102 protein-coding genes, 4 tRNA genes and 2 pseudogenes are annotated in these 108,656 nt (G+C 55.1%); 50 read left to right on the top strand and 58 right to left on the bottom strand.

Going from position 1 to position 108,656, the window contains the following annotated elements; translation table 11 throughout:
* Positions 1-106: pseudogene (locus tag Q0O07_RS06110) on the top strand (IS481 family transposase); the annotation flags it as partial.
* A gap of 249 nt (positions 107-355) precedes the next feature.
* Here Q0O07_RS06110 and Q0O07_RS06105 read toward each other — a convergent pair.
* Both Q0O07_RS06105 and Q0O07_RS06100 read right to left on the bottom strand, forming a co-directional pair.
* Positions 356-1,336, bottom strand: coding sequence for a 5'/3'-nucleotidase SurE (locus Q0O07_RS06105; RefSeq protein WP_295491615.1), 981 nt, complete (start codon positions 1,334-1,336; stop codon positions 356-358).
* 58 nt (positions 1,337-1,394) lie between these two features.
* Entirely contained in the window at positions 1,395-3,839 is a 2,445-nt protein-coding gene (locus Q0O07_RS06100; protein ID WP_295491612.1) for a TonB-dependent receptor, read from the bottom strand.
* A 72-nt stretch (positions 3,840-3,911) separates the two neighbouring features.
* Between Q0O07_RS06100 and Q0O07_RS06095 the strand changes: the two genes are divergently transcribed.
* Positions 3,912-4,061 (top strand): hypothetical protein, encoded by a 150-nt coding sequence (locus Q0O07_RS06095; protein ID WP_295491609.1) that lies wholly within the window; start codon positions 3,912-3,914, stop codon positions 4,059-4,061.
* A 57-nt stretch (positions 4,062-4,118) separates the two neighbouring features.
* Here the strand turns inward: Q0O07_RS06095 and Q0O07_RS06090 are convergent, their stop codons facing one another.
* Entirely contained in the window at positions 4,119-5,573 is a 1,455-nt protein-coding gene (locus Q0O07_RS06090) for a carotenoid oxygenase family protein (protein ID WP_295491606.1), read from the bottom strand.
* Positions 5,574-5,592: 19 nt separating this feature from the next.
* Positions 5,593-7,086: an aldehyde dehydrogenase family protein gene (locus Q0O07_RS06085; RefSeq protein WP_367271049.1), complete on the bottom strand. Its 1,494-nt coding sequence runs from the start codon at positions 7,084-7,086 to the stop codon at positions 5,593-5,595.
* A 145-nt stretch (positions 7,087-7,231) separates the two neighbouring features.
* On the opposite strand from Q0O07_RS06085, the gene Q0O07_RS06080 reads away from it, so the two are divergent.
* Entirely contained in the window at positions 7,232-8,416 is a 1,185-nt protein-coding gene (locus tag Q0O07_RS06080; RefSeq protein WP_295491602.1) for an acyl-CoA dehydrogenase, read from the top strand.
* Between the two features lie 9 nt (positions 8,417-8,425).
* Here Q0O07_RS06080 and Q0O07_RS06075 read toward each other — a convergent pair whose 3' ends face one another.
* The 10 genes from Q0O07_RS06075 to glmU form a co-directional block, all read right to left on the bottom strand.
* Positions 8,426-8,830, bottom strand: coding sequence for a hypothetical protein (locus Q0O07_RS06075; protein WP_295491600.1), 405 nt, complete (start codon positions 8,828-8,830; stop codon positions 8,426-8,428).
* Positions 8,831-8,967: 137 nt separating this feature from the next.
* On the bottom strand, positions 8,968-9,891 hold the full coding sequence (locus Q0O07_RS06070) for an Hsp33 family molecular chaperone HslO (RefSeq protein ID WP_295491597.1): 924 nt from the start codon (positions 9,889-9,891) through the stop codon (positions 8,968-8,970).
* A complete protein-coding gene (argF, locus tag Q0O07_RS06065) occupies positions 9,888-10,814 on the bottom strand; it encodes an ornithine carbamoyltransferase (RefSeq protein ID WP_295491594.1) in 927 nt (308 codons plus the stop codon). Before argF ends, Q0O07_RS06070 begins: the two co-directional genes overlap by 4 nt.
* Positions 10,811-11,998 (bottom strand): aspartate aminotransferase family protein, encoded by a 1,188-nt coding sequence (locus tag Q0O07_RS06060; protein WP_295491592.1) that lies wholly within the window; start codon positions 11,996-11,998, stop codon positions 10,811-10,813. Before Q0O07_RS06060 ends, argF begins: the two co-directional genes overlap by 4 nt.
* A 113-nt stretch (positions 11,999-12,111) precedes the next feature.
* Entirely contained in the window at positions 12,112-12,237 is a 126-nt protein-coding gene (locus Q0O07_RS06055) for a hypothetical protein (protein WP_295491591.1), read from the bottom strand.
* 78 nt (positions 12,238-12,315) lie between these two features.
* On the bottom strand, positions 12,316-14,139 hold the full coding sequence (gene glmS, locus Q0O07_RS06050) for a glutamine--fructose-6-phosphate transaminase (isomerizing) (RefSeq protein ID WP_295491588.1): 1,824 nt from the start codon (positions 14,137-14,139) through the stop codon (positions 12,316-12,318).
* Entirely contained in the window at positions 14,140-14,523 is a 384-nt protein-coding gene (locus tag Q0O07_RS06045; RefSeq protein WP_295491586.1) for a type II toxin-antitoxin system VapC family toxin, read from the bottom strand.
* Positions 14,520-14,792 (bottom strand): ribbon-helix-helix domain-containing protein, encoded by a 273-nt coding sequence (locus tag Q0O07_RS06040; RefSeq protein ID WP_295491583.1) that lies wholly within the window; start codon positions 14,790-14,792, stop codon positions 14,520-14,522. The genes Q0O07_RS06045 and Q0O07_RS06040 overlap by 4 nt, the downstream gene beginning before the upstream one ends.
* 25 nt (positions 14,793-14,817) lie before the next feature.
* A complete protein-coding gene (locus tag Q0O07_RS06035; RefSeq protein ID WP_295491580.1) occupies positions 14,818-15,450 on the bottom strand; it encodes a DapH/DapD/GlmU-related protein in 633 nt (210 codons plus the stop codon).
* A 3-nt stretch (positions 15,451-15,453) separates the two neighbouring features.
* Positions 15,454-16,800 carry a bifunctional UDP-N-acetylglucosamine diphosphorylase/glucosamine-1-phosphate N-acetyltransferase GlmU gene (gene glmU, locus Q0O07_RS06030; RefSeq protein WP_295491577.1) on the bottom strand — a complete coding sequence of 449 codons (1,347 nt, stop codon included), beginning with the start codon at positions 16,798-16,800 and terminating at the stop codon, positions 15,454-15,456.
* A 152-nt stretch (positions 16,801-16,952) separates the two neighbouring features.
* Here glmU and Q0O07_RS06025 point away from each other — a divergent pair, with 152 nt between their 5' ends.
* From Q0O07_RS06025 to Q0O07_RS05985, 9 genes are all read left to right on the top strand, one after another.
* The gene (locus tag Q0O07_RS06025; protein ID WP_295491575.1) at positions 16,953-17,627 is read left to right on the top strand and encodes an HAD hydrolase-like protein; all 675 of its coding nucleotides are present in this window, start codon (positions 16,953-16,955) and stop codon (positions 17,625-17,627) included.
* Positions 17,575-18,975, top strand: coding sequence for an ATP-binding protein (locus Q0O07_RS06020; RefSeq protein ID WP_295491572.1), 1,401 nt, complete (start codon positions 17,575-17,577; stop codon positions 18,973-18,975). The genes Q0O07_RS06025 and Q0O07_RS06020 overlap by 53 nt, the downstream gene beginning before the upstream one ends.
* Before the next feature lie 99 nt (positions 18,976-19,074).
* Positions 19,075-20,127, top strand: coding sequence for a substrate-binding domain-containing protein (locus tag Q0O07_RS06015; RefSeq protein ID WP_295491569.1), 1,053 nt, complete (start codon positions 19,075-19,077; stop codon positions 20,125-20,127).
* A 126-nt stretch (positions 20,128-20,253) separates the two neighbouring features.
* Positions 20,254-21,642 (top strand): phosphate ABC transporter permease subunit PstC, encoded by a 1,389-nt coding sequence (gene pstC, locus Q0O07_RS06010; protein ID WP_295491632.1) that lies wholly within the window; start codon positions 20,254-20,256, stop codon positions 21,640-21,642.
* Entirely contained in the window at positions 21,635-22,900 is a 1,266-nt protein-coding gene (gene pstA, locus Q0O07_RS06005; RefSeq protein ID WP_295491566.1) for a phosphate ABC transporter permease PstA, read from the top strand. Before pstC ends, pstA begins: the two co-directional genes overlap by 8 nt.
* Before the next feature lie 3 nt (positions 22,901-22,903).
* Positions 22,904-23,698, top strand: a complete 795-nt coding sequence (gene pstB / locus Q0O07_RS06000; protein WP_295491563.1) for a phosphate ABC transporter ATP-binding protein PstB — start codon at positions 22,904-22,906, stop codon at positions 23,696-23,698.
* Positions 23,699-23,709: 11 nt separating this feature from the next.
* Positions 23,710-24,381: a phosphate signaling complex protein PhoU gene (gene phoU, locus Q0O07_RS05995; protein WP_295491560.1), complete on the top strand. Its 672-nt coding sequence runs from the start codon at positions 23,710-23,712 to the stop codon at positions 24,379-24,381.
* Between the two features lie 13 nt (positions 24,382-24,394).
* Entirely contained in the window at positions 24,395-25,090 is a 696-nt protein-coding gene (gene phoB / locus Q0O07_RS05990; protein WP_295491557.1) for a phosphate regulon transcriptional regulator PhoB, read from the top strand.
* Between the two features lie 269 nt (positions 25,091-25,359).
* The gene (locus Q0O07_RS05985; RefSeq protein WP_295491554.1) at positions 25,360-26,262 is read left to right on the top strand and encodes an SDR family oxidoreductase; all 903 of its coding nucleotides are present in this window, start codon (positions 25,360-25,362) and stop codon (positions 26,260-26,262) included.
* 47 nt (positions 26,263-26,309) lie between these two features.
* On the opposite strand, the gene Q0O07_RS05980 is transcribed toward Q0O07_RS05985, so the two are convergent.
* A complete protein-coding gene (locus Q0O07_RS05980; protein ID WP_295491551.1) occupies positions 26,310-26,654 on the bottom strand; it encodes a DUF2794 domain-containing protein in 345 nt (114 codons plus the stop codon).
* Positions 26,651-27,373, bottom strand: a complete 723-nt coding sequence (gene epsC, locus Q0O07_RS05975; RefSeq protein ID WP_295491549.1) for a serine O-acetyltransferase EpsC — start codon at positions 27,371-27,373, stop codon at positions 26,651-26,653. Before epsC ends, Q0O07_RS05980 begins: the two co-directional genes overlap by 4 nt.
* A gap of 156 nt (positions 27,374-27,529) precedes the next feature.
* Between epsC and Q0O07_RS05970 the strand changes: the two genes are divergently transcribed.
* Entirely contained in the window at positions 27,530-28,435 is a 906-nt protein-coding gene (locus Q0O07_RS05970) for a hydrogen peroxide-inducible genes activator (protein WP_295491546.1), read from the top strand.
* Here Q0O07_RS05970 and Q0O07_RS05965 read toward each other — a convergent pair whose 3' ends face one another.
* Genes Q0O07_RS05965 through pgsA form a run of 3 tightly spaced genes read right to left on the bottom strand, consistent with a single transcriptional unit; the run spans position 28,436 to position 29,701 of the window.
* Positions 28,436-28,876 (bottom strand): molybdenum cofactor biosynthesis protein MoaE, encoded by a 441-nt coding sequence (locus Q0O07_RS05965; RefSeq protein ID WP_295491543.1) that lies wholly within the window; start codon positions 28,874-28,876, stop codon positions 28,436-28,438. It lies immediately after the preceding gene.
* A complete protein-coding gene (moaD, locus tag Q0O07_RS05960; protein WP_295491540.1) occupies positions 28,873-29,124 on the bottom strand; it encodes a molybdopterin converting factor subunit 1 in 252 nt (83 codons plus the stop codon). Before moaD ends, Q0O07_RS05965 begins: the two co-directional genes overlap by 4 nt.
* Before the next feature lie 4 nt (positions 29,125-29,128).
* Entirely contained in the window at positions 29,129-29,701 is a 573-nt protein-coding gene (gene pgsA, locus Q0O07_RS05955; RefSeq protein ID WP_295491536.1) for a CDP-diacylglycerol--glycerol-3-phosphate 3-phosphatidyltransferase, read from the bottom strand.
* A 130-nt stretch (positions 29,702-29,831) separates the two neighbouring features.
* Between pgsA and Q0O07_RS05950 the strand changes: the two genes are divergently transcribed.
* Positions 29,832-31,151: an MFS transporter gene (locus tag Q0O07_RS05950; protein WP_295491533.1), complete on the top strand. Its 1,320-nt coding sequence runs from the start codon at positions 29,832-29,834 to the stop codon at positions 31,149-31,151.
* A gap of 37 nt (positions 31,152-31,188) precedes the next feature.
* Positions 31,189-31,911, top strand: coding sequence for an SDR family oxidoreductase (locus tag Q0O07_RS05945; RefSeq protein ID WP_295491531.1), 723 nt, complete (start codon positions 31,189-31,191; stop codon positions 31,909-31,911).
* Between the two features lie 71 nt (positions 31,912-31,982).
* On the opposite strand, the gene Q0O07_RS05940 is transcribed toward Q0O07_RS05945, so the two are convergent.
* Both Q0O07_RS05940 and Q0O07_RS05935 read right to left on the bottom strand, forming a co-directional pair.
* A tRNA-Leu gene (locus Q0O07_RS05940) sits at positions 31,983-32,066 on the bottom strand.
* A 90-nt stretch (positions 32,067-32,156) separates the two neighbouring features.
* Positions 32,157-33,566, bottom strand: coding sequence for a coniferyl aldehyde dehydrogenase (locus Q0O07_RS05935; protein ID WP_295491629.1), 1,410 nt, complete (start codon positions 33,564-33,566; stop codon positions 32,157-32,159).
* A 130-nt stretch (positions 33,567-33,696) separates the two neighbouring features.
* On the opposite strand from Q0O07_RS05935, the gene Q0O07_RS05930 reads away from it, so the two are divergent.
* The 6 genes from Q0O07_RS05930 to glnA all read left to right on the top strand — a co-directional run bounded on the left by Q0O07_RS05930 (position 33,697) and on the right by glnA (position 41,626).
* Entirely contained in the window at positions 33,697-35,433 is a 1,737-nt protein-coding gene (locus Q0O07_RS05930; RefSeq protein WP_295491530.1) for a class I adenylate-forming enzyme family protein, read from the top strand.
* An 82-nt stretch (positions 35,434-35,515) separates the two neighbouring features.
* Positions 35,516-36,703 carry an acetyl-CoA C-acyltransferase gene (locus tag Q0O07_RS05925; protein ID WP_295491527.1) on the top strand — a complete coding sequence of 396 codons (1,188 nt, stop codon included), beginning with the start codon at positions 35,516-35,518 and terminating at the stop codon, positions 36,701-36,703.
* Positions 36,704-36,724: 21 nt separating this feature from the next.
* Positions 36,725-37,390: a DJ-1/PfpI family protein gene (locus Q0O07_RS05920; RefSeq protein WP_295491524.1), complete on the top strand. Its 666-nt coding sequence runs from the start codon at positions 36,725-36,727 to the stop codon at positions 37,388-37,390.
* A 71-nt stretch (positions 37,391-37,461) separates the two neighbouring features.
* Positions 37,462-39,654 (top strand): PQQ-dependent dehydrogenase, methanol/ethanol family, encoded by a 2,193-nt coding sequence (locus tag Q0O07_RS05915; protein WP_295491521.1) that lies wholly within the window; start codon positions 37,462-37,464, stop codon positions 39,652-39,654.
* Positions 39,655-39,827: 173 nt separating this feature from the next.
* Positions 39,828-40,166 carry a P-II family nitrogen regulator gene (locus tag Q0O07_RS05910; RefSeq protein ID WP_125231011.1) on the top strand — a complete coding sequence of 113 codons (339 nt, stop codon included), beginning with the start codon at positions 39,828-39,830 and terminating at the stop codon, positions 40,164-40,166.
* A gap of 47 nt (positions 40,167-40,213) precedes the next feature.
* Positions 40,214-41,626, top strand: coding sequence for a type I glutamate--ammonia ligase (gene glnA / locus Q0O07_RS05905; RefSeq protein WP_295491519.1), 1,413 nt, complete (start codon positions 40,214-40,216; stop codon positions 41,624-41,626).
* A 65-nt stretch (positions 41,627-41,691) separates the two neighbouring features.
* On the opposite strand, the gene Q0O07_RS05900 is transcribed toward glnA, so the two are convergent.
* A complete protein-coding gene (locus Q0O07_RS05900) occupies positions 41,692-42,732 on the bottom strand; it encodes a glycine zipper 2TM domain-containing protein (protein ID WP_295491517.1) in 1,041 nt (346 codons plus the stop codon).
* A gap of 376 nt (positions 42,733-43,108) precedes the next feature.
* On the opposite strand from Q0O07_RS05900, the gene Q0O07_RS05895 reads away from it, so the two are divergent.
* From Q0O07_RS05895 to Q0O07_RS05885, 3 genes are all read left to right on the top strand, one after another.
* Positions 43,109-43,870 carry a bacteriorhodopsin-like gene (locus Q0O07_RS05895; RefSeq protein WP_295491514.1) on the top strand — a complete coding sequence of 254 codons (762 nt, stop codon included), beginning with the start codon at positions 43,109-43,111 and terminating at the stop codon, positions 43,868-43,870.
* 39 nt (positions 43,871-43,909) lie between these two features.
* Positions 43,910-44,818 carry a Brp/Blh family beta-carotene 15,15'-dioxygenase gene (locus tag Q0O07_RS05890; RefSeq protein ID WP_295491512.1) on the top strand — a complete coding sequence of 303 codons (909 nt, stop codon included), beginning with the start codon at positions 43,910-43,912 and terminating at the stop codon, positions 44,816-44,818.
* A 75-nt stretch (positions 44,819-44,893) separates the two neighbouring features.
* Positions 44,894-46,204, top strand: a complete 1,311-nt coding sequence (locus tag Q0O07_RS05885; RefSeq protein WP_295491510.1) for a M20/M25/M40 family metallo-hydrolase — start codon at positions 44,894-44,896, stop codon at positions 46,202-46,204.
* A gap of 222 nt (positions 46,205-46,426) precedes the next feature.
* Here the strand turns inward: Q0O07_RS05885 and Q0O07_RS05880 are convergent, their stop codons facing one another.
* The 4 genes from Q0O07_RS05880 to Q0O07_RS05865 all read right to left on the bottom strand — a co-directional run bounded on the left by Q0O07_RS05880 (position 46,427) and on the right by Q0O07_RS05865 (position 49,025).
* The gene (locus Q0O07_RS05880) at positions 46,427-46,882 is read right to left on the bottom strand and encodes a biopolymer transporter ExbD (protein WP_295491507.1); all 456 of its coding nucleotides are present in this window, start codon (positions 46,880-46,882) and stop codon (positions 46,427-46,429) included.
* A gap of 21 nt (positions 46,883-46,903) precedes the next feature.
* Positions 46,904-47,446, bottom strand: coding sequence for a biopolymer transporter ExbD (locus tag Q0O07_RS05875; RefSeq protein ID WP_295491504.1), 543 nt, complete (start codon positions 47,444-47,446; stop codon positions 46,904-46,906).
* A gap of 93 nt (positions 47,447-47,539) precedes the next feature.
* Positions 47,540-48,295, bottom strand: a complete 756-nt coding sequence (locus Q0O07_RS05870; RefSeq protein ID WP_295491502.1) for a MotA/TolQ/ExbB proton channel family protein — start codon at positions 48,293-48,295, stop codon at positions 47,540-47,542.
* Between the two features lie 79 nt (positions 48,296-48,374).
* The gene (locus tag Q0O07_RS05865) at positions 48,375-49,025 is read right to left on the bottom strand and encodes an energy transducer TonB (RefSeq protein ID WP_295491499.1); all 651 of its coding nucleotides are present in this window, start codon (positions 49,023-49,025) and stop codon (positions 48,375-48,377) included.
* Positions 49,026-49,341: 316 nt separating this feature from the next.
* Between Q0O07_RS05865 and Q0O07_RS05860 the strand changes: the two genes are divergently transcribed.
* Complete coding sequence (locus Q0O07_RS05860; protein WP_295491497.1) at positions 49,342-50,133, top strand: hypothetical protein; 792 nt, start codon at positions 49,342-49,344, stop codon at positions 50,131-50,133.
* Between the two features lie 66 nt (positions 50,134-50,199).
* Here Q0O07_RS05860 and Q0O07_RS05855 read toward each other — a convergent pair whose 3' ends face one another.
* Genes Q0O07_RS05855 through gluQRS form a run of 3 tightly spaced genes read right to left on the bottom strand, consistent with a single transcriptional unit; the run spans position 50,200 to position 51,906 of the window.
* The gene (locus tag Q0O07_RS05855) at positions 50,200-50,781 is read right to left on the bottom strand and encodes a cob(I)yrinic acid a,c-diamide adenosyltransferase (protein ID WP_295491494.1); all 582 of its coding nucleotides are present in this window, start codon (positions 50,779-50,781) and stop codon (positions 50,200-50,202) included.
* Between the two features lie 11 nt (positions 50,782-50,792).
* A complete protein-coding gene (locus Q0O07_RS05850) occupies positions 50,793-51,020 on the bottom strand; it encodes an HIG1 domain-containing protein (protein ID WP_295491491.1) in 228 nt (75 codons plus the stop codon).
* Between the two features lie 43 nt (positions 51,021-51,063).
* On the bottom strand, positions 51,064-51,906 hold the full coding sequence (gene gluQRS, locus Q0O07_RS05845; RefSeq protein ID WP_295491626.1) for a tRNA glutamyl-Q(34) synthetase GluQRS: 843 nt from the start codon (positions 51,904-51,906) through the stop codon (positions 51,064-51,066).
* Between the two features lie 202 nt (positions 51,907-52,108).
* Between gluQRS and Q0O07_RS05840 the strand changes: the two genes are divergently transcribed.
* A complete protein-coding gene (locus Q0O07_RS05840) occupies positions 52,109-52,693 on the top strand; it encodes an HNH endonuclease (protein ID WP_295491489.1) in 585 nt (194 codons plus the stop codon).
* Between the two features lie 4 nt (positions 52,694-52,697).
* Here the strand turns inward: Q0O07_RS05840 and Q0O07_RS05835 are convergent, their stop codons facing one another.
* Both Q0O07_RS05835 and Q0O07_RS05830 read right to left on the bottom strand, forming a co-directional pair.
* On the bottom strand, positions 52,698-53,237 hold the full coding sequence (locus tag Q0O07_RS05835) for a (2Fe-2S)-binding protein (protein WP_295491486.1): 540 nt from the start codon (positions 53,235-53,237) through the stop codon (positions 52,698-52,700).
* A gap of 111 nt (positions 53,238-53,348) precedes the next feature.
* Positions 53,349-54,113: a class II aldolase/adducin family protein gene (locus Q0O07_RS05830; protein WP_295491483.1), complete on the bottom strand. Its 765-nt coding sequence runs from the start codon at positions 54,111-54,113 to the stop codon at positions 53,349-53,351.
* A 280-nt stretch (positions 54,114-54,393) separates the two neighbouring features.
* On the opposite strand from Q0O07_RS05830, the gene rpsU reads away from it, so the two are divergent.
* On the top strand, positions 54,394-54,600 hold the full coding sequence (gene rpsU, locus Q0O07_RS05825; protein WP_125231027.1) for a 30S ribosomal protein S21: 207 nt from the start codon (positions 54,394-54,396) through the stop codon (positions 54,598-54,600).
* A gap of 112 nt (positions 54,601-54,712) precedes the next feature.
* On the top strand, positions 54,713-55,336 hold the full coding sequence (locus Q0O07_RS05820) for an FKBP-type peptidyl-prolyl cis-trans isomerase (RefSeq protein ID WP_295491480.1): 624 nt from the start codon (positions 54,713-54,715) through the stop codon (positions 55,334-55,336).
* Between the two features lie 23 nt (positions 55,337-55,359).
* Here the strand turns inward: Q0O07_RS05820 and Q0O07_RS05815 are convergent, their stop codons facing one another.
* Complete coding sequence (locus tag Q0O07_RS05815; protein ID WP_295491477.1) at positions 55,360-56,883, bottom strand: fumarate hydratase; 1,524 nt, start codon at positions 56,881-56,883, stop codon at positions 55,360-55,362.
* Positions 56,884-57,693: 810 nt separating this feature from the next.
* Between Q0O07_RS05815 and Q0O07_RS05810 the strand changes: the two genes are divergently transcribed.
* From Q0O07_RS05810 to Q0O07_RS05780, 7 genes are all read left to right on the top strand, one after another.
* On the top strand, positions 57,694-59,628 hold the full coding sequence (locus Q0O07_RS05810) for a ribonucleoside-diphosphate reductase subunit alpha (RefSeq protein WP_295491475.1): 1,935 nt from the start codon (positions 57,694-57,696) through the stop codon (positions 59,626-59,628).
* A 62-nt stretch (positions 59,629-59,690) separates the two neighbouring features.
* A complete protein-coding gene (locus Q0O07_RS05805) occupies positions 59,691-60,743 on the top strand; it encodes a ribonucleotide-diphosphate reductase subunit beta (protein WP_295491472.1) in 1,053 nt (350 codons plus the stop codon).
* 1,785 nt (positions 60,744-62,528) lie between these two features.
* Positions 62,529-63,434 (top strand): IS1595 family transposase, encoded by a 906-nt coding sequence (locus Q0O07_RS05800; protein ID WP_295491469.1) that lies wholly within the window; start codon positions 62,529-62,531, stop codon positions 63,432-63,434.
* A 207-nt stretch (positions 63,435-63,641) separates the two neighbouring features.
* A complete protein-coding gene (locus tag Q0O07_RS05795; protein ID WP_295491466.1) occupies positions 63,642-64,163 on the top strand; it encodes a hypothetical protein in 522 nt (173 codons plus the stop codon).
* Entirely contained in the window at positions 64,156-64,557 is a 402-nt protein-coding gene (locus tag Q0O07_RS05790) for a helix-turn-helix transcriptional regulator (protein WP_295491463.1), read from the top strand. Before Q0O07_RS05795 ends, Q0O07_RS05790 begins: the two co-directional genes overlap by 8 nt.
* Positions 64,554-65,057: a hypothetical protein gene (locus tag Q0O07_RS05785; protein ID WP_295491461.1), complete on the top strand. Its 504-nt coding sequence runs from the start codon at positions 64,554-64,556 to the stop codon at positions 65,055-65,057. The genes Q0O07_RS05790 and Q0O07_RS05785 overlap by 4 nt, the downstream gene beginning before the upstream one ends.
* Positions 65,058-65,377: 320 nt before the next feature.
* Positions 65,378-65,659 carry a DUF1294 domain-containing protein gene (locus tag Q0O07_RS05780; RefSeq protein ID WP_295491459.1) on the top strand — a complete coding sequence of 94 codons (282 nt, stop codon included), beginning with the start codon at positions 65,378-65,380 and terminating at the stop codon, positions 65,657-65,659.
* 35 nt (positions 65,660-65,694) lie between these two features.
* On the opposite strand, the gene Q0O07_RS05775 is transcribed toward Q0O07_RS05780, so the two are convergent.
* A complete protein-coding gene (locus tag Q0O07_RS05775) occupies positions 65,695-66,165 on the bottom strand; it encodes a thermonuclease family protein (protein WP_295491457.1) in 471 nt (156 codons plus the stop codon).
* 460 nt (positions 66,166-66,625) lie between these two features.
* On the opposite strand from Q0O07_RS05775, the gene Q0O07_RS05770 reads away from it, so the two are divergent.
* Positions 66,626-66,952, top strand: coding sequence for a DUF952 domain-containing protein (locus Q0O07_RS05770; RefSeq protein WP_295491454.1), 327 nt, complete (start codon positions 66,626-66,628; stop codon positions 66,950-66,952).
* A 184-nt stretch (positions 66,953-67,136) separates the two neighbouring features.
* On the opposite strand, the gene Q0O07_RS05765 is transcribed toward Q0O07_RS05770, so the two are convergent.
* From Q0O07_RS05765 to lptF, 4 genes are all read right to left on the bottom strand, one after another.
* The gene (locus Q0O07_RS05765; protein ID WP_295491451.1) at positions 67,137-67,856 is read right to left on the bottom strand and encodes an NRDE family protein; all 720 of its coding nucleotides are present in this window, start codon (positions 67,854-67,856) and stop codon (positions 67,137-67,139) included.
* Between the two features lie 79 nt (positions 67,857-67,935).
* Positions 67,936-69,087, bottom strand: coding sequence for an N-acetyltransferase (locus Q0O07_RS05760; RefSeq protein WP_295491448.1), 1,152 nt, complete (start codon positions 69,085-69,087; stop codon positions 67,936-67,938).
* 35 nt (positions 69,088-69,122) lie between these two features.
* Positions 69,123-70,211, bottom strand: coding sequence for an LPS export ABC transporter permease LptG (lptG, locus tag Q0O07_RS05755; protein WP_295491445.1), 1,089 nt, complete (start codon positions 70,209-70,211; stop codon positions 69,123-69,125).
* Positions 70,212-70,214: 3 nt separating this feature from the next.
* Positions 70,215-71,453 (bottom strand): LPS export ABC transporter permease LptF, encoded by a 1,239-nt coding sequence (gene lptF / locus Q0O07_RS05750; RefSeq protein ID WP_295491442.1) that lies wholly within the window; start codon positions 71,451-71,453, stop codon positions 70,215-70,217.
* A gap of 128 nt (positions 71,454-71,581) precedes the next feature.
* Between lptF and Q0O07_RS05745 the strand changes: the two genes are divergently transcribed.
* Genes Q0O07_RS05745 through Q0O07_RS05735 form a run of 3 tightly spaced genes read left to right on the top strand, consistent with a single transcriptional unit; the run spans position 71,582 to position 73,997 of the window.
* Positions 71,582-72,058, top strand: a complete 477-nt coding sequence (locus Q0O07_RS05745) for a DUF2141 domain-containing protein (RefSeq protein WP_295491440.1) — start codon at positions 71,582-71,584, stop codon at positions 72,056-72,058.
* A gap of 10 nt (positions 72,059-72,068) precedes the next feature.
* Entirely contained in the window at positions 72,069-73,040 is a 972-nt protein-coding gene (locus tag Q0O07_RS05740) for a diacylglycerol kinase family protein (RefSeq protein ID WP_295491437.1), read from the top strand.
* A gap of 33 nt (positions 73,041-73,073) precedes the next feature.
* The gene (locus Q0O07_RS05735; protein WP_295491434.1) at positions 73,074-73,997 is read left to right on the top strand and encodes a hypothetical protein; all 924 of its coding nucleotides are present in this window, start codon (positions 73,074-73,076) and stop codon (positions 73,995-73,997) included.
* Here the strand turns inward: Q0O07_RS05735 and Q0O07_RS05730 are convergent.
* From Q0O07_RS05730 to Q0O07_RS05695, 8 genes are all read right to left on the bottom strand, one after another.
* Entirely contained in the window at positions 73,994-74,647 is a 654-nt protein-coding gene (locus Q0O07_RS05730; RefSeq protein WP_295491431.1) for a YoaK family protein, read from the bottom strand. The genes Q0O07_RS05735 and Q0O07_RS05730 overlap by 4 nt on opposite strands.
* 10 nt (positions 74,648-74,657) lie before the next feature.
* Positions 74,658-75,857: an aminotransferase class I/II-fold pyridoxal phosphate-dependent enzyme gene (locus tag Q0O07_RS05725; RefSeq protein WP_295491430.1), complete on the bottom strand. Its 1,200-nt coding sequence runs from the start codon at positions 75,855-75,857 to the stop codon at positions 74,658-74,660.
* Positions 75,858-75,876: 19 nt separating this feature from the next.
* Positions 75,877-76,122 (bottom strand): acyl carrier protein, encoded by a 246-nt coding sequence (locus Q0O07_RS05720; protein ID WP_295491427.1) that lies wholly within the window; start codon positions 76,120-76,122, stop codon positions 75,877-75,879.
* A 90-nt stretch (positions 76,123-76,212) separates the two neighbouring features.
* On the bottom strand, positions 76,213-77,121 hold the full coding sequence (locus tag Q0O07_RS05715; RefSeq protein ID WP_295491425.1) for an NAD(P)-dependent oxidoreductase: 909 nt from the start codon (positions 77,119-77,121) through the stop codon (positions 76,213-76,215).
* A complete protein-coding gene (proB, locus tag Q0O07_RS05710; RefSeq protein ID WP_295491423.1) occupies positions 77,118-78,257 on the bottom strand; it encodes a glutamate 5-kinase in 1,140 nt (379 codons plus the stop codon). The genes Q0O07_RS05715 and proB overlap by 4 nt, the downstream gene beginning before the upstream one ends.
* Before the next feature lie 94 nt (positions 78,258-78,351).
* The gene (gene obgE, locus Q0O07_RS05705; RefSeq protein ID WP_295491421.1) at positions 78,352-79,404 is read right to left on the bottom strand and encodes a GTPase ObgE; all 1,053 of its coding nucleotides are present in this window, start codon (positions 79,402-79,404) and stop codon (positions 78,352-78,354) included.
* Positions 79,405-79,571: 167 nt separating this feature from the next.
* Positions 79,572-79,647 (bottom strand) — tRNA-Ala (locus tag Q0O07_RS05700).
* A 74-nt stretch (positions 79,648-79,721) separates the two neighbouring features.
* Entirely contained in the window at positions 79,722-80,039 is a 318-nt protein-coding gene (locus Q0O07_RS05695; protein ID WP_295491419.1) for an FYDLN acid domain-containing protein, read from the bottom strand.
* Between the two features lie 155 nt (positions 80,040-80,194).
* On the opposite strand from Q0O07_RS05695, the gene aroA reads away from it, so the two are divergent.
* The 6 genes from aroA to Q0O07_RS05665 all read left to right on the top strand — a co-directional run bounded on the left by aroA (position 80,195) and on the right by Q0O07_RS05665 (position 85,034).
* A complete protein-coding gene (gene aroA / locus Q0O07_RS05690; protein ID WP_295491416.1) occupies positions 80,195-81,529 on the top strand; it encodes a 3-phosphoshikimate 1-carboxyvinyltransferase in 1,335 nt (444 codons plus the stop codon).
* A complete protein-coding gene (locus Q0O07_RS05685; RefSeq protein WP_295491414.1) occupies positions 81,526-81,804 on the top strand; it encodes a hypothetical protein in 279 nt (92 codons plus the stop codon). Before aroA ends, Q0O07_RS05685 begins: the two co-directional genes overlap by 4 nt.
* A complete protein-coding gene (locus Q0O07_RS05680) occupies positions 81,801-82,427 on the top strand; it encodes a d(CMP) kinase (RefSeq protein WP_295491412.1) in 627 nt (208 codons plus the stop codon). Before Q0O07_RS05685 ends, Q0O07_RS05680 begins: the two co-directional genes overlap by 4 nt.
* A gap of 249 nt (positions 82,428-82,676) precedes the next feature.
* Positions 82,677-84,383: a 30S ribosomal protein S1 gene (gene rpsA / locus Q0O07_RS05675; protein WP_295491410.1), complete on the top strand. Its 1,707-nt coding sequence runs from the start codon at positions 82,677-82,679 to the stop codon at positions 84,381-84,383.
* A gap of 229 nt (positions 84,384-84,612) precedes the next feature.
* Positions 84,613-84,891, top strand: coding sequence for an integration host factor subunit beta (locus Q0O07_RS05670; RefSeq protein WP_295491407.1), 279 nt, complete (start codon positions 84,613-84,615; stop codon positions 84,889-84,891).
* A gap of 57 nt (positions 84,892-84,948) precedes the next feature.
* Positions 84,949-85,034, top strand: a tRNA-Leu gene (locus Q0O07_RS05665).
* A 63-nt stretch (positions 85,035-85,097) separates the two neighbouring features.
* Here the strand turns inward: Q0O07_RS05665 and Q0O07_RS05660 are convergent.
* The 6 genes from Q0O07_RS05660 to Q0O07_RS05635 form a co-directional block, all read right to left on the bottom strand.
* Positions 85,098-86,606: a YifB family Mg chelatase-like AAA ATPase gene (locus Q0O07_RS05660; RefSeq protein ID WP_295491404.1), complete on the bottom strand. Its 1,509-nt coding sequence runs from the start codon at positions 86,604-86,606 to the stop codon at positions 85,098-85,100.
* A gap of 215 nt (positions 86,607-86,821) precedes the next feature.
* Entirely contained in the window at positions 86,822-87,493 is a 672-nt protein-coding gene (locus tag Q0O07_RS05655) for a glutathione S-transferase family protein (RefSeq protein WP_295491623.1), read from the bottom strand.
* Between the two features lie 62 nt (positions 87,494-87,555).
* Complete coding sequence (locus tag Q0O07_RS05650; protein ID WP_295491402.1) at positions 87,556-87,741, bottom strand: hypothetical protein; 186 nt, start codon at positions 87,739-87,741, stop codon at positions 87,556-87,558.
* Positions 87,741-91,901, bottom strand: a complete 4,161-nt coding sequence (locus tag Q0O07_RS05645) for a translocation/assembly module TamB domain-containing protein (protein ID WP_295491400.1) — start codon at positions 91,899-91,901, stop codon at positions 87,741-87,743. Before Q0O07_RS05645 ends, Q0O07_RS05650 begins: the two co-directional genes overlap by 1 nt.
* Positions 91,901-94,048: an autotransporter assembly complex family protein gene (locus Q0O07_RS05640; protein ID WP_295491397.1), complete on the bottom strand. Its 2,148-nt coding sequence runs from the start codon at positions 94,046-94,048 to the stop codon at positions 91,901-91,903. Before Q0O07_RS05640 ends, Q0O07_RS05645 begins: the two co-directional genes overlap by 1 nt.
* 158 nt (positions 94,049-94,206) lie before the next feature.
* Positions 94,207-94,293: transfer RNA gene (locus Q0O07_RS05635), tRNA-Leu, on the bottom strand.
* Positions 94,294-94,490: 197 nt separating this feature from the next.
* On the opposite strand from Q0O07_RS05635, the gene Q0O07_RS05630 reads away from it, so the two are divergent.
* The 5 genes from Q0O07_RS05630 (at position 94,491) to Q0O07_RS05610 (ending at position 104,230) form a co-directional block, all read left to right on the top strand.
* Entirely contained in the window at positions 94,491-95,414 is a 924-nt protein-coding gene (locus Q0O07_RS05630) for a complex I NDUFA9 subunit family protein (protein ID WP_295491394.1), read from the top strand.
* Positions 95,411-96,211, top strand: a complete 801-nt coding sequence (locus tag Q0O07_RS05625) for an undecaprenyl-diphosphate phosphatase (protein WP_295491389.1) — start codon at positions 95,411-95,413, stop codon at positions 96,209-96,211. Before Q0O07_RS05630 ends, Q0O07_RS05625 begins: the two co-directional genes overlap by 4 nt.
* Before the next feature lie 159 nt (positions 96,212-96,370).
* Complete coding sequence (locus tag Q0O07_RS05620; protein ID WP_295491387.1) at positions 96,371-97,813, top strand: NAD(P)-dependent oxidoreductase; 1,443 nt, start codon at positions 96,371-96,373, stop codon at positions 97,811-97,813.
* A complete protein-coding gene (gltB, locus tag Q0O07_RS05615) occupies positions 97,810-102,336 on the top strand; it encodes a glutamate synthase large subunit (RefSeq protein WP_295491385.1) in 4,527 nt (1,508 codons plus the stop codon). The genes Q0O07_RS05620 and gltB overlap by 4 nt, the downstream gene beginning before the upstream one ends.
* A 142-nt stretch (positions 102,337-102,478) precedes the next feature.
* The gene (locus tag Q0O07_RS05610; protein ID WP_295491383.1) at positions 102,479-104,230 is read left to right on the top strand and encodes a DUF885 family protein; all 1,752 of its coding nucleotides are present in this window, start codon (positions 102,479-102,481) and stop codon (positions 104,228-104,230) included.
* A 1-nt stretch (position 104,231) separates the two neighbouring features.
* On the opposite strand, the gene Q0O07_RS05605 is transcribed toward Q0O07_RS05610, so the two are convergent.
* The 7 genes and pseudogenes from Q0O07_RS05605 to Q0O07_RS05575 all read right to left on the bottom strand — a co-directional run.
* Positions 104,232-104,810, bottom strand: a complete 579-nt coding sequence (locus Q0O07_RS05605) for a hypothetical protein (protein WP_295491381.1) — start codon at positions 104,808-104,810, stop codon at positions 104,232-104,234.
* 73 nt (positions 104,811-104,883) lie between these two features.
* The gene (locus Q0O07_RS05600) at positions 104,884-105,432 is read right to left on the bottom strand and encodes a demethoxyubiquinone hydroxylase family protein (RefSeq protein WP_295491379.1); all 549 of its coding nucleotides are present in this window, start codon (positions 105,430-105,432) and stop codon (positions 104,884-104,886) included.
* Positions 105,411-105,890, bottom strand: a complete 480-nt coding sequence (locus tag Q0O07_RS05595; protein ID WP_295491376.1) for a disulfide bond formation protein B — start codon at positions 105,888-105,890, stop codon at positions 105,411-105,413. The genes Q0O07_RS05600 and Q0O07_RS05595 overlap by 22 nt, the downstream gene beginning before the upstream one ends.
* A gap of 229 nt (positions 105,891-106,119) precedes the next feature.
* Positions 106,120-107,487, bottom strand: coding sequence for a S41 family peptidase (locus Q0O07_RS05590; RefSeq protein ID WP_295491374.1), 1,368 nt, complete (start codon positions 107,485-107,487; stop codon positions 106,120-106,122).
* An 83-nt stretch (positions 107,488-107,570) separates the two neighbouring features.
* Complete coding sequence (locus Q0O07_RS05585) at positions 107,571-108,008, bottom strand: 23S rRNA (pseudouridine(1915)-N(3))-methyltransferase RlmH (protein WP_295491620.1); 438 nt, start codon at positions 108,006-108,008, stop codon at positions 107,571-107,573.
* 24 nt (positions 108,009-108,032) lie between these two features.
* Positions 108,033-108,377: a ribosome silencing factor gene (gene rsfS / locus Q0O07_RS05580; protein ID WP_295491618.1), complete on the bottom strand. Its 345-nt coding sequence runs from the start codon at positions 108,375-108,377 to the stop codon at positions 108,033-108,035.
* A gap of 63 nt (positions 108,378-108,440) precedes the next feature.
* A pseudogene (locus Q0O07_RS05575) lies at positions 108,441-108,656 on the bottom strand (nicotinic acid mononucleotide adenylyltransferase); the annotation flags it as partial.

Here is a 108,656-nt window from a genome sequence, read left to right as displayed (position 1 = left end):
TCTCGAGGCCAAGCTCATCGAATGGGAGAACTTCTACAACTTCAACCGACCGCACGGTGCTTTCAACGGAAAAACACCCTATGAAGCCCTTCGCGAAAGGCTATAATCTCTCCCAGTCGATGTCCCGCTAGATCGTCAACCTTACACCTGGCGGATATCCATTCCTTGCCGACAATATATGGTATGACGCTGTAAGACCTTTTTTCAAAGGCGAGCTAATCATTGGGCGCGATTTGATGGAAATTTGATGCGCTCCATCGAAGCTGCCATCACTCCATCTCGGTAGAATTTGAAGAAACAAAGAGGTTTAGACCCCCAAGGGAAAATTCTACACCATTGCCCTGCACTGCCGCCCTTATTTAGCCAGCGCCGAGCCTGTCAAAATTCTGCTGACCCAGTTGATATTCTGGTCAGCACTGGCATAGCCTGCCTGCATCGGCGATACGGCAATGCAGCTGAGATGGAGAAAGGATTCATCTTGTAATTGCTCGGCTGAAGGCTTGGCCGGATTTTGACCGAGTGACAAACCAGGCAGCGCCGGGATATCCATCTTATACGTCCGCGCCATTTCTTTCATTTCAGGCGATGCGCTAGCAGCCATATTTTCGGAAAAACTTAGAGTATAGGCGTTATAGGTTCCTATTTTGGAAGCGCAGAATTTCGTTCCCTTGGCCTCATTAGGGAAATTGATGTTCAGCGCCAAACCGGCCGGAAGCATCCGCCCACCCTTTGATGCGACATCCAAAGCGCGCACCAGTTCGGCACTTTTTGCGGCGATGGCGGGGGATTGTGCATTGTCTAAATCGGGGCCAGCACTGTTCTGCCCCGCACTCAAGGCAATTGCCGGCAGACCGCGCAACGCTGCAAATTGCGCTGCGCTAATTGTACCGCTGCTAATGGCAATTGCACCGACATTTTGTCCTTCATTGGGGCCAGAGAGCACGAGATCCGGCGCCTTCCCCCAACGTTTCATTGCGACGATATCCAACCCGTATAACACCGCCATGACTGGCGTGGAGTTCACATAATAAAAATCACTGCCCAGACCTTCACGAGTCATCGGGCCAGCGCCGGTCGCACCTGCATTGGCAGCGTTGTTGCGGCAAGCGGACTCGAGCGGAGCGAGTGGGCGCAACCCTAAAGCTGCGCCCATCCCGCTTTGGTTCTGACAGGGAACTGATACGATCACATCATGGCCATCGGCCTTTAACGCCTTGTATAGCGCGACAACATTGCTGGTCAGACCGTCATCATTTGTGATGACGATATGGCGCGTTTCAGCAGCAAGCGGGCCGGTGAAAGCCAAAAATGCTGCGGTAGCAAGTAGGTAACGCATATCGAGTCCCTTATGGATCATAAGTTAAAGCGCAGACCTAAGGTCATCGCTCTTAGCCTTACATCTGGATTTTGGCTTCAACGCCAAAGGTTCTGGGTTCGTTAAAGAAACCCTGTACGCCAGAACGCGGCGCTCCACCTTTGTAGAACAGATGTTCTTGGTTGAAAAGATTCCGCGCCCAGACCGCGATGGTGAGTTTTGCATCTGACGTACCCACATCAATGTCGGCAAAAGCAATGCGACCGTTAAAGATAAGGGCCTTTTCACCCTTTGGCTGCGCATATCGAACGGCGCGGGTGACGGGGTCGAATTCCGTATCAGTATAGTTGCCGTAAAAGCCATCATTGAAGTTACCATCAAGATGTGCGCGGATCGTAAAATCCTTTAACGGCAGCTCATAGTCGATCGCTGCACTTGCAGTATTTTCAGGCGTATAAACCTGATAAATGGGGACCGGTACCGTAATAAAAACGTTTCCGGGTTGTGGAAACGGATTAAGCGTCGCGGGAATTTTGACGCTGTTATAAGCATAGCTTGCCGACAGCGTTAGCCCAGTAACAGGGGCCAAGTTAAATTCCGCTTCAAAGCCTTTCAACTTACCCGTGCCCGGGGCATTCACCGTGTCCGAAGTTGTGCGTGTTGTGGCAACGCGGACGCCGTTGACGATATCTTCATACAGGCCGAAAAAATCGAGCTGAATGGATTTATAGTCGCCTTGATAGGCAGCAACATTAAGCCGCGCCCGTCCGTCGAGAAATTCGGCCTTAGCGCCAATTTCAAACATCGAAACGGTTTCAGGATTAAATGGCGCATAGCTTAGCGAGCGCGAGTTTGCGCCGCCTGATTTATAGCCAGTGCTCCATTTGCCATAAATAAGGATATCTTCAGACGCATCGATGGACAGGTTTACCAGCGGGTCAAAACGCGACCACGCGGCGTCCAACGGCACTGGCCGGGTAACATTGACACCATTGATGGGGATAGTTGGCGTCGTGCCGTTAATGGTGAAAAGCTCGCCCACCTTTTCGTCTCGCGTCCAACGACCGCCAAGGGTCAGGTGCAATACATCATTGGCAACTGGCGGCGTGTAGGTAGCCTGCCCATAAACACCCATGCTGGTGGTTTCAACGCGGCTGGCGCGCTGAACAACTTGCGTCGCATAATCAATTTGACGGACCGCGATGGCCGTTCCAGCAGCGTCAGTGAATTGCAAAGTGTTGAACGCTTTTGCGCTATCCTCTGCATTCTCCCGATAATAAAGCGCACCAGCCGCAAATTTCAAACGTTCGAAATCCCCAATGACCTGAAATTCCTGGCTCATCTGATCTTGGGCAAATGGTGCCAGACTGTAACGGCCGAATTGAAAGCCAACGAAGCTGGCCGTCGGGTTTGCGGATGTCCGTGGTTGCTGAAGCGACACAATGTTAATCGCGTTGTCATACTGTGCCTGCGTCATATCGCGATAAGACGAAATGGATTTTAAGGTCAGGTTGCTAGTCGCGTCCCAGTTCAAACCGACGCGAATGCCCTTTGTGTTTCCGACACTGGCATCTTGCGGCATGCCCACTGGGGTACTCGATGCGCGCCGCGGCTGCACAATCGGCAAATCGGAAAGACGGTTAGGCAAGATTGCCGGTGAGGTGGCCGTGGCTGGGGCGCCTACTGGAGCTTCTACTAATTGCAGATAATTGGTGCTCGTGGCGTCACGGGCAATATCGGCAGCGAAATTGGCCGTAAAATTGGCGGACGGTCGCCACTGCAACTCTGCGCGGAAACCGCGTTTGTCAAAGCTGGCAAAATCTAGGGCACCCGGGAATGGGTTTTTCACAAATCCGTCGCGCTTTGTGAAAATCCCATCAAATTTCAGGCTGATGTTATTTGTCTCGGGCAGGTCGAGATGGGCTTCGGCTTTATAGCTTCCGTAATTGCCAAGGCCTAAAGTGGCCCCAAGTCCAAATTCCCCGCTCGGTCTTTTGGTGACAATGTTTACCGCGCCACCTTCGGTATTACGCCCAAAAAGGGTACCTTGCGGTCCTTTAAGCACTTCGATGTTCTCAACATCGTATAATGCAGTTCCCAAACCTTGAGCACGCCCCATATACACACCGTCGATGTAAACGCCGACGCCTTGATCACGTGCTGGCTGGTTGCTGTCGGACAAAACACCAACGCCGCGCACGTTGATGATGAGCGCGCCTGGACGCGAAAAAAATGGTGCGACGCGCAGCGAAGGAATGGCGCCATCACCCAGATCAAGCAGCGATTGAATATGGCGGTTTTCAATTCCCTCGCTGCCCAATACGGATATGGAGATAGGAACATCCTGCAGATTTTCGGTACGCTTTTGAGCTGTCACGACGATATCCGACAAGCCGGCAACTTCGTCCTCAGCTACTTCCTGAGCCATCGCCGCGTTGGTTGAGTAAACAGCCAAAATCGCTGCTACCGACACTGTGGCAAACTTGTTTAAGCTTCGTTTTGCAGATTTCGAAATATACGGCATGAATGCTATCCCCAGTTAATTGGGGGCGGGGTAGTTCCGCAAAAAGACTCTATCATTGTGGCAATATTTCACATGTTTGGCAGCTTGCCATATTTCAGTCACATAAATGCAAAGCTTTCTATTGGTAAAATGGTGAGAGATTTACTGGCAGGCGTGGCAACCATCATCACCAACTCGCAAATCCCGATATTGTCGGTCAACGATTACCGCGCGATGTGTTAGTTCGCCTGCTCAACTGACAGCTGAAAGGCCGGCCGAGAGGATAGCAATAGCTTCGCGTTACAGGGCCAATCGATCGGCCCAATGCGCATGGGTCCCGCTGCTGATTTTATGCGGAAGGGCGATCCGGCAAACGGGTCCTTCTGCAAACCGCTTGCAGTCGATCAATATACATTCCGATGTCCCGCGATTTTCGTCCGTGACAAAACTGACGAGATAGCCATCATCTTCGTCCACCGCACCGACGCGCGGGGCAAAGGGTGCCTCACTGCCGTAGCGCCCCTCAGGAAGCTCTAAGGACCATGACTCTCCCGTGACCATGTCATGCTTCACAAAGCCGTTAAACAGGAACCAGCCGGGCTTAGAAGTCGTGCTATAGGCATATCTATAGGGCAACCCCAGATAACGCTGGTTCATCATCCCGAATTCGAGAATGCGGTCATCGAGCCGCTCTTCGCGCGTCGTGCCGTCGGTCAAGTTGAAACGCCAGCGGTGCAGCTTTGGCTTGAAGCTATGTTCGTCGACATAAGCCATCATATGGCCGTAGCCGTCCGCATTTTCGAGTGGCGGCGGATAAGGATCTTCTTCGAAATAGCCATCGAGTATCACTTCGTCGCCGTCTTCATAGGCGTTAATGAAGTGCAGGACGAATGTCGGGTCGGCCTCAAACCAGCGGATATCTTCTGGCTGCCCATAACGCGGGATGAGCGCAAAACGCGACGGTAGCCCTTCATGCAACCGCGTCACATGGACATTGCGCTTCAGCAATTCTTCGTCCCAGAAAAGCGGAAAGTCGCACAATATTGACCAGTTTTGCGTAAACATCATGTCATGCGGCAGGCGCGGCCCCGGCAACGGAATGGGCACATAATGCGCCAGCTTGCCATCATGATCAACGACGCCATAATGCATATAAGGCGCGTGCTTGGAATAATTGAAGAACAATAATTCGCCGGTGCGCCCGTCCACCTTGGGATGCGCGGAAATACCATCAAGCGGCACCCAAGACGCCACGCCCTCTTGCTCCAATGTTTCGGGGTCAAGAACATAGCCCTCTCCGCATTGGTAGAAAGTCGACACAGCTTTGCCTGCGTGCACAATGATGTCGGTGCTGGAGGAATCCTTCAGACTGCCATGCGCGCCAAATCCGGGGCGTTTGGACACGCCCGTTTTATCCATCAGCCCGCCCCATAAGGATCCGCCCGCATCCTGCTCCGCCTGAAAACAGCGGGTGCGAACGAAGCGGTTGCGATAGCTGGCCTTGCCGCCGGAAAAATCGATCTGGTGGATCATGCCATCGCCGTCAAACGGGTGGTAGCGGCCCAAGGGTTGATGCAGCGGGTTTTCGGTATTGCGCAAATAGATGCCGTCAATGTCGTCGGGAATGCGACCCTCGATGACATCAAGGTCAGTCGCGGTAACTTCCTCATGCTGCGGCGTCCACGCCCCGTTGAGATAGGGATGGTTGCTCGGTTGCAGCGTTGCTTTCACCGGCGGTAGTTTATCAACCCGCATTTCGCTCTCCTCTGGGCGTTCAGCCTATGTCGAATGTCACCCCTTGCGCAAGTGGCAGATTGTCGGAGTAATTTATCGTGTTCGTCGCGCGGCGCATATAGGCCTTCCATGCGTCCGAGCCGGACTCCCGGCCGCCGCCGGTTTCCTTTTCCCCGCCAAATGCTCCGCCAATTTCAGCACCTGACGTGCCGATGTTTACATTGGCAATGCCGCAATCACTTCCTTCGGCGGACATAAATAGTTCGCATTCGCGGATGTCGGTCGAGAATATGGAGGATGACAATCCTGCACCGACGCTGTTTTGCAGGGCAATGGCTTTGGCCAAATCATGATAGCGGAAGATGTACAGGATAGGCGCAAATGTCTCCCTTAATACAGGGCCATCATGCGCTGCCATCTCGACAAGCGCAGGGCGGACATAGACGCCATCCATTGCAAGGCGTTCGCCGCCGGTTACATTTCCGCCAAGTTTTCTAGCCTCATCAAGCGCTGCGCGCATGCCTGCAAAAGCCTGCTCGTCAATCAATGGCCCTGCAAGATTGTTGCCGTCAAGAGGATCGCCCACCGACATTGAGCCAGTGGCCGACTTGAGCGCCCCAACGAAGCTGTCATAAATCGCGTCATGTACAAAAAGGCGGCGTAGGCTGGTGCATCTTTGACCACTTGTCCCAAATGCAGAGAACAATAGGCCGCGAAGTGCCAATGCGACGTCCGCTTTGTCGCTGATAATCGCGGCGTTATTCCCGCCAAGTTCAAGGATGGTTTTGGCAAAGCGGGCGGCAGCAACTTGTCCGACCTTCCGACCCATTTCCGTGCTGCCTGTGGCGGAGATTAAGGCAATACGTGGATCGGTAACCAACGCCGCCCCAGTGTCGCGTCCGCCCTGAATGACTTGCGACAGATGCGCAGGTGCATCGCCGAACGCGGCAATCGCCTTTTCAAAAATCGCTTGGACCGCAGCCGCGGTTAGCGGCGTTTTCTCCGATGGCTTCCAGATCACGCTGTTGCCACACACCAAGGCCAACGCGGCGTTCCAAGCCCAGACAGCGACGGGAAAGTTAAATGCGGAAATGATGAGAACTGGACCAATGGGATGCCATTGCTCCATCATCCGGTGACCGGGCCGTTCGCTAGCGATGGTCAGGCCATGCAATTGCCGCGAGAGACCCACAGCAAAATCGCAAATGTCGATCATCTCCTGCACTTCGCCAAGTCCTTCCGACAGCGGCTTTCCACAATCAATGGTAACAAGGCGGGCAAGGTCATATTTTTGTGCACGCAATGCATTGCCAAACAAGCGGACAAGCTCCCCGCGGCGCGGCGCGGGAACGCTGCGCCAATTGAGAAAGGCGGCCTGTGATTGCGCGACGGCATCATCGATGTCGTCAACCGTCGCTGTCACCACCGCCCCGATGCGACTGCCGTCAATGGGGCTGTGCACCGCAAGATCACCGCCATCAACAATGCAGCCCAGCGTTTCGAGAAGCGTTTTCGTTTCGGCTGCTAATGCCATTATCATCCCCAGTCTTTGTCCTGCATTCCCACAGCGCATGGCAAGACGCAGAGTTGATGGCAAGGGTTGCTGTCTCGCCCGCACGCTTATAAAGGCACACAGGACGCAGATCGCTATTCAGTTAGCCTTCCCGATGGAGACAAAAATGGCCGAGTTGGCAGCATTCGATTGGTCTGACCCTTTTCGTTTAGAGGACCAACTGACCGAAGACGAGCGCATGATCCGCGATAGCGCGCGCGCCTTCGCGCAAAGCGAATTACAGCCGCGCGTGATCGATGCTTACCGAACGGAATGTGACGCGCCGGAACTGTTCCCGTTAATGGGACAGACCGGCCTGCTTGGCGCGACCATCCCAGCCGAATATGGCGGCGCTGGCGCATCTTATGTCGCTTACGGGCTAATCGCGCGCGAGATTGAGCGCGTCGATTCGGGCTATCGATCAATGGCGTCGGTGCAGTCGTCACTCGTGATGCATCCCATCTATGCTTTTGGATCGGAAGAACAAAGGCGCAAATATCTGCCGGGGCTGGCTGCGGGCACGCTGATTGGCTGCTTCGGCTTGACCGAGCCAGACGCGGGATCGGACCCTGCGGGCATGCGCACCTTCGCTAAGAAGGTTGACGGCGGCTATGTCATCAACGGATCGAAAACATGGATTTCCAACGCACCTTTTGCCGATGTCTTTGTCGTCTGGGCAAAATCCGAAGCACATGGCGGCGGCATTCGCGGCTTTGTTCTTGAAAAGGGGATGAAGGGCCTCACTGCGCCGAAAATTCAGGGGAAGCTGTCGTTACGCGCATCGACGACTGGCATGATCATGATGGACAATGTCGAAGTCGGCGAAGATGCGTTGCTGCCCGATGTACAGGGACTAAAAGGCCCGTTCGGTTGCCTCAACCGCGCCCGCTACGGCATCAGTTGGGGCGCCTTGGGTGCAGCAGAATTCTGCATGCACGCGGCGCGACAATATGGCCTTGATCGTCACCAATTTGGCAAACCGCTTGCCGCCACCCAGCTATATCAAAAGAAGCTGGCTGACATGATGACGGATGTTGCCTTGGGGCTGCAGGCATCCTTGCGCGTTGGCCGCCTGATGGACGAAGGCCAGCTTGCGCCCGATATGATTTCTATCGTTAAGCGCAACAATGTCGGTAAAGCGCTCGATATCGCCCGTGCCGCGCGCGACATGCATGGCGGCAACGGCATTAGCGAGGAATATCAGGTTATGCGCCACATGGCGAACCTAGAAACAGTCAACACCTATGAAGGCGCGCATGACGTGCACGCGCTTATATTGGGCCGCGCCATTACTGGCATAGCTGCGTTCTGAAATTACCCTTCAGCACGGACCAGTTTTGCGGCCCTCGGCTGAAAACGAAAATGGCGCATTATTGCGAATGCCTTGCGATTGGATATGGATGATCCGGTTTGTTTCCTTACGAATAACCGTCAACCCCTGACCATGCCCTTCGCAGGTGTAACTGACCGTTAGGGAATTTTCGCTCGCACGCACGACATATTGTGCGCACACTAAGCCACTATGTTGGATTTGGGTGAGGCTTTCCGATTTACCGAGGCAGATTTTGGTAGTCGGCACACTGCCGACCGTTGGTCGAAATTGCCACAATCCCCGATCAAGTGAATCAAGCAAAGCCATATTGCCATCTGGTTTTGCAACCCCCGCCGCCGCCAGCGAAAGCAAAAGCGCACCGGGGAAGGCATAAAGACGGAAAATATTGTTCATAAGCTTCTATCCGCAAACCAATATTATACAGCGAAGCGACCTATTTTTCGCTATCTATATAACATCATTTGTGATGTTTTGCACGATGATATGTAGCGCATAAACCATAAACGACGCTGCCGTCGTTGATGCGCGGTTCAATTGTTAAAACTGGCAAGGCTTATCGGAAAGCGGCGCGAACAAAATTCACAGTCAACGACGATGTCTCCGGCATCATCTGCCATTTCGGCGCGGTCAACGGCAGGAAATTTGGCAATGACATCGCGGATGTGCACGGGATCGCAGCGGCAACCCTTTGACAGACAATCGCCTTGCTCAATGCGTACTTCTTTTTCTTCATGAAACAAGCGCCAGACAATTTCCTCAAGCGGAAGCGCCGGGTCGGCAAGCTCGGCGTCAGCGATGGTCGAAGACATGACTTCGATATGTTCCCACTCAGGATGGTCGAGCCGCACATGCAACCGCTCGCGTCCTTCCTCCCCCTCGGGCAAATGCTGCACCAGCAGGCCGCCCGCAACACAGCGGCCATCAATATGGTCCACAGCAACGCGAATGAAGGTCGGGATTTGTTCGGATTGTACGAAATAATTCTGCGCCGCATCGGCGAGCGTCTCGCCTTCAAGCGGGACAATTCCCTGATAACGGCCGCCACCCTCGCTCGCGGGTTTCATCCGGTCAAAAGTGATCGCAAGATAGCCCTGTCCGAAGATGCCAGATAGCGTCGAATCCTGCGGCAGGGTGGCGGCAGTCGCGGCATCAAACTGCGCATAGCCGCGCAATGCGCCATCCTTATAGTCGCAGGCCAATAGCCGGATTGCACCTTTTTCCGTCTGCGTCTGCAGCGTGAGTTGGCTGCCCGGCTCCTTTAACGAAGCACCAAGCAGCGCAGTCAAAACTAAAGCTTCGGCCAACGTCCGCTCAATCACCGGAGGGTAAGCATGGGCCGCCAAAATCTCACCCAGCACATCGTCCAGACGCACCAGCCGTCCGCGCGCATCCCGCGCCGGTATGGAAAAGCGCAAGGGCTGGTTGGACAATGTTTCCGGTTGTTCTGGCATCATGATTTTCCAAGGCACCACAATAAAATCGACTTTTGCGCATGCAGCCGGTTTTCCGCTTCATCCCATATGACAGACTGCGGCCCATCAATCACAGCATCGGTGACTTCCTCGCCGCGATGCGCCGGCAGGCAGTGCAAGAATTTCGCGTCAGCTTTTGCCAAAGCCATCAGACGTTCGTTCACCTGATAGGGCATCATCGCCGCTATCTTATCATGCGCATGCTCTTGTCCCATGGATACCCATGTGTCGGTTACAACAACATCGGCGCCCGCTACCGCTTCGCCGGCATCGCGGGTGAGCGTGATGTTAGCTCCAGCAGCCCTTGCGACATCCATAAAATTACTGTCGCTTTCATAGCCTTCCGGGACCGCAATACGCACATTAAACTTGAACAGCCCAGCTGCCTCAACCACCGAATTCAACACATTATTGCCATCGCCAAGCCATGCAATTTCAAGGCCGGGCAACGCCTTTCCATGCTCCATAACCGTCAACAGGTCAGCAACGATCTGGCAAGGATGCGACAGATCGGTCAGGCCGTTGATGACGGGCACGCTTGCATGATGGGCCAGTTCCTCGACCTTTGCATGATCATCAGTCCGGATCATGATGGCATCGACATAGCGGGACAATACCCGCGCGGTGTCGGCAATGGTCTCGCCACGGCCAAGCTGCATCTGGCCCGATGCCATGAAGATGCTATCACCGCCCAATTGCTTCATCGCCATTTCAAACGATGTGCGCGTGCGGGTGGAATTTTTCTCAAATACCATCGCCAGCGTGTGCCCAGCAAGCGGCGCATCGGCATCTGATTTGCCCTTTGGCCAGCCAGCGCGTGCATTTTTTCTACTTATGGCGTCGTTCAGCATCGCTGCAACTGCATCGCCGCCGGCGTCGCGCAAGTTCAGGAAATGGCGCGTCATGCCGCTTGTGGCATTTGGTAGCTGGCGGCACCCGCCGACAGCTTTTCCATGAACGTCTGAATCTCGGCATCACCGATGTTCAGCGGCGGCAGCACGCGGAAGGTGTTGTCACCCGCCGCCACCAGCAACAGCCCATGATTATCCCGCAAGTGGGCGACAAAGGCACGCGTTTCATGTGTCATCATCACGCCAAGCATCAATCCCTTGCCGCGCACCCCAGTAAACAAATCCGGATAATTGCCGATAAACTGCTCAAGCGTTGAACGTAATTTGTCGCCAGTCGACCGCACTTGCGCCAGAAATTCCTCGTTCGCGACGACATCCCAAACCGCCTGACAGGCCGCCATCGCAAACGGGTTGCCACCATAAGTCGACCCATGCGTGCCAACGACCATGCCGCGCGCAGCCGCTTCGGTGGCAAGGCATGCGCCGACGGGAAAACCGCCGCCCAGGCCCTTGGCCGTCGCCATGATATCCGGAATGATGCCATATTGTTCATAAGCATAAAGCGTGCCTGAACGCGCCACACCGCATTGCACCTCATCCAGGATCAGCATGATATCATGTTCATCCGCCACGGCACGCAGGCCTTGGATGAATGCATCTGAGGCAGGCCGAACGCCGCCCTCGCCCTGAATGGGTTCAACCAGAAACGCGGCAGTTTTTGGTCCGATGGCGGCCTTTGCGCCTTCCAAATCGTCAAAATCGACATATTTGAAGCCTTCTAGCAATGGCAAGAAGCTCTTGTGCATCTTCTCCTGATTGCTCGCCGAAATCGTCGCCATCGTCCGGCCGTGAAAGGCGTTCTTGAAAGTGATAATCTCGAACCGGTCACTGCCCTGGCTTTGATGATAAGCGCGCGCAGTCTTGATCGCGCACTCAACAGCCTCAGCGCCAGAATTGGTAAAGAACACCGTGTCGGCAAAGGTGGTATCGACCAGCCTTTGGGCAAAGGCTTCGCCTTGCGGGCTGCCGTAAAGGTTCGATACGTGGATCAGCGTTGCAGCCTGATCCTGAATGGCCTTGGTCAGATGCGGATGGCCATGGCCAAGCAAATTTACCGCAATACCCGCAGCAAAATCGAGCGCGCGGCTGCCGTCTTCAGAAATCAGCCAAGCGCCCTCACCACGCACCGGCCGAAAACCACAGCGCGGATAGACGGGCATCAAAGGCGTAATCGACATGGTTTTCTTCCTTCCGACCAAATATTTGGCATATTCCAAAAGCCAAAAAGCGGCCCGTTAGGACCGCTTGTTTTTACCCTCCCGCTATAGGCATGCGAAAATGGCAAATCAAGCTATGCCTCCGGATCCTTGTCACGCTTCGCAGCGGCGATCCGGCGCCGCAGATATCCATAGAGCAACAAATGCACCCCCACCCACAATAGGATAAATATGACGATCATTTTGGCGGGCGTACTCATACACAATCCATAAAGCCGCTTGGGCTCTGAGCAACCCTAATACTCAACAAAAGTCGGCGGCGCGATTTTTGCGCAAACTCACTCCACCGTAACAGACTTCGCCAAATTGCGTGGCTGGTCCACATCCGTGCCCTTGGCGCAAGCGACGTGGTAGGCAAGCAATTGGACAGGCACGGCATAGACCAACGGCGCGATCAACGGGTGGACGGTCGGCATTTCGATGGTAGCGAGGCAGCCTTCGCCAGCTTCGGCGATGCCTTCGGCGTCGGATATCAACACGACCTTACCACCACGTGCGCGGACCTCTTGCATATTGCTCACGGTTTTTTCAAACAGCGGCCCGCTGGGCGCAAGAACGATGACGGGCACGGCTTCGTCGATTAACGCGATTGGCCCATGCTTCATTTCGCCTGCGGCATAACCCTCGGCATGGATATAGCTGATTTCCTTGAGCTTCAACGCGCCTTCCATCGCCAATGGATAATCCGGGCCACGGCCAAGATAGAGCACGTCACGCGCAGGCGCGATAAGGTGCGCCATAGCGGCAATCTCTTCATCATGGGTCAAAGCGGCGTTCAGCGCAGCTGGCGCCGCAATCAAATGCCGGACGATTTCGCGTTCTTCCTCTGCGTTCAACTTGCCCTTCACCAGTGCCAGATGCGCCGCAAGGGCAGCTAATACCGCAAGTTGGCATGTAAACGCCTTGGTCGACGCAACGCCGATTTCGGGGCCAGCATGCGTGGGCAGCAGAAGGTCCGCCTCACGCGCCATGCTCGATGTCGGCACGTTGACGACAACCGCGATAGTCTGCCCATTGTCCTTGCAATGGCGCAAAGCCGCCAGCGTATCTGCGGTCTCACCCGATTGGGAGATGAACAGCGCAAGGCCGCCTTCCTCCAACACGGGGTCGCGATAACGGAATTCCGACGCGACATCGATATCAACAGGCACGCGGGCGAAGGTTTCGAACCAATATTTAGCAACCATCCCCGCATAAAAAGACGTGCCGCAGGCGACGATGGTAATGCGTTTGACGCCCGCCAAGTCGAAATCCATCTGTGGCAGGGCAACCGTTTGCTCCAACGGGCGGATGTAGCTGGAGAGTGTTTGCGCGACCACGGTCGGCTGCTCAAAAATCTCTTTCTGCATATAATGGCGGTAATTGCCCTTTTCGATCTGCGCCGCAGACACGCCGGAGGTGGTGATTTCGCGCTCCACCGGATTATTGTCCTTATCGAAAATCTGCGCGCCTTGGCGCGTCACAATCACCCAGTCACCTTCCTCCAGATAGGCGATTTTTTGCGTCAGTGGTGCAAGGGCAAGTGCGTCCGAACCCAAATAAGTCTCGCCATCGCCATAGCCGACGACCAGCGGGCTGCCGAGCCGCGCACCGATCAAGAAATCAGGAAATTGCCGGAACGCAATCGCAAGGGCAAACGCGCCGCGCAGACGCGGCAGCACAGCCTTCACCGCATCCGTGGGCAAATGCCCAGCCTCGACCTGCTCGGACACCAGATGCGCCACAACCTCCGTATCGGTCTCGCTTTCAAACGTCCGCCCGCGCGCAGTGAGTTCGTCACGCAATTGTTTGAAATTTTCGATGATACCATTGTGCACAAGCGCCACTTCGCCCGTTGCGTGCGGATGCGCATTGCTCGTCGTCGGCGCGCCATGTGTGGCCCAACGGGTGTGCGCTATGCCAATATTTCCAGCCGCATCGTCGGTCTTGAGCACGTTGACGAGATTGGCCAGCTTGCCCTCCGCGCGGCGGCGGATGAGTTGGCCGTCAAACACAGTGCAGACACCGGCACTGTCATAGCCCCGATATTCCATCCGCTTCAGCCCATCAACGAGCCGATCCGAGACGGGCGATTTGCCAACAATTCCGATAATGCCGCACATTTATTTTGTTTCCCAATCTGCTTCATAGGGGACTCTGATGCCCGGCATTTCTGCCGGAAAATCCTTCGTATTTCGTGTAACGAGAATGCGCCCTGTCACCTGCGCCGAAGCGAGGATAACGGCATCAGGAGATTTCAACGACTTGCGCTGGTGCCTAAGCGCCGCCGCACGTCGCGCAATTTCCTCGTCGATCTCGCTCATTGCGAAAAGACGCAAAAATTCTTCAGTCTCGGTTGCCGCATCATCGGGAACACCCGACATCACCTCAATCCAAGTCATTCGGCTGATCCATGCGCGGGTGACGTTGCGCACCTCTGCCCATGCCGCTGGCCGATTGTGCAGCATGTCGATAACAATATTAGTGTCGAAAAAACGCTCGCTCACGCAGCACTGCGTTTCTTTTTGGGCGGCGCAACGTTGCCGATGTCCGGCCACTCGTCGCGCAACTGCCGTTCATATTCGAGGCCATCGACAGTCGAGCCGTGCCGCTCCCAAAGACCGAAATATTTCTCAAAGCCCTCTTTACGACTTTCCGCGCGATACGCCTCAACTGCCTCACGCAAAACAGCCGCCCGCGACTTGCCCTGTTCGGCAGCAAGCTGGTCGAGCCATTTGATGTCTTCATCAGGTAAATCGGCAAGGATGCGAGTCATGATATATTGATATCATATCATGATATCATGTCAATTCAATCTGGGGGTTCTGGTCGATTAGCTGAAGCCGCCCAACAATCGAAGCTCGTTCCAATAACGCACCCGGCGCAACAACAGCGTTAGCTCCAATCCGACTTCTGTCTCCAACCAACGCTCCAAATTTGTCCACGCCCGTGTCAATTACCTGTCCACTGTAGGCAATCCTAATATTGCGATTTTCCAATTCATTCCGGTAATTTGCGATAATCACACCGGCTTCAATATTAACATCGGCACCGATAATTGAGTCGCCCACAAAGTTCAAATGCGCCAGCTTCGAACCTGCGAACATAGCTGTGGTTTTCAGTTCAGACGACGGCCCGATTATGCAATCTCGTTCGAGATACACGCCGCCTCCCAGATAAGCGCCAGCAGCGATGAAGCAATTGGGCCCGATGATCGCAGGCCCTTTGACAACAGCCCCCGCCTCGATAATCGCGGTGCGGTGAACTGCGATCTCGTCGACGCGCTGGTATGAAGAGTCGAGGCCAGCAATTTGCTGCCTGAGCAAAGCCTCAATGTTGCCGACTAAGTGCCACGGCGCCTGATCGTTATCTGCAAAGCTGGAGGTGCGCCAAGGCTCAATGAAAGAGGATGTTAGGCCTTTGACATCAAGCATCCTTCACTTGCCCTCTTTCTTCTTCCTTCGCATCACATCGTGAAAACGATCTGCCCAGCTGGGTTTCACCAACTGTTCGGCGCGGACCATGCGGAGTTCGCCGTCGGCTACATCGCGGGATACCGCGCTGCCTGCGGCCACAATCGCATCGCGGCCGATTTTGACGGGCGCGATGAGGGCGCTATTGCTGCCGATGAACGCGCCTTCGCCGATTACCGTTTGATATTTGAAATAGCCGTCATAATTGCAGGTGATCGTGCCAGCGCCGATGTTCGCGCCTGCGCCAATCGTCGCGTCGCCCAAATAGGTCAAATGATTGGCCTTTGCGCCCTTGCCCAGATGCGCTTTTTTGGTTTCAACGAAATTGCCGATCCTGGCTTTTTCCTCCAGCACCGTTCCGGGCCGCAACCGCGCGAAGGGGCCGATTTCGCAACCACTGCCGATAATAGCGCCCTCAATATGGCTGTTTGCGCGAATTTTTACATTGTCGGCGACGGTCACACCGGGGCCAAAAAAGACATTGGGTTCGATCAGGACATCGCGGCCAAGCTGCGTATCCCACGCAAACCAGACAGTTTCCGGTGCGATTAAAGTTGCGCCATCATCCATGGCTTGCGCCCGGCGGCGCTGCTGCCACGCTTGCTCCATGTCCGCCAATTGTGCGCGGCTGTTGATGCCCGCGACATTGTAGGGTTCGGTCGTGACAGCCACGCAAATCCGCCCGTCTTCATGCGCGATGTTGACGATATCGGTAAGATAATATTCCTTTTGCGCATTGTCGTCGGTGACGCGATTCAGCAGCGGGAATAGGTCGCGCGCCTTCACCGCCATCAGACCGGAATTGGACAGCTTTACCGCTTTTTCCGCCTCGGTCGCGTCCTTTTGCTCGACCATTTTGATGATGCGGCCATCTTCGACGATTACGCGGCCATAGCCGGTTGGATCCTCTGGCTCGAACGCCAACACGACCACCGCCGGCGCATCAGGTGCGTTAAGTCGGTCAACCATCACCTGCATCGTAGCGGTCGGCACAAAGGGCACGTCGCCATAAAGAATGAGGACATCACCATCAAACCCCGCCAGAGCGCCTTGCGCCTGCTGCACGGCATGGCCAGTGCCAAATTGGGGTTCTTGCACTGCAAGCTGTGCCGAGCTCGCCAGAGCGGCCTCCAATTGTTCCTTACCGCTGCCGACCACCACGACCTTCTTGGTCGGGTTCAAGGCATCGACCGAAGCCATCAGGTGCATCAGCATGGGCCGTCCGGCGATGGGATGCAGCACCTTGTGCAGGTCGGATTTCATGCGCGTGCCCTTGCCCGCGGCGAGAATGATGGCGGCTAATTCAGTCATAGCTATTGTCATGCCAGCAAATTGTTGCAGTTTCCAGAACTTGCAGCCAAGGACATATGAAATTTTTGTTTGTGTCGAGCGCAGTCGAGACACCAATAAGTTCAACGCGCATCAACGACGCTCAATACGAACGCATAATTGGGGAGCTTGGCTTGAAATTTCCTTTCGACATCATTGGTTTTGATCTTGACGGTACTTTGGTGGACACCAGCGGCGATCTGACCGCTGCGGTCAATCATGTGTTGGACAGCGTAGGCAGGCCGCTGCTCTCGCCAGAAACCGTCAAGCAATATATAGGCGGCGGCGCAAAGCTGATGTTGCAACAAGGGCTTGAGGCAACAGGCGGCATTCCGGATGGCGATTTCAAACCACTCTATCGCCAGATGCTTACTTATTATGAAGCCAATGTCTGCGTGCACAGCCGACCTTTTGATGGCGCATTGGCAGTGCTGGATGCGCTGGACGATATGGGTGTGCGTTATGCGGTAGTGACCAACAAATTCGAGAACCTCGCCCTCAAATTGCTCACCGACCTGAACTTGGCGCACCGGATGGGGTGCATCTTGGGCGCAGACAGTTTAGGCAAGGAAAATGCCAAACCTTCCGGCGCACCCATCTTTGAAATGATCAAACGCTGCGGTGGCGGAAGGGCGGCGTATGTCGGCGATTCCATTTACGATATGATGGCGGCCAAGAATGCCAACGTCCCGAGTGTAGCCGTCAGTTTCGGGTTTTTGCACGGGCCGGTCGAAGATATGGGCGCAGACGCAATCATTGACCATTTTGGCGAACTTCTCGATTGCCTCAAAGGCATGGAATCACATTAGCGCAAAGGACGTCGAGCCGATTTTCTGTTTGCCATTGCTTGCGCCAACTCGCTGCGTCTATATGGGTGGCGATCCCACGGGCGTTGCAGCAGGGTACAAAGTGAACAGTTGGTTGTCTCCCCGCATAATATTTGCATTTGCGCTGGCATTTGTCGGAGCCATGTTCGCTGATCAAATGGCGGGTTCCGCCGAGCGCGTTCTCGTCATTTTCGTATCCCTGTTGGTCGCATTGTTCATTGCCGCTGATCCGCATGATCGCGAAGATGCACCGCAAGAGACCGCTAAGCCGACGGCAACTGACGCAGAAGTCATGGCGATTAGCTCGCATCCACAGTTGCAGGCATTTATCGATTCGTCGGCCGATGCCGTTTTGATGGTAGAAAATGCCCGCGTAACCGCTGCCAACCAAGTGGCGCTACGTTTGCTTGGCGCAAATATTGTTGGCCAAAATGTGCGCATGGCGTTCCGGCACGCTGGCGCGATTGAACGGCTGACAGACCCAGATGCGCATCACAGCGGAAACCCGATTCGGCTCGCAGGCATCGGCCAGAAAAACCAATTATGGGACATGCGAATTCAAACCATGGGTCCATTGCAAAAAATTGTGCATCTAGCCGATCGCAGCGGAACACAGGCCGCGGAAAAAATGCGGGTCGATTTTGTCGCCAATGCCAGCCACGAATTGTTGACACCGCTGGCCGCGATCAAAGGTTTCATCGAAACACTGGATGACCCCGCCGCCGGGGATGACGCAGTAACACGCAGCCGGTTTCTCGGCATCATGGCAACGGAAACCGACCGGATGCAGGCACTGGTTCGCGACCTGATGTCGTTGAGCCGGATTGAAGCCGAAAAATACGACCCCCCGCAAACGCCAGTCGATTTTTCCGACATCGTCATGGAAACCGTTGAGCAACTGCGCAACAGCCAAAAGGACCGTGGCACAGATATTGTGGTCGATGTGACGACAGATCTTCCACCTGTCATGGGCGACGCCGGACAATTGCGGCAGTTGGCGAGCAACATTTTGAACAATGCGCTAAAATATGGTCGCGCCGGCACGCCCGTAACGGTCTCACTGGTACGTTCCCGGTCTGGCGCAATGATTAATTTTACTGTAGCCGATGTGGGAGATGGCATTGCCCCTGAACATTTGCCGCGCCTAACCGAACGTTTTTACCGAGTGGATTCTGGGCGAAGCCGCTTAGTTGGCGGAACTGGCTTAGGCTTAAGCCTCGTCAAACATATTGTTGATCGGCATCGCGGCCATCTGGAAATCCGCAGCACGATAGGTAAGGGTACGACCGTGTCGATATTGTTACCGGTTGCGCCAACGGGTCCGTCATAATAATGTAGTACAAGAGTCATTGATCATCCATCCGGGTCGGCTAATGGCCCGTTAAAGTGTAGTTTAAATCGCGCCAAATCCATTATGGGGACTGCCAATATGTTGAAGAAATTATCGCTTATTGCCGTAAGTGCACTCGCGCTGTCGGCGTGTAATGACCAAGCCAGCACTGGCGGCGCTGCGGGTGGCTCGCGTCAGGAAATCCGGATTGTGGGTTCTTCAACCGTGTTCCCATTTGCAAAGGCCGCATCAGAGGCATTTGCAAAGGCAGACCCATCGCGCAAATCGCCGGTATTGGAATCGACTGGCACCGGCGGCGGAATTGAGCAGTTCTGCAAGGGTGTCGGCGCAGATACGCCCGATATCGTAAATGCCTCGCGTCGCATGAAAAAGAGCGAGTTCGATAACTGCCAGAAAAATGGCGTGAAGGACGTTATCGAAGTTCAGGTTGGCATTGACGGGCTTGCGCTTGCGCAGTCGAACGAGGGCGTGAAGTTCGCATTGTCCACCGCCGATGTTTACAAGGCACTGGCTGCCAACCCATTTGGTAAGCCACAGACCGCCAAGCTTTGGTCTGACGTCAACCCAGCCCTGCCCAAATTGCCTATTTCGGCCTATGGCCCGCCAACGACTTCTGGTACGCGCGATTCATTCCATGAATTGATCATGGAAGTTGGCTGCCAGACCGATGCCGCGACCAAGGCGTTGAAAGATAGCGACGAAGACAAATATACGGCAATATGTACCGAAGTGCGCAATGATGGTGCGTTCAAGGAACAGGGTGAAAATGACAATCTGATCGTGCAGAAGCTTAGCTCCAACCCGAACATGGTCGGCATCTTTGGCTATAGCTATATGGAAGAAAATGCATCGAAGGTGCATGGCATCACCATGAATGGGGTAAACCCCACCATCGCAACGATTTCGGATGGCAGCTACCCCGGCGCGCGCAAGATGTTTATTTATGTAAAAAAAGCGCATGTCGATAAAATTCCGGGCATTAAAGATTTCGTCCTCGAATTCCTCAAGGGCGGTGTCGTCGGCGGTTATCTCACAAAATTGGGTATGATTGCGTCAAGCGATGCCGACTATAAGACGGCCAGCGACTCTGCGAACGGCCTGACCGTAATGACGGGCGCGGATTTGAAATAAAAGTGCAACAATGATGGCGTCTATGGGCTTGGATCGAATCTCCGTCTGATCCAAGCCTATGCTATTTCTGGGCGTTGTGTATGACGGGTTTCGGATCATCTGGTCCAAGGGAGCATGGTTAAGTTTATGACTGGAACGGCATTGCTCTTCCTTGTCCTTGGTCTCGGCCTGATTGGTTGGATCGCTGGGCGTGCGCGTGCCGCTGCGTTTGTGCGCAGTGCAAAAAATGGTCCGCGTGGCACCGTAAACAGCTTGCCTTATTATCACGGCTGGTTTGTCGCGATCTGCGCCATTGCGCCTGCACTTGTTTTCATGTTCATCTGGCAGTCGATTTCCCCGGCATTGGTCACCAATATGGTGCTGTCGGCCCCTGCGGCAGCCGACCTGCCGCAAGAAGGTTTTGCGCGCGCGGCGATCTTGTCGGAAGCGCGGGCGATTGCACAAGGTTTCCAAACCGCTGCGTTTCAGGATGAGAGCGAAAAGCTCGTCCCTTTATACAAAGGCGCATTGTCTTATTATAAATGGATTGGCGTTGCCGCGACATTGTTGCTGCTCTTCGCCGGCGGCGCATATGCATTCACCCGCATAAAGCCCGATTTTCGCGCCCGCAGCAAGGTCGAACGCGTTGTCATGTTCGGGTTACTGGTCGCATCACTGATTGCAATTCTTACAACGCTCGGAATTTTTGCCTCGTTGATTTTTGAATCATGGCGTTTCTTCTCGATGGTATCGCCATTTGAATTTCTGTTTGGTGCTGAATGGAACCCAAAGTCGGTTGTGACGCCCGGGGCAGACAATGGTTATGGCGCGATTCCGTTATTCTGGGGAACGATTTTCATCGGCGCGATCATCGCGATGATTGTCGCCATTCCATTGGGTTTGATGAGTGCGATTTTCCTGACGCAATATGCGTCCGCAACTGTGCGTAAATGGATGAAGCCTATCCTCGAAATTCTCGCCGGTGTGCCAACTGTGGTATATGGATATTTTGCCGCATTGACAGTGGCACCCGCTGTGCGTGACTTTGCCGTCATGCTTGGCGTCAGCAATGCGGCCTCCGACAATGCCTTGGCCGCTGGCATCGTGATGGGTGTGATGATCATACCGTTGGTGTCGTCCATGTCCGATGATAGCATTGCTGCAGTTCCCAATGCGATGCGCGACGGGAGCCTTGCCATGGGCGCCACCAAGAGCGAAACCATCAAACAGGTATTATTGCCCGCCGCCCTGCCCGGCGTTGTCGGCGGCGTATTGCTCGCCGTTAGCCGCGCGATTGGCGAAACCATGATCGTGGTAATGGCGGCGGGTTATACGGCGAACCTCACCGCTAACCCGTTTGCCACCATCACCACCGTGACCGTTCAGATTGTTGCACTTTTGACCGGTGATCAGGATTTTGGAAGCCCGCATACATTGGCGGCGTTCGCCTTGGGGCTTGCGCTGTTCGTGACAACATTCTTCCTCAATTATGTCGCTTTGCGCGTCGTGAAAAAATATCGGGAAGCATATGAGTGAAGCCATCATGGATCCGACGCCCACCGACTGGAACGGCAAAATCATGCAAAAGCGCATCGCGCGGCGCTATGCGGCCGAGCGTCGCTTTAAGGTCATGGGCTTTCTGGCTGTTACCTTGTCGACTTTGTTCCTCGCCTTTTTGCTTTTCACCATGCTGGGCCAAGGCTTGCGTGGTTTTCAACGCACCGAAATTGCGGTCGATTTTGACTTTCCCGCGTTAACGTCCGGCACAACCGCTGCTGCAATCAGTGGCCCTAACGCCGATGCCGCGCTTAATTCTATGGATATTCCCGGCATTGTTGAACTTGCCATCAGCCAGCAATATGGCGAGATCAGCGAAGGTCTTTTGACCAGTGGTGCGGCAGGCAATGTGCGGCAGATGTTAATGGATAATCCCGGCCTCGTCACATCACAGCAGCAACTGTGGTTGCCCGTGGACTCGCGATTGGATGTGGCGTTCAAGCGCGATGGTGAGCGTGCAGCCGAGCAGACAGTTGCCGCGCTGGCGCAAAAAGATGCGTTGCGCACGGGCTTTAACTGGACATTCCTGACAGGTGCCGATGCCACTGACCCATCGGCGGTTGGTATCTGGGCCGCGTTCAAGGGATCGCTGATGACCATGGCGATTACCCTGATGCTCGCTTTCCCGGTCGGCGTGCTGGCTGCGTTATATCTTGAGGAATATGCCACCAAGAACAAACTGACCGACATGATTGAAGTGTCGATCAACAATTTGGCGGCCGTGCCCTCCATCATCTTTGGTCTGTTGGGTCTGGCGGTTTTCCTGACCGTGTTCGGTATGCCGCGTTCGTCTGCATTGGTCGGCGGTTTAACGCTCGCTTTGATGACGATGCCGGTCATCGTCATTGCGGGCCGCAATGCGGTCAAGTCCGTGCCACCGTCAATCCGTGAGGCGGCGTTGGGCATTGGGGCCTCGCCTGTGCAAGTCGTTTTCCACCATGTGCTCCCGCTTGCCCTGCCCGGCATATTAACGGGCACTATTATCGGCATGGCCCGCGCCTTGGGTGAAACTGCGCCGCTGCTGATGATTGGCATGCGTGCCTTCATCCCGGCTGCACCCGAAGGTTTCACCGACGCGACAACCGCTTTGCCTGTTCAAATCTATCTTTGGTCGGACGAGGTCAATCAGGGATTTATTGAAAAAACCAGCGCCGCAATCATTGTGTTGCTGATATTCTTGTTGGGCATGAACGCCCTTGCCATCTATCTTCGCAACCGTTTTGAAACGCGTTGGTGATCTATGAAAACAAAGGACTTCAATGTGGGCGTAACCCCGGGAACAGCCAAAATATCCACTCGCAATGTGAATGTATATTATGGCGACAAGCAAGCCATTAACGACGTTTCGATCGACGTTGATCGGGAAAATGTGACCGCGTTTATCGGTCCTTCGGGTTGCGGAAAGTCCACATTCCTGCGGTCATTGAACCGGATGAACGACACCGTCGCAGGGGCCCGCGTGGAAGGCCAGATACTGCTCGACGGGGAAGACATTTATGCATCTGGCATGGATGTCGTGCAATTGCGTGCGCGCGTCGGAATGGTGTTTCAAAAGCCAAATCCATTCCCGAAATCGATTTACGACAATGTTGCTTATGGCCCACGCATCCACGGTCTCGCCAGCGGTAAGGCCGAGTTGGATCACATCGTCGAGACGTCACTCACCCGCGCTGGATTGTGGACCGAGGTCAAGGACCGCCTGAGCGAGAGCGGAACGGCGCTCTCCGGCGGTCAGCAGCAGCGTCTGTGCATTGCCCGCGCCATTGCGGTGGATCCTGAAGTCATACTGATGGATGAACCTTGCTCCGCGCTTGACCCAATCGCTACGGCGCGGATCGAGGAGTTAATTCACGACCTGCGCGGAAAATATGCTATCATCATCGTGACCCACAATATGCAGCAGGCCGCGCGCGTTTCGCAACGCACCGCCTTTTTCCATTTGGGGCATTTGATTGAATTTGGCGAAACGTCGGACATATTTACCAATCCACGCGAAGACCGCACCAAAGATTATATAACAGGCCGTTACGGTTAGGAAATTGCGATATGACCACGGGCACGAAGCACACAATCACGGCGTTTGACGACGATATGGATGAAATCCGTGGGCTCATTGCGGAAATGGGTGCGCGGGCTGAGGCTGCCGTCATTGCGGCGATGAAGGCGTTGCGCGAGCATGATACGGACACAGCCGCAATCATCCGCGCCGAAGACAAAATCATCGACGTACTCGAAACCGAAGTAGAACGACTGGTCGTCCGGACCATCGCCTTGCGCGCCCCCATGGCGGATGATTTGCGTGAACTCATCGCCGCGCTCAAAATGTCGGCGGTCATTGAACGTATTGGCGATTATGCCAAGAATATCGCTAAGCGCGTGCCGCAAATGCAGGGTAAGATTCCATTAGACGCGATGGAGCAGCTTGGCCGCATGGGTGAAATCGTCGTGGAAATGATCCGCACCGCGATGGACGCCTATGCAAAGCGCGACGTTGATCTGGCGCTTGCGGTTACGGTGCGCGACGATGTGGTGGATCAGCTTAATAAGGATTTGTTCGTAGACTTCGTTGCTTATGTCGTCAAAAATCCCGAAAATGCGACGGAAGTGGCCCATTTGCTGTTCACCGCAAAAAACCTTGAACGGATTGGCGATCACACCACCAATGTGGCGCAAATGATTTATTTTACCGAAACGGGTGAAAACCTGCCCGACGCTTAAAGCGGAGAGAGATATGCCCAAGGCGCAATTGCTATTGGTTGAAGACGACAGTGCCCTTGCCGAGCTGGTCCGCTGGCATTTTGAGCGTGAGGAGTTCGACGTCCAACACACTGGCGACGGTGAAGAGGCGCTTTTGATGGCCAAGGAGCGCACACCTGATCTGGTGTTGCTCGATTGGATGCTGGAGAATTTATCCGGCATCGAAGTATGCCGCCAACTGCGCAAGTCGGACAACACCGCCAATGTACCCATCATCATGCTAACGGCGCGCGGTGAAGAAGATGATCGCATCCGCGGGTTGGAAATCGGTGCTGATGATTATGTCACAAAGCCATTTTCACCACGTGAACTCGTTGCCCGCGCGAAGGCGGTCCTCCGCCGCGTCCGACCCGCTCTGGCTGGTGAAGCCTTGCGCTTTGGCGATGTCGAAATGGACACCGTCGCGCATAAGGTGAAACGCGGCGGTAAGCAGGTGCCTTTGGGTCCGACCGAGTACCGGCTGCTCAAGCATTTCCTCGAATATCCAGGCCATGTCTTTTCGCGTGAGCGCTTGCTCGATAGCGTCTGGGGCCATGACAGCGACATCGAAATCCGCACCGTTGATGTCCATATCCGCCGTCTGCGCAAGGCCTTGAACGAAGGCTTTGACAGCGACATCATCCGGACGGTCCGTTCGGCGGGCTATTCGTTGGACCAAGACGCCGTCTAAAAGGAAATCGGTCCGCGCGCGGAAACGCCAAACCCGATCAGCGTTGCAAGTGCGTTGGCAAAACAGCGCGAATTCGTTGCGGCTGCCTGCGAATTAGAACCTCCATTGATGACGCGTGGAAGGCAATTTGGTGATCCTTACCCTAGGATTAAATTCTCTGTTCGTGCCAGTTTTTCCAACCTTGCTTTACGCTTGCGTCAAGTGACGGGCCATGCCAAAACGCGAGCAAATGTGGCGGCTTTGTCCGTTATGCTTATTGGAGATAGACTATGACCATCAGTTTTAAAGACAAGGTTGCAATTGTGACGGGTGCAGGCGGCGGTTTGGGCAAGGCTTATGCCCTTGAACTCGCCAAGCGCGGTGCCAAAGTGGTGGTTAATGATCTGGGCGGCGCACGCGACGGTACGGGCACATCTGATGCAGCGGCGCAGGTCGTTGAGCAAATCAAAGCCGCTGGCGGCGAAGCGATAGCAAATGGCGGCAGCGTTACCGAATATGACCAAATGGTCGAAATGGTGGCAAAGGCAAAAGAGGCCTTTGGCGGCGTCCACATCCTGATCAACAATGCCGGTATCTTGCGTGACAAAAGCTTTGCCAAGATGGACATGCCCGATTTCGATCTGGTGCTTCAGGTCCATGTCATGGGCTCGGCCAATTGCACTAAGGCCGTGTGGGACATAATGCGCGACCAGGCCTATGGCCGTATCTTGATGACCACCTCGTCAACTGGTCTGTACGGCAATTTCGGCCAAGCCAATTATGGCGCAGCAAAGCTTGGGCTGGCCGGCTTTACCAAGACGCTCCATTTGGAAGGCGCGAAATATAATGTCCGCGTCAACTCGCTTGCGCCCGTCGCTGGCACACGCATGACCGAAGATATTTTCCCAGAGGGGCTGTTTGAACAATTCACCCCCGAAAATGTCGTTCCAGCCGCGCTCTATTTGGTCAGCGAAGATGCGCCGACCAACATGATCATCGGCGCTGGCGGCGGCGGCTATCACGCGGCCTATGTCACCATGACCCCCGGCGTCGCGTTGCGTCAGGAAGACCGCAATGTCGAAGGTTTCGCCGCAGCATGGGACAAGATCATCGACCGCACCGGCGAAACGGTGCCGCAATCGGGCGGCGAACAATCCGTCGCCGTCATGAAGGCGTTGCAAGCCCTCGGTTAAGGCATCCCAATGCGATCTTAAAAAGCCCGGTCTTTGGCCGGGCTTTTTTATGCGTCGACCAGTTTCATCAACTTGCGTTCGACAGGCGCCAGCACTGGCCCCAGATCATGGCCACGTTTCAGGATCGCGCCGCCTTCGCCGACCAACGCCCACATGCCTTGGCGGTTGCGCAAGGCGGGGCGTTTTTCGATGCGATATTCGGGGCGCTCGGTCGCGCGGCGGAACATGCTGAACACAGCGGCGTCGCGGCCCAAATCAATGGCATAATCGCGCCAGTTTCCCGCCGCGACCATCCGACCATATAGGTTCAGGATCTGCGTCAGCTCATTTTTTTCAAAGCCGACCTGATTGTGGCGGCTAACCCCGGGAAAGGGCGTGATGACGGCGCTCAACTGACCTTGCGTCCCTTGGTTGAACGCGGCTTGGCAGGCGTCACATTGGAGGCGGCATCGCGCTGTGCCATCAACTCGGCCACTTTCTTGCGCAAGCTTTCAATCTCGCATTGCATGATCTCAAGGCTTTGCGTCGCAGGATCGAACATTTCGCGGCAGGGCGTGCCATATGGCATGAAATCCCGCGCATAGGTTTCGGCATTTACCAAGGTCGAACGCGCTTTTTGACCAACCATGGTCGCGCCTGCTGGCACATCGTCTGTCACGACCGCAGCCGCGCCAATACGCGCACGTTCACCAACCGTAATGGGCCCCAATATCTGCGCACCCGAACCGATGATGACATCATCCAATATCGTCGGATGCCGCTTTCCACCAATTCCCGTCGTCGGATTGGTCCCGCCAAGCGTGACATTTTGATACATGGTCACGTTGTCGCCGATTTCCGCCGTTTCGCCAATCACGCTAAAGCCATGGTCGAGGAAAAAATTGCTGCCAATTTTCGCGCCAGGGTGGATATCTATACCCGTCAGGAAGCGCGCAAAATGATTGACCAGCCGCGCCAGAAAAAACATATGCCCCAAAAACAACCAATGCGCGATGCGGTGATAGCCCACGGCCCATACGCCGGGATATAATAATATCTCCCAACGTGAGCGCGGCGCCGGGTCGCGTTCTTTGATCGAGTCGAGATAGTCGATGAGATTAGAAATAAACATAATGACACTTCTGGCCTTTGCCGGACCCGTTGATTGTATCCAAGCTAAGACGTTCGGGTGGGTTTTTCCAGCAAAGGATGCAGTTTGCCGATATTTATATCTATAAAAATTGGTAAAAACGATTATATACTCCCTATTGATTAATAGGAACGATTTATGAGCACATATCTTCCAACCCTAAAACAGCTGCAATATCTGGTGGCACTGCAAGAGCATGGCCATTTTGGAAAGGCCGCAGAGGCCACTTTCGTCACGCAATCGACGCTCTCAGCGGGCATCCGCGAGTTAGAGTCCTTGCTTGGCCTGATGTTGGTGGAGCGTACGCGCCGCGTTGTTCGCTTCACGCCGCTGGGCAACAAGATGGTAGCCAAGGCCCACCGCATATTGCGTGAAGCAGAGGAGCTGGCGGAAATGGCACGTTCAGCGGGCACGCCATTGGCCGATGATCTTCGGATGAGTGTCATTCCCACGATCGCGCCGTTTTTGCTGCCCAAATTATTGCCCGCATTGCGCAAGCAATATCCCGACCTGAAATTATATTTGCGCGAAGAAGCCAGCGCCGCCGCAATTGACGCCTTGCATCATGGACAGGTCGATTGTGTATTGCTGGCGCTGCCCTTTGCCGCTGGCGATATTGAAAAAGCGACTTTGTTTAATGACCGCTTGTTTGTGGCATTTCCCAAGGACGACCCGCGCGACCCGCCCGAGAGCATCAAGCCCGAACTGATCGATGAAAGCCGCCTGCTTTTGCTGGTCGATGGCCATTGCTTGAAAGACCATGCTCTGGCCGCCTGCAACCGCCCCGAAATACGCGCCTTTGCCACGATGCTGGGAACGTCGCTGCATACTTTGGTGCAAATGGTCGATAACGGCCTTGGCATTACGATCATCCCCGAAATGGCCGTTAAAGCGGGATTGTTAAACGGCACCGATGTGCAGGCGCGCCCGTTAAACGCAGAATATGCGTCCCGCGAGATAGCGCTTGTTTGGCGCACAAACAGTCCCCGGCGTGAGGAGTTTGAACTTCTGGCGGACGCGCTGCGCGGTTTGCACGCCGCATAATTATGCCCAGCGTTCGGCGCGGGCGTCATCGCTCGCTTTGGCGTCGACCCATTTTGCAGTGCCATCGGCATAATGCTCGCGCTTCCAAAATGGCGCTTCGGTCTTCAACCGGTCAATGAGGAACGCCGTTGCCTCCAGTGCCGCCGCCCTGTGTAGCGAAGCGGCGCCGACAACGACCACAGGAGCGCCCACAGGCACAATTCCGACGCGGTGTGTGATGATGGCGCCCAGCAACGACCATCGCGCTGTGGCGGCTTCTATGAGGCTTGAAAGACTTGCCTCGGTCATGCCGGGATAATGCTCCAATTCAATCGCGGTTACCCCGCCATCATCGCGCGCGATACCCGTGAAACTCGACACCGCACCGCCGCCAAGACCCGCAAGGGCAGCCAAGCCCTCATCGGGCTGGATCGCCGCGTTGCTAATCCGTACTATTTTCATCCGCCGGTGACCGGAGGAAAGATCGCCAGTTCTTGCGCCGCACCAAGCAGAGCATCGTCCGCAACCATTTCTTGGTCCAACGCGAAGCGCAGGCGTGAAAGGTCCTGTAATGCGCAGGCATGTTCTTCGGAACGCGCGGAAATCCAAGCCACAAGATCGCCAACACTGCGGGCATCCTGCGGCACATCGCATTCTTCGGATGACAGCCCAATCGCTTCGCGCACACGCGCAAAATACACCAATTTCATGGCGTCAATCCATATGCTTTATGCCGACGCGCAGATAATCCCAGCCGGTAATCATCGTCAGCACTGCGGCGATCCATAACAACAGCAACGCCAGTTGCTTCAGCAAAATCCAGTCCGGCAGCGCCCCAGCCAAAATGACACCGCCAAGCGAGACCAATTGAAAAGTCGTTTTCCATTTGGCAAGTTTGGACACGGGCACCGAAATCTGAAGCCCTGCCAAAAACTCGCGCAAGCCCGATACAATCATTTCACGCAGTAAGATGATGAGCGCGGCAATCACATGCCACCCCTCCACATCGCGGGTGAACACCAACATCAGGATAACAGCGGCAATCATGATTTTGTCCGCAATGGGATCAAGAAAAACGCCCAATTTTGACACTGTCCCGTGCGCGCGGGCGAGATAGCCGTCGAAATAATCGGTGATGCCCATCAGGCAATACAACACAAATGCTAAGGCATAATCGAGCGGCATCGGCTGCACGCTTATTGGCTTGGTCCCCGGCCACAACAGGAAAACCAAAATGGGCACGGCGAAGATTCGCGATAGAGTTAGAAGATTGGGCAGGCTCAGCATGACGCACCGATAGCGTGCTGCGCAGGTAAAATCACCTGACTATTTAACCGCGAACCGAAATGCGCTTTGCCATGCTTCCCACCGGCAGCTAAGGCACGGGGCATGCTCCGCATGGGAAACCGGTAAATTTATGGCCACAACAATGTCCTTGATGAACAAGCGCCGCTTTCTGCCGCTTTTCGTCACCCAGTTATTGGGCGCATTTAACGATAATTTGTTTAAGAATGCGATGGTGTTGTTTGTCGTTTACGGTGTGTACGATGATGAAAAGGCCGAGGCTTTGTTCAGCGCGGTCGCAACCGCCATATTCATCATTCCATTTTTCCTTATGTCGGCTGTGGCCGGACAGTTGGCTGACACGCGCGACAAGGCTGCTATCATCCGTGTCGTCAAATTTTGCGAGATACTGATCATGCTGGTTGGCGGGCTCGGTCTTGTGCTGGCGTGGATCGGCTTTGGCATCAACCTGATCGCAATTCCGCTGATGATGCTCGCTCTGTTTGCAATGGGCGTGCACTCGACATTTTTCGGCCCCATAAAATACGCGATTCTGCCTCAGCATCTGGAAGAGGACGAAGTACTTGGCGGTACCGGGCTAGTCGAAGCCGGGACCTATATTGCCATTTTGCTCGGTACCATATTAGCCGGCGTTATCGAGGTCGAATGGGCCGCCCTTGGCGTCGTAATTGTTGCGGTCATTGGCTATTTTACCGGGCGGCAGGTGCCACCCGCTCCACCCGAGCGTGTTGAAACCAGCTTAGATTGGCATATCCTGCGTTCGTCGATTAATCTTATCAAAAGCACAATGCATATCCGCAAATTATATCTCGCTATCGTCTCAATCAGCTTTTTTTGGACGATTGGAGCGGTGTTGTTTATCCAGTTTCCGCCACTGGCAAAAAATGTGCTGGGCGCCGACAAGGAAGTCGCAAGCCTGTTTCTTGCGATATTTTCGGTTGGAATTGCGATTGGCTCTGTAGCCATAAATCGCTTGCTAAAGGGGCAGGTTTCCGCGCGCTACGCGCCGGCCAGCGTTATCGTCATGGGACTGTTTGTTGTCGTGTTCTTTTTTGTCTGTCGCAACTGGCACCTGATTGGCCCGGGCGAGCTATATGACATTGCGAGCTTTGTGAAACATCCCGACGCGGCTCTGCTGCTGCTGTCGTTGCTCGGGATCGCGGTTTCGGGAGGAATGTTCGTCGTACCGCTTTATGCGTTCCTGACCACTACTGTCCCCAAGGACCAGACCGCACGGACTGTGGCGGCAAACAATATCGTTAACTCGGGAGCGATGGTATTAGGGTCGCTGATTGCGCTGGGGCTGAGCGCCGCAGGCGTGACAATCGTCAACCAGTTGTTGCTGGGCGCAGCGATGTGCCTGATATCGGCTTGGATGGCATGGCGGCTACACAAAGCATGTGACGATGCCGCACCTCAGGTCACGTCATAGGTCGGATGTTCGCAACGAAAAGGGTTGGAAGCATAGCATGAAAATCACAGGCAAAACCGCATTGGTGACCGGCGGAACAGACGGCATTGGCTTAGAAATCGCGCGTCAGTTAATGACAAAAGGCGCAAGCCTGATTGTCTGCGGCCGCCGCGAAGACGCGCTGGCATTGGCACGCAGGGAAGGTTTTGAGGCCATTCAAGCTGACCTGTCCACCGCCGCTGGCTGCGCGGCCCTTGCCGCTGCTGTGGCGGATAGGTCCATCGATATGCTGATCAATAATGCCGGGATGAGCGGGAATTTCGGCCCCGGCGAGCCGCTTGATCTTGCGCTGACAGATCAGGCCGTTTTCCTGAACCTCAACGCACCATTGCATCTGATTGGCCATTTCCTGCCGGGTTTGTTGCAGCGGCAAGAGGCGGTGATTGTCAATGTCACCTCGGGCCTTGCCATTGCACCGCGCGCTGGCGGCCCTGTTTATTGCGCCACTAAGGCGGGCTTACGCAGCTTCACCCAATCGCTGCGCCATAACTTACGCGACACCAACGTCGTTGTGATTGAAGCGCTGCCGCCGGTTGTAGACACCGCGATGACGCGTGGCCGGATGAACGGCAATAAAATGTCGGCCAAGCAATGTGCGGCGGAAATCGTCGATGCCATTGCGACCAATGCCCCGGAGGCCAATGTCGGCATGGTTAAGATTCTACGGATGATATATTCAATCTCACCAGCGCTTGTTCGGCGGATCATGATCAAATTCTAAGCAGCAGCCAGCACCAACAAAGTTGGTTTCCCGTTTGGGACAGCCGCAATCTGCAATTTCAGGAAAATAAGTGGTGCCCCAGGCCCGACTCGAACGGGCACTCCTTTCGGAACAGGATTTTGAATCCAGCGCGTCTACCATTCCACCACTGGGGCACATCTTTTTCAGGCGAACCCGACAAAGCGGAGGCCCCTCTAACCGAGCCTCCGCCATGATGCAAGTGCATCCTTATCTCTTCAGTTCCGCTATTTTTTCAGCTCTTTTGCCAATGTCTTGAGCGTAGCCTTGCCATAAGGGGCCTTGAACCCGCCCATGCCAGCAACATCGACGCCGGTCTGGCGGTAGACAGCCCGCATATGGCTGAACGTTTTGAACCCGTCGGCGCCATGATAATTGCCCATGCCCGATGGCCCAACGCCGCCAAAGGGCAGGTCTTCCATCGCATTGTGGAAGACCACATCGTTCACCGTAACACCGCCGGAAACAGTCCGCGTCAGCACGCGTTCTTCCTCGGCCTTGTCCGATCCGAAATAATAAAGGCCAAGTGGCCGGTCATGCGCGTTCACATAATCAATGGCTTCCTCCATCGATGAATAAGTCATCACGGGCAGGATTGGGCCAAATATCTCCTCCTGCATTACCTTCATATCGTCGGTAACATTGCGCACGATGGTCAGCGGCATTTTGTTGCCGTTGGACGTGGCAAATTCCTCATTGGCTGGGTTAATCTCAATGATCTCCGCACCCTTTTCGCGCGCATCGTCGAGATAGCCCTGCAACCGTTCATAATTGCGGCCATTCACGACAGATGTGTAATCGTCATTACGCAGCAAGGTCGGATATTGCGCAGTGACGCCGGCCTTAATGGCTTCAATCACATCATGCTCCTGATCGCTTGGCACCAACAGATAGTCGGGCGCGAGGCAGATTTGCCCCGCATTCATCATCTTGCCCAACGCGATCCGCTCGCCCGCTTTTTTCTTATCCGCGCTGCGGCCCACGATAGTCGGCGACTTGCCGCCAAGTTCCAACGTGACCGGCACCAGATTGTCAGCGGCGGCGCGCATGATATGTTTGCCGACGCTTGTCGCGCCCGTGAAGATCATATGGTCAAAGGCCAGCTTGGAAAATGCCATGCCGACGTCAGCGCCGCCGGTGAAAACCGCCATTTCCTCTTCCGCGAAATATTTGGGCACAAGTTCTTCAAACAACGCCGACACCCGCTCTGTAAATTCAGATGGCTTGATCATGGCGCGGTTACCGGCGGCAAGGATCCCCGCCATTGGCACCATCACCATGCCAACAGGGAAGTTCCAAGGCGCAACGACGCCGACCACACCCTTGGGCTGGAACACGACCTCGGCCTTTGCACCGATCAGACCCAACGGAAAGGTGGGCTTGCGCTTCTCGCCCTTGGCCCAGCTTTCAAAATGCTTCTTGGCATGCTTCATCGCGCTAACCGAAGGCATGATATCGGTCAGCAACGTCTGTTCACGGCTGCGATGGCCGAAATCTGCCGAGACGGCCTTTGCAAAATCTTCGGCATGGTCGATCAGCAACGCAATCGCGCGGTCGATGCGGTCACGGCGCACCGACATGGCCTCTGGCATAGCGGCGGTGAAGGCTGCGCGCTGTTTTTCCAGCACAGTCTGCATATTAGCGGTCAATTTCTCTCTCCCTTTCATCAGTTGATGAATTGCTAGCGCGAAGCGTTGCACATTGAAACCATTTTGGCGTATCGACAGAGCGAACATGCGCAAAGCGTGGCTATCGAATGGAGAGAACATGATCGAGGCAGGCAAAAAATGGACGCCACCTGCGGGTTGGCCAGTGATCAGCCGTGATCAGGTAAAGGCCAGCCTATGCGCGCCGGGCATGCCATTTGAAATGGACACTGCCGTCATTGAAGGCGTGCCAACGCGCGTCTGGAAAAATGCGTTACCCAATCTGGCGGTGCTGGCCGGACATGCCAAAGCGTCATTCGGTGACCGCGAATTTGTGGTGTTTGAGGATGAACGCGTCACATATGATTCTTGGCACCGGGCCGTTGCGTCATTGGCGCAGGCGCTAATAGAATGCGGCGTTAAAAGGGGTGACCGCGTAGGTCTTGCTATGCGCAACCTGCCCGAATGGCCAGTCGCCTTTTTCGCCGCTGCGGTAACTGGCGCGATTGTCGTGCCGTTGAACGCGTGGTGGACGGGCGAAGAACTGGCCTTTGGTATGGCCGATTCGGGCGCTGCCGTTTTGATCTGCGATGCAGAACGCTGGGAACGCATCGCGCCCCACAAGGCGGAGATGCCCGCGCTGCAGCATGTCATGGTTACGCGTGGCGGTGACGCCGCGATGGCAGAGTTCGCTATTGCGCTCGAAAGTGTGATTGGCGGACCAAAAGATTATTCTGATTTGCCAGACCTTGCGTTGCCCGATGTCGCAATAGCGCCAGACGATGCCGTCACTATTTTCTACACCAGCGGTACAACCGGCAAACCCAAAGGCGCATTGGGATCACATCGCAATTTACTCACCAATGGCCTTTCCAGCGCGTATTCGGGCGCCGCGACCGTGCTGCGCCGTGGTGATGCTTTGCCTGAACCAAGCATTCGGGCTTCCTTGCTGGTGATCCCGATGTTCCACGTCACCGCCTGTTCTGCATCGATGATTCCCACGATTCAAGCTGGCCACAAAATCATATTCCTGCACAAATGGGACACAGTGAAGGCGTTCGAGATTATTGAGCGCGAGAAGATCAATGCCACAGGCGGCGTGCCGTTTATCGCTTGGCAGTTGATCGAGCATCCCGACCGTGAAAAATATGATCTCAGCTCCATCGATGCGATCAGCTATGGCGGTGCGCCATCTGCACCTGAATTGGTGAGCAAAATTTACGAAATCTTCGGCGCATTCCCCGGCAATGGCTGGGGCATGACCGAAACCATGGCGACCGTAACTTCACATATAGCCGAAGATTATCTCAACCGGCCGGATAGCTGCGGGCCAGCGGTTGCTGTGTCCGACCTGAAAATCATGTCCGAGGACGGCACGACGGAGTTACCCGTTGGAGCGGTTGGCGAATTATGGGCACGCGGCCCGCAAATCGTCAAAGGATATTGGAACCGCCCCGACGCCACCGCCGAAACATTTGTCGATGGCTGGGTCCGTACCGGCGACCTTGCGCGCTTAGATGACGAAGGTTTCTGCTTCATCGTTGACCGCGCAAAGGACATGATCATTCGCGGCGGCGAGAATATCTATTCGTCGGAAGTTGAAAATATCCTCTACGAACATCCCGCTGTGACCGATGCTGCTTTGGTCGGCATACCGCATCAGACCTTAGGCGAAGAACCCGCAGCCGTTGTGCATTTGGCACCCGGCATGACGGCAACAGAGGAAGAGCTTCGATTTTATGTCAGCGAACGTCTGGCGAAGTTCAAGGTGCCAGTAAAAATCATCTTCACCCAAGATACTTTGCCGCGCAACGCCAATGGCAAGATCCTGAAACGCGATTTGAAGGCCCTTTTCTAAGGCGGCAATAGGGACGATTCACATTTGTTTTTGATGGTCCGGCGGCCTATAACACGCCAAATCGAAACTAAAGGTATCTCCCATGCACCACGCCGATCCCGTCGTAATCCTGTCTTATGCCCGTACGCCCATGGGCGGGATGCAGGGGGCATTGGCCGATATTTCCGCAACTGACCTTGGCGCAACAGCGGTAAAGGCCGCAGTAGAGCGCTCCGGCGTCGATGGCGCGATGATTGAGCGCATCTATATGGGCTGCGTCTTGCCCGCAGGCTTGGGTCAAGCCCCTGCCCGTCAGGCGGCTATCAAGGCTGGCTTGCCTAAATCGATACAAGCAACGACGGTGAACAAAGTATGCGGCTCTGGCATGCAGACCGTCATCATGGGCAGCGAGGCACTGGCCGCAGGGTCGGTCGATTATGTCATCGCGGGCGGCATGGAAAGCATGACCAACGCGCCCTATTTGTTAAAAAAGCACCGCAGCGGCGCCCGCATCGGGCATGATACGGCCTATGACCATATGTTCCTTGACGGCTTGGAAGACGCCTATGAGGCTGGCCGCGCCATGGGCACATTCGCGCAAGACACTGCCAATGATTACCAACTGACTCGCGCGGCGCAAGATGCGTATGCGATTGAATCGCTACGCCGCGCACAAAACGCGATTGCCGATGGCGCGTTCAAGCAGGAAATCGTGGCCGTGACCGTTGCCACCCGCAAGGGCGATGTCATAGTCGATACCGACGAACAACCCGGCAAGGGCATGCCCGACAAAATCCCGACATTGAAAGCGGCATTTGCCAAGGACGGCACGATTACCGCGGCCACCAGCTCATCCATCTCCGATGGTGCAGCGGCGCTTGTCCTCACGCGTCAGTCGGTCGCCGATGCCAACGGACAAACAGCCATTGCCCGCATTGTCGCCCATGCCGCGCACGCGCAGGAACCATCGGCCTTCACCACTGCACCTGTCGGCGCGATCAACAAATGCCTGGAAAAGGCGGGTTGGACCATCGATGATGTGGATCTGTTTGAAGTGAATGAGGCTTTTGCCTGCGTCGCCATGTTCGCGATGCACGATCTAGGCATATCGCATGACAAGATGAACGTGCATGGCGGCGCGACCGCACTTGGCCACCCTATTGGGGCATCGGGCGCGCGGATCATCACAACCTTGGTCGCGGCGCTGCAACGTCATGGCAAGAGCCGCGGCATCGCGTCCTTGTGCATTGGCGGCGGTGAAGCAACGGCGCTCGCGATTGAGATTATCTAAACGGTTATTACGCGCGGCAATATGCATATCGTTTTCGTCCTGTTCGACAATGTCACCCAGCTCGATTTCACCGGGCCAGTGCAGTTTCTGTCTCGCCTGCCTGGCGCAGTGGTGCATGTCGTTAGCAAAGACGGCGGTGCGGTCACGACCGACTGCGGTTTCTCGATCCTGCCAAGCGCCGGCTTTGCCGATTGTCCGCAAGCTGACATTTTATGCGTGCCCGGCGGCCACGGCGTCCGCGACGCGATTGCCGACACCGCCATTGTCGATTTTGTGCGCCAGCAAGCCAAGGGTGCCGATTATATCACCAGCGTGTGTACCGGCGCCTTCATCCTTGGCGCGGCAGGGTTGCTTCATAACAAAAAGGCAACATGCCATTGGGCCTATACGCAGTTGCTGCCCCTGTTCGGCGCAACGCACGCGCCAGCGCGCGTTGTGCGTGACGGAAATTTAATCACCGCAGGCGGCGTCACATCCGGCATTGATTTCGCGCTTGAACTCATTGCGGCAATCTCTGGCGAGAATGTCGCAAGGACCATCCAATTGGCGCTCGAATATGACCCCGCGCCTCCCTTTGGCGGCGGTTCGCTTGCAAGTTCCTCAGATGATACAGTCCGTAATCTGCGTGCAGATGTTTACGACAAGGCCGCTGCCGAAATGAAAATTGCCATTCAACAGATAATTTAATCCGACGATTAAATTCATACTGGACGTAAGCGCGGCATCGGCATAGCTTCCTCCTTCGGGGGAGAGATGATATGACATATAAGCTTTTAGCCGCAGCTGCAGTATTAAGCGCGGCATTGCTGCTGGGTTCCTGCCAGAAATCGGGGGTAGACTCGGACAATCCAGCCTTTGCCGCGATTGATGGTGATTATCTAAAAACTGGTGGCGATGGCTCCAACTGGGCGATGACCGGCTTCAATTATGATGAACAACGGCACAGCCCGTTGAAGATGATTAATGACAGCAACGTGCAAGATTTGGGCATCGCCTGGTTTGCCGACTTACCCGATGCGCGCGGCCAAGAAGCAACGCCGGTGGTGGTCGATGGCAAAATGTTTATCTCCACCGCATGGTCCAAGGTTTTTGCCTATGACGCCAAAACCGGCAAGCCATTATGGGGCTTCGATCCCAAAGTCGACAAAGCGCGCGGCGTCAAAGCCTGCTGCGACGTCGTTAATCGCGGGGTCGCGTTTTGGAAAGGCAGCGTTTTCGTAGGGACCATCGACGGCCGCTTGATCTCGCTTGATGCCAGTACTGGAAAGCAGAATTGGAGCGCGCAGACGCTTGATCTGGAATCAAACGGCACCATTACGGGCGTCCCGCGTGTGGTGAAGGATAAGGTTGTCATTGGCTTTGGTGGCGCTGAATTTGGTGCACGCGGGTATGTCACGGCTTATGATGCAGCGACTGGTAAAAAGGAATGGCGTTTCTACACCACGCCCAATCCCAAGGGTGAACCCGACAACGCGGCCAGCGACAATATTCTGAAAAGCGCAGCGACCAAAACCTGGAGCGCAAAGCCCAAAAAGGGCGACTGGCGTGAAAGCGGTGGCGGCGGGACTGTGTGGGACGCGATTGTCTATGATGCCGAACTGGATCAGCTTTATCTCGGTGTCGGCAATGGCAACCCTTGGAACCATGGTATTCGTTCCAATGGTGAAGGCGACAATTTGTTCCTGTCCTCCATCGTCGCGCTAAAACCCGATACCGGCGAATATGTCTGGCATTATCAGGAAACACCAGCCGAAAGCTGGGACTATACCGCGACGCAGCCAATCATCTTGGCGACTGAAACGCGTGGCGGCAAAAAACGCAAAGTTCTTTACCACGCACCTAAAAACGGATTTTTCTTCACGATAGACCGACTGAATGGCAAATTGCTGTCAGCCGATCCCTTCATTGACGGCATAACCTGGGCGAGCGGGTATGATTTGAAAACAGGGCGTCCGATTGAAAACCCGGAAGCGCGCTATGAGAAAACCGGCAAGCTATATATAGCGAACCCGTCCGCACTTGGCGCGCATAATTGGCACCCGATGAGCTTTAATCCCGCCACTGGCCTTGTCTATATTCCCGCTATGTATATCGGCGGCGCTTATCTCCCGCCGATTGCGCCTAATGAGATGGAGCGTAAGAAGCTTGGCTTTAATACTGGCGGCGCGATGGCGACGGCGGATTTGCCCGATGACACCAATTTCGTCAAAGCGGTGAAAGCCGCCACGACTGGCAAATTGGTGGCCTTTGACCCCAAAACTGGCAAGGCGAAATGGACCGTTGACCATCCCGCATCGTGGAATGGCGGAACAATGACCACTGCCGGCAACTTGGTGTTCCAAGGCACGGCGATGGGCGAATTCCGCGCTTATGCCGCCGACACGGGTAAGCAATTGTATAATTTGAACGTGCAATCGGGGGTCTTATCCGGCGCGTCGACTTACACCGTCGATGGTGAACAATATGTGGCGTTCCTGACCAGCAAAGGTGGCGCGTTTCCGTTGGTGTCGGGCTATGTCGGGGCAACCAGTGCTGCGGTGCCAAACCTGCCGCGTTTGATCGTGCTAAAACTGGGCGGGAAAATCGCTTTGCCCGCCTTGCCAGAAACCCCACCTTACGTATGGCAACCGACCAAGCAGTTCGGGACGCCAGCCGATATCGCAGCCGGCGGATCAAACTATCAACGTTATTGCCTCGTCTGCCACGGCCCCGGCGCGGTTGGCAACGGCGTGCTGCCTGACTTACGCAAATCCGGCACGATTGCCGATGCCGCCACGTGGAAATCCGTTGTCATCGACGGCATTTTGAAAGGCAACGGCATGGTCAGCTTTAGCAGCGTGCTGACGCCGAAGGAGGCAGAGCAAGTGCGCGCTTATGTGGTCAGCCGCGCGCATTATGCAAAGGCGAATGACGCGGCCTTGAGTGGTGGTGCAAAAAAGGCGGCGAAGTAAAATCTGCTGCCCATGAATCTGGCATCTGCCTAAAATTTAGGCAGATGCCATTGCCGCAATCGTTTAAAAATCCCCCGTTTGTGCGTCACCCGATTTGGCACGATACTTGATAAGCAGTCTCTATCATCCGTGCGCGCGGAGCCTATGCCTCACGCGCCATACAAGGAAATGCCATGAAAAAGATCGAAGCGATCATCAAGCCGTTCAAGTTGGACGAAGTGAAAGAAGCGCTGCACGAAGTTGGCGTATCGGGCATCACTGTGACGGAAGCGAAGGGCTTTGGTCGTCAAAAGGGCCATACTGAATTATATCGCGGCGCCGAATATGTTGTCGACTTCCTGCCCAAGGTAAAGCTTGAGGTTGTGGTTGAAGATGGCCTTGCCGACCGCGTTGTTGAAGCGATCGCTGCCGCCGCGCAAACTGGCCGCATTGGCGATGGCAAGATTTTCGTTATCCCCGTTGAGACCGCGCTGCGGATCCGCACCGGCGAACGCGATAATGATGCCGTTTAAAAAAATCCAAATCACTTAAGAAAGACAAGCGAAAGAAGGAACGCATTATGGGCACTTCAGCCAAAGACATCATCAAGCGCATCAAGGATGAGGAAATCGAATGGGTCGATGTGCGCTTCACTGATCCCAAGGGCAAATGGCAGCATCTGACGATGTGCGCGGGCGTCATTGGCGAAGATGAGTTGGAGGACGGCCTGATGTTCGACGGTTCGTCCATTGAAGGCTGGAAAGCAATCAACGAATCCGACATGATCCTGAAGCCCGATCTGGACGCAGTATATGTTGATCCATTCTCGGCCACGCCGATGATGATTATCTTCTGCGACATTGTTGAGCCATCAACCGGCGAGCTCTACAGCCGCGACCCGCGTTCGACCGCCAAGCGCGCCGAAGCCTATCTGAAGACGACCGGCATTGGCGACACCGTCTATGTCGGTCCAGAAGCCGAATTCTTCATGTTTGATGATGTGCGTTTTGAAAACAGCTACAACACGTCATATTACAAGATTGACGATATCGAACTGCCAACGAACAGCGGTACCAAATATGAGAGCGGCAATATGGGCCATCGCCCACGTGCCAAGGGCGGATATTTCCCCGTCGCACCTGTCGACAGCGCTATGGATATCCGTGGTGAGATGGTTTCAACCATGCTGGAGATGGGCTTGCCATGCGACAAGCATCACCATGAAGTTGCCGCAGCGCAGCATGAGCTTGGCCTTACCTTTGGTACGCTGACCCAGACCGCCGACCGTATGCAGATCTACAAATATGTCGTGCATCAGGTGGCGCACGCTTATGGCAAGACCGCAACGTTCATGCCAAAGCCAATCAAAGAAGATAATGGGTCAGGCATGCACACCCATTTGTCGATCTGGGAAGGCAAGACGCCGCTGTTCGCGGGTGATGGCTATGCTGGTCTGTCGGAAATGTGCCTGTTTTTCATTGGCGGCATCATCAAGCACGCCAAGGCGATTAACGCATTCTCCAACCCGACCACCAACAGCTACAAGCGCTTGGTTCCCGGCTATGAAGCGCCCGTGTTGCTTGCCTATTCGGCGCGCAACCGTTCGGCATCATGCCGCATTCCATATGGCGCAGGTGCCAAGGCAAAGCGCGTCGAAGTCCGCTTCCCAGATGCAATGGCCAACCCATATCTGTGCTATGCGGCGCTGTTTATGGCTGGCCTCGACGGTATTCAGAACAAGATCCACCCAGGCGAAGCTATGGACAAGAACCTGTATGATCTGCCACCGGCAGAACTCGCGCAAGTTCCGACTGTTGCCGGCTCACTGCGCGAAGCGCTCGATGCACTGGCCGCTAATCACGACTTCTTGTTGAAAGGTGACGTGTTCTCAAAGGACCAGATCGAAAGCTACATCGAACTTAAGATGGAAGATGTCGCCCGTTGGGAAATGACGCCAAGCCCTGTCGAGTTCGACATGTATTATAGCTACTGATCCTAACGTATTAGATCAGTATTAAAGGCCCGGCAGTTGGGGGACCGCCGGGCCTTTTTTGGGCTTTAATAATTGCGCGCTTGACGTTCGCTTTGTTCAAAGCGCTTTGTAAGCTGGTCCAGACGTCGCTGTATCGTCTGCTCTTCACGTGATGTAAGTCGACCGTCCCGAGTGAACTGCCGGTTCTGCGTCTCAGTCGCGGTCAGCTCACGACGCGCATATTGCGCGCTTGCTCGGTTCATTTGCCGTGATTGCACCGACCTCTGAACATATTCGCGCATCCAGCTAATCCGGCTTAAAACATCCATGGGCATTTGGTTCAGTTCATATGCACTCGTACCCGGTCGATATTGGGTGTTCTGGTAACTGCCCTGACGGGTTGAGACCCAGCGTCCCCGCGAGTCATAATAACCATAAGATCGGCCGGCGACCCAGCGGCCGTTAATGTCATAATATCCTGGCTGCTCCACCGCGTTCCAATTGGCGGTGTTTTCATTGGCATAACCCGTATCTCCTACAATCCAGCGGCCACGCGCATCGTAACGTCCGCGTGTGGGACCAGCGACCCAACGGCCGTTGGAGTCATAATAGCCCGTTGCGGTCCCACCTACCCAGCGATTGTTGCGATCATAATAGCCGACGGATGATGCCGGAACCCAATAGCCGTCACGATCGACATAGCCTGCGCTGTCGCGGTCCCCGTTCGCCACGACCCATCGGCCATTGTCGTAATATCCGTTTGGCTGACCATCAACCCAAGTGCCATTGCGGTCATAATAGCCACGTGCTTCGGACGCGCTGACTCCGGTGGAATGCCAGCGACCTTGTTCGTCAAAATAGCCGTAAGCCGTGCGGCAATCGCCACGGTTCGATCTGGACACCTGATTGCCAATGACCGCACCAACGACAGCGCCGATTATGGAGCCTTCAGTCTTATCGCCACGTCCAGCGATTACATTGCCCAACACGCCGCCTGCGCCCGCGCCAACGGCTGTACCAATGATACGGCCACTTCCGTCACGGCGACAACCGTCATCTTGCGCAGCGGCGATAGAAGGGGTGAGAACTGTAAGCGCAACGCCTACAAAAAATATCCAACTTTTCATAAGAATTTCTTTTCACGTAATTGTTTCGTGAAAGCGTAATCAGTTCCAAGCCGGAATGTTCCATTTTACCACCGTCCGGAACTGTACTTTGCCGGGGCGATACAGTAATTCTCATGCGACATTGGCACGTCGACTTCCAGTTCGAGATATGGGCATCCAGCCGCGCGTTGTCATAATCAAAAACAGTGAAATTGCACCGCCTGCTAACGCACCATTGGAGCAGCGCAGCGCCTAACTTTTCTGCCCCGTAGATGACTGCTTGAAGCAATATAGGGGGAAAAACGGTATAAAGGATGGGTTGACACATCAAATGCTTAGGTTAACATCGACTTTCCCGACGCCCAGAGTGGTGTCTTAAAAAGGGGGGAGAAAAATCGTGGAAACTCTAAGTTTTGGCCAATATTCATTGGTCTATAATGCATTCTCATTTACATTTGCCACCATGGCAGCGGCAACGCTGTTTTTGTGGTTGGGCCGTTCGCAAGTAGGCCCCGCCTACAAGACGGCGCTTACCATTTCCGGCTTGGTTACTGCCATTGCCGCTTATCACTATTTCCGCATTTTCGAAAGCTGGGAAGGTGCATATACCGTTGAAGGCGGCGTAGTAGCCGCAAGTGGCTATGCATTTAACGATGCCTATCGTTATGTCGATTGGTTGTTGACCGTGCCATTGTTGTTGATCGAACTCATCCTCGTGATGCGTTTGAGCCAAGACGAAACCGTCTCCAAGTCGTTCAAGCTCGGCGGCGCTGCAGCTCTAATGATCGTCTTGGGCTACCCAGGTGAAATCGCAACCGACATTCCAACCCGCGTATTGTGGGGCACATTGTCGGCGATTCCTTTTGTCTACATCATGTGGCAATTGTTTGCTGGTCTCGGTGCATCGATCAACAGCCAGCCAGAAAATGTTCGCGAGTTGGTGAAGAAGGCACGTTTGCTGACCTTCGCATCATGGGGTTTTTACCCGATCGTATACATGATCCCTTACACCAACCTCAGCGGTTCGGACGTAACCGTAGGCGTTCAAGTCGGCTATACCATTGCTGACTTGATCGCAAAGGCAGGCGTCGGCGTCTTGATCTACATGATCGCAGTACGCAAATCGCAAGCCGAATATGGCGATAAGGCCCATGGCTAAAATAAGGACGTACGCCGCTTCGGTGGCGTACATTCCTACATGACTACAATTTCATACTCGCATTCTGCAGGCGCAACATTTCCAAAAATGTTGCGCCTGTTTGCGTTACCGGTCGCTACTCTGCTGTTAATTGTCATTGATCGCTTTTGGGGCTTCATGGACGGCACTCATGCCAATATGCTGGCTGCGGTCGCAATCGTCCTCGCAGGGGTCCCGCACGGAACGCTAGACGTTGAAATCGCTGCGGCCCATTTCGGGCAAAAGGGATTTGCCGGTAAGGCCAAAATTATTGGCGGCTATCTGGGCTGCGCAGGCGCCATGGTGCTTTTATGGCTTCAACTGCCTGAGCTGGCGCTCATTTCGTTTCTCATCATTTCTATCGTGCATTTCAGTCGCGATTGGCGCGGCGGCGTTGACCCGTTTCTGGCCATGATGGTCGGGTGGGCTTTGGTGGCATTGCCAGCGCTTGCCAGCCCTGACGATGTCGCCATGATATTCGCTGCGCTGACCGGCAGCGATAATGGCGCAGTGATTGCCGCATTACTTGGCGCGGCCTCGGTTCCAGCAGCCTTGGGCAGTCTCGTTTTTGCCTATTGGGCATTCCGTCACGATGACAAGCAAAGCGCATTGGAGGTGCTTGCCTGCATCGCCGCCGCCCTGTTCCTGCCGCCACTTGTGGCATTTGCCATATTCTTCTGCGGACTCCATTCGCCGCGGCACATGGCCGACGCGTTACGTGAGACAGGTGACCTGTCACCGATGAAGAAGACCGCCATCATTTGCGCGGTATTCGCTTTGTCATTGGGTCTGGGTGTATTGATGTTCCTGTATCAGGGCGATGTTCCCGCTGACATGGGCATCATCCGGACAGCATTCATTCTGATATCCACGCTGACTGTCCCGCATTTCATTTTGGAGCATATTCTGTTGGACAAAAATCCCGCGTAGAATCCGCCTGTTCAACACCCTTGCCTCAATTGGCAAAGCGCGGCACATCATGCTGGTCTTAATCGGGAGTATATCATGAAATTCGGTGCCTTGATGCTGTGTAGCAGCATTGCCCTCGTCGCCCTTTCACCAGCGGCTCATGCCAAATTGTCTCCATCCGAAGCCAAAATGGTCGCGACCGTCGATGCGGAATATGAAAGATCCATCACCCTACTTGAAAAGCTGGTGAACCAGAATTCGGGCACCATGAACTTTCCCGGCGTAAAGATCGTCGGCGATATGATGCGGGCCGAACTGGAGCCACTGGGTTTCAAGGTGGAATGGATCGATATGGCGAAAGCGGGTCGTTCGGGGCATCTCGTCGCAACCAAGGCGGGCAAAAAGGGCACGAAGAAACTATTGCTCATTGCCCATCTCGACACTGTGTTTGAGGCAGATAGCCCGTTCCAGACCTTTGTCCGCAATGGCGAACAAGCGATTGGCCCGGGTGCAGGCGATGACAAGGGCGGCATAGTGGTCATCGTGTCTGCCTTACGCGCGATGCAAGCGGCAGGCACGTTGAAGGACGCCAGCATAGAAATCCATATGACAGGGGATGAAGAGGATGCCGGCGACCCGATTGATATCACACGTGCGCCGTTGATCGCAGCGGGGAAAACCGCAGACGTGGCGCTCGATTTTGAAGGACTTTCTATTGAAAATGGCAAGGATATGGGCGTTATATCGCGGCGGTCGTCCAACAGTTGGAAATTGGAAGTGTCCGGTGTCACGGGACACAGCTCCCTGATATTCGATAATATTTATGGCGATGGCGCGGCTTTTGAATTGGCGCGCATCCTGCACCGGTTTCGTACGGAACTGCCCGAGCAGAACCTGACGTTTAACATCGGCTTGGTCGCCGCCGGGCAGGAAGTGAACTTTGATACAGATGGCGTCCGCGTGAGTGCCAAGGGCAAGACCAATATCATCCCCGGCTTGGCCGTTGCGCGCGGCGATTTCCGGACGCTGTCCGAAGAACAAAGCGCACGTGTCCGTGCAAAAATGCTTAATATCGTTGCCGCATCGGCACCGAAGACCAAAGCGGCCATCAGCTTTAACCGGGGAAGCTATCCGGCAATGGCGCCAACGGACGGCAACAAGGTGCTTCTGGCCGGTCTTAATGCTGTCAACCGCGACCTAGGCCTTGCGGAACAGCCCGTGCTCGACCCGTTGAAGCGCGGTGCTGGCGATATCAGTTTCGTCGCCAATGATGTGGATGGCCTTGTCGGGCTTGGCGTCTACAGTAAGGGCGACCACGCGCCTGGCGAAACCGTCGATCTGGCGAGCATCAAGCGTCAGGCAAAACGGGCAGCGATATTGATGACGCGGCTTTCCCGCGGGAAGTGACGTTTGCTGGAAGGTATTACCCGACTCATTTGAACGGGACGCTTGCACCCAAATACCGTCGTCCCAGCGTAGGCTGGGACAAGGATTCGGCTTTCGCCGCCCTTGATGGCCCAAACCCAGGATGTGGCGATATAAGCCCAGGCGGCTGTACGTGCGCCAAAGAAAAAGGCGGCGCATTTCTGCACCGCCCTTTCCATGTCGATTAGTTCGAAGTCGTAGAGACTACCGTCCCTCACGCGACGCCTTACCGAAGACGCGATATTGTTCGTTGCCGACAAATCCGAACTTCGAAATGCCGCTGCGCTTTACAGAAACCAATGCCTTGTCAACGGTGTCATAAGGCGCCGTTGGAGCTGGCTGGAACTGAAGTTCCGGCTCCGGCTTCATCGACCGCGTCCGCACCAGATATTGCTCCATCTGCTGCAATGTCACGGGTGTGCCATTCCATTGGATGGTGCTGTTCGGCAGAATGATGATCTTGTTGATCACAGGATCAATCGGATCCACCGGCGGCGGTGCATTAGGGTCGTTGACCGGAAGGTCGATATTTACGGCGTGCGAAACCGGGGGGATGGTGATCATCAGCATGATGAGGAGAACGAGCATGACGTCGATCAACGGCGTCGTGTTCATTTCCATCATCGGCTGGCCATCATCGTTACCGCCACTCATTGCCATGATGATTGCTCCTTAAATTGCTTACTGGACATTCGCGTTTTCGAATGGCGACGAAATGAAGCCAACGCGCGAAAAACCAGCCATTTGCATGGTGTAAATTGCACCACCGATGCAACGATAGGGCGTGTTAATGTCACCACGGATATGCGCCTCAGGCAACATTTCGGGCAGGATTTGACCAGCAGCGGCGGCTTCTGGGCCACCAAGCTTTTCAAATTCGGCCTTCAGATGCTTTGCCGCGCGATCCACCAGTTCAGTCGAATCAACCGGGGTAACGTTCCAGTAAATGCGGCACTCGCCACCAGGGTTTGCACCCTGATACGCGGCGTCACCTGGATCACGTCCGCCGACATCCGTTGTCGTCACTGACAACAAAACATTTTCACGCTTTGCTTTGGTCGGTTCAAACTTGATGATTGGAATGTCCATTTTCACCGTTTGAATGGCGACTGGAATTGCGATGAGGAACACGATGAGGAGCACCAGCATGACGTCGACGAGCGGCGTCGTGTTGATGTCAGACATTGGCGCATCATTGCCGCCGCCTCCTGAACTGATTGCCATTGGCCAATCCTCTTCTAACTAAATTGGGTCAAAAATCGAGCGCCAGCACAGGCTGGCGGATGGGCTGCGCGTTAACGCAGCCCTCACCCAATCTTACTTCTTAACCGCTGCTGGCGCTGGCTTGCCTGCTGCTACTGCAGTAGCAGGCTTCACGCGACCACCCGAAGAGATGTAACCGAGCACATCGTTCGAGAAAGTAGCCAAGCTACGTGCGATTGTCTTGTTACGGGCCTGAAGCCAGTTGTACGCAAGAACAGCAGGAACAGCAACGAACAGACCAATCGCGGTCATGATCAACGCTTCACCAACTGGACCAGCGATCTTGCCGATGTCGGCCTGACCAGCGATACCGATTTTGATCAGTGCCGAATAGATCCCGATAACCGTACCAAGCAGACCAACGAACGGAGCAGTTGCACCAACCGTTGCGAGGAACGGAAGACCGCCCGCAAGCTTGTTGTTGATGGAATCTTCCGAACGCGCCATCGCGCCGTGCAACCAATCATGTGCTTCGATTGGGTCAGTCAAAAGGCTATGCTGCTTTTGTGCTGCGATGCCGTCGTCGACAACTTGACGATATGCGCTATTCTTGTCGAGCTTTGCAGCGCCTTCTTCAAGCGTTGCAGCGCGCCAGAATTGCGTGCGGACTTCTTTATATTGGTTCAGGACCTTCTGCTGTTCAAACAGCTTCGTGAACATGATGTAGAATGAGAAAACCGACATGATGACCATGACGATGAAGATCGACCATGAAATTGGACCACCTTCGTTAAGCGCAGGGATAAGACCGAATTGTGCGGCCACATCTGGGTTTGCGGCACCCGCCGCAGTCAGAAACAAAATCGACATTTTAACTACCTCTCAAAAAATAGAACTATCTAGCAAAAAAGACCCGGCGCGAAGGCTCACCCTTTGCCGGGTCGTAAAATCATTTCGGTATCTGCCACCGTACGCGGTTCGAATAAGAGCCTTGAACCTTTTCACCGTTGCGAACGGCGGGTTCAAAGCGTGCGCGACGCTTCACGTTGGAGCATGTGGCCGCATCCAAATCGTCGTGACCGCTGGACTGGGTAACCACGCAGTCAATGACGCGACCATCGACACCGATCGTTACACGGAAACTCGTGGTCCCTTCACGCTCCTGTTGCAACGCGCGCGACGGATAATCGTTCGTGTTGGCCCAGTTGCCAGGATTACCCCGTGCCTTTGCGTCAGAGGTTGGGCCTGCTGGTGCCGGAGGAGGTGGTGCAGGTGGTGCAGCCGTAGGCACGATTGGCGCAGAAGGTGGCGGCGTAGCAACGGTACGAATCGTTGGCGGCGGCGTTACCGTTTGCACCAATGGCGGAGGCGAGACCACTGGTGGCTCGATCTGCTTTTCGGGCTCGGGTGGTGGCTCTTCTTCTTCGGGTGGCTCTTCTTCCTTCACGTCTACAACGGTCATCTTTTCCTTGATGATCGTGACCGCGTCATACGCAAGACCCGTGACCAAGGCATAACCGAGGAAAGCGTGAAGTAGGATAACAATGATGACAGAAACCAAACGGTTCGTGCTCATCCCATCTTGATCAGCATATGCCATGCGGAAACAACTCTCCTACCTTCAAAACAAAACAGTACAATGTAGAAGTATGCTTACACACACCCCTGCTGAACCCCAACGATATCGAATTCTGTTTTTTTTTGCTCGATTCACCGCTGCATTAGCCAACCCTAACCGGCCTAGCAATCCGGATTCTGCGATTAAGACGCAATTCATGGATGGGTAGGCAAAATTCTATAATGTGATAGAGGGCTCAAGCACGTTCACGGACGACCAAGGAAAGGGATAATGAATGCGATTCGTTCCTGCAAAAACGGGTTTATGCTTGATTTTACTGGGCCTAAGCTCGGCAAATTTGGCACAAGCACCACTTGACCTGCCGCCTTCCTTTGTCATCGAAGCCGATACGGCAAGCTATGCAGATATTGCCGATTTGGTGGTGATATCGCCACTTATTGTCGATGTGACCGTTCGAAATGTCCGAAAACTGTCGGCTGAACAGACCTCAGGTGTCCCAACTTCGTTCGAACGCGTGCTGGTAGAGGCCGACGTCATGGCATTGATTCGTGGCGAAGGCGGTATAACGCCGCGCGTGCGTTTCTTGCTCGATGTGCCCAAAAACGCGAAGGGTAAAATTCCCAAACTGCAAAAACAGCGCATATATCTATTTGGTCGACAGGTGACCGGTCGACCTAGCGAGGTTCAACTGGCACGGCCAAATGCGTTGGCTTTATTTAGCACCACTAACGATGCGCTCGTGCGGGCCATCACGAAAGAGGCTGTCCAAGTTAACGCTCCGCGCCGCATTACCAGCGTGAGCAGCGCCTTCCACAGCGTGGGGACCGTATTGGGGGAAGGCGAAACGCAGATTTTCGTAAAAACGGACAATGATCAGCCGCTATCGCTCACCATATTGAGCCGCCCGGGCCAGCAAAAAATATGGGCCGTCTCAACAGCCGAAGTCATTGACGCATCTGCAACCGCGCCGCAGCGTATGACCTTGTTATGGTATCGCTTGGCATGCGGTCTTCCGCGCGCTCTGCCTGCTGACCGTGTTGAAGGCGCGTCGAAGGCAGATACCGCCCGCGCGCAGGCCGACTACAGCTTTGTTATTGAATCGTTAGGGCCGTGCGGGCGTAACCGGTAATCAATGCATGAAGGGCCAAACGATCCGCCCATTTTGACATGCCCGCAAAAGCCGTCCTCCGGCTGCTTAGCGCGATGCGCCTGGTACCCACAAAATATCGCCGCCTCGTGTTGCGTTGATTAAACGGCACAAAGTGAAGAGATAGTCGGACAGACGGTTCAGGTAATGCAACGCTTGCGGGTTGATCGCCACTTCAAGCGATGCGGCAACCAGTGCGCGCTCGGCCCGACGCGACGTTACCCGCGCCATATGCATTTGTGCCGCTGGTAAACTGCCGCCCGGCAAGATGAAACTGGTCAGCGGCGGAAGTTGCGCATTGGCATTATCAATCGCCGCCTCCAGCCATTCAACCTGAGACGCAATTATCCGTAGCTCCATCGGTGAAGGTTCGAAACTCTCCCCCGGCGTCGCAATATCTGCGCCCAAATCGAACAGATCATTTTGAATGCGGCGCAGTTCCTGCACCAAAGGGGTATCCCCCTCATCCGCCGCAAGCGACTGGATCGCAACGCCCAGCGCGCAATTGGTTTCATCGACTTCGCCAATCGCATGCAACCGTGAATCCGTTTTCGACACACGTGAGCCGTCGACAAGGCCCGTTGTGCCATCGTCACCCGTCCGGGTGTAAATTTTGTTGAGCTTAACCATGATCGCTCTGCTTATTGCGAACCGGCAACAAGTACCAAAACAGCAATCAACACGACGGTGATGAACTGCCATTTCACCCGTGCAAACATCATCTTGTTTTGCACAGTCAGGGATTTAGGTAGGCCCGTTTCGTCCACATCTGCCGGACGCAGATTGGCAAAAGCATGCAATCCGCGGATTAATGCGAAGGCAACAGCACCAGCTGCGCCAATGATGAGAAGAACCAACAATATAGTCATCGGGAGAAGTCCTTGTTCAGGGCCAATACCCCGTTGCCCCTATCTAAGCATCCGATAAGGAAATTCCAAGCGGAAGCGTTCGGTGACGCAAATTATCCATAAGTTCCTTTCCGCTTTCGCCTGCCAAACGGCGGGCGGACAAAGCCGGTGAGGATTTGCTCTTGGCCAGTTTTTCATCCGCGCTATCCAGCAAAAGCCGATGATGCCAATAGACTGGCTCCGGTAAATCGAGCAACTTCTGCAGCAGCCGATGAATGGCGGTATAAGCGAACAGATCCTTGCCGCGCACCACATAGGTTATACCATCAACGGCATCGTCAACGGTCGCGGCGAGATGATAAGATGCCGGCACGTCCTTGCGCCATAATATAACATCGCCAAAGGCCATTGGGTCTGCAAACTGCTGTCCCGCCGCCAAATCCATCCACAACAGCGGGCCTACCAAGTCCACGGCCTTTTTTATGTCGAGGCGCCAGCTAAATGGAGCATCTCCCACAAAGGGCTGGTCCCGGCAGGTGCCGGGATAATGCGGACCGTCGGGGCCATGGGGTACCGCCTTATGCTTTAACGCTTCGGCGATGTCGCCTCTGGTGCAGCCGCAGCGATATAATAGGCCAGCGGCGTTCAGCCGGTCACGCGCGGCCACATAACGGTCGGTATGTTGCGATTGGAACTGCACATCGCCGTCTTGCGCAAGCCCAAGCCACTGCATATCGGCAAGGATCGCCTGAACATGCTCGGGCCGACTGCGCGTCCCGTCAATATCCTCGATCCGAAGGCGAAACTGACCCCCAAAAGCGCGCGCGAATTCACGGGCACATAGCGCCGAAAAGGCATGGCCCAGATGCAACTGCCCATTGGGACTCGGGGCAAATCTGGTGACCACCGGACCCTTCGGCTCCACGGTCTGGCCCAGATAGGAATGGATGAAGTCTAAAGCCGTCAAAAAAATTTCCCCAATAATACCACATTCGGTAGCTTTAGCCACTTGACGTTACAATATGTGTAAATAGGTTGGCGACTGTCAGAATGCTGTAATGCTAATATGCTTAACGCATGTTTGATAAAAAGGGAGTAGGGTTCCACTGATGTTGCATACCGGAACTTTCGAGGCGGCGGGCCGGGCAAGGCACCCGGAGAACTGTCCTGCGCTTGTGCTGAACGCGGATTACACGCCCTTAAGCTATTATCCGCTAAGCCTGTGGCCGTGGCAGGCCGCGATTAAGGCGGTTTTCCTGGACAAGGTCGACATTGTCTCCAACTATGACCGGCATGTGCATAGTCCAAGTCTGGACATGAAAATTCCGTCGGTGATTGCGCTGCGCCAATATGTGAAGCCGTCGGAATATCCTGCATTCACCCGTTTTAACCTGTTCCTGCGCGACAAGTTCGAATGTCAATATTGCGGGTCGGGCGACAATCTGACCTTTGACCATATCGTCCCGCGTCGCTTGGGCGGCATTACCAGTTGGGAAAATGTCACCACCGCCTGTTTGCACTGCAACCTTAAAAAGGGCGGCCGCACGCCTAAGCAGGCGCATATGCAACTTAACATGGCGGCGATCCGGCCGACAAGCTGGCAGTTGCAAGACCGGGGCCGCGCGTTTCCGCCGAACCATCTGCATGAAACATGGCACGACTGGTTATACTGGGATATCGAACTGGAGGGCTGAGTCCTTATTTCGGAACCGTCAGCGCGGGCACAGCGCGCGCTGCATCCTCAGGCGTTATACCCGGCGGTGGGGCGGCGGCGATGCGTTCTTCGCCGCGCATGACTCGGCCCGCACGTTTGATCGCGCCGCGCAACCGTGGGTAAATGCCGCAACGGCACAGGTTGGTGATCGCGGTGTCAATTTCAGCATCGGTAGGATTACTGTTTTTCTTCAGCAACACCGACGCCGCCATGATGACGCCGGAAATACAAAAGCCACATTGCGGGACATTGCTGGCCACAAACGCCTGTTGCAACGGATGGCTCCGGTCACGGCTCAGGCCCTCTATCGTTGTGACAAAGCGCCCCTCGGCCTCAGATATGGTCACAAGGCAGGAGCGGATAGCCTCACCATCAATTTCAACCATGCATGCACCGCAATCGCCAACGCCGCAGCCATATTTGGTGCCCGTCAAGTTGGACGCATCGCGCAACGCCCACAATAAGGGTGTTTGCGGGTCCATTTTATATTGGACGGGGCGGTCGTTGACGGTGAATTTGGTCATCACTCCCCTCCCGCTTGCGGGAGGGGACGGGGGAGGGCGTGTCGCGGTATCATTTTATGGTTCTACCCTCCCCTAACCCCTCCCGCAAGCGGGAGGGGGATGCCCACAATCTTAATCCCGCCAGCTTTTGTCGATTTGGTCCACCTTGCGCACCATCGCGTCAAATTCAACGCGGCCCGATCCGCCGGGAGGCGATGCCATATACAAATCGCGCTGATGCACGGCGATTACCTCTGGCGATACCATGATCGGATTACCCATTTGCAGCGTGGCCATCTGATGCTCGCACGCGCGCTGGAGCGCCCAATATTTGATAAAGGCATCAGTGAGCGTCTTGCCCATGACGACAGGGCCATGGTTGCGCAGCATCAATATCCGCTTGTCGCCGAGATGCTCGACCAACCGCGCGCCCTCTTCTTCGCGCACGGTAACGCCTTCAAAGTCATGATAGGCCAATTGGCCGATGAAATTGCATGCGTAGAAGTTCACAGGCTGCAAGCCGCCCTCAAGGCTGCATACCGCTACGGTTGCGGTGGTGTGCGTGTGGATGATCGCATGTGCGTCCGGCAAGGTGCGATGGAACAGGCTGTGCTGGACAAAGCCCGCTTTGTTCACATGCCACGGGTTATCAACGTCCATCTTGTTGCCATCAATATCGATTTTGATGAGGCTCGACGCGGTAATTTCACCGAAATGCATGCCATAAGGATTAATCAAAAACGCGCCGTCCTCGTCAGGCACTTTGACCGTAATGTGGTTGAACACAAGCTCATCCCAGCCGAACATCGAAAATATCCGGTAACAGGCCGCAAGCTCTTGCCGCGCAGTCCATTCCGCCTCGCTATATTTGCTATTCGACTTTAATTGGGTGGCCATATGCTCTCTCCTGCTCCTCAGTTGCGTTGCATTATGAAACGAACAAGGCGTGAGGGCAAGTATTAGGCGATTCGACAAGTGCTGATAATTTTCTTGCTGGTTACCGCGCCAAGATAGCAACCAAGCCCGCAAAAAGCGCCATTTCCGCTTGATATTTGGAGGCGACATAGGTAGGGGCCACATCAACACGCCGGCTGTGAGCGCGGCTTTTTTTGTTTTTAGCCTTTCAAAGTGGCAGTTTTAAGCCATTTTGCCGATTCGATGCGGAGTTGAGTTTTTTATGCAAATCATGGTTCGCGATAATAATGTTGATCAGGCCCTACGCGCGCTGAAGAAAAAGCTGCAGCGTGAAGGCGTGTATCGCGAAATGAAGCTTCGTCGTCATTTTGAAAAGCCATCGGAAAAGCGTGCCCGTGAAAAGGCTGCTGCTGTCCGTCGCGCCCGCAAGATGGAGCGTAAGCAACAGGAACGTGACGGCGCGAAATAAGCGTCTGCACTCTACAACAAGGAAAGCGCCTTTCATCGGCGCTTTTTTTGTGTCTAGAAACCGCGCCGCTTTCTGCTAGTTAGCGCGCAACCCAGCCAATAGGAATTTCTGCATGTCTGTCACCGCCGTTCCCATTCAGCCTCTTAAAAAAGGTTCGCTCACCAAATATTGGGCGGCGATTGCGTTGGTTCTCGCGGCCGGTGGCGGCTTGGCCTATTGGGGAACCAGCGACGTGCGGCAGGAATTTGGTGATGTGACGACAACGCCATCTGGCCTGCGCTACAAAATCATGGAAGCTGGCGAAGGCCCCAACCCTACGGACAATGACGTGGTCCTTGTGAGTTATAAGGGCATGTTGAAGGACGGCACGGTTTTTGACCAAAACCCGCAAGCTGGCTTTCCTGTAACGGGCGTCGTCCCCGGCTTTTCGGAAGGCCTAAAAATCATGCAGCGCGGCGGTAAATATCGCCTGTGGATTCCAGCTGAGCTTGGCTATGGCCCAGAGGATCAGCGCAACCCGCAGACAGGCGAAGTCGCCATTCCCGGTGGAAGCGAACTGACATTCGATGTCGAGCTGCTCGAGTTCAAGTCGCGCGCCGAGATCGAAGCAATGCAAAAGCAGATGCAGGAGATGCAGCAGCAACAAGGCGGCGCAGGCGGCCAAGCCGGCGGCGCACCCCAAGGCCTACCACCCGAAATTCAGGCCCAAATTGACGCCCAAATGCGCGGTCAGTAATTGCGGGGGCTTAGGGCCAGGCCCTAGACTCCCTGCAACAAACCTTCATCCTTAATCCGCTTTTGCCAATAAGCGGGCGCTAATTGGTGGACATTGTTGCCATCGCTATCGACCGCAACGGTGACGGGGAAGTCCTGCACTTCAAACTCGTAAATGGCTTCCATGCCTAAATCTGCAAAGCCGACGACTTTGCTGCCCTTGATCGCGCGGGCGACGAGATAGGCAGCGCCGCCAACGGCCATGAGATAGGCGCTCTTGCGCTTGGCGATGGCCTGCGTTGCCGCGGGGCCGCGTTCAGCCTTGCCAACGCAGGCGAGTAAGCCTTGCTCAAGCATCATATCCATGAACTTGTCCATGCGCGTCGCAGTTGTTGGCCCTGCTGGCCCGACAATTTCCTCGCCAACCGGATCGACCGGGCCTACATAATAGATCATGCGGCCCTTGAAGCTGACGGGCAGTTCTTCTCCCTTGGCCAGCATATCGGCAATGCGCTTATGGGCGGCGTCGCGGCCAGTCAGCATCTTGCCGTTGAGCAGCAAGCGATCGCCTTGCTTCCAACCCGCCACGACGTCCGGCGTGAGCGTATCGAGATCAACGCGGATTGCCGCTGCGTCGGGTTTCCAATCGACCTTAGGCCATTCGTCCAACTTTGGCGCCTCCAGATAGGCAGGGCCAGCTCCATCCAATGTGAAATGGGCATGGCGCGTGGCGGCGCAATTGGGGATCATGGCAACAGGCTTACCTGCGGCATGACATGGCGCATCCATGATCTTCACATCCAATATCGTGGAAAGTCCGCCAAGCCCCTGCGCGCCAATGCCAAGCGCATTGACCTTGTCAAAAATCTCGATGCGCATGGCTTCAATGTCGTTCTGCGGACCTCGTGCCTTCAATGGTCCCATGTCGATGGGTTCCATCAACGCTTGTTTGGCCAGCAACACGCAATGTTCCGCTGTGCCACCAATGCCAATGCCCAACATGCCGGGCGGGCACCAACCAGCGCCCATTTGCGGCAGCATCTCCACAACCCAATCCACTATATTGTCCGACGGGTTCATCATCTTGAACTTCGACTTATTCTCGCTGCCGCCACCCTTGGCGGCAACGTCGACGGACACTTTGGAGCCGGGGACGAGGTCGACATGCAGGACGCACGGCGTATTGTCCTTGGTATTGCGCCGCGTAAAGGCTGGGTCCGCAAGCACCGACGCGCGCAGCTTGTTTTCGGGGTGTAAATAGGCGCGGCGGACGCCTTCATCGATCACGTCCTGCAAAGATGCGGATGTGTCTTCCAAACGGCAATCCATGCCCCATTTGACGAAAACGTTAACGATACCTGTGTCTTGGCAAATCGGGCGATGCCCCTCTGCGCACATGCGGCTATTGGTTAGGATTTGCGCGATGGCATCCTTGGCAGCAGGCGATTGCTCCGCTTCATACGCGTCGCCCAAGGCCCGGATATAATCCATCGGGTGGAAATAGCTGATATATTGCAACGCGTCGGCCACGCTTTCGATCAAGTCGGCATTGCGGATGATTACAGTCATGTCGGCCCCTACGCTTTAAGTATGCAATGCCCCTTAACGCGCTCGAGCGCCTATTCAAGCCTCATTTGGTCTAGCGCCAGAAGGACATTGGCTAACAAGCGCTGTGTCTCAACAGCGCTTTATGAGGGGTGTGACAGATCCCGCGCACGGCACTTCATCTCGTCATTCCCGCGAAGGCGGGGATCCGCCAGTTGTGAAAGGCATACGCACATCGCGTTGGTTCGGCATTGCGAGACGGCATAGATCCCCACCTTCGCGGTTCATGATTTGTGCACCGAATCTGACTCAGCAAATCCTAGTTTGCACCCACGGCCAGAACAGCGAATATGGGCCCCCAACCGATACATTCATTTCGGCATATAAAAAATATGCATTGGGTCATTTTACATCTTGCGCTCTGAATTTCACTTAGCAGGTCCGCGCGTCGCTCGCTGTTACGACGCGCCGGGGTGCGACGAATGGAATCACATTAGCGACGAATTGAGATCAAGAAATTGCAATTTACATCTTGCGTCTTAGCCCGAATAAGGCACTATAGGTAGCGGTTGGCCACAGGGGGCATTACCACCAATTGTGCTTTATGCTTCAGCGGACGAATGTATCGGCCGCGGCGCTTTTTCCCATCGATAAGCTGGGGACAAGTCAAAATACTCCCCCCTGACAAGGTCAAAAAATGCTACAAGGGAGTTTCGTGCCCTGAGTCGAACAATATGGGAACATCGGTTCCCGCCAAGATACAGCTGATCGCTGGATGTCGGTAAACCGACAACCAGTTTCAGGTCGCCGCAATGAATGGAGCTACAGGTTAAAATGGATTTCAGGGATACAGGCCAAGGGGCGGATGACATGACCGCAGGAATGATGACAGATATGCTTGAAAAAGTGGCTGAAGCGGCAAAGGCGGAGATCGCTGAAGCCAAGACGCCAGCGTCAAGCAAATCAGTTGACGTGCGTCGTTTCAATGTCGTCACTGATTCCGCGCGCGACGCCTTGTTGACCGAATTCGGCAAGGACACGTTGCAGGACCGTTATCTGCTGCCCGATGAAAGCTATCAGGACCTTTTCGCGCGCGTTGCGTCCGCTTATGCCGATGACGAACCACATGCGCAGCGTCTTTATGACTATATCTCGCGTCTATGGTTCATGCCGGCAACGCCCGTATTGTCCAACGGCGGTACGGGCCGTGGTCTACCGATCAGCTGCTATTTGAACTCCGTCGATGACAGCTTGGAAGGCATCGTCAACACTTGGAACGAAAATGTCTGGCTCGCGTCGCGCGGCGGCGGCATTGGCACTTATTGGGGCAATGTCCGTGGCATTGGTGAACCTGTTGGCCTGAATGGCAAGACCAGCGGCATCATTCCGTTTGTCCGCGTGATGGACAGCCTGACACTTGCGATTTCGCAAGGGTCGCTGCGTCGTGGTTCTGCCGCCTGTTATCTGGACGTCAGCCACCCCGAAATCGAAGAATTCCTCGAAATCCGTAAACCATCGGGCGACTTCAACCGTAAGGCGTTGAACCTGCACCATGGCGTATTGCTGTCCGACGAATTTATGGAAGCCGTCCGCGCTGGTGAAGAATTCCACCTGCGCAGCCCCAAGACAGGCGAAGTCCGCAGCACTATCGATGCCCGTTCCTTGTTCCAGAAGCTGGTGGAAACCCGCCTTGCAACCGGTGAGCCCTATATCATCTTCAGCGACACCGTGAACAACGCGATGCCCAAGCATCACCGCGATCTGGGGCTGAAGGTTTCGACATCGAACTTGTGTTCGGAAATCACTTTGCCAACGGGCCGTGACCATTTGGGCAATGACCGGACGGCCGTATGTTGCCTGTCGTCGCTCAACCTTGAAAAATGGGACGAATGGAACGGCGATAAGGTCTTCATCGAAGATGTGATGCGCATGCTCGACAATGTGCTTCAGGATTTCATTGATCGTGCGCCGCCCGAAATGTCGCGGGCGAAATATTCGGCAAGCCGCGAACGCTCCATTGGCCTTGGCGTCATGGGCTATCACAGCTTCCTGCAGTCCCGCGGCGTCGGCTTTGAAAGCGCACTTGCCAAATCTTGGAACATGAAGTTCTTCAAACATGTCCGCGCACAAGTGGATGAGGCATCGATGATGCTCGCCAATGAACGTGGCGCCTGCCCCGACGCCGAAGAAATGGGCGTGATGGAGCGCTTCTCCTGCAAGATGGCGATTGCGCCAACGGCGTCGATTTCGATCATCTGCGGCGGCACCAGCGCGTGCATTGAGCCAATCCCGGCCAATATCTACACGCACAAAACCTTGTCGGGTAGCTTCATTGTCAAGAACCCCTATCTCGAAAAACTGTTGCAGGAAAAGTCGAAGGATTCGACCAATGTCTGGAACAGCATATTGGAAAAGGGCGGATCGGTTCAGCATCTCGATTTCCTCACGCCAGAGGAAAAGGATACGTTCAAAACCAGCTTCGAAATTGACCAGCGTTGGTTGATCGAACTGGCCGCCGACCGCACGCCGTTTATCGACCAAGCAACGTCGCTGAACCTCTATATCCCTGCCGATGTGGAAAAATGGGACCTTCTCATGCTCCACTTCCGCGCGTGGGAATTGGGCGTGAAGTCGCTATATTATCTGCGTTCGAAGTCGATCCAACGCGCTGGTTTTGCAGGCGGGGTTGAGGCGGATAATACCGCTGAAGCACCCGTCATCGAACTTGCGGCCCAAACCGATTATGAAGAATGCTTGGCCTGTCAGTAAGTTATCCTCCTCCCCCGCAAGGGGTGAGGGAACAGAAATTAAGAGAATTTGGAGCATAGAAGATGTCATTGTTAGAAGCCCGCAACAGCTACAAGCCCTTTGAATATCCATGGGCCTATGACTTCTGGAAACGTCAGCAGCAGATCCATTGGTTGCCTGAAGAAGTGCCCTTGGGCGAAGATTGCCGCGATTGGGCGCAGAAATTGTCGGACCATGAACGCAATCTGCTGACGCAAATCTTCCGTTTCTTCACGCAAGCCGATATCGAGGTGCAGAATTGCTACCACGAAAATTACGGCCGCGTGTTCAAGCCGACTGAAGTCAAGATGATGCTGACTGCCTTTTCCAACATGGAAACCGTCCATGTCGCGGCCTACAGCCATTTGCTCGACACCATCGGCATGCCCGAGTCCGAATATTCGGCATTCCTCGAATATGAAGAAATGGCGGCGAAGGTCGATTATATCCACCAATTCGGCGTCGACAGTGACGAAGACATTGCGCGCACATTGGCCATGTTCGGCGGCTTTACAGAAGGGCTGCAATTATTCGCCTCCTTCGCGATGCTGATGAACTTCCCGCGCTTCAACAAGATGAAGGGCATGGGGCAAATCGTATCCTGGTCCGTCCGCGACGAGTCCTTACACTGCGAAGGCATTACCAAGCTGTTCCACGCATTCTGCGCCGAACGTGGCTGCCTCACCAAATCGGTGCGGGAAGACATTATCGATTGCTGCCAAAAGGTCGTCCGTCTGGAAGATAATTTCATCGACCTCGCGTTCGAAATGGGCCCAGTCCCCGGCATGACCGCCAAGGAAATCAAACGCTACATCCGCTACATCGCCGATTGGCGTCTGGGTCAGCTTGGTTTTCAACCCATCTACATGGTCGAAGACCACCCGCTGCCATGGCTCGCGCCATTGTTGAACGGTGTCGAGCACGCCAACTTCTTCGAAACCCGCGCCACCGAATATAGCAAGGCGTCAACACGCGGCGATTGGGGCCAAGTATGGAACAGCTTCGACAACCGTAAGAAGAAAGACGTCGCCGAAGTCATCATCGCCGAAAATGACGGCATGGACATGTTTGAAGCGGCTGGGGTTGCTGCAGAGTAAGCCTTCTCAATAATCCGATTTATACGCTATCGCGTTAGACATTCACCCTGCCGCGCTTCTGCAAAGAGGCGCGGCAGTTTTTTGTGCGCATTCTATCCGGATGTGGGGAGCCTGACAGTCACCGCCGTGTATTTGGGTGTGCGGCAGCGGCTTAAGACGCGCCGCAGTCAAGTCACTGGTACGTTGTGGACAAGCGCCACATCGGGTTTGACTTCATATTTTTTGACAATATGTTAAATGTGTAACAAGCGCACGCAGCCATTGGGGGCTAACGATGGATCAACTTCGACAACCGCAAAAGAAAGTCATAGGCCATGAGCCCGTGGTCGAAAGTGACGGTATTTGTTCCGGCCAGCTTGATTTGCGACGGATTAAGAATGCACGCAAAAATTTCCGGAGTTTCTAGAGAATGAACGAGTATTATTTATTTGTCAGATTTAGCAAAGAAAAAAAAGATCAATCGTTTAATTCTTTTCGCGTAGCCTCTACGCTAGAAAGCATTAATGGGCCATTATATTACAATGAAGAAGATGTTGATGAATCGAATTCGTCAACAAATGAATTTGAATTAACAGAAATAGGCCAACTTTGTAGCAAATTTATTGATAGATTTGAAGAAGAGCTACTTAAATTTCATCACTTGATAGCGATAACTACCATTGTGGGAGGCAGTCTGTCATCAGGAGCGCTAGAGGGGCATGTGCTCCCTCCAACTAAAAAGCATGGCACCCTCATGGAAAAAGATGAAACGTCAGAGATTTATGGGCTAACGGAGGACGGTGCGGAAATTGTATTTAAACACTTTGAAAAAATGAATGAGATAACTGCCGGTTTATCTGCGCTTCCGTCGAGTCTTCTACTTAGCCTAGTCGCAAGCTATGATTCTTTAATAGGTGATTTTATATCTGAACTACTCAAATTAAAACCTGAAAGAGTGCAGTTAAGTGAAAAGACAATTACCTACAGAGAAATTTTTAAAATAGGTAATGTTTCAAAGTTACTTGATGAAGCAATTGAGAATGAAGTTGCGCAGCTTCTTCGTACCTCGCATTATGATCAGATAGATTATATCGAGAAATTAGTCGAAACGAAAATATTGGGAAGCTACGAAAGGCTTCCCAATTATCTCGAAATATTTGAGCGTCGAAATCAAATTGCGCACGCATCTGGAAATGTGACGCAAAGATATTTAGATAAATGCAGACAATATAAATATCCTACTGATGGGATAGAAATAGGATCAAAATTTAAGCTTGATCCAAAATACCTACACAAGGCGGTTGATCACTTAGCTGAATTTGGAGTCACCCTTGCATTTATGGCATGGCAAAAGCTAGGAGTGAAAGACCCAAAAGCATTTACAAAGATGAACCGCGCTTGCTACGAATTGATAGTAAAACGGAGATATAAGTTAGCCGGAAACTTGTTGGATTTTTGTTTACGTAAACAAAATTGCGATGCTGATGAAGTTACCCGCCGTATGATGTATATAAATTTAGCAAACTCTCATGCTCGTGCAGGAAAAAGGGAATTAGCTGAGGAAATTCTTGCGGAGCTAGATTGGACAGCTTCCTCTGACCAATTTAGAATCTGTGTTGCGGCAGTACAAGGCAATGTAGAGGAAGTATGTAAACTGATGCCTCAAGCCGTAGCATCCGAATCCATTTCTAAAAGCGCACTTCGGACTTGGCCAGTGTTTGACAACGTCAAAGATGCTAAAGATTTTGCATTGTCTTTCCCGTTTATCCCCTTGACGCATGTAGAACATGATGCTAACAAGTGGGCATGGAAAAGAAATCGCCCTCTGCATCGCCTGAATTTTCGGTCCGCGAATTTTTCGCCCGCTTCCCGACTGATGATGCCTGTCTCGATCACATCATGGCCGTTCGCTTTGGTGGAACGCGCTTTGTCTGCACGTCATGCGGCAAGGAAAGCAGCCACCATAAACTAGCCAAGCGCCGCACCTATGTCTGCGCCGCTTGCGGTCACCACGTAAACCCGACCGCTGGTACAATTCTGCATGATACGCGAACCCCACTGGTTAGCTGGTTCTATGCTATGTATCTGTTCTGCACGACGCGCCACGGCGTATCGGGTAAGGAACTGCAACGCCAGCTTGGCGTCACCTATAAGACTGCCTATCGCATCGGACAGCAAATCCGCGATCTCACCGCCAAGGCTCAATCGTTTGACGCCCTGCTTTCCGGTCACGTCGAACTGGACGAAGCCTATGTCGGCGGTCGCACATCGGTCGGCAAGCGCGGTCGTGGCGCTCCAAACAAGACTATCGTTATGGGTCTGGCTTCACGTGACGGCCAGATGAAGGCAACGGTCATTCCCAACGTGAAGAAAGACACGCTGCGCGATGTTGTTCTGCAAAACGTGGAAGCCGGTTCGTTTGTCTCGACCGATGAACTTTACAGCTACAATTTACTCACTGGCGATGGTTACAAGCACGGCACCGTAAAGCACGGCCAGAAAGAATATGCCTATTATGACTACCGGACTAACCAGACGTTCCATGTAAACACTGTGGAAGGCTTCTGGAGACTGTTTAAGGCGTCTATCCGGTCAACTCACGTTCAAGTTAGCGCCAAGCACATGGAACGCTATCTGAGCGAGTTCACGTTTCGGGCAAACAATCGCCAGCGGGTAAATGGGATGTTTGATCTTCTTGTTGGGGCGCTGTGACGCGCCTCACCATTTTCTCGAATTGAGCGCGATCAGCAGGGCCGATGCCTTCCGCTTCTGCTTGGCTAATAAAGGCCTCTAGTTGGCCCGACGCCAGAGCCTCTGATAATGTAATTGGTGTTTCCATAATCGATTATTAGCACGTCGCTTACGATTTCAAAAGCAAGGTAATTGTGTCACTCTGCGACGAATCGAGGCATCCGTTAGTTGACTTTTAACGCAACATCCCTATCTATTGAACGATTGAAGCGAACCACGCTTGTCGAGCGCTTCGGCCTGCGCGCAACGCCAAACGTGGTTAGACGGGTATTCGTAACAGAAGAGGTTAGAGCGTTTTTGGACACCAAAGAACCGTATTTCCCGCGAACTACTGCCGAACTCACTTTTGGCCGTTTTAGAAGCGGACATATGGTTACTGTATCTGGGGCAATGGATAAGAGGGCAGATTTCAAGCGGATGGTTGATACCGATGAGGTATGGATCATGGCTTTTAGGAAGCCGAAACTGGGACAAGGAAGGCTTTTAGGGCGATTTGTGGACCGCAATATTTTTGTAGGCACTGTTATTGCTTCCCGCGAGGAGATTGCAAAAGTTTCATACGCTGCTGTTGCGGCAAGAGTGATTGACACATGGGACGAAGTTACCGGAGGTATTCCGCCTATGCGGTCCAATAATTTTGAGGATTATTTTGGACCGCAGCACATTGATTTGGACAATGACTATGACTGAAAATAAAGACACTGAAATGCTCGCTGAATATGATCGGTTTTTTTATCGGTCATCACTAGTCAGCATGTTCTGGGCGGTAATCCAAGCGAGGAAAAAGAGAAAATCCGCGTTTAAGATGAAGCAACTTTCGGACGCACTGAAAGTTGATAAATCGGTAGTCTCACGCTGGTTTGCAAACTCTCCAAACTGGACCGCAAATACAGTTTCGGACATTGCCAACGCGCTTGATCTTGAAATTCGAGTTTCTGTTTATGACCGAACGGACGGCAAAATTTACACCCCGTCCGGCGAACAAACGCAAGCGCTCACCACTTCTTGCCCGAGCACAATCGACGAAACGCCGCGGATCAACACAGCAAGCACGTTTAACGGCCCTAGGGTTTTCGCATCATGATCCTTCAGCCCAGCGTTCCAGGGGGCTACGTCATTTTTTGCGATGACGTAAGGAAAGAAATCGGTGGGAAAGTTACTATAGTTGGTGTTTATGGTGGCGAACTTACAGCTTATGGTGAAGCTCCATTATCGCTTCCACAGTTGTATGCTGTTGTCTCTTTTCGAAACAAACCAAACGACGATTCATATAGCTTAAAGGTCGTTGTATCCATGTTCGGTTCGGATGGAGAGGCTAAAGTGCTTTCTTCTTTTGATTACGATGTACCAGCCTGTCAGAGAGACTTACTGCCAGCACCAATCGACGAACACAGCATGGTGTTTATTGAACTCAGTCATATTGTGCGAATGTCGCCCCTTATTATCACCGAACCCTGTATGATTACGGTGAGGGCATACTTAGGTGATGACGAAGTCAGGTTGGGTTCGTTAAAAGTAAGAATAACTAACATGAGTGAATACACGGCCCACTTGCCTCCAGAATCCCCAAACCCGCCAAATTAAGAGTTGTATTGGCTATGCTCAACTCGGGCATTAGTGAGTTTGCACCATCAACATGCGTCAAGGGGATAAACGGGTTGTCTTTTGAGGAAATTTTTACAGAGCCGTATCAAATCGAACTGGTGTCTGGATCGCCCCTTGAACAACTAGAGAAACAGTCTGATGAAACGATTGTTGCTTAACAAATCCTGAATTTATGATTCTAGAAAAAGTTTACTAATTTCGATTTAATAGGAATTACCGCAATGCGCTCATTGGTGCCGCTCTGGCGTGTGCGCCTTATTCCAGCTATCAATACACACTAACCCACCAGCATATCACGCATGCCCCTCCTCACCCTCCCCAATACGCTTGGCCTGTTTGCGCTGATCAACCTGTGGACGTTCCTGCTGTTCGGCGTCGATAAACTCCGCGCTCGGGCGGGGTCCGACCGTGTGTCGGAAGGGGCGTTGCTGACATGGGCGTTTTTTGAGGGAACCATCGGCGCATATGCTGGTCGCGCGGTATTCCGGCACAAGACGCGCAAGCAGCCCTTTTCCAGCCACCTGCACAAGATCGCGATACTGCACGTCTGTGCCGCTGTGCTGGCGGCGGTCTGTTTATGACGAACCGCGCCCGTCTGGGGCGGCGATAAAGCTGTTCAGCACCAGCTGCGTCGGCCGCCTTCATAATAACGCGCAAGCCCTTCTTCGACCAATATATCGCCCAGGCTTTCCCCACCGCGCGTCAGGATGCGCAATTTGCGGCCATAGCGATCTTCGTCGCGGTTGATGCTTTGCAGGGTGAACGGACCGGCATTGACAAGTTCATGCAGCCGCCGTGTTGCTGCGGCACCAAGCGCCGCCTCCGCCGCGCAGCGGGGTTGATGCGTTTCGGGGGTATCGATATCGGCGATGCGAATCTTGCTACCGCGATACCAGATCGTATCCCCATCCACGACGCAGTTCGTGCCCCCGCCGCTTTTGCAGAGGCCAAATGCGGCGGTTTCGGTGTCGGGGGCGCTTGCGGCCAAAGCAGCGACGCCGCCAACCGGGGCTGTGCCGGATAGCGTCCAGACGCCCCAAAAAATGGCAGCCGACAGCATCAGCGTCAGCGAGAAAAACCGAGTCATATGAGCACTGGACCTTTGCGTATGACGGCAGTGCCCGCACACCGGGGTGTTACGCATTGCTTCGTAAACACCACCTACGTTCGGACATTGCCGCCGGATGATACCATGTTTTACATGTTAGGCTCAACAATTGGTTAAAGTCGCGGTGGGTTATGTCGGATTTGGAGCAGTCGGGTTGCAGATTTCCGTGCACAAAAACCGCCGGGGTTTCGCCCGGCGGTTGTGTTCTAGCGCTTAGCCAGATGGCAGTGCCGAAGGATTAAAAGCGCACGCCGAGGCCAATGAGGGCCTGATGGCGGTCAACGTTCATTTTACGGTCAAAATCATTCTGGCCAATGTCGAAGCGGCGCAGATAGTTTCATGAATATAAAACGGCAAAAATGCTGAAATATTATAGGCACGCTTTGCGTCGACCACAAACCGGCTTGCCCTCATGGTCCGATTTGGACATGGATGCCGCATGGAACACATGCCGCAGCCACCCACCGCTTTCAAAATCCTGACCGCTGCGCAATGGGCGCAATTTGAGGCTGACGGTATCTTTCAGGGCGCCCCTGTCGATCTGGCGGATGGCTATATCCATCTGTCGACGCAAGATCAGCTTCAGGGCACGTTGGACAAGCATTTTGCTGGTCAGGATGGATTGGTCATCGCCGAGGTGGATTTAACAGCGCTGAAAGATGTGATCAAATGGGAGCCGTCACGCGGCGGTGCGCTTTTCCCCCATATTTACGGTGATTTGCCGATACGCGCGATCATCGGACATTTGACCCAGATCAAAGCCTGACGGAACTTTGTACGCCATAACGACTTTCTTAACTGAAGGAAGCTGACATGGACGTATTTCAAATTCCCGCCGTCGCCATTTTCGCAGGCATGCTCACATCATTTGCGATCGTCATGCTGGTCGTCACTGTGGGCGACGTTATCAGACGTTAGGCCGCGCGGTCGATAGGCGCAGAGCGAAGGCTTTACCCCCAAGAGTCTAAGCTTGCCCAATGGAAAGCTTCGGCGCTGTCCCCAAGGCTATTCCCAGCGCTATCAAAGCGCCGCTCCATAATGCGTCCAACACCGTCACGCCCGACCGCCAATATGGTGCTGCAGCGTGTGCCATAGACTGCGTTGCGGATGAATATCGGATGCGCGTCCACATCGTTGACATGAGCGTCACCCAAGATGCCAAATAAAGTCTTGGGGTCTGCTGCGCCGCCATCAAGCCAGCCCTTTAGCGCACGGTTCAATCTCTCTTTGCGCGGCCAGCGTTCGTCCTGCACCGCATTGGAAAGGCCATGCACGCCATGCGTCAACGAGGCGCTGACGTCCGCCGGACGGTTTGATATATATTGCAGACCATGTTGGTCACCAATCATCAGACTGAACGGGTTGAATTTGTCCAAATTGTCAGGATACGCGCCGCGCGTGAGCCAGTCCGTGACCAGCGCACCACGTGACGCCTTCTGCGGATCCGGCCCCTCTGGGTTCCGGATATTGGTGACCACGCCGAAACGCCCTGTGTGGCTCACCCCCATCCATGTCCCTTGCGATAAGTTATCGCGGCCAGCAATAATGGACGGATCATCTGCCCATGGCCCCAAAGGCGCTGCTGACCGGGCGTGAAATTCGTCGCGGTTTCCGGCAACGATCAATTGCCAACGCGGATGCGCATGCCATGCAATCGACACTACGCACATGTCTTGTTCCGATAAGCCCGGATGATGCCCACTTGTCAGCCTTTATCGCCGCTTGGGGATAAAATTCCTGGGCGCGAGATCACAACGGCTTTGCGTAAATGCGATATACTTTATTGACCTCACCCTCCATGGCCTCGCCCACCGAACGCATCGGGCCATTGTCGTCCAGAACCCAACCGAATTCGCCACGCGTGGCACCAAATTTGCGCGTCGAAGCATCGCGAATATAGGCGACCAGCATAAACGCCAATTGGCTAGCCAATCGTGTTGCCTGCAATTTCTTGACTACGCCCATCAATGGCACGCGCATGCTGCGCACCTTGGGGGCGCGAAGCCACCAAAGCAGTCTAGCCCAGTTGAACGGGAATAATGATCCCCTGAAACTGCCGATTTTTTCGTTGATATCGGGCCATGTCATCATGAATGCCACGGGTTCTCCGTCGACCTCGGCAATGCGGATCAAATCGTTAAACACGACGGGTTTAAGCTGCTTACCGGTATGGACCACTTCTGCATCCGTGATGGGCACAAAGCCCCAATTACCACTCCATGCATCGTTCAATATTGACAATATGATGGCTGCCTCGGCATCAAAATTGGCCTTATTGACCTTCCGAATGACAATCCGCTCATTGCGTTCACCCGATGCGACGATACGTTGCACCAAAGGCGGCAATGGCACATCAATCGGTATGTGATAGGTATACAGGTCTTTGACGCCGGCATAGCCCGCCGCCTCTATCCACGCGCCATATGCCGGGCTATGATGGCCCATCAGCATGGTCGGGGGGTGATCATGGCCTTGCACCAATAATCCCGGCTCTTCCCAGATCGAGAGGCTCAATGGCCCAAGCGCGCGGACCATTTTTTTGTCACGCAGCCAGCCTTCCGCTGTTTCAATCAACACTTTTGCAACATCGGCATCTTCGGCTTCGAAAAATCCCCAATTGCCGACACCCGGCCCCATGCCCTGTTCCGGAGGCTGCGCCAAAGCGAGATAGTCCAAATGCGCCGAAATGCGGCCAACAATATGTCCATCCCGCTCCGCTAGAAAAAGCTGCGCTTCGCCATGTTCGAACCATGGGTTTTTACCCGGCGTGATCGTTGCCATGACGTCACTTTTTAGAGGTGGCACCCAGTTCGGGTCGCTAGCGTATAAGCGAAAAGGCAGGTCGACAAACGCTTGCTTGTCAGCTTTTGTCGCAACGGAGCGAATTTTGATGTCTATCATATATTATCCCTGAAACCTTGTACGACCTGCGGCCATCATTCTTCCGTGCGGACTAAAACCGTCTCGCCTATCAAGAAGAACAGCAAAAACGGCCCCCATGCCGCAATCCATGGTGGATAAGCGCCGAGATTGCCCATTGCCAAAGCGAAGTTATCCGCGACAAAATAGGTAAAGCCCAAAGCCATGCCGATGACCGCGCGCAAAAAGAGCGCGCCGGATCGGGCAAGACCAAAGGCCGCAACGGCGCCCAGCAACGGCATCAACAATGTTGACAAGGGGCCGGATAGCTTGTGCCATAATATGCCTTCGAGATTATCCGTGCGGCGTTCAGCGGCCTTGAGATCGTCGATCGCGCGCATAAGAGGCAAGAAGGCAAGGCTGTCGCCGTCGACTTTCACCACATTGAACCTGTCAGGCGTGATACCTTTGCCGATGATGAGGCTATCTGCCGTCGTTCCGGTTGTTGTCGCCACGTTGAACGATTTTGTTTCTTCAAGTTGCCAAGCATCACCGATGTAGCGCGCACGGGTGGCGGTGATGACTTGTCGTAATCCGCCGTTGGCACGCAAATATATGCGGACGTCCTCCAGCACTGTGTCATCTCCAGAACCAAGGACGTTGCCTGCGTTGATAAGGTCATCGCCCTCACGCACCCATATATTATTGCGGGCGTTGCCATCGGGTGCCAGCGCCCCATATTCCGCTTTCTGCCACACTTTTAATTGCGCGGTGTTGGGCGCAACGACGGCATCGTTAAAGGCAAAGGATATCACCGCAACACCAAGGCTGGCGACGAACATCGGTGCCAAAATCTGATGCGCAGATAATCCAGCCGCCTTCATCGCCACCACTTCGCTGTTCTGGCTGAGCCCGGCAAAAGTGATGAGGGTGCCCAGCAGCACGGAAAACGGCAGAAATCTGGCAATAATCTGCGGTGCGCGCATCGAAACATAGTGCAGCACGTCGCCTTGGTCATTCCCGGGAACCGCCAAAATCTTGCCGCTTTCACCCAGCAAATCCAGTGTCATCAATATCAGAACGAGCATGATCAGCACGGCAAAGCTGCGAATGATGAACAGCTTTGCCATATATATTGTGATGTTGCGCGACGGGAAAAAATGCATGGCCTATGTCTCCGCAGATGGCGCGGGCATACCAAAGGTCGCCAACCGCGATTTTCGACCAAACCGGAATATGCGCTTGACCCATTTGCCGCTTTTTGTAGCAAAAACCTCTAGCGCACCAATCGGCTGTCCGCCCGGCACATGCGCTATAATATGGTACATCCACAGGATCAGAGCTGCAAACAGCAAAAATGGCAGCCACAAGGCAATGAAGGGGTCAACGATACCCATCCCGCCAACGCCTTCGGCATATTCGTTGATCTTGTGATAGGTCACCACCATGACGATGGATAGAAAAACCCCAAGCGCCGACGTTGACCGCTTTGGCGGTATCGCCAATGCCAGTGCCAGCAACGGCAGCAAGAGCATCATGGCGACTTCCACCAAACGGAAGTGAAAATTTGCCCAAGCCCGGTTGCGATCAAGCTCCGGTTTCTGGGCATCCAAGCCAATTTGGATCAGTTCAGTGATCAGATATTCGCGATCCTTGCCACCGCGCGTGCGAAAATTTTCGATCTTTGGCAACGGAATGGGAATGTCATGACTGGTAAAACTTAACACCCGCGGCGATCCATAACTGGGCGCATCATGAATCAGCGTTCCTTTTTCGAGCCGTAGTAAGATCGTGTCAGGGTCATCGGTCCGCAGAAACTGTCCTTGCTCTGCGGTCACTGCAATGGTCTGCCCGCTGTTGCTTTGCGCAAAAACAAATAGGCCCGACAGCGCATTGCCATTATTGCGGCTCTCATCAATTCGGACGGTCAGGTTCTTGCCGACATTGTTAAATTCCCCCACCCGCACTTTCGCGCCAAAAGCACCTGAACGCAGTTCAAAGCGTAGTTCTTCGTACAAATAGCGCGAACTTGGTTGAATAAAGCCAACAATAGCGAAATTGACGGCGGCAAGCGCGATTGCAAGCATGAACGGAACGCGCAACAGGCGAAAATAGCTCATGCCCACCGCACGAAAAATGTCGAGTTCTGAGGATGTTGCCAATCGGCGGAACGCCAGCAAGATGCCAAGCAGGAGGCCGATTGGGATGCCCAAGGAAAGATATTCAGGCATAAGGTTGGCAAGCATGCGCCAAACGACGCTGACCGGTCCGCCCTCTGCCGCAACGAAGTCAAACAGGTTTAGCATTTTTTCCAGCAGCAATAATGATGCGGCAATTGCGAGGGTCGCAAGCAGCGGCAACATTACAAGCCGGAAGATATAGCGGTCAGTGGCAGTTAGAAGTTTCAACTTATGGTCGCCCTGTCACCCTAATTTGGCCGCAAACTCACTCAATAGACGCTTACAGGTTCAGGGGCAATATCGATGCTATCCGAAAAAAGTGCGGATAACCGACATAAAGTTCCAGGAGTATTGCAATGAAGAAATGTGTCGCTCTTGTGGTTATAGTTGGTCTGCTGCTGATTTCCGGCACAGCGGCAGCCAACCAAGAGCTAAATAATGATATGTCACGATGCACTTCGGGCAGTGGGCCGGCTGTGCTCGTGCAGGTACGCGGCGTGAAGGAATCGAGCGGAAAAATCCGCGTCCAGTCCTATCCTGCAATCCGTGATGCATGGTTGGCAAAGGGTCGCTGGCTTCACCGTGTCGAAAGCCCCGCCAATGAAGGCAGCATGAATATCTGTATCCCCCTTCCCTCCGAAGGCAAATATGGCATCGCTGTCCGGCATGACCGCAATGGCAACGACAAGACTGATATTAGCCAAGACGGTGGTGGTTTTTCCAATAACCCAAGCATCAGCATTCTGAATTTGGGCAGGCCATCAGTTCACAAGGTTGCTTTTCAAGCTGGCCCAGGCGTTACGCGCATTACCGTCAATCTGAAATATATGTGAGGGTTCTTATTTGGCTTTAGTGGCGCTCCTGTCGAATCCGAATTCAACTGGCAATCAATCTATGTTGCCGGCAGTTCGCACCTATTGCGCCAAAAATCCGGATATATTCCATTATGAGGTCGAAGAGATCGGCCAGATTGCCAAGGCGTTGGAGATGATTGCCCGCGTGAAGCCCAAGGTGCTAGTCATCAACGGCGGTGATGGTACGGTTCAATCCGCCCTGACCGAGCTTTATCATGGTGGCCATTTTGAGGGCACTCCGCCACCAGTGGCTGTCTTGCCGAACGGCAAGACGAACCTGATCGCCCTGGATTTGGGCGCAGAGGGCGACCCGTTGGAGGCGCTTTCTCGGATTATTGAGGTCGCAAAAGGCGACCTGTCAAAGCATATCGTGGTACGCGAACTCATTGCCCTGAGCGATGGCAGCGAAGGTGCACGTCCGGTGCTGGGCATGTTCCTTGGCGGAGCGGGGCTTGCCGAAACGATTTTATATTGTCGGCACAAGATTTACCCCTTGGGCCTACCCAATGGATTGAGCCATTTTTTGACCGTAGTTGCTGTCCTGTTTTCTGCAGTCATCAGCGTAAAGGCCAGTTTCCTGCCTCAACGATCGAAACCAGTCAGCATAACGTTCATCCGCAATGGTGTATTGCACGGCACTTTTTCTGTGCTGATTGTGACGACTTTGGAAAAGCTTCTGTTGGGCGGCCAAGCGGGCAACAATAAGCAGCGCGGGCTGATGAAATTTCTGGCGGTTGACCAAAAACCATTGGCGATGCTGAAAATGATTGCGGCCTCACTGCGCGGAAAATTAGGGCAAACCAATATGCGCGGTGTGCATTTTCAACAAGGCGATGTCATTCGCATTGAAAGCGAACAAAGCAGTGTCGTTCTAGACGGCGAAGTGTTTCAGGCCCATCCCGGTAGCCCAATCGTTCTGCGCTCAACACCGCCGGTCCCGTTCCTGAAACTAGCCGCTTAACAAGCACCCATAAAGGCGGCTAAGGCCCCAGACATGCTCTCGCTTACGCAACTTGTCGCTGAAGAATTGGCTGTCCCGGTGCAGGCAGGCGTAAGTGAATTTGCATCGCACATCGCGGCGCAATTTCAGGGTGCCGCGCGCGCCGTGCTGTTCTACGGTTCATGTTTACGCTCGGAGCAATTGCAGGGCGAGATGCTCGACTTTTACCTGATCGTTTCAGATTACAAGACTGCTTATGGCAAAAGCTGGCTCGCGAAATGGAACCGCCGTCTGCCGCCCAACGTCTTTCCGTTTCAACATAATGGCCTCATCGCCAAAGTCGCGGTGTTAAGCGAGAGCGACTTTCATAACCTCAACCGGCCAGCTGCCTCTGCCGTTTCTGTCTGGGCCAGATTTGCACAGCCCTCACGCCTCGCATGGTGCGCAGATGAAACGGCGCGACAAGCGGCGATAATGGCGATTTCCGGGGCAGCACCAACTTTGCTTAATGCAGCACTGGCATTTGTTGAGCGGGAGGTAGGCATCCTCGATTTGTGGCAGTCGGGGTTTCAGATGACGTATAGCGCTGAACTGCGTGCCGAAAGCAAGGACCGGCCCTCATCTGTTATGGCATTCGACCCCGAACGCTATGGCCGTTTTGGCATCGCTGCGCTGAACCACACCAGCATCGCGAACAAAATGCGCGGCGACAGAATTCTGTTATTGCCAGATGTAGATGGCAAAATTGCGCAAGAGAAAAACCGTTGGCCCGGCTTGCGCCGACGCGGCAAATTGCTGACCATCGCACGGCTTGCAAAGGCTGCGTTCACCTATGCCGGCGGGATTGATTATCTGGCGTGGAAGATAAACCGCCACGCCGGAACACAGATCATCATCCAGCCATGGCAACGCAAATGGCCGTTAGTCGCGGCGCTGTTTCTGGTGCCAAAACTATGGGCAAAAGGCGCTGTGCGTTAACCGCTAAAGCGGTTTCGTTGGACCAATAATGCAAGTGCGAAAATGCCGGCATAAGCTGCGGGCAACCAAAGGCTGTGGTATCCGAAGATACCAAATATCAACGCGCCAACGGCAGCGCCGCTGATCAGGCCAAGCCATAGCAACAGATATGGCACCCACTCCAAACGCGGACCGCCGCTGATCATCGTGGCAAGCCCCTGCCCGATTTTAACGAGCGCTCCGGTCATATAAGTGAGCCCGAACGACACCGACCCTTCGCGTTCAAAGAGCGTGTTTTCCAGCCCCATGCAGAAGGCCGCAAAGCATAGCCCTATGAGCAGAAATCCAAAGCTTGCAATGAGTGGCGCGGCAAACAGCAGCAGAGATATGATGCCGAGAATGATTGCCTGACGCCGCGCGTGCGCGAAGGTGCTTTTGCGGCCAATAAGTGACCCTGCAACGACGCCAATCACAAAGCTTGCCAGCAACGCAGCGACCATGCCCACATACGGCGCGGCGTCGACCACACCTACGCTGAGCCGCGTGGAATTTCCGCTCATAAAGGACAGGAAAAACCCGCCGCTGGCGAGGAAACCAATGGCATCGACCATGCCCGCCATGGCCGCGAAACCGACGGCCAAAAGGCGGGCGTTACGGTCCAGCCTGTTCACGAACGTCCCGTCAGATGATCCCGACAGCTTTGCCCGCGCGTTCGAAACGGTCGAGAATGTCGGCCACCTGCGCGCTGCTATGTTCTGCGCATAAGGAACAACGCAGCAAGGTCATACCCGCTGGCGTCGCGGGCGGACGTGCCAAGTTCACATAGAGCCCGTTTTCAAGCAAGGCCGCCCACATCGCCGCGCCCTTTTCCAGATCGGGCATGATAACCGCGATGATGGCGCTTTGTGCATTGGGCGTGCCCAATTGGAAGCCCAGATCGCGCAGCCCCTGATGCAGGTTCTTTGAATTTTCCCACAAATGTCCGCGCTTGTTACTATTGTGCATCAGCTTGCGGATGCTTGCCGCCGAACAGGCAACGACCGATGGCGGAAGCGACGCGGTGAAGACATAAGGGCGGCATACCAGCCGCATGATTTCAAACTTGGGATGGTTCGACACGCAGAAGCCGCCAACGGTGCCTACCGATTTGGAGAAGGTGCCAATGATGAAATCGACATCGCCCAACACGCCTTGCTCTTCCGCCACACCCCGTCCATTTTCGCCGATAAAGCCCATTGAATGTGCTTCATCGACCAGGATCATTGCGCCAGCCTCTTTCGAAACGCGGATCATTTCCTTCAACGGCGCAACGTCACCAAGCATTGAATAAACGCCCTCAAGCACCACCAATTTGCCCGCATCGGCAGGCAAACGCTTCAGCCGTTTTTCGAGTGCCTCAACATCATTGTGGCGGAAGGCGACGATTTCGGCATCACCCATTTTGCAGCCATCATAAATCGACGCATGGCTGTCAATGTCGAGGATGATGTAATCGCCCTTGCCCGCGATCGTGCTGATAATGCCCAAATTCGCCTGATAGCCCGTGGAAAAGACCATGGCATGGTCCATCCCGTAAAATTCCTTCAACGCATCTTCGCATTCCTTATGGCCCTGAAACGTACCGTTCAGAACGCGGCTGCCGGTGGTGCCAGCGCCAAATTCGTCCAATGCTTGCTTGCCTGCGGCAATGACGTCATCGTCAAAGGTCATGCCCATATAATTATAGGTGCCAAGCAGGATCGTTTCCTTGCCATTGACGACCGCGACGGTGGGCGACTTCACTTCTTCCATCACCAGGCTGAACGGGTCTTTTACACCCGTGGCGAGCAGACCTTCGCGCTGGGCGATTAAGGCGTCAAATTTTGAAAATAAGTCAGTCATTACCGTCTCTCGTAAAAAATTAGGCAGCGGTTAGCTTGGTCACGGCATCGACCAACTGGCCGACAGTTTCGATTTCAGCCTGCAAATTCATGCTGATGATGATGTCAAAGCTGTCTTCGACTTCAGCGACAAAATCCATCACGGTCAGGCTGTCCCATTCAAGGTCGCCTGCAAAGGTCGTTGCCTCACTAACTTCGGTGCCTTTTTTGTTAAACGGTTCAATCAGGCCCTTCAGGCGATCAAACATTTCGCTCCTGTCAGTCATTCTTACATCCTCGATATGATTGGCAGCCAATGCCCCATATGGTCGCGCTATGGCAAGCGAATAAGGCGGCAAAAGGGCGAGGCTAGGGCGCTACATCCACCCGTGCTTGCGATACCAGCCTACGGTGTCTTTCAGACCCGAAGCCGTTGCAATTTCCGGCTGCCAAAGCTGTGCCGCTGGCGCAGCGTCTGGATCAATGGTCCAGTCGGGATGCGTAAGGTAATTGGCGCGATCCGGCGTCAGCTTCGCCTTTGGTCCGCGGATCGCGCGGTCCGCCCATCCGGCGAATTTCAAAAGAAAGCTTGGTGCATGCAGGGCCGTAATGTTTCGGCCAACCGCCGCGCCAATGGCTTTGGCAAAGGCTTCATGACTCCACCCACCCGTCGTCCCGTCATCGGCTTCAAAAATGCGTTTCGACACATTTTCAGCAGATAATAACGTCACCAGCAAACGGGCCAGATCATCAACATGGATGACGGACACGCGCCCGCGCGGCGGGAGCAAAGCCCAGCCCTTGGCCGCAATACGGAACATATCAAACATTTCGGTGTCGCCGGGGCCATAGACGCCCGGCGGCCGAATGACGATCCAGTCGAGCGTCGACGCTTTCACAAGATTTTCGGCCTTAGCCTTGCTCGCGCCATATAAGGACAGCGCCGGTTCGCGCGCGGCGAGTGACGAGACAGCGACGAAGCGGTCGATACCCGCCATTTGGGCAGCGGCGAGGATATTTGCCGTGCCAGCGACATTGCCGCTTTCGAAACCAGCCGCATCGGGCGCGTTCACAATGCCGGCGACATGCAACACCGCATCCGCACCCTTGCACAATTCTTTGAGGCTGGCCGCATCATTGAGGCGACCATGCACCCATGTCACGCCTGCTGTCTTAGGCTGGTCCCGCCGCGTCAATGCGCGCACATGCCAACCCGCCGCGACCAAGCGATCCAGCGTAATCCGCCCGACAAAGCCCGTCGCCCCCGTCAGCGCGACAGTCTTCACAAAAGCACCAATTGATCGCGGTGAACGAGTACAGAACGCGGCACGGTGCCCAATATGGCGGCCAACTCGCTTGACCGATGCCCGCAAATCCGCGCCGCATCGACCGCATCATATTCGGAAAGTCCGCGTGCAATCGCAAGGCCGTCATCGGCGCTGATGTCGATGACATCGCCGCGCTTAAACTCGCCTTCTACCGACAGTGCGCCAGCGGGCAGAAGGCTGCTTCCGGCCTTGAGCGCTTGCACCGCGCCATCATCGATGCGGATCCGGCCCTTGACTGTCAGCCGCCCGCCGAGCCAGCTTTTACGCGCTGAGCCACCCTCACGCGGGGCGAAGAAGGTCGAAAGCCCACCTTGCTCCAACGCCGCAAGCGGATGGTCGCGCAAGCCGGACGCGATTACAAGGCCGATCCCGGCCCGCGTTGCAATATCTGCGGCATCCAATTTGGATGCCATCCCGCCAGACCCCATGCCAGAAGACGAGCCCTTAGCCACCATTACCCGCACGCGGCCGTCAATCTTCTCTATTGTCGGCAGTAACATTGCGCCCGGCAAATGTGGCGCGCGGTCGAACAAGCCATCAACGTCCGACAGCAATATGACACCTGTCGCGCCCGCAGCTTGCGCCACGCGTGCGGCCAAGCGGTCATTGTCGCCAAAACGGATTTCCTCTGTGGCGACGCTGTCATTTTCGTTGATGACAGGCACCGCGCCGGCGCCCAACAATCGGTCAAGCGTTGCCGCGATGTTCAAATAACGGCGGCGGTCCTCAAGATCATCGAGCGTCACCAGCATCTGCGCTGCGGCCAAGGACTGACCTTCCAACAGGTCCGCCCAGATGCCCGATAACACAATCTGTCCAACGGACGCAGCCGCCTGCGCATCGGCAAGGCTGGCGCGGCCACCTTTGTCAAAGCCCAAGCGGCGGGCGCCAAGCGCAATTGCGCCTGAGGTGACAATGATGCACCGCTGCCCCGCCTTATGCCGCGCACTGATATCCGCAACGAGCGTCTGAAGCCATTCCCGCCGCACAGTTCCGTCCGGCTGCACCAGCAACGAGGAGCCGACCTTCACCACCAATAAGGGGCAGGATGCGGGTGAGAGTTTATCCACGGACGCTAAACCGAAAATCGTCATGCTGAACTCGTTCCAGCATCTTACTTTTCTTGCAACGCATTAAGACCCTGAAACAAGTTCAGGGTGACGGAGTTGGAAGGGCGTGGCGCGAAGTTCAGATTGGCGACCATGTCCCGTCCTCAGTGATGCCATCGGCCTTTGCGCCTTCAAGCCCGCTTTTGGCAGGCAGCGCCTCCAATATACGGTCGAGGACCAGATCAACGCCTTGGCCCGTCGCGCCGGAAATCGCGATCACATCCTGCGCGCCAGCCGCCTGAAGCTGCTGTGCGATATCGGCCATCAATTCAGGGTCAAGCAAATCGCCTTTGTTGAGCGCGACAATCTGGGGCTTTTCATCCAAGGCCGCGCCATATTCGCTCAATTCGTCACACACAATGTGCCATGCGGCCACGGGGTCATCTTGCGTTGCATCAATCAAGTGAATGAGAATCCGGCAGCGCTCAATATGGCCCAAGAAACGGTCGCCAATGCCCACACCTTCGGCAGCGCCAGCAATAAGGCCTGGAATATCGGCCAGCACGAATTCCCGCGACTTATGGTCAACAACGCCCAATTGCGGGCGCGTGGTGGTGAACGGATAATCGCCAACCTTCGCTTTGGTATTGGACACTTGGTTGATGAAGGTCGATTTGCCCGCGTTGGGCATGCCGACAAGACCCGCATCAGCCAACAGTTTCAACCGCAACCAGATATATCGTTCTTCGCCGGGCCAGCCGGGGCCATGTTCGCGCGGGGCGCGGTTGGTTGAGCTTTTATACGATGCGTTACCACGTCCGCCATCGCCACCGCGCAGGAACACAACCCGCTGTCCCACCGCCGTCAGGTCCAGCAACAATGTGCGTTCTTCGTCATCGGCCAGCACCTGCGTGCCCACAGGCACCTGAATGACAAGATCATCCCCATAAGCGCCATGGCGATCACGGCCCATCCCTTGAATGCCGCGCATAGCCTTAAAATGCTGCGCATAGCGAAAGTCGATAAGCGTGTTCAGCCCGGCCACCGCCTCAATCACGACATCGCCACCTTTGCCGCCATTACCGCCGTCGGGGCCGCCATATTGCACATATTTCTCGCGCCGAAAACTGACCGCGCCCGGGCCACCTGCGCCGGAACGGACAAAAATCTTAGCTTGGTCAAGAAAATGCATAAATTAGCCCTTAGACTATCAAAACGATCTCGTCATCCCGAACTCGTTTCGGGATAAAGCGCTAACGTAGCGTTTTGTGCTGAAACAAGTTCAGCACGACGAAACTTAGGGAACGAGAAGTCGTCGCTAGCGCAGAGCGGCCCGCCAGCCGAAGCTTTAGCGAAGGTTGGTGGAGCCTAGGGGAGTCGAACCCCTGACCTCTACACTGCCAGTGTAGCGCTCTACCAGCTGAGCTAAGGCCCCATCTGGCCGCCCATTGGACAGCCTTGGTGAGGAGCGCCACTAGCGGGCGCCCCTATATATATCAAGTCCGAAGATTAGATGTCGTCGGGCTCATCTTCCGTGCCCGCAACGCCAAGATCTTCGTCACCGCCCAAGTCGACGTCATTGTCGGGCGACACGTCGCCATCAACCGCATCGACGTCAATGTCGAGGTCGTCATCCGCCAGATCCGAGTCGTCCTTCTTCTTTTCGATTTCTTCAAACGGCATGGGCTGCTTCGATTTCAAAACTGGCTCTGGCGTCCACTGGTTGCCGCATTCGATGCATTCAACCGGTTCGTCCTTGGTCAGGTCGTAAAAACGAACGCCACATTTCGGGCAAGTGCGCTTGGTTCCCCATTCAGCCTTGATCATGGCGGGCTTAAATCCTTTTAAACTGGCTTGGAAAGGCAACACACGTCTGTGAATCACCGTCAATTGGCGCGGCCTCTGCCACAGCGACGCGCCGCTGTCAAAAATTACTGTGGTCGTTGACTTGAACGCGCATCATCCGCAAAGCGCAAAACATCATGCACAACGCAGTTCCCAGACCCGGTAGTTTCCAGCCCAGCGGCCCGTTATTTGGTACGCTTAAGGTTCCTGGCGACAAATCCATTTCGCACCGCGCGCTTATGTTGAGCGCGCTTGCGGTGGGTGAAAGCAGAATTACAGGCTTGCTGGAAGGCGAAGACGTGCTCGCCACCGCTGCGGCCATGCGGGCAATGGGCGCGCAGATCGAACGCACCGGTGCAGGCAATTGGACCGTCAACGGCGTGGGCGTGGGCGGCCTGATGCAGCCATCGGGCGCACTCGACATGGGCAATAGCGGGACGTCGACACGGCTATTGATGGGGCTGGTCGCCAGCCACCGTTTGACCGCGACCTTCATTGGCGATGCCAGCCTGTCCAAACGCCCGATGGGCCGCGTGATTGATCCACTCAGCCAAATGGGCGCCGAGTTTACGGCAAGCCCCGGCGGGATGCTGCCGTTGATGGTGCGCGGATTGGTGCCCGCCATACCGATCAGCTACCGTCTGCCGGTCGCCTCTGCCCAAATTAAAAGCGCCGTCTTGCTGGCCGGGCTCAACATCGCTGGCATCACTGAAGTCATCGAGCCTGTGCCCACCCGCGACCATAGCGAACGGATGCTGCGCGGTTTTGGTGCAGATTTAACCGTCGATGTTGATGCCGATGGTGTGCGGCATATTCGCCTGATGGGCGAAGCAGAGTTACAGCCGCAGCAGATAGAGGTTCCCGGCGATCCGTCCTCCGCAGCCTTTTTCATTGTTGCGGCCCTCATTACGCCGGGTAGCGAAGTTACCGTCACCCATGTCGGCATGAACCCGACGCGCACAGGCATTTACAAGATGTTGGAGGCGATGGGCGCTGACCTTACGTATGCAAACGAACGCGAAGTTGGCGGGGAGCCCGTGGCCGACATCACCGCGCGGCATTCTGTCCTGCGCGGTATCGACGTGCCACCGGATGTTGCGCCAAGCATGATTGACGAATTTCCGGTGTTCTTCGTCGCTGCGAGCATGGCGCAGGGCCGAACAACGACCGGTGGTCTGGATGAACTGCGCGTGAAAGAATCCGACCGGCTCGCGCTCATGGCGACGGGTTTGAAAGCGATTGGCGCACGGGTTGAAGAACGCGAAGATGGCCTCATCATTGACGGCAGCGGAGGAGAACCTGTGGAAGGCGGCGCGACGGTAACAAGCGCACTCGACCACCGCATCGCCATGAGCTTTGCTGTCGCGGGTCAGCATTGTTATCATGCGGTCACCGTCGACGACGTGTCGCCCATTGCGACGAGTTTTCCAACATTTGAAAACATATTACATAATCTGCAGGTTCAACATTGACCGAATATATATCGCCCTTCGCGGCTGACCTCATCGGGTTTGCAGGCAGTTTTTTCATTGTCGCTGCGTTTGCGTACAGCAACCTCACGACGCAGATGAATGCATTATGGTTCAACGTCGCAAACTTCTTTGGCGCGGCCTTACTGACCATTTCGTTGACGGTAAATTTCAACTTACCGACCATGGTGCTGGAAATTGTCTGGATGGCCATTGCGGTGTTCGGCATCATGAAGGCCCTGATGAAGCGCCGTGTCGATACAGGGGCGGCCGAATGATCATCGCCGTTGACGGGCCAACCGCCTCTGGCAAAGGCACGTTAGCAAGAGCACTCGCCGCGCATTTCGGGTTGCCGTTTCTGGATACCGGCCTGCTGTACCGCGCGGTGGGGTGCCACGTGCAATTGCACAAAGGAAACCCTGACGATGCCGCGGACGCTTTGGCGGGATGCGGGTTCCCGGACAGCTTGCTGGATGACCCTGTTCTGCGGAGCGAGGAAGTTGGCGGGTTAGCAAGCCGGGTATCGATTCACCCCGGGGTGCGTGCGGCGCTTAACCAGCGGCAGGTGGACTTTGCCAATCAGCCCGGCGGCGCATTGCTCGACGGGCGTGATATCGGGACAGTCATCGCACCGCATGCTGACGTGAAGTTGTTCGTCACCGCGCCCGCAGAGGTCCGCGCGAAGCGCCGTCATCATGAAATGCAACGACAAGGCATGGATGTAGAATTTGCCAATATCCTGACTGACATTGGGGCGCGTGACGAACGTGACACCGGCCGCGCTGATGCACCGTTAAAACCGGCGGAAGACGCGCTATTGCTTGATACCGGCGATTTGACTATAGGCGACGCCGTTCAAGCTGCGATTGCTTTGGTGGAGTCTCGACTTCGCAAAAGCTAAGTAGCCGGCGTGTATCGATAGAACACACCGTCACCCTGAGCTTGGTTCAGGGTTCATTTCGCCTCGCTGACCCTTGGTCTAAGTTGATGGATGGATGCTGAAACAAGTTCGGCATGACGCGGTAATTTGGCTCGATATGCACCGTATTTGGGCGCTTTGCTGCTATTCGGGCATCAGGGCAACTCTGGTCAAAGACCGTCGGAACCAACCGACTGGCCGGACAAAATGTACGTAAGGACACTCTAACCTATGGCAACTTCGCCAAACCCGACCCGCGACGATTTCGCGGCACTTCTCGACGAATCACTTGGCGGCGCAGACGGTGGCTTTGAAGGCCGCGTCGTAAAAGGCACCGTAACCGCAATCGACAATGACCATGCTGTCATCGATGTGGGTCTCAAATCCGAAGGCCGTGTGGCGCTGCGTGAATTCGCTATGCCCGGCCAAAAAGCCGACCTGAAGGTTGGCGACGAAGTCGAAGTCTTCGTTGACCGCGTAGAAAATATGAACGGCGAAGCTATGCTCAGCCGCGATCGCGCCCGTCGCGAAGCCGCTTGGGATGTGCTTGAAGGTGAATTTGACGCGGGCAACCGCGTGGATGGCGTTATCTTTGGCCGCGTAAAGGGTGGTTTCACCGTTGATCTGGGCGGCGCAGTGGCATTCTTGCCCGGCAGCCAGGTTGACGTCCGCCCTGTGCGCGACGTTGCGCCATTGATGGACATCGCCCAACCCTTCGTCATCCTCAAAATGGATCGCAAGCGTGGCAACATCGTTGTATCGCGTCGCGCCATATTGGAAGAGACGCGCGCAGAACAGCGCACTGGCCTCATCCAAAACCTCGTCGAAGGTCAGATCATCGACGGCGTGGTCAAGAACATCACCGATTATGGCGCGTTTGTCGATTTGGGCGGCATCGATGGCCTGCTGCACGTCACCGACATCAGCTACAAGCGTATCAACCACCCAAGCGAAGTCATAAACATTGGTGACACCGTCAAGGTGCAAATCGTCCGTATCAACAAGGACACACAGCGCATCAGCCTTGGCATGAAGCAGTTGGAAAGCGATCCTTGGGATGCAGCGGTTGCCAAATATCCCGTCGGCACCAAGTTGAAGGGTGCGGTCACCAACATCACCGAATATGGTGCGTTCATCGAACTCGAAGCCGGTATCGAAGGCTTGGTCCACGTGTCGGAAATGTCATGGACAAAGAAGAATGTGCACCCGGGCAAAATCGTTTCGACAAGCCAAGAAGTCGACGTTGTCGTTCTCGACATCGACATGGAAAAGCGCCGTATTTCGCTTGGCCTCAAGCAAGCGCACGACAATCCATGGGCATCGTTCGCTGACAAGTTCCCAGTTGGTTCGACCGTTGAAGGCGAAGTCAAGAATGCGACCGAGTTTGGTCTGTTCATTGGTCTCGACGGCGACGTTGACGGCATGGTCCACATGTCCGACATCGCATGGGGCATCACCGGCGAAGAAGCCCTGCACCTTCACCGCAAGGGCGAAACCGTCAAGGCAATCGTTCTCGACATCGATGCCGAGAAAGAACGCATTTCGCTTGGCATCAAGCAGCTTGAAAAGGGTGCCCCGTCGGCAGCCGGTGCTGCTTCGGCAAGCGGCCTGAAGAAGGGTGGCACTACCACCGTGACCGTTCTTGAAGTGCGTGATGGCGGACTTGAAGTACAAGCGGGCGAAGATGGCGCAACTGGCTTCATCAAGCGCGCCGACCTTGGCCGCGACCGTGACGAGCAACGTCCGGATCGTTTCCAGGTTGGTCAGAAGTTTGACGCCATGGTTACTGGTTTCGACCGTTCGAAAAAGCCGAACTTCTCGGTCAAGGCACTACAGCTGGCCGAAGAGAAGCAAGCCGTTGAGCAATATGGTTCGTCCGATTCGGGCGCATCGCTTGGCGACATCTTGGGTGAAGCACTCAAGGGCGTGAAGAAGTAAGCTTCGGCCAAAAACTACATCCAAAATGGCATAGTAAAAAATGCCGTAATAGAGACCCGCTCCTTGAAAGAGGAGCGGGCTTTTTATGTTTTTGGCACGAAACGCTTGGAAGACCGTTGTAATAATGAAAAATTTCTGCCAGCGTCTCGGAATTATTGTAAAGACCTGTAAAGTGAAGTTTGCGAAGCGCACAGCGTCGTATTAGATAACCGTAAGAAAGGAACACAATATGATCCGTTCCGAGTTGATCAAAAAGCTGGAAGCCGAGAATCTGGAACTTAAAACAGAGGAAATCGAGAAGATCGTCGATCTGTTTTTTAACCAGATCATTCAACGCCTGTACGATGGTGGGCGCATTGAATTGCGCGGCTTTGGTGCTTTTTCGACCCGCGACCGCAGCCCGCGCAAGGGCCGCAACCCGCGCACCGGTGCATCGGTTGAAGTGCCATCAAAGCGCGTACCCTATTTCAAACCGGGCAAAGAAGTGCGCGAAAGCCTTAACAAATAAACCATTTGTGCGAAGGCACTTGACCCTGCGAGCGTAATGCTGTCTGCGCATGGCTAAGCGGATGTGGCGGAATGGTAGACGCTACAGACTTAAAATCTGTTGTCCGTAAGGGCGTGCGGGTTCGAGTCCCGCCATCCGCACCAATTGGCCTTAGGCGCCCTTTGGGTCACTTTATCATCAAGACTATGCGCCCTTCACATTGCGGCTCAGTTGCGGGGCGGCTGTCGTCGGTAGCTGAGCGCCTCGGCAATGTGGATACGGCCTACGTCCGTGGCATTGGCCAAATCGGCGATCGTGCGGGCAACGCGCAATATACGGGTGTAGCCACGCGCCGATAGGCGCATCGCTTCTGCCGCTTGGGCCAGTAACTTCTGCCCCGCTGCGTCCGGCGTGGCAAATTCAGCAAGTGTATCGCCATCAAGATCCGCATTGGTACGCAAGCCAGTGCCTTGCAGCCGTGCGCTTTGTAGGAAACGCGCGGCATGCACCCTAAAGGCTACCTCAGCCGAACCTTCGGCAGGGGGCGGAAGGACCAAGTCCGCGGCGCGCACTGCCTGCACTTCGACATGCAGATCGATACGGTCAAGCAATGGCCCAGATATCTTCGCCTGATAGTCCGCAGCGCAACGCGGTGCCCGGCTACATGCCAAAGCCGCGTCGCCAAGATGCCCGCAGCGGCAAGGGTTCATCGCAGCGACCAATTGGACGTTGGCGGGGAAAGTGACATGGCTGTTGGCCCGTGCGACGCTGACTTCACCGGTTTCCAAGGGCTGTCGCAAACTGTCGAGCACGCCGCGTTGGAATTCGGGCAGCTCGTCGAGGAACAGGACCCCGAGATGCGCGAGGCTGACTTCGCCGGGACGAATACGCAGACCGCCTCCGACCAAGGCTGGCATGGACGCGCTATGATGCGGCGCACGGAACGGACGTGTTCGCAATAAGCGGCCACCGTCCAAAGATCCGGCGACGGATGCAATCATGGAAACTTCCAATGCCTCAGCAGGCGAAAGTTCCGGCAAGATACCCGGCATACATGAGGCCAATAGCGACTTACCTGCGCCCGGTGGGCCAACCATAGCCAAATTATGACCACCAGCAGCGGCAATCTCCAGCGCGCGCTTTGCGGTCTCCTGCCCTTTTACCATTTTCAGATCAGGCCCCGTTTGGCGCGGCGCGGCAACCCCCGGCTCAGGCGGACGCAGCAAGGATTTCCCTTTCAGATGGTTCAGCAAGCCAAGTAGATCGGGTGCGGCCACGACTTCAATCTCGCCAGCCCAAGCCGCTTCTGCCCCTTGCATCGCCGGACAGATTAACCCGAGCCCGCGTGACGAGGCATGAAGCGCTGCCAAAAGCACGCCAGGTGATGCAGCCACTCTGCCATCCAAACCGAGTTCACCGACCACGACAAATTGCGCCAGCGCCTCTGCATCTACCAGCCCCATTGCACCGAGTAATGCCAGAGCAATTGGCAAGTCATAATGCGAACCCTCTTTGGGTAGGTCAGCGGGGGAGAGATTGATAGTGATCCGCTTGGGCGGCAATGCCAGACCCAGCGCAGAGATTGCGGCGCGAACCCGCTCGCGGCTTTCGGCGACCGCCTTATCTGGAAGACCCACAACGGCAAAGCCTACCATTCCTGGTGCGACTTGGCATTGGACTTCAACGCTGCGGGCTTCCAAGCCGAGATACGCGACTGTGGAAACAATCGACACCATATACTGTCCCCAAGGATGGACCTCCGCTGCACTGGGATGACGTAGCAACGGAGGTCCGGACGACCGGTCCAGTGGTCGTCATGGCCGACTGCGCCGCGAACGACCCCGATGGCAAGCTTTGCCGATTAGTATACCAACCGTTGGTATATCCAATTTGACGTTGTCAATAACCAAAGCGGGTGAGGAAAAGGTTGGAAATCAGCCGTGTTCGGGGCTTAGAAATCGACCTGCTCATAATGCTTGGGTGGCACGATGACTTCCATCCGTTCGGACAGTAAGGGCCGAAAACTGGGCCGCGATTTAAACATGGCGTACCAAGCCTTGGTCTGTTCATGCCCATTCCAATCGATGCCGCCAAGATAGTCAGCTACCGAAATCTGGGCCGCCGCCGCCAGATCGGCCATCGTCATTGTTGAACCCGCCAGCCACGCGCGGTGGTCGATGAGATAGTCGATATAATCGAGATGGCCGTTCGCCAACTTCATCGCTTCACGTAGTACTTTGGCTTCGGGCGGTTGACGGTCAATCAGTCGCTTCTTCATGCGCTCATGCAAAAGCGGCTGCGTCACGTCGCCATAAAATTGTTCGTCGAACCAAGACACGAGGCGACGAATCTCGGCGCGATATTGCGCGGTGCCGCTGATCATCGGGTTCGTAGGGACGGTTTCGTCAATATATTCCGAAATCGCGACCGAATCGGACAAAGTAATATTACGTTCGGAATCGCGCATCACTGGCGTTCGTCCCGCCGGGTTCATTTGCACAAATTCGTCGCGCTGCTCCCACGGATTCTCACGCACCAAGCTGTATGGAACGCCTTTTTCGCCAAGCAGCAAACGTACTTTGCGCGAAAAGGGACAGAGCGGATATTGATGGAGTTGCCACATTTGCATCTGTTAGGACCGGTTACACAGAAAGTGAAGGGGGCGTCGTCCCAAAAGCATGGGCATTAATCCGAATGGCCATTTTCAATAGGTTCACGCTGGGCTTCCTTTAACATTTCAGCATCGATTTTTGCGTCAGCCGCTTTCACCTTGCGCTCCGTCTCCGCATATTGCGTGTCAAAGTCCTGCTGACACCCCGCCGCCAGCAACGATGATACGGTCAGACTGAGCAGACATAGGAAGCGGCGCATCAATAATCCTTTTTGTACCGAACATTGATATTCGATGTTCCGCTGGTGCCAATCTGGCTAAGCACGGACAGCGCGCGGTTCAGACTGATTTCCAATTGCGTTGCGGTATAGCCCCGGGCGTCCGTTACAATTTCGACATAGACGTCATTGGTAACATATTGGCCAAAGGCAACCGCCATGTCGCGCCCACTATTCGCATCCGCATTCAACAGACGCAAACGGTCAAGACCCGTCGCCGATTGCAGCACACCCAGCGGATTTAGCCCGCCGGACCCGCCGCGCAAGCTGTTGAGTGACCCCGCAAGCTGGACCGCCTGAATGGCTGACAATTCGGCGATGGAGTTTCCGAACAAAATCCGCGCCATGATTTCATCCTGCGGCATGGCGGGGGTTGAACTAAAACTAATGGCAGGATTTTGTCCGGTGCCGGCAATATTAACGCGCACCGTTGTCCCATCAACCTCGCTTGCGGCCGTTACGCGGATCGATGGATTGCTTGCAGGCCCGCCGTTGAAGGAAATGCGTCCGCTTTCCAATGCAAAGGATCTGCCTGCAAAACCCAAAGTCCCGCGCACCAGTTGCATGTCGCCCGAAATCAACGGTGCGGCGCTGGTCCCTGTGATCGACAAATTAGCGCCCCATTCGGATTCAAGTCCCATGCCGCTCACATATAATTTGTCCGGGGCCTCTAGCCGGATGTCGAGTTTCCAATTGCTGGGAAGACTTCTGATCGCATCGGCATCGCCGGACACACGGGCTCGGCCAGTTGGCGCTTTGCGGCGAACGCCGGTTAAGGTTGCCACCTTGGCCGCGCCTTGCCGGATAATCTTGAACCGCGTTTCAGGAAGACGCAATGTGCCGCTGACCAACGCTTCACCGTCTGGCGTGTTCGTAACGCTGACTCGGCCAGTCGCGGTTGTCGAAATCAATTCGCTGCGGGCAACGCGGGCGCGGTCGAGGTCAAGGTTAAGCTGCACAGGAAAGCCCTTGGCCGCACTTAAGTTGACAATGCCTTTGCCTGTCACTGTGCCGTCGCCCGCTTTTGCACTTAGCTCCGTGACTTCCAACTGGTCATTTGTGAATAGGCCCCGCACACGTAGATCGGTCAATCGCGTGCCATAGCTATCATTTTCATACACTAGATCATTGGCGCGGACGACGCCAGTCAATATCGGGTTCTGCACCCTGCCCGAAAAATCGGCGGCAACGCCAATGTTGCCAGTCAGGCTTTGGTCCGCAAGCCCAGCCAAGGAAAACAGAGTATCGGCAGGTCCATTATAGCGAATACCGCCCGATAGGGGCGCAGCGAGCAACCGTTCGGTCCAGCTTGCCTCTCCAGGCGGCAATGGCGTCAAGTCAATCTGAAGTCGGCCCACCGCGGCGCCCCGCCGCCGGATGATAAGGCGTGCATTCCCTCCTGAGGGTAACAGTCGTCCGACCATGCTGATGTCCACTGGCTGTGATCGCGACCCCAAATTTGCCCGGACAAAGCGGTTTATCTCCAGCCGAACATCAGCATTCGGGAACGCAGACACGGACGTCTGAGACCAATCTAGACTGCCGCTTGCACGCCCGCCAAGTCCAAGTCCCGGCAGGAAGGGGTCGAGCACTGCGATATCGACCTTGTCTATCCGCGACTGAAGGACAAGGGCGTCGCCATAGCTGCCCGCAATGCGCAAGGTGCCATCCGCGACATTGATATTGCTCGGCAAAATGTCATAGCTGTTCCGGCGCGGGACAATGCGGATTGGGCCGTCGGTGGCAAAATTGACACTATTGGCGCGGCCCTTGGCGGCAATCCGCCACAATTGCGGCGTGAAGCCGGCATTGGCAGCAAAGCGAAAAGGAACCTCGCTCCTGCCTTCCGCCAATATTTGTGCCGTGCCGACGCCTGCGCGATAATCCATTTTGACCCGTGCTGCGGCGATCGCAATGCCGTTCACAAAAGCGTTTTCAACTTGCCCATCGGCAATGACCTGCGGGCTATCAAATAAGATGATGTCGGCGCTCATAATTCCCCGCCCGACCGAGAATTTTTGCGCGCCGGAAAGCGCAGTATTTAACGCGGTGGCATCTATGACGGCGCGCTGATACGCGCCCTGTGCCGACAAAGCGATCGTTCCGTCAAAGCCCGAACCAGAGCCCGTTAGCGTGCCTATAAATGGGCCAGACGCGGCCTGCCTTATGCGTCCTGTGACCCCGATGCCTGCAAAATTCCCGCGCAATATGTCTATCGTCAGCGGGCCATTACCTGCGAGTACATCAACATCGCCGCTCATGGGACCATAATCGGTTAATCCCGTAATCGCGATTGCATAGCCGCGCGGGCTTAATGTCACCACGCCAGCAACATTGGACATGCCAACCCCAAAGCCGGGATTGGTTGCGGTGATCCGGTATGTTGGACGGTCGAATGTACCAGTCATCCCGACGCGCACAGGACCATATTGGTTAGAATAGCCTTGACCGTCGAACACGACCCGGCCCCCTTGGGTCATATAAGTGCCGCTACCGCTGTTGATCCGGAACAAGGGCGAGACCAAACTGGTGCGGGTGATCTGTAATATGCCATTGCTGCCATAACGAATGCCAGCGTTGACGAACATTTGGCCGCCAAGGAAATTCTGGAAACCTCGGCTGAATAGCCGCGTTGAACGCGCCTTTACGGTGCCGACCAAAGCATAGCCACGGCCACGCGTTGTTTCGACATCGACATCGGCAACAACATTGAACAGGCCGACCGAGTTGACCTGAAATCCATCCAGCTTTCCGTTTAACGCCGTGGTGTAAACGCCTTTGTTCATGTCACCGACCAGCAACGCCTTTGCGCTGATCCGGTCGGAACGGATTTTCAAATTGTCGGAGAGCACACGGCCGTCAGCGATAGCAATATCGCCATTGACGCGCACGTTGGTCAGCAAGCCGCCCGCGATTTGGTTGATGCCCGTTACCCGGCGCGCCGTGGCGTTGACAGGGATGAGGAAGCGATCCGCCTTGCCTTGCATTTCGCCAGTGACGGTCACATCCTCAAATGCTGTGGCATCAAATGCCAACCGACCTGCGCTAGCGGAATAGGTGACCGTGGGGCCAGCAAAAGCGCCATTGAGTAAGGCCTTGCCGCGAATGTTTGCACCACTGACATTCGACCCGATGATGCCTGGACGGAGTATACGGAAATCCAGCGCCAGATCATCAAAGCTGCCTTCGCCCAAATCGGCCACCCCATTGGCATCAACCGTTACCGAAGCCGAACGGATGCTGCCGCGAATCTTCGCAACGCGATTGTCAAAACTTGTCGCCATGTCAAACATGGCCACTGGCGATAACGCCCGCACCAGCAAGCTGTCGGCCAAGACTTTGGCCAAAGCTGCGGTGCCTTTCATGGTAAACGTCCCCTCCCGCGCGGTAAGCCTAAGGTCCGCAATATCTTCAGACGCCAATTGCGCAGTCAACGCACCGTCCCATTTGCGCCAGCTACCGCGACCGCTCAGATTCGCCTGCATCGGGACCGCACGACCGGCCAGCCCAGCGAACAGGCCCTTGGCAGGTGCATCCAATTTCACATCGACATCAAAGCGATTATCTTCGGGTACGGCATCGAGTTTCAAAACGATGCGGTCACCGCGCAGACTGCCTGCGGTCGCGTCGATGATCGCGCGCCTATCGGCAATCTGTAGCTTGCCGGATAAGGACGCCACTTGCGCCGCACCCGTAATGGCCTTGGCAAAGACGATACGGTCCACCTGCAGCCGTGTGATGTGCATATCGAGATCAGGAAGCAGCGGGTCGCCACGGTCGGGGACCACTCGAAACGCGGGCAAGCGCGATATGTTCAGTTCTTTTGCCGTCAGCGCATGGATGGCGACTCCTTGGCTAAAATAGGACAAAGGATCCCAGTCCAGCCGGATTTCGGGCGCGCGCGCAAATTCGCCCTTGGGATCACGAAAGCGGACATCGGACAGTATCGCGTCGCCATAAATCGACCCGTCAATTTTCCCGATCCGGATGTTTAGACCGTTTTCTAGTTCAAAAGCAGCAATCTGCCGTGCAACAAAGTTCCGTCCCGATGGGCTATCGAGCCAAATAATGCTGCCCGCCAATATAATCAGCAAAATCGCTACAACAGCAGCACCTGCAATTGTAAGCCGCCGCCACAGCATTAAAACGCCTGCCCAATCGACACGTAAACGCTGAAGCGGGAATCACCTGGTCGGCGGTTCAACGGCGTTGCAAGATCAAGCCGGACGGGACCGAAATTGGTGTAGAAACGGCCACCAATGCCGACGCCCACGCGCCAGTCGTCAAATTTGGGGATGTTCGATTCATAAGCTTGCCCCGCATCGACAAAGCCAACAACGCCTAAATTGCCAAAGCGATAGCGTCCCTCCAGCGCAAATTCGTTCAGGCTTCTGCCGCCAATGGGATCATTGCTAGGATCTAAAGGACCGAGCCGTTGATACCCAAAGCCGCGGACAGAGCCGCCACCGCCGCCGTAGAATCGGCGCGATGGCGCGAGATTATCCCGCATTATGCCGGATATGGTTCCAATGCGCGCGCGGGCCGCCAATACTATATTGTCCTGCACCGGATAATAAAAAGACCCATCCAATATGGCGCGCGCATAAATTTGCGTGCCTGTGCCTAAAGATGCCTCAGGCGATATGCGTAAATTCAAGCGATAACCCCGAACAGGATCCAGTAAGTCGTTTGATCGGTCAAAACCGACCTGAAGCGGCAAGGCGGCAAGATAATATAACTGCCGGTCGCGGGCACCGCGTGCCAATTCAAAGGCATCTTCGGACGTGCCCAAGATTTCCGCACCCATCGACCATGTGAATTTCTTTTGCCAAATTGGGGTTGAAACCAGCGCCATCGTAACGGCCAGCCGCCCCGTATATGCCTCAAACGCATCATAATTGCTGTGGAGTGCCGAGAAAGAGATTTCGATATTGCGGTCACGCCGTCCGGCATTATTGCGGTCAAAGACGATGCTAGTTGCCTGCTCCTGCGTGCCAAGCAATGCTGCCACGCGCAATGCGCCTTCTGGGGGAAACAAGTTCCGGTGCGCCCAACTGCCTTCCGCGCGGAAGCCCTGCCCAGTCCCATAGCCCGCACTTGCCGCCAAACTGCGCGGCGGCGCGGCCTCTTGGCGGACGCGCAAATCGGCATAAGGCGTTCCATCGGGTGCCACGCCTTCGCCCGGAACAGCTTCGACAGAAACAGTAGACAGCAATCCTGTTGCGATCAACGCGGCGCGCAGGTCATCCACTTTGCGGCTGTCGTAGAGATCGCCGGTCTTAAAACGTCGCAATATTGCGATATGTTGCGCACCGAATGCTGCGGTCCCTTCCGTGCGCAATTGTCCGAAATAGCTGCGTGCGCCAGGGTCCACGGGCAAGGTATAGTCGCCAATGCCATTTGCTTCATCCAACAATATGTCGCGCTGGCCAACATTGGCGAAAGGATAGCCATTTTGCGGCAATGCGACAGAAAGCTGTGCTTCAGCAGCCAATATGACATCGGCAACGATCGCGTCACCCGTTTTTGGTCCGAAGTTAACGCTGATAAGGTCCGCCGGCTGCAATGTTGGGGCTGCAAAAGCAATCTGCCCAAGAATATAACGGCGGCCCGGCAGAACCGTCAGGATGACATTGATTGGCCCGCCTTGCGTTGCCGATGTTTCGGTCTTCACCTGAACATCGGCATCAAAAAAGCCCTGCCCGTTTAGAATGTCCAGCAACAATTGCCGATCCGCACGCGCACGTTGGCCGATCTCCGCGCGGCTGTCTGCGCGACCGCCTTTATCCTTCAGTGACGAAAGGTCATGAAAGCGCGACCGGACATCATTCCAAGCCGCCGCCTCCACCGCAATGCCGTCGGGGTCTTTGGCCAGTTCTGCCGTTGCCGCCGCATCCAAGCCGTCCATGCGTAGGATGTAGCGCACGGTGCCTGCCTCGCGTTCCGCAGCCTGCGTGGGTTCAGGCGGGGGGTCTGCATCAAAATTTTCGATGGGCGGCAAAGGATCGTCCAACAGCGGGTCGGTCACTGGCGGATCGGGCAGTAATTCCACCACATCATTATCTTGCACGGCCAATATCGCCGGGTCGGCAGCGGTCTGCGCCGCTTGCTGCGCCGCAGAGCCGTCTGCTGCACGATTGTCCTGATCGGCCTGCCAAGCTTCGATGCTTTCCAACGGAGCATCGTCCAGCGATGGAATGGCGGCGTTAAACTCCGTGTCCGTTATGACAGGCGCACGCGGACCCGTTGAAGGTATCGCAGCCGCCAGATTTTGGGCAAGCACCGGCATGGCTGCGCTGCTCAAACATAAAATGGCAATTGTTCGGATCAAACAGACGTCCCCCGGCCCCAACACCCCCTTATGCAAAAAGGTTCCGCTTTGCCTGGGAACATTCGATAGTGCGAAAGGCAAATGTTGCAAACAAGAACGCAACGTCGGTTCGTAAATGGTGCCCGGAAGAGGACTCGAACCTCCACGCCGTTGCCAGCGCCAGCACCTGAAGCTGGTGCGTCTACCAATTCCGCCATCCGGGCACGAGACATGCAGGCTTTTTTTGCATGTCGGGTAGGCGCGCTCCTTTAAGCGATTAGGTGATATTGTCAACGTCTGTGCCGCACGCGCGGTGGATTAAATCCACGCGCCGCGCACGCCAAGCGCAGGTCGGCCTTGAAAGCTGCTTAGCGGTGGTGCAAAGCGCGCGCAGGACTTCACGCGGGCTGACGGAGCATATATGCAAGGCAAGTTGATAACGGTTTTTGGTGGCGGCGGGTTTTTGGGCCGCTACGTCGCGCAGACGCTGCTTGGTCAAGGCGCCCGGCTGCGTATTGTGGGCCGTAACGCCAATAGCGCCAATCATATCAAGCCGCTGGGCAATTTGGGCCAAGTGCAATTGATGGAAGCCGACATCCGGAAACCCGCCAGCGTTGCCCGTGCGTTGATCGATTCCGATGCTGTGGTCAATCTCGTCGGTAGCTTTGCCGATATGGATGCCGTTCAGAATATGGGCGCGGGCATTGTGGCGCAGGCCTCCGCGCACGCCGGTGTTGGCGCTTTGGTCCATATCTCCGCAATTGGTGCGGACGCACATAGCGACGCCGAATATGGCCAAAGCAAAGCAGGCGGCGAAGCGGCTGTGCATGCGGCATTTCCCGCCGCCGTCATCTTGCGGCCATCCATTGTTTTTGGCCGCGAAGACCAGTTTATCAACCGCTTTGCGGGGCTGATCCGCATGTTGCCGATTGTTCCCGTCATCGGCGCGGCGACAAAGTTCCAGCCTGTCTTTGCTGGCGATGTTGCCAAGGCTGTGGCCGCTGCATTGGTGCATCAGGATGGCCGCGTGCTGGAGCTTGGCGGACCGGAGATATTCTCCATGATGGAACTGAACCGTTGGATCGCCAAAGCGATTGGCCGCGACCCCCTGTTTGTTGAAGTGCCCGATATCGCTGCAAAGATGCTCGCCAAGGGCACGGGCTGGATGCCCGGCGCGCCTATTACCGATGATCAGCTTAAAATGTTGGGCTGCGATAATGTCGTAACGGGCACCGACGGGCTGGCCGCTTATGGCATCGTGCCGACGCCGTTGGATGTCATTGCCGCCGATTGGTTGCACATTTACCGCAAGCATGGCCGCTTTGGCAGCAGCCCAAAAGGATGAGCGATACGATGATCGCTTTGTTCCTCGGCTTTATCGAGGGGCTGACGGAATTTTTGCCGGTATCATCGACTGGACATCTTATCTTGGCGGGCGAGCTGGTGGGTTTTACCGACAATAGCTCAGTCGCCTTTAAAATCGCGATCCAGCTCGGCGCGATATTGGCGGTGCTTTTGGTATATTGGCGGCGGTTTTGGGCGGTGGGCACAGGGCTGTTGAAGCAGGAGGCTGGCCCCATCGCGTTCACGCGCAATATCCTATTGGGCTTTGCCCCTGCGTTGGTGATTGGCGTATTGGCCTATGAGGCCATTCGCACCGCGATGCAGACACCGGAGATTGTGGCCATCGCGTTGATCGTTGGCGGCATCATCCTCTTATTGCTGGAGCGCGTGGTGAAGACGGTGCGCTTTAACACAGTTGAGGAAATTCCCTTTGGCACGGCTTTGGCGATTGGCCTTGTCCAGTGTACCGCCATGTTGCCGGGCGTGAGCCGTTCGGGCGCGACGATCATGGGCGGGCTGATGATGGGCGTAGAACGCAAGACGGCGGCGGAATTTTCCTTCTTCCTGGCCGTGCCCACGATGATAGCCGCGACGGCCTATGCTTTGTGGAAAGACCGAGCGCTTTTGAATGCGGACAACATGGGGATGATCGCGATTGGTTTCACCATGGCGTTTCTGGTCGCGGTCGTGGTGGTGAAGGCGTTTGTCGCCATTGTCGGCAAATATGGATTTGCGCCTTTTGCTTATTACCGAATCATCGCGGGAACAGCTGCGTTGATATGGCTCTATCTACGATAGGTTCCGGCGCGGACCTTTTAATGTGAAATATTATTGCGCGCGCGTAAATTATCGTCTCAAAATCGGTTAACTTAGTCAATAAAGCTGCCCTATTATTGGATTTCTGCGTGACAACAGATGTTTGCCGCGTTACGCGCAGCGCTTCTCAAGGAGCGTGCTGTGGCAAAAGATCCAATGCTGAAATTCATTTCGAAGCCGCAGGCTTATCCGCATAAGCGGGAAGCCGAATTGCGTGCCGAAGATTTTGCCGAAATCGCGGATCGTTATGCGCCCGCCGCAGCAGCGGATCAGGCGTCACGCTGCTCGCAATGCGGTGTGCCTTATTGTTCGGTCCATTGCCCATTGCACAATCATATCCCTGATTGGTTGCGCCTGACCGCCGAAGGGCGTTTGCGTGAGGCCTATGAGATGTCCAGCCTGACCAGCACTATGCCCGAAATCTGCGGCCGCATTTGCCCGCAGGATCGCTTGTGCGAGGGCAATTGCGTCATTGAGTTTTCGGGCCATGACGCCGTCACTATTGGCTCGGTTGAAAAGTATATCACCGATACCGCGTGGGAGCAGGGCTGGGTTGAGCCCGTCGAAGTTGGCCCATCACGCGGGCAGTCAGTGGGCATCATCGGCGGTGGACCGGGCGGATTGACCACGGCGGAATATCTGCGCGTCGCGGGTTATGACGTCCATGTTTACGACCGTTATGACCGTATGGGCGGGTTGATGACCTATGGCATCCCCGGTTTTAAGCTGGAGAAAGACATTGTCATGCGCCGTGTCAAACGGTTGGAGGATGCGGGCATTCATTTCCATGCCAATTTCGAAGTTGGTCGTGATGCGTCGCTTGACGATTTGCGGGCGAAGCATGACGCGGTGTTGATTGCGACGGGCGTGTATAAAGCGCGCGCGATTGCAACGCCGGGTATCGGGCTAGAGGGCATTGTCCCGGCGCTGGATTTCCTCACCACCTCCAACCGCAAGGGCTTTGGCGATGCGGTGCCTGCGTTTGAAAGCGGCGCGATGAATGCGCAGGGCAAAGACGTCGTCGTCATTGGTGGCGGCGATACCGCGATGGATTGTGTGCGCACCGCGATTCGCCAAGGCGCAAAATCAGTGAAGTGCCTTTACCGCCGCGACCGTGAGAACATGCCGGGGTCACAGCGCGAAGTTACCAATGCCGAAGAAGAAGGCGTCGAATTTGTCTGGCTATCGGGTCCCAAGGGCTTTGATGGCAATGATAAAGTCGAGCGCGTGCATGTGGCCAAGATGCGACTTGCCGCGCCTGATGCGTCGGGCCGCCGCACACCGGAGAATGACCCCGAAGGTGACTTCACATTGAACGCCGATATGGTGATTACGGCATTGGGTTTTGAAGCCGAAGACTTGCCGCTATTGTTCAACGCGCCGGACCTCAACGTCACCCGCTGGGGCACTGTGCGTGTCGATCATACGACGCAGATGACGAACCTTGACGGTGTCTTCGCTATTGGCGACATCGTACGCGGGGCAAGCCTTGTTGTCTGGGCAATCCGCGATGGCCGCGATGTCACGCAACATATGCACACATATCTGAAAACAAAAGCAAGCCGCGAAAAGGTTGCAGCATGACCATATTCTACCCCACAACCGAACATGAACGCCTTGCCCGTGAAGGCATGTATCATCCTGAGTCCGAGGGCGATGCCTGTGGTGTTGGCCTCATCGCGGCGACGGATGGCAAACCATCGCGCCGCGTTGTGGCGGCGGGGATTGAGGCGTTGAAGGCCGTGTGGCATCGCGGCGCAGTCGATGCAGATGGCAAGACCGGCGATGGCGCAGGCTTGCATATCGACTTGCCCGTCCGTTTCTTTGACGATGCGATTGCGGATAGCGGCCACCGGCCAATGCCCAACCGGTTGGCGGTTGGCATGGTGTTCCTGCCGCGCACTGACCTCAGCGCGCAAGAGAATTGCCGCACGATCGTTGAAGCGGAGATTATCGACGCTGGCTACACCATTTATGGCTGGCGTCAGGTGCCCGTGGATGTGTCCGTCATTGGCGACAAGGCGCAAGCGACGCGGCCCGAGATCGAGCAGATCATGATTGCTGGCCCAATGCCAGATGCGGTTGATGCGACCGAGTTTGAGAAAAACCTTTACCTCGTCCGCCGCCGGATCGAAAAGAAGATTATCGCCGCACAAATCCGCGATTTTTATATCTGTTCGCTGTCCTGCCGGTCGATTGTCTATAAGGGCCTGTTCCTCGCAGAGTCGCTGTCGGTATTTTACCCCGACCTTCAAGACAACCGCTTTGAAAGCCGCGTAGCAATTTTCCATCAGCGTTATTCGACCAACACTTTCCCGCAATGGTGGTTGGCGCAGCCGTTCCGTGGCCTTGCGCATAATGGTGAGATTAACACCATTCGCGGCAACCAGAATTGGATGAAAAGCCACGAAATCAAAATGGCCAGCATCGCCTTTGGCGCGCATTCGGATGATATCAAGCCCGTCATTCCCGCCGGATCATCGGACACTGCCGCATTGGACGCGGTGTTCGAAACCTTGGTCCGTTCGGGCAAGGAAGCGCCAACGGCCAAGCTGATGCTGATTCCTGAAGCATGGCAGTCAAACCCCAATTTGCCCGCCAACCACCGCGCCATGTATGAATATATGTCCAGCGTCATGGAGCCATGGGACGGCCCTGCCGCCTTGGCAATGACCGATGGCCAATGGGCCGTTGCAGGCGTAGACCGCAACGCACTGCGCCCGTTGCGCTACAGCCGCACATCGGACAATTTGCTAGTGATCGGTTCCGAAACCGGAATGGTCGTCTTGCCCGAAACGACGATATTGGAAAAAGGCCGCCTTGGCCCAGGTCAGATGATCGCCGTCAATCTGGACGAAGGCAGATTATACCGCGACGGCGAGTTAAAAGACCGCATTTCTGCCGAGCAGGATTATGGCGCATTGGTGGGCGGCTTCCGCCGCATCGCCGACTTGCCCGAGGCTGGCGACGACAGCGCGCCCGCTTGGTCGCGCGCGGAATTGACGAAGCGTCAGATCGCCGCTGGCATGACATTGGAAGATGTCGAAATGATCCTCGCGCCGATGATCGAAGATGGCAAGGAAGCCATTGGGTCGATGGGCGACGACACGCCATTGGCCGTGATCAGCGATAAGCCGCGCCTGATCAGCCAATTCTTCCGCCAGAATTTCAGCCAAGTCACCAACCCGCCCATCGACAGCTTGCGCGAACGGCATGTGATGAGCCTGAAAACGCGCTTTTCCAACCTTGCCAATATCCTGGAGGAAAAGAGCCAGAATGCGGATGTCTTGGTGCTGGACAGCCCAGTCCTAACGGCGCGCGATTGGCGCCGGCTGAAGGCCGCGTTCGGGCCATTGGGTGCCGACATTGATTGCACTTATGATATCTCGACCGGGCAAGAGGGCCTGCGGGCCGCGATAACGCGTATTCGCGAAGAAGCGGTAGCCGCAGTACGCATGGGCAAATCCGAACTGTTCCTGACCGATGAAAATATCAGCGCGGATCGCGTCGGTATCGCGATGATCCTCGCCGCCGCCGCTGTGCACACGCATTTGGTGCGCAATGGCCTGCGCAGTTATTCGTCGATCAATGTCCGTTCCGCCGAATGCTTGGACACGCATTATTTTGCCGTGCTCATCGGCGTCGGCGCGACCACAGTTAACGCCTATCTTGCCGAAGCGGTGATTGCCGACCGGCATGGACGCGGCTTACTTGATGGCTATAGCTTGACGCAAGCGGTCGAAAATTACCGCACCGCGATTAACGAAGGTCTGCTGAAGATCATGTCCAAAATGGGCATTGCCGTTATCTCCAGCTACCGTGGCGGTTATAATTTTGAGGCGGTTGGCCTGTCACGCGCATTGGTCAACGACTTCTTCCCCGGCATGCCGAACAAAATTTCGGGCGAAGGATATCACTCATTATATGTCAACGCCCGCGACCGTCATGATGACGCGTTCGATGCTGCCGTGGCCCGCCTGCCCGTCGGCGGATTTTACAAGCAACGCGACGGCGGCGAAGAACATGCGTATTCCGCTGGCCTGATGCATTTGCTGCAAAGCTCAGTCGCGAATGATAGCTATTCAACCTACACCCAATTTGCGCAAGGCGTGAAGGAATTGCCGCCCATTTACTTGCGCGATTTGCTCGAATTCAATTTCGCCAAAGAGCCGGTCGCGATTGACGAGGTTGAGGCCATCACCGAAATCCGAAAGCGTTTTGTCACGCCCGGAATGTCGCTTGGCGCGCTGTCGCCAGAGGCACATGAAACATTGGCGATTGCCATGAACCGCATCGGCGCAAAGGCCGTGTCGGGGGAAGGCGGCGAGGACAGCAAGCGTTTCAAGCCCTATGAAAATGGCGACAATGCCAATAGCGTCATCAAGCAGGTCGCCAGTGGCCGCTTTGGCGTGACCGCCGAATATCTGGGCGCATGCGAGGAAATTGAAATCAAGGTCGCACAGGGCGCAAAGCCCGGCGAAGGTGGGCAATTGCCCGGTTTCAAGGTGACTGAAATGATCGCGCGTCTGCGGCATTCGACGCCAGGCGTGACGTTGATTTCACCGCCGCCGCATCACGACATTTACTCAATCGAAGATCTGGCGCAGTTGATTTACGACCTCAAGCAAATCAACCCGCGCGCGCGGGTCTGTGTGAAGCTTGTCAGTGCGGCGGGCATCGGCACCATTGCAGCAGGCGTGGCCAAGGCGCATGCCGATGTCATCCTGATCTCCGGCAATGTCGGCGGCACGGGCGCAAGTCCGCAAACCAGCATCAAATATGCCGGCACGCCATGGGAAATGGGCCTGTCAGAGGCGAACCAAGTGCTCACGCTCAACGGCCTTCGTCATCGTGTAAAACTGCGTACCGATGGCGGTCTGAAAACCGGACGCGACATTGTGATCGCTGCTATATTGGGCGCCGAAGAATTTGGCATTGGCACGCTCAGCCTTGTCGCCATGGGCTGTATCATGGTGCGGCAATGCCATTCGAACACCTGCCCCGTGGGCGTGTGCGTTCAGGACGAAGCCTTGCGCAAGAAATTTACCGGCACACCGGAAAAGGTCATTAACCTGATGACCTTCATTGCCGAAGAAGTGCGCGAGATATTGGCGAAGCTTGGCTATCGCAGCCTTAATGATGTCATTGGCCGCACAGAGCTACTTCGGCAGGTCAGCCGCGGGGCCGAGCATCTTGATGATCTCGACCTCAACCCGATTTTGGCCAAGGTCGATGCGCCTGACAGCGCGCGTCGTTTCAGCATCCCGACCTTCCGCAATGAAGTGCCCGATAGCCTTGATGCGCAAATGATCCATGACGCGCGGCCCGTGTTTGAACGGCGTGAGAAGATGCAGCTCACCTACAATGTCCGCAACACGCACCGTGCGGTGGGCACAAGGCTGAGCTCTGAAATCACGCGGCTATATGGCATGAAGGGCCTAGCCGAAGGGCATGTCCATGTCCGTTTGCGGGGCTCCGCTGGACAGTCACTTGGCGCATTTTTGTGCCAAGGCATCACCTTGGAAGTCTTTGGCGATGCCAATGACTATGTCGGCAAGGGACTGTCGGGCGGGACGATCATCGTACGTCCAACAGTCAGCAGCCCGTTGACTAGCCAGCAAAATAGCATCATCGGCAACACCGTGCTTTATGGCGCAACATCCGGCCATTTGTTCGCGGCAGGACAAGCTGGGGAACGTTTTGCGGTCCGTAATTCCGGCGCACATGTCGTGGTTGAAGGCTGCGGGTCCAATGGCCTTGAATATATGACCGGCGGCATGGCGGTTATCTTAGGCAAGGTCGGTAGCAATTTTGGTGCGGGCATGACGGGCGGCATGGCGTTCGTGCTCGATACCGAACGCGACTTCACCCAAATGGCAAATCCAGACAGCATCATATGGCAGCGCCTTGACAGTGGCTATTGGGAAGATGCGCTGAAGGCCCTGATCACCGAACATGCGCGGACAACTGACAGCGCTTGGTCGAAATCAATCATTGAAGATTGGGACCGCAGGCGCGGCGAGTTTTGGCAGATTTGTCCAAAGGAAATGCTCACGCGGCTGAGCCAGCCACTGTCCGACCATGAGGCGTTGGAAGCCGCCGAGTAAAAAGAACTGCGGCAGGCTGGGCATCGTTGTTCAGCCTGCACACAGGCCACCAAGCCGCATATATATTGGGAATCGCCGCTAGCCAATGGCCGCTTTCCCTGCTTTATTCGTCACTTCAAGTTGTGATGGAGAAGCTTTATTTATGCGTAGCCTGTTAATCGCCGGATCCTTATTTGCGCTTTCGGCGCCAGCTTTTGCCGATGCTAATGATGATCTCACCATTTTGGTGGAGGACGTCTGGGCGACGACATTGAAAGAGGCGCCTGTCTACGCCAGCGCGCTGGGCGTGAATGCTTATGCCCAAGAGCTGGGCGAGTATACGCTGGCGGCGCAGGACCGCAGAGCCGCCGATGCCGCACAGTTCCTCGCCCGTTTGGATGCCATTCCCGCAAATGCATTGCGTGCAGCATCAAAGGTGGAGGCGGGCATATTAAGGCGGTCATTAATGTCCACCATCGAAGGCAATCAGTTCGGTCAGCGCGCTATCAACTTCACCACTTATTCAAGCTGGCACCAACAACTCGCCAGAATGTCGCGCAACTTGCCGTTCAAGACCAAGACGGATTTTGAAAGCTATAATGCGCGTCTCGCGCAATATAGCCGCGTCAATGACGAGAATATCGCGGTCGCCAATGTCGCCATTAAGGGCAAATTTACGCAGCCTTGCGAAACACTGACGGGATTTGAAGGGACGGTCAGCGGACTTATCACATCCGACATTCGCCAGTCGCGTTTTTACGGCCCTTATGCGGCAAAGCGTCCCGCCGGCATTTCGGAAAGCGACTTTGCGGCGCTGGCGGCTAATGCCGAGGCAACGATCAGAAACATCATTCATCCGGCGCTGGCCAAGCAGTTGGCATGGTACACCGCAAGCTACAAGCCCGCTTGTGCCAAGGCCCCCGGCGTGTCCGCGCAGCCGAATGGCGCGGCTTATTACGCCTTTCGCATCCGCGAAGAAACCACGACCAACCTGACCGCAGAGCAAATCCACCAGATTGGCCTCAGCGAAGTATCCCGCATTCGCGCCGAAATGGTCGAGGTCGCGCAAAAGGCAGGCTATCCCAGCCGCGAAGCGTTCATTGAACATCTGCGTACCGACCCGCAATATTATGCCAAAACGCCGGAGGAGCTGATGGAGAAGGTCGCGCGGGTGACAAAGATCATCGATGGCAAAATGCCAAGCCTGTTCGGACGTCTGCCCCGCCTGCCATATGGTATAAGAGAAATTCCGGCGGAAACTGCAGAAGGTACGACCACAGCTTATTATAATCCAGGGTCGCCCGAAATTGGGATATCCGGCACCTATTTTGTCAACACCTCGAAACTGAGCCAGCGCCCATTCTGGGAAATTCCGGCGCTGTCGGTGCATGAAGGGGTGCCAGGGCATCATCATCAGATCGCGTTGCAGCAGGAGCTGCCCTTGTCCAATTTCCGCAAATATGGCGCGTCGTTCACCGCTTTTACCGAAGGCTGGGGGCTATATTCCGAACGGCTTGGTATCGAAATGGGGCTATATGACACCCCTGCCAAAGATATGGGGCGGCTGTCCTATGAAATGTGGCGTGCATGCCGCTTGGTGGTCGACACCGGCATTCATGCCAAAGGTTGGAGCAAACAGCAGGCCATCGCCTTCATGACCGACAACAGCGCTTTGTCCGCCGCGAATATCGAGGCGGAGGTGAACCGCTATATCAGTTGGCCGGGTCAAGCGCTCGCTTACAAATTGGGCGAACTGAAAATCCGCGCATTGCGCGATATGGCGACCAAGGAACTCGGGCCGAAATTTGATCTGGCCGCGTTCCATGACGCCGTGCTTGGGCAAGGGTCCGTGCCGCTCGACGTGCTTGAGCAGCAAATCAAGGACTGGGTCGCGGCGGAAAAGGCAAAGAGCTGATTTAGCCTTTTGGTTGAGGCAGCGGCTCGGCATCGACGCTGGCCGCTTCTTTGGCGTCCAGCTCGGCCTGCAACTTGGCTTCCCGTTCGGCGCGGCCTTTTTCAAAGTCCACGACGCGCGCTTCCACTTCGGCGGCTTCGGCATCGATCCCTGCCATACGCTTAGCGCGCTCAGCGGCGATCAAGCGACCAAAAGTGATGCCGGGGTCTTGTGCCTTTTCGGCATAAGCCTTGTTAATCTCCGCCAAGCCGCAGCCAGTAAAACCGCCCGCGCCAGATGGTGAGCAGCTCATCGTCCCGCTTGCCGCGACATATTCGTAAGATTTAATCCGCTCTGACATGGCTTCGTTGCGCCGGTCATTGGGGTCGGCGCGCAAGCTGGTCGGAATGCGATAGCGGTCCGCCTCCCCCATACGGGCGCAGACGACAATTTCATCCCCAACGCTTTCGGGGCATTTGTCGTCGCCATAAATAATAAGCTGATTGATTTTTTCATCACCAGACTTCGCAGCTGGCATATCCTGCGCCGATGCCTGAACCGATAGCATCAAGGCGATGCTCGCGAGCGAAATTCTGGTCATTGCTTTCACGAGATCATCTCCAAATCACTGTTTGCCTGCTTTTGAACATTGCAGGCTGAATGCTGTATGAAGCCTATATATGTTTCGACACAGCAATGGCGGTGCGGCAACTTATGCGGACCAACGCGCTCATCAACGGATAGGCAGGCGCACGTTCCGCGCCTTGCGCCAAGGCCGTGGCCTTATGTTCCAATTCGTCGGCTTGGAAATCCAAAATCATCGCCGATAGTTCGGGGTCACTGTCGCCAATTTCGGCAAGTTGTTCGCCATAATGGCGGTCGATTTCGGTTTCGACGGCAACAGTGCAGGCCATGGCGGCCTCCGGCCCAATTGCCGCAGATACAGCGCCAAGCGCAAAGCCCGCGACATTCCAGATCGGGTGCAACGCCGTGGGGCGGACGCCGCGTTCGGCCATCATTTTGTCAAAGGCGTTGAGGTGGCGCTCTTCTTGTTCGGCCATATGCGCGATGCTGCGCGCCGCAGGCGTGCGATCACCCATCACCGCAAGCTGCCCGGCGTAAATCCGTTTCGCGCCAAACTCGCCCGCTTGGTTCACGCGGATCATGCGTTCCATTGCCCGTGTCCGCTGCGCGGAGGTTTTCAGAGTTTCTTGCGGCGCCATATCATTGCCAAGATGAGCATTGCACCGCCGAACGACAAGAGAAAATTATACCCCGCAAGCGAAATGCCAAATAAGCTCCACGGCGCAACGTCACAACGCACTAAGGGGGCGTTCATAATCGACCGGAGCAAATCCTCCCCGCTGCCCGAAATTGTCGCGGTGCAAGCGGTCAGCCCTTCCCAATAGCCATATTCCACACCCGCATGAAACCCGCCAATCAGGCCGCTGCTGGCAATCGCCAATGCCGCCAAAGCGACCAAGGCGTTGCGATAGCCAGCGTTGCTGACGCCAAAGGCGACCAGCGCAATCGCCACGGCGGCAAAATGCGGATAACGCTGCCACCAACACATTTCGCACGGGAAAAGCCCACCAATATATTGCGACCCATAAGCGCCCCCGAGCAACGCAGCGGGAAGCAAAAATGCCAACCAATGGGCCTTATCGAATTTTGGTGTCATATATGGTTATATCTAGAGAAGTGTCATGTTGAAGCAAGTTGTAAGTGACCCCATGGTGCCACTCTCCCCCAAACCGTCATCCTGCACGATGGATACCCAGAGTTTGCTGCGCGATGGATGCTGAAACAAGTTCAGGATGACGGGGTGTGGGAGGCAAATTCGTCATCCTGAACCAAACTCGTTATCCCCGCGAAGGCGGGATGACCAAAAACCACCTACACCGTCACCCTCAATTCTTAGCTTTGCCCTTCACCGGCTTTGCTGCAAGCTTCATCGTCCGGGGTCCAAGCCGTTGCAGTGTTTCCATGGCGTAATAGAGTTGGAAATCCTCAATCCCCTTTGCCTTCAACTGCTCGGTTGTCATGGCGAAGCGCGGATCGTCGGTGATGTCTTGTTCCAGATCCTTATCATTGTCTTTCAATTCATTGACCAAATGACGGCGCAGGTCAGATTCGCGGATCGACACGCGGCTTTTATAATCAGGGTCCGTCAACTGGGGCACGCGAATATCAGGCTTGATACCGCCTTCCTGCACCGAACGGCCCGATGGCAAATGGTAACGCGCGACGGTTAGGCGCAATCCCGTGTCGCGCGTCAGGGGCAGGACATTCTGCACCGATCCCTTGCCAAAGCTGCGTTCCCCCATGACGAGGGCGCGGTGATGGTCTTGCAAGGCGCCTGCAACAATTTCGGAAGCCGAAGCCGAACCCGCATCGACCAACACAATGATCGGCGCGCCGCCGGTCACGTCACCGGGCACGGCGCGTTCGGCCCACCAGCGGTCCACATTGCGGGGATCACGGCCCCGTTCGGACACAATCTCGCCCTTCGTCAAAAACGCGTCGGATACGACAACCGCCTCATCCAATATGCCGCCCGGGTTGGAGCGTAAGTCAATGATATAACCCAACGGATTGCCGCCCACACTCTTCTTGATACCCGCCACTGCGGCAACAACGTCGGCACCGGTCTTTTCGGAAAAGCCGGTGACGGAGATAATGCCGATGCGGTCTTTCACTTCCCATTGCACGGGTTTCAGGTCGATAATCGCCCGCGTCAACGTCACGTCAAAGGGCCCATCGCGGCCAGGCCGGAAGATGGTGAGCTTAATCATTGTACCCGGAGCGCCGCGCATGGCTTCCACCGCTTCGTCCAAGGTGCCGCCGACAATCAGCTTGCCGTCGAGATGCGTGATAAAGTCGCCAGACTTGATACCTGCTTTGTCGGCGGGCGTGTCCTTCGTCGGCGCGATGACCTTCACCGCTTCATCCTCAAGCGTTACCGAAAGCCCAAGACCGCCATATTCGCCCTCAATTTGCGTCCGCAGTGAATTGAAATCGGAGCGATCCAGAAAACCGCTGTGCGGATCAAGGCTGGACAGCATCCCCTGAATCGCGCCTTCCATCAATTTTTTGTCATCGACCTTGTCAACATAGCTGGATTTGACTTTGCGATAGACAGCGAGGAATTCGTCAAGATCCTCAATCTGCTGCGCGTCATATTGCTGTTGCTGCATATTTTGCGCAACGAGCACCGTGCCGGGCACAGCTATTGCCGCGACAATAGCAAGGGTGGCGGGCAGCAAACGGTTCTTCATAGATAATGTCCATTTCATCATATTGTTGCTGCTATATCTCGCCTTAACCCAGTGTGAAAGCAGCTTTGCAAAGCGCAGGGCCGTCATCCTTCACGATGATAAGGATGGTTGGCGATAATCGATGTCGCGCGGAACAATTGTTCGGCCAGCATCGCGCGGGCCATTAAATGTGGCCAAGTTGCCTTGCCAAAGGCGATCAGCTTGTCGGCGCCTGCGCGCGCCGTATCATCAAAGCCGTCGGCTGCGCCGATGAGAAAGCGCACTTCGCGCACGCCGTCGTCACGCCAGCGTTCCAACAAGCGCGCCAGTTCAACCGAGCTGAGCTGCGCGCCCTTTTCATCCAACATGATGGTTTTATAAGGGCTGTCCGACGCCGGAAGCTCACCGCCGCGCCCCTTATCGGGCGTGTCAGGCAGTTCGCTATGCTTGGTCGGCCAGCTAATCCGTTTCAGATAACGGTCGACCAGTGCCGATTCCGGGGAACGGCCAATCTTGCCGCGTGCGATGATGTGCAGGCGCATCGCCATCGGCGCGGGCAATCGGTCTTATTGCGACGCGACTTCGGGCGCGTCGCCAAAGGCCCACATGCGTTCCAAATTGTAGAAGCTGCGGACTTCGGGGCGGAACAGATGCACAATGACATCTTCGGCATCAATCAACACCCAATCCGCCGACGGCAGACCTTCAATGCGGGCATGACGGCCAGCCTTTTTGATGCGCTCGGCCAATTTCTGCGCCATTGATGCGACTTGGCGCGACGAACGGCCAGATGCGACGACCATATGGTCGGCAATGTTGCTTTTGCCCTCAAGCGGGATGGTAACCACCTCCTGCGCCTGATCATCGTCGAGCGATTGGAGAATCAACGCGTGCAACGCGTCGGGGGTCAATGTGGGTTCCTTGGACTTTGCGGTCGGCGCAGGAACGGATGCAGTGTCGATCAAGATGGCTCCTTAAAGCACAATATTTCGGGTAACGCCGTCACGCGTTCCAAGTTCCTTATATCGGTGAAACCAATATGGGTCAGCGCGCCGAAGAGCGGTGGCCGAACGCGGATCTGGACGAAAGCGCAAAAAGACAAGCGCTGGCGTACTCCATTTCGTCCAGTGATGACGCTGTTCCGGACGCCGGACAAACCGTCTGAACCAGGCCATTGCGGGACCCGCAAC

The organism is Sphingorhabdus sp. EL138, assembly GCF_945890115.1.
In the GTDB taxonomy this organism is placed as follows: domain Bacteria; phylum Pseudomonadota; class Alphaproteobacteria; order Sphingomonadales; family Sphingomonadaceae; genus Sphingorhabdus_B.
This window is presented reverse-complemented; position numbering and strand designations above follow the sequence as displayed.

Excerpts from the sequence above, each read along its gene's own strand:
- Q0O07_RS06105 (WP_295491615.1), bottom strand. The coding sequence starts at position 1,336 with ATGCGTTACCTACTTGCTACCGCAGCATTTTTGGCTTTCACCGGCCCG.
- Q0O07_RS06100 (WP_295491612.1), bottom strand. The coding sequence starts at position 3,839 with ATGCCGTATATTTCGAAATCTGCAAAACGAAGCTTAAACAAGTTTGCC.
- Q0O07_RS06095 (WP_295491609.1), top strand. The coding sequence starts at position 3,912 with ATGTTTGGCAGCTTGCCATATTTCAGTCACATAAATGCAAAGCTTTCT.
- Q0O07_RS06090 (WP_295491606.1), bottom strand. The coding sequence starts at position 5,573 with ATGCGGGTTGATAAACTACCGCCGGTGAAAGCAACGCTGCAACCGAGC.
- Q0O07_RS06085 (WP_367271049.1), bottom strand. The coding sequence starts at position 7,086 with ATGGCATTAGCAGCCGAAACGAAAACGCTTCTCGAAACGCTGGGCTGC.
- Q0O07_RS06080 (WP_295491602.1), top strand. The coding sequence starts at position 7,232 with ATGGCCGAGTTGGCAGCATTCGATTGGTCTGACCCTTTTCGTTTAGAG.
- Q0O07_RS06075 (WP_295491600.1), bottom strand. The coding sequence starts at position 8,830 with ATGAACAATATTTTCCGTCTTTATGCCTTCCCCGGTGCGCTTTTGCTT.
- Q0O07_RS06070 (WP_295491597.1), bottom strand. The coding sequence starts at position 9,891 with ATGATGCCAGAACAACCGGAAACATTGTCCAACCAGCCCTTGCGCTTT.
- argF (WP_295491594.1), bottom strand. The coding sequence starts at position 10,814 with ATGACGCGCCATTTCCTGAACTTGCGCGACGCCGGCGGCGATGCAGTT.
- Q0O07_RS06060 (WP_295491592.1), bottom strand. The coding sequence starts at position 11,998 with ATGTCGATTACGCCTTTGATGCCCGTCTATCCGCGCTGTGGTTTTCGG.
- Q0O07_RS06055 (WP_295491591.1), bottom strand. The coding sequence starts at position 12,237 with ATGAGTACGCCCGCCAAAATGATCGTCATATTTATCCTATTGTGGGTG.
- glmS (WP_295491588.1), bottom strand. The coding sequence starts at position 14,139 with ATGTGCGGCATTATCGGAATTGTTGGCAAATCGCCCGTCTCGGATCGG.
- Q0O07_RS06040 (WP_295491583.1), bottom strand. The coding sequence starts at position 14,792 with ATGACTCGCATCCTTGCCGATTTACCTGATGAAGACATCAAATGGCTC.
- Q0O07_RS06035 (WP_295491580.1), bottom strand. The coding sequence starts at position 15,450 with ATGCTTGATGTCAAAGGCCTAACATCCTCTTTCATTGAGCCTTGGCGC.
- glmU (WP_295491577.1), bottom strand. The coding sequence starts at position 16,800 with ATGACTGAATTAGCCGCCATCATTCTCGCCGCGGGCAAGGGCACGCGC.
- Q0O07_RS06015 (WP_295491569.1), top strand. The coding sequence starts at position 19,075 with ATGTTGAAGAAATTATCGCTTATTGCCGTAAGTGCACTCGCGCTGTCG.
- pstC (WP_295491632.1), top strand. The coding sequence starts at position 20,254 with ATGACTGGAACGGCATTGCTCTTCCTTGTCCTTGGTCTCGGCCTGATT.
- pstA (WP_295491566.1), top strand. The coding sequence starts at position 21,635 with ATGAGTGAAGCCATCATGGATCCGACGCCCACCGACTGGAACGGCAAA.
- pstB (WP_295491563.1), top strand. The coding sequence starts at position 22,904 with ATGAAAACAAAGGACTTCAATGTGGGCGTAACCCCGGGAACAGCCAAA.
- phoU (WP_295491560.1), top strand. The coding sequence starts at position 23,710 with ATGACCACGGGCACGAAGCACACAATCACGGCGTTTGACGACGATATG.
- phoB (WP_295491557.1), top strand. The coding sequence starts at position 24,395 with ATGCCCAAGGCGCAATTGCTATTGGTTGAAGACGACAGTGCCCTTGCC.
- Q0O07_RS05985 (WP_295491554.1), top strand. The coding sequence starts at position 25,360 with ATGACCATCAGTTTTAAAGACAAGGTTGCAATTGTGACGGGTGCAGGC.
- epsC (WP_295491549.1), bottom strand. The coding sequence starts at position 27,373 with ATGTTTATTTCTAATCTCATCGACTATCTCGACTCGATCAAAGAACGC.
- Q0O07_RS05970 (WP_295491546.1), top strand. The coding sequence starts at position 27,530 with ATGAGCACATATCTTCCAACCCTAAAACAGCTGCAATATCTGGTGGCA.
- Q0O07_RS05965 (WP_295491543.1), bottom strand. The coding sequence starts at position 28,876 with ATGAAAATAGTACGGATTAGCAACGCGGCGATCCAGCCCGATGAGGGC.
- moaD (WP_295491540.1), bottom strand. The coding sequence starts at position 29,124 with ATGAAATTGGTGTATTTTGCGCGTGTGCGCGAAGCGATTGGGCTGTCA.
- pgsA (WP_295491536.1), bottom strand. The coding sequence starts at position 29,701 with ATGCTGAGCCTGCCCAATCTTCTAACTCTATCGCGAATCTTCGCCGTG.
- Q0O07_RS05950 (WP_295491533.1), top strand. The coding sequence starts at position 29,832 with ATGGCCACAACAATGTCCTTGATGAACAAGCGCCGCTTTCTGCCGCTT.
- Q0O07_RS05945 (WP_295491531.1), top strand. The coding sequence starts at position 31,189 with ATGAAAATCACAGGCAAAACCGCATTGGTGACCGGCGGAACAGACGGC.
- Q0O07_RS05935 (WP_295491629.1), bottom strand. The coding sequence starts at position 33,566 with ATGCAGACTGTGCTGGAAAAACAGCGCGCAGCCTTCACCGCCGCTATG.
- Q0O07_RS05930 (WP_295491530.1), top strand. The coding sequence starts at position 33,697 with ATGATCGAGGCAGGCAAAAAATGGACGCCACCTGCGGGTTGGCCAGTG.
- Q0O07_RS05925 (WP_295491527.1), top strand. The coding sequence starts at position 35,516 with ATGCACCACGCCGATCCCGTCGTAATCCTGTCTTATGCCCGTACGCCC.
- Q0O07_RS05920 (WP_295491524.1), top strand. The coding sequence starts at position 36,725 with ATGCATATCGTTTTCGTCCTGTTCGACAATGTCACCCAGCTCGATTTC.
- Q0O07_RS05915 (WP_295491521.1), top strand. The coding sequence starts at position 37,462 with ATGACATATAAGCTTTTAGCCGCAGCTGCAGTATTAAGCGCGGCATTG.
- Q0O07_RS05910 (WP_125231011.1), top strand. The coding sequence starts at position 39,828 with ATGAAAAAGATCGAAGCGATCATCAAGCCGTTCAAGTTGGACGAAGTG.
- glnA (WP_295491519.1), top strand. The coding sequence starts at position 40,214 with ATGGGCACTTCAGCCAAAGACATCATCAAGCGCATCAAGGATGAGGAA.
- Q0O07_RS05900 (WP_295491517.1), bottom strand. The coding sequence starts at position 42,732 with ATGAAAAGTTGGATATTTTTTGTAGGCGTTGCGCTTACAGTTCTCACC.
- Q0O07_RS05890 (WP_295491512.1), top strand. The coding sequence starts at position 43,910 with ATGACTACAATTTCATACTCGCATTCTGCAGGCGCAACATTTCCAAAA.
- Q0O07_RS05885 (WP_295491510.1), top strand. The coding sequence starts at position 44,894 with ATGAAATTCGGTGCCTTGATGCTGTGTAGCAGCATTGCCCTCGTCGCC.
- Q0O07_RS05880 (WP_295491507.1), bottom strand. The coding sequence starts at position 46,882 with ATGGCAATGAGTGGCGGTAACGATGATGGCCAGCCGATGATGGAAATG.
- Q0O07_RS05875 (WP_295491504.1), bottom strand. The coding sequence starts at position 47,446 with ATGGCAATCAGTTCAGGAGGCGGCGGCAATGATGCGCCAATGTCTGAC.
- Q0O07_RS05870 (WP_295491502.1), bottom strand. The coding sequence starts at position 48,295 with ATGTCGATTTTGTTTCTGACTGCGGCGGGTGCCGCAAACCCAGATGTG.
- Q0O07_RS05865 (WP_295491499.1), bottom strand. The coding sequence starts at position 49,025 with ATGGCATATGCTGATCAAGATGGGATGAGCACGAACCGTTTGGTTTCT.
- Q0O07_RS05855 (WP_295491494.1), bottom strand. The coding sequence starts at position 50,781 with ATGGTTAAGCTCAACAAAATTTACACCCGGACGGGTGACGATGGCACA.
- Q0O07_RS05850 (WP_295491491.1), bottom strand. The coding sequence starts at position 51,020 with ATGACTATATTGTTGGTTCTTCTCATCATTGGCGCAGCTGGTGCTGTT.
- Q0O07_RS05840 (WP_295491489.1), top strand. The coding sequence starts at position 52,109 with ATGTTGCATACCGGAACTTTCGAGGCGGCGGGCCGGGCAAGGCACCCG.
- Q0O07_RS05835 (WP_295491486.1), bottom strand. The coding sequence starts at position 53,237 with ATGACCAAATTCACCGTCAACGACCGCCCCGTCCAATATAAAATGGAC.
- Q0O07_RS05830 (WP_295491483.1), bottom strand. The coding sequence starts at position 54,113 with ATGGCCACCCAATTAAAGTCGAATAGCAAATATAGCGAGGCGGAATGG.
- rpsU (WP_125231027.1), top strand. The coding sequence starts at position 54,394 with ATGCAAATCATGGTTCGCGATAATAATGTTGATCAGGCCCTACGCGCG.
- Q0O07_RS05820 (WP_295491480.1), top strand. The coding sequence starts at position 54,713 with ATGTCTGTCACCGCCGTTCCCATTCAGCCTCTTAAAAAAGGTTCGCTC.
- Q0O07_RS05815 (WP_295491477.1), bottom strand. The coding sequence starts at position 56,883 with ATGACTGTAATCATCCGCAATGCCGACTTGATCGAAAGCGTGGCCGAC.
- Q0O07_RS05810 (WP_295491475.1), top strand. The coding sequence starts at position 57,694 with ATGGATTTCAGGGATACAGGCCAAGGGGCGGATGACATGACCGCAGGA.
- Q0O07_RS05805 (WP_295491472.1), top strand. The coding sequence starts at position 59,691 with ATGTCATTGTTAGAAGCCCGCAACAGCTACAAGCCCTTTGAATATCCA.
- Q0O07_RS05800 (WP_295491469.1), top strand. The coding sequence starts at position 62,529 with ATGGAAAAGAAATCGCCCTCTGCATCGCCTGAATTTTCGGTCCGCGAA.
- Q0O07_RS05790 (WP_295491463.1), top strand. The coding sequence starts at position 64,156 with ATGACTGAAAATAAAGACACTGAAATGCTCGCTGAATATGATCGGTTT.
- Q0O07_RS05785 (WP_295491461.1), top strand. The coding sequence starts at position 64,554 with ATGATCCTTCAGCCCAGCGTTCCAGGGGGCTACGTCATTTTTTGCGAT.
- Q0O07_RS05780 (WP_295491459.1), top strand. The coding sequence starts at position 65,378 with ATGCCCCTCCTCACCCTCCCCAATACGCTTGGCCTGTTTGCGCTGATC.
- Q0O07_RS05775 (WP_295491457.1), bottom strand. The coding sequence starts at position 66,165 with ATGACTCGGTTTTTCTCGCTGACGCTGATGCTGTCGGCTGCCATTTTT.
- Q0O07_RS05770 (WP_295491454.1), top strand. The coding sequence starts at position 66,626 with ATGGAACACATGCCGCAGCCACCCACCGCTTTCAAAATCCTGACCGCT.
- Q0O07_RS05765 (WP_295491451.1), bottom strand. The coding sequence starts at position 67,856 with ATGTGCGTAGTGTCGATTGCATGGCATGCGCATCCGCGTTGGCAATTG.
- Q0O07_RS05760 (WP_295491448.1), bottom strand. The coding sequence starts at position 69,087 with ATGATAGACATCAAAATTCGCTCCGTTGCGACAAAAGCTGACAAGCAA.
- lptG (WP_295491445.1), bottom strand. The coding sequence starts at position 70,211 with ATGCATTTTTTCCCGTCGCGCAACATCACAATATATATGGCAAAGCTG.
- Q0O07_RS05745 (WP_295491440.1), top strand. The coding sequence starts at position 71,582 with ATGAAGAAATGTGTCGCTCTTGTGGTTATAGTTGGTCTGCTGCTGATT.
- Q0O07_RS05735 (WP_295491434.1), top strand. The coding sequence starts at position 73,074 with ATGCTCTCGCTTACGCAACTTGTCGCTGAAGAATTGGCTGTCCCGGTG.
- Q0O07_RS05725 (WP_295491430.1), bottom strand. The coding sequence starts at position 75,857 with ATGACTGACTTATTTTCAAAATTTGACGCCTTAATCGCCCAGCGCGAA.
- Q0O07_RS05720 (WP_295491427.1), bottom strand. The coding sequence starts at position 76,122 with ATGACTGACAGGAGCGAAATGTTTGATCGCCTGAAGGGCCTGATTGAA.
- proB (WP_295491423.1), bottom strand. The coding sequence starts at position 78,257 with ATGACGATTTTCGGTTTAGCGTCCGTGGATAAACTCTCACCCGCATCC.
- obgE (WP_295491421.1), bottom strand. The coding sequence starts at position 79,404 with ATGCATTTTCTTGACCAAGCTAAGATTTTTGTCCGTTCCGGCGCAGGT.
- Q0O07_RS05695 (WP_295491419.1), bottom strand. The coding sequence starts at position 80,039 with ATGATCAAGGCTGAATGGGGAACCAAGCGCACTTGCCCGAAATGTGGC.
- aroA (WP_295491416.1), top strand. The coding sequence starts at position 80,195 with ATGCACAACGCAGTTCCCAGACCCGGTAGTTTCCAGCCCAGCGGCCCG.
- Q0O07_RS05680 (WP_295491412.1), top strand. The coding sequence starts at position 81,801 with ATGATCATCGCCGTTGACGGGCCAACCGCCTCTGGCAAAGGCACGTTA.
- rpsA (WP_295491410.1), top strand. The coding sequence starts at position 82,677 with ATGGCAACTTCGCCAAACCCGACCCGCGACGATTTCGCGGCACTTCTC.
- Q0O07_RS05670 (WP_295491407.1), top strand. The coding sequence starts at position 84,613 with ATGATCCGTTCCGAGTTGATCAAAAAGCTGGAAGCCGAGAATCTGGAA.
- Q0O07_RS05660 (WP_295491404.1), bottom strand. The coding sequence starts at position 86,606 with ATGGTGTCGATTGTTTCCACAGTCGCGTATCTCGGCTTGGAAGCCCGC.
- Q0O07_RS05655 (WP_295491623.1), bottom strand. The coding sequence starts at position 87,493 with ATGTGGCAACTCCATCAATATCCGCTCTGTCCCTTTTCGCGCAAAGTA.
- Q0O07_RS05650 (WP_295491402.1), bottom strand. The coding sequence starts at position 87,741 with ATGCGCCGCTTCCTATGTCTGCTCAGTCTGACCGTATCATCGTTGCTG.
- Q0O07_RS05645 (WP_295491400.1), bottom strand. The coding sequence starts at position 91,901 with ATGCTGTGGCGGCGGCTTACAATTGCAGGTGCTGCTGTTGTAGCGATT.
- Q0O07_RS05640 (WP_295491397.1), bottom strand. The coding sequence starts at position 94,048 with ATGCCGGTGCTTGCCCAAAATCTGGCGGCTGCGATACCTTCAACGGGT.
- Q0O07_RS05630 (WP_295491394.1), top strand. The coding sequence starts at position 94,491 with ATGCAAGGCAAGTTGATAACGGTTTTTGGTGGCGGCGGGTTTTTGGGC.
- Q0O07_RS05625 (WP_295491389.1), top strand. The coding sequence starts at position 95,411 with ATGAGCGATACGATGATCGCTTTGTTCCTCGGCTTTATCGAGGGGCTG.
- gltB (WP_295491385.1), top strand. The coding sequence starts at position 97,810 with ATGACCATATTCTACCCCACAACCGAACATGAACGCCTTGCCCGTGAA.
- Q0O07_RS05610 (WP_295491383.1), top strand. The coding sequence starts at position 102,479 with ATGCGTAGCCTGTTAATCGCCGGATCCTTATTTGCGCTTTCGGCGCCA.
- Q0O07_RS05605 (WP_295491381.1), bottom strand. The coding sequence starts at position 104,810 with ATGACCAGAATTTCGCTCGCGAGCATCGCCTTGATGCTATCGGTTCAG.
- Q0O07_RS05600 (WP_295491379.1), bottom strand. The coding sequence starts at position 105,432 with ATGGCGCCGCAAGAAACTCTGAAAACCTCCGCGCAGCGGACACGGGCA.
- Q0O07_RS05595 (WP_295491376.1), bottom strand. The coding sequence starts at position 105,890 with ATGACACCAAAATTCGATAAGGCCCATTGGTTGGCATTTTTGCTTCCC.
- Q0O07_RS05590 (WP_295491374.1), bottom strand. The coding sequence starts at position 107,487 with ATGAAGAACCGTTTGCTGCCCGCCACCCTTGCTATTGTCGCGGCAATA.
- Q0O07_RS05585 (WP_295491620.1), bottom strand. The coding sequence starts at position 108,008 with ATGCGCCTGCACATCATCGCACGCGGCAAGATTGGCCGTTCCCCGGAA.